Genomic DNA, 105,930 nt, shown 5'->3' with positions numbered 1-105,930 from the left:
GGACTCGAACCAGTGACATACGGATTAACAGTCCGCCGTTCTACCGACTGAACTATGGAGGAAGCGTGTTCTCGTGAGAACGAGGCGAATAATAGCTATCCTCTTTTCCCTTGTAAAGCAAAAAAACAAAAAAAATGTTTGTTTGCTCAAGAGTGCACCGTTTTGTTGTTTTTTTGATAAAAAAGTATAAAAAATAAATAGTTATATATAGATATCGCTGATGAGCATGAAAGGCTAGTAGGGGCTAGTTTATTTAGAAAAGCAAAAAGCCCGCATAAAGCGGGCTCTTCTAAATTTGGCTCCTCCAACTGGACTCGAACCAGTGACATACGGATTAACAGTCCGCCGTTCTACCGACTGAACTATGGAGGAATTGTGTTCTCTTGAGAACGAGGCGCATAATAGCGATGATATATCAGGGTGTCAACGTTAAAAAATAGATTAATTAACTGTTTGATTGGTTTATGGACAATATGGCTAAAAAATGGTTAAGGTTCTCCGTGTTGTGTGCAATAACACGGAGAATTTCTCATAGTATTAGACTTGGGGTGATAATTTTTCTGACGAAATCGGTTTGGTGATGGGATCGAATGCGATTAAATACACGTCATAAAAGTGTATCTCTTGTTTTGTGCGTATAATGTCATTGATGTCTTCTTTTATTTGCGCTGGGATAGCCGGGTGCTGGCGTATCTCATTAATCGCTTCATCAGATAATTTTTCAAAAGTATACCATTCGCCGTTATAGCAAACTCTAAGGTCAAGAACGCCGATATCATCAAACTTATAAATAGGTTTGATATCAAATAGCAGTATTCCTGCCATCACAATAAACATCAAAGTGAAAAGAGTCAGCGAAATGACCCCAAAGTAAGGAGAGTAAATAAGCAAAGCGGCCAGTAATAAATATGACAACACCATACTGACGCAAAGCCAAATATGATTTTTTAAAAATTGGCTATTAAAGTGTGGTTTGCCATCACGCTTTTCTGCGGCATTAATACGTGCTAAATCACGCTCTAAAATGTCTTTTAATACATTCATTGTAAATACCTTAAAAGATGAATGTTGCAAATTTGTTTCTTAAGAATAGATTATCATGGAGACAGGATCAGCAGATAGAACAGTTTTTTTAAATTCGACGCTTAACTGTTATTGTTAGTCTCTTAAGACTATTCCTACTTGCTGTTAATAATTGCTATAAAATATCAAATAAATTTTATACACAGTGACAAAAATAGAGGCGAATTTGTATTTTTTATGTGCAATTTGCATTTTTTTAATCTTTCAATGCATAAAACTATTGCTATTAACCCTGTCTCATGCGTTAATGAGTAAGGCCTAAATACAGACCTGATTTATGATTGACATTCTAAGTTAATGAGTTTTAAACAGCATCGCTTTTTGACCGTTTTCTTCATGTGTGCCCATAAGTTATAGGTAGTTCAGGCCAGTAGATGCCGAGAAGGCAACGTTTTATTGATATATAGGAAAGTCACATGTCTGACAAAATGAAAGGTCAAGTTAAGTGGTTCAACGAGTCTAAAGGCTTTGGTTTTATTACTCCAGCAGACGGAAGCAAAGACGTATTCGTTCACTTTTCTGCCATTCAAGGTAACGGTTTCAAAACTCTGGCTGAAGGTCAGAACGTAGAATTCACAATTGAAAACGGTGCAAAAGGTCCAGCAGCTGCTAACGTAACAGCTCTGTAATAAAAGCCTTTTAAAAATTTTCTTCAAGCCTGTCACCTTCTGGTGGCAGGCTTTTTCTTTATGGGTAAAATAAAAAGAAGATAATGAGAATTTTTATCAGGAGTAAAAATGAACGTTAATGATCATGTTGTAGTAAAAACGGATGGCTGTGAAGATCGTCAAGGAACCATTTTACTGATTGAAGAATTTAATGAAGGCATTATGTACTTGGTTTCACTGCCTGAATATCCGAATGGTATTTGGTTTTTTAATGAAAAAGAAGGTGGTGAAGGCACTTTTGTTCGACCAGTACAACAAAAATGATTGGTTTAGGAAGCGTTCATTTACATTGTGCAATGGCCTATTTATACTACCAGCCAAATTTTGACGAAGAGAAAACAGATGGATACGCAAAGTAGTAAATTAATGCAAAAAATAAATTGGTAAGTCGTTTTCTCCGCTAAAACTGCTTACCTACCGGTGGGCAGTGCACTTCTTGAACCTCGTTTTACATAGAATCGCACTAACCTTGAGATGCTCTTATTACTAAGAGGTGATTTTATGTGCTATGTTTTTTTCTCCTTGTTTCCTCCTCCTAGATTGCTGTAGCCAAAGATCCGTTGTTGTATTACTTCATTAGCCGTATAACGGCGTGTTTTTTTAGCCATTGTTTATGGAGGAAATTAAAATGGCTATGACTCCTTATATCTTAAATTTGGTTGTTGCAATGTGTCTTGGTGCTTTGATTGGTGCCGAAAGACAATGGCGTCAAAGAATGGCAGGACTTCGCACCAATGCTTTAGTGGCGACCGGTGCTGCGGTATTTATCTTAAGCTCCATTGAAACTTCACCCGATAGCCCAGGACGGATTGCTGCACAAGTGGTTTCTGGTATTGGTTTTTTAGGCGCAGGGGTGATTATGCGCGAAGGAATGAATATTCGAGGTCTTAATACTGCGGCGACACTTTGGTGCTCTGCGGGCATTGGTGTGTTATGTGGACTTGGACTCTATCCACTTGCTACCGTGGCGACATTGCTTATTCTTTGTGCCAATATTCTATTACGGGAAGCGGCTCAACGAATAAATGCCCAACCGCAATATCAAGCGACAGACATTGAACAACGCTATTCTATTCGTATTGTTTGTGATACTCACGATGAAGTTTTAGTAAGAACACTTATTTTGCAAGCCATAAACGGTTTACACGTGAGATTGCAATCATTAAGTAGCGCAGATACACCAATGCCTAGTCAATTAGAAGTTTGTGCTGAAGTGTTGGCAACTCCAGCTGAGCAAAAAGAGATAGAAGCCATTGTTTGCAGGATAAGTTTAGAAAAAAGTGTCAGTGCAATTAATTGGAAAATTGCTTCTGAGCATCCCGCCTAATACTTTATGGATATAAAATATAATACTTTGTGAGTATAAATAGAGGTTATCCCCACAGCAATAGAGCTTGTTAATGTGTTTTATAAGAATAGTGGGGATAATATCAACAAAAGTAGAATATAAAACAATAACTGAAAACGAGGGAATTTAGCTTATTTTAAACGCTATTTAATACAGTTTAGCATTATAAATAATAGAAAATTAACTAAGTATTAATACTGGTGGTTAAAGGTAACCTATTTCATATGTGTAATTATTCATTGTGAAACTATGTTTATGGCTGAATAAGATCGATAACATGTATCATCAATCTTTGTTTAGATGAAAGAATAAAGTTATCTATAATAAAAAACCATTTATCAATGGAAACTTATTTTAAATCAAAAAACACATTTTAAAATTATGTTAAGCCGAGTTGGTGGAGTGGCTTTCCTACTAAAAACCTATTTGATGAGTCTATTAATTGTCCTAGCACACAAAATCGTTACTAAAGGGCTTAAGACAAGATGCATTTACTTACATGCCTCTATTGAAAACTTTGGTGTCGTACATATCACTCGATGATATTCTCAAACAATTTCAATATATTCGATGAATTATTTATCATTATTCTTTATTTGACGATCGTTAACCTACTGCTTTTTGAGAAATATTTTTGATAAAAGTGCACTTAAAGCAAGTCAGGGGAGGAGAAAAGTTGTGTAGATGACACCGCAGGGGGCTACAGTAAAGCTGATGAATGGGGGGAAGTGTTGATTGTTGATACATATCATTAGGATATAAATTCTTTTTTGTAAACAAGCTGTAGGGGAAATGCTACCAATAAGTAATCTTATTATACTGGTTGAAAAAACATACTAATCTATTTATTGTATAAAATATCTATTTCAATATTACATTATTTATATCTTTATCAAGAAGATGAGTCTGACTTATAGAAGAAAAAAATCATCGAATAACGAAATAAATGCACCATTGTAATTTCTATTAGAAATAATTAGAGGCTTATTTTTCGTATTATATCATGATACAAAAATGATTAAAAAGATTAAGTAAAAGTACGGGGAAAAGAAAATACTAAAGGTTAGCGAGAATCAAAAAGAACATGGTCGATAAAAGGCTAATCGACTTCTAAACTATTGCTCATGTTATTGGGCGTTGTTACGTAAATAATTATAGTTGATGGTGACAGAAAGATGGCTAACAATATTTTTATCTTATTTGTTACATAAAAATGAGATCGTTGAGTAATGAGTTGCGTAACTGAGGTTATTTGTTTTTATGATAAAAAATAGTGATAAATAACTATTTTGAATAAATTTGTTATATCAATCTACTTATTGTGTGTTGTCTGTCAAAAAGTTATTTCCCACCAATTCTACTCTTTATTTGAGTAATGTTGATGATAATCAATATCACAATAAATAAAAATGATAAAAATAAGTTTGCTTTTTTGTTTAAAAAAGCAGTCTTTTTATCAATACCTTTCTTAGAAGAACCCATCTTCTCTTTTGTTAAGCATTGATATTAGCTGATTAGCGCTAAGAAATGGCTAAGGCTACTCTTCTCAAACCATCGGAAAACATGCTTAAAAAAAAGACAAATAAAAATAAAAAACGTATTATTTTTGGTCGTAAAGTAAGCTATCTTATCTGTCATATATAAAAAAAGTAACATTTGCTATTTTACAGTTTATTAATGATGATGATTGAGTAGGCAATAAGAGGTTATTTTGATCAAAAATAGTTGTTAATATTGACATTGGATAAATGATTTATACAAATGTTAATATTTAGGTGGTGAGCGTTAAAGCAGGATAGGGATTGATCAAATTGCAAATGAGTAAGTTGGAATTTCCATTCTAAATTTTCTATGTCTCAATCATTTTGAAAGAAGAGATCGGTAAAACTTTTTTGCTGAAAATGAAATAGTTATTTCATTTGTAGTCTATTTTTATCAGAATAACGGATAAGAAATAAAAAAATCACACTGATTATTTATAATAAATTAATTATTTATTATTTTAATAAAATCAATCTGTTTTTTTACTTATTGATACTATGTTATTTAAATAATAGCCTGTTTTTTTTTATTTATATGTGTTTTTATTTTTTTATATAAATGTAATGGCTGAAATATAAAAAATAAATTATTTTTGTTTATATTAAGTTTAAGTCAAATATTATATATTTTTTTTATCGAATTTAATTGGGTAAATAAAGTTATTATTGCTACTTTATATTTTTAAATGAGGTTTTTTCTCCTATGGATTTATATTTATTTTTCTAAAAAAAGTTGGTAAGTAATTTGATTGTTACGTAAAAACCATAAATAAATCTTACCTGTATTGTCATGTTTTTTTATATTGATTAATCTTTGTTCGGTAAAACACGCATAAAGAGTTATATAGCTTTATTATTTTGCACTTTTAGTTATTGATTAGTAATTTTTAATTATTTATTAATAAAACTTTTATGTGATAGAAATAAATATTCAATAATTTATAAGGTAAGATGCATAACTAGGAATTTAATTTTGTATAACTTATCCTGCTAATGTAAGAGTGTTATGTTTTATCTTTATGAATTTTAAGTGTAATTTTTTTTATTTAATTAATTTATAAAATTAGATAACTCAAATTAATTATGATTGGTTGTTTTTTATGCCAATTGTAAATAAAAAGTGATCATTTATGGTGTTTTCGGTAAATGACTAAAAAAACTATATCTATAGAAATATTTATTAAACACAAGTGCTTTGTTCAGACAAAGATGAGGAGGAGCTATGGCAATATATGTTACTGTGATCGAAAAAAACTTCAATTTTAGATTTGTCAATTTTTTATGCTGTATTTTTAGGTTTATAAGTTTAATAGATCGTATAAAATAAAAAATTATCATTAATATTTTAATTTGGGTAGATTCGCTTATTAATTCTCAGCAAGTTTTATTACTAATATTACTTGAATAGTTAATGAACTAATTCCATAATAATGATTATCTTTTTGTGATGTAACTCACATAGTATTTAAATTAGACTACTTTATCCGTTGAATAACTTAATCATTAAGGAGTAAAGTTATCTCGTTAGGATTATTCTTAACGTGATATATTGGCGAGCATTTAAAATCCTTTTTAATTTAAATGTTTTTCTCGCTACTTTTTGAAATGATCGTAATCAAGTAATACAAGGTAGTGTTACTACGAGTCATATTCATAAAATGGGGCCTGGAAATTCAATATACATTTATATTAATTTCCTCGGGATCTTACTTTAAACAAGATCCTCTTTGTTCAATATAATCGGACGGGATGTAAAGAGATGAGTACGGTTGAATTGCTTAAGCATATTTATGACATAAATTTATCGTATTTGCTTTTGGCGCAGAGGTTAATTAACCAAGAAAAGGCTTCCGCAATGTTTAGACTGGGTATCAGCGATTCTATGGCTGATGCACTAAAAGAGCTAACATTGCCTCAATTGGTTAAGTTGGCTGAAACAAACCAACTAATCTGTAATTTCCGGTTTGAAGACAGCGAAACAATAGAACAACTCACTAAAGAATCCAGAGTGGATGATTTGCAACAAATTCATACTGGTATCCTTCTTTCTTCTAACTTGTTCCGTCAACTATCGGAACATGATACCTCTGCTACAAAGAAACGGGCATAACAATGAGTGAGAAAAGTATCGTCCGAGAGGCGAAAGATATTCGCCTAGCAATGGAATTAATCACCTTAGGTGCTCGCTTACAAATGCTTGAAAGCGAAACGCAATTAAGTCGAGGGCGTTTAATTAAATTATACAAAGAATTAAGAGGAAGCCCTCCTCCTAAAGGTATGCTACCTTTTTCAACAGATTGGTTTATGACATGGGAACAAAATATCCATTCTTCAATGTTTTATAATGCTTACCGCTTTTTATTAAAAAGCGGGGGGAGTGTAGGTGTTGAAGCTGTTGTAAAAGCCTATCGTTTATATTTAGAACAATGTCCACCCGTTAAAGATCAAGAACCTATTTTAGCACTAACACGAGCATGGACATTAGTTCGTTTTGTTGAAAGTGGTATGTTACAACTTTCTGTATGTACCAAATGTAATGGTTCATTTATTACACACGCACATCAGCCTGCAAGTAATTATGTTTGTAGTCTTTGTCAGCCTCCATCTCGGGCAATAAAAAAACGTAAACTTTCCGCCAATCCTGCCGATATTAACTTACAACTGTTGGATGGTCTTGAACAGTTTGCAATGTGATTCGAGATTGAAAGTTAAATATCAGGTTATAGATTAAAGACTCTATAACCTGAGTTGTTTCCTCTTCCCCTCCTATCTCCTTGCGGTTATGTTCGCCATTCTCTCTATAACGAAATTAGCTAAAGGGATATCGCGTGTTAGTACTCTTAGGATATATCGTGGTGATTTGTGCTGTCCTCGGAGGGTTTACCCTCGTAGGTGGACATCTAGGCGCATTATATCAACCCGCTGAATTTTTAATTATTTTTGGTGCCGGTATCGGTGCTTTTGTTGTAGGTAATAATGGTCGTGCGATCGTATCAACGGTAAAAATCCTACCGAAATTACTTCGTAACACTAACTACAATAAAGCGATGTATATGGATCTAATGGCATTAATGTTTCGTTTGCTGTCTAAAGCGCGCCAAAACGGCATGTTGGCATTAGAGAGAGATATTGAAAATCCACAACAAAGTGACATTTTTTCCCAATATCCTCGCATTATGAAAGACGTTTATATGCTCAGTTTTATTACTGATTATATGCGTTTGATGGTGACGGGGAATATGAATCCTTATGAAATTGAAGCGCTAATGGACGAAGAAATTGCCACTTTTGAAGAAGAAAGTGAAGTACCTGCGGCGGGGCTCTCTACGATGGGCGATTCATTACCCGCATTTGGTATTGTGGCCGCGGTTATGGGGGTGGTTAATGCGCTAGGTGCTGCCGATAGACCTGCTGGGGAAATGGGGGCACTTATTGGTCACGCAATGGTAGGTACTTTCTTAGGCATTTTATTAGCTTATGGCTTTGTTTCACCATTAGCCTCTCGTATCAGACAACGCTCTAGTCAACAAATGAAAATGATGGAGTGCATCAAGACCACCCTGTTATCTAGCATGAATGGATATGCACCACAGATAGCGGTTGAGTTTGGTCGTAAGACCCTCTTTCTGGCAGACAGACCTTCATTTATTGAATTGGAAGAACATGTACGTCAGGTACGGACACCGATGCAGGCAAATCCTGATGCAATGAAAGAAGAGTAATTATGAAAAGTAATTCACAGATAATCAGAGTTAAAAAGCGAGGGAAAAAACAGCACAACGCACAACATGGTGCGTGGAAGATAGCTTACGCTGACTTTATGACTGCCATGATGGCTTTCTTTCTGGTGATGTGGTTACTTTCTATCGCTAGTCCTCAAGAGTTAACTCGTGTTGCTGAATATTTTCGCACACCTCTAAAAGTTGCCATTGAAAAAGGCCGCGTTAGTGGAGACGTGACAAACCCGATACCAGGGGGAGGACGTGATCCTGTGTATAACGAAGGTGATGTACTGCCAAAAGGTGTCGAAGATAAACAGCTCAATGAAAAACAGCAATTCCGTAAACTGAAAGAGAATTTAGAGCAAGTTATTTTACAAGATCCTCGCTTAAAAGATTTAAAACCTCATTTATTAATCGACATGATGGACGAAGGCTTACGTATCCAAATTATAGATAAAGAAAGCCGGCCAATGTTTAAAGTTGGTAGTGCCACTGTTGAACCTTATATGAAAGATATTTTAACTGCGATAGCGCCAATACTAAATGACTCGCCTTATAAAATCAGTTTATCAGGTCATACCGATGATATTCCTTATGCGAGTGGTGCACTCAAATACAGTAACTGGGAGTTATCAACGGATCGAGCCAATGCATCTCGTCGAGAACTTATTGGTGCAGGGCTTGCAGAATGGAAAGTACTACGGGTTGTAGGTATGGCATCAACTGTTCACTTAGTAAAAGAGGATGGTTTTGCTCCGGCGAATAGAAGGATCAGTATATTAGTTTTAACTAAGCAGGAAGAAAAGAAAATTGTACATGAAAATGAGCGGGTTGCACCAGCAATAAAAGAGGCATCAGAAATTAAACCTCTGCTTTCAGGGCAAGAAACCCCACAAGAAAACGGAGAAAATACACAGACGAATTCGTCTGTGTCTTCTTCTACATCTAAGCTTCCCGAATCAAAAAAGGAAAATGTTGAAACAGGAGTTTCTGGGGAAAGTTTGCCATCACAATCGACAAATATTACGACAAAACAGGAAACAACTCCTTAGTTTGTATGTAATCGCGTAAAGGTGAATGAGTAACGATGGATATTACCGAGTTTTATCAAACATTTTTTGATGAAGCAGATGAGTTGTTAGCTGATATGGAACAGCATTTACTGTTACTTGATCCGCAAAATCCAGATCAAGAGCAGTTAAATGCTATTTTTCGTAGTGCGCACTCCATAAAAGGAGGAGCCGCAACATTTGGCTTCGTTAAACTTCAGCAGACCACTCATGTGCTGGAAAACTTGCTCGATAGTGCAAGACGCCATGAAATGGTACTTACCGATGACATTATTAACCTGTTTCTGGAAGCGAAAGATATTATGCAACAGCAATTGGATGCACATAAAAACTCACAAGAGCCAGACGAGGAAACATTTAACTATATTTGTGAGAAGTTGCGTCAGTTAGCTCTAGAAGTCAAAGAGGAACAATCAACTCAATTAGGTGAGGGGAATGACTCAGTATCTTTAGCTGAAAGTAATGCCCCAACGGAGAACATCACTCCTGTTTCTGCAGTACATCATACTGACGATGAGCTTAGTAAAGAAAATCAACCACTAGCAACGGCTAATACACCAAATACTGACGGTCTTTATCAGCATCATATTATTTTATCTGATTTAAAAGAAACCGATATTGATTTAATGCTAGATGAATTAAAGCATCTGGGTGAAGTCAGTCAGGTTGAAAAACAGCACCATGGGTTGGAAGCGGTATTAAAAACCACAGCAACTCAAGAAGATATCAGTGCGGTATTATGTTTTGTGATTGAACCAGAACAGATTTCCTTTGCTAACGTTGCTGCTACTGAGGAAAAGGTAACGTCTACAGATAAAACGCAAGAGCAAGCCGAACACTCACCCTCATCTGTGACAGAAAGTATCCAGCCTGCTGCTCAAACAGAGCAGCCAGCTACGATAGAGAAAAACGTTGCTGAGTTGAATAAAAATAGTCAAGCAGATGAAGTGACTAAAGTTGCTACAACCTTGCCACCAACTGCGACACCAGCCCCTGCGCGAAAACCTGTTGTTGCTCAGGCCAAAACGGAATCAACCAGTATTCGCGTTGCGGTTGAAAAGGTGGACCAACTGATTAACTTGGTCGGGGAATTGGTGATCACTCAGTCTATGTTAGCGCAACATAGTGACACGCTTGAGCCATCTATTCATAGTGATCTACTCAGTTGTATTGCACAGCTACAGCGTAACTCTCGTGATCTGCAAGAGTCAGTGATGTCTATCCGAATGATGCCGATGGAATATGTTTTTAGTCGTTTTCCGCGGGTCGTTCGTGATTTAGCTGGCAAAATGCATAAAAAAGTTGAGTTAAATATGATTGGTAGTTCAACTGAACTTGATAAAAGTTTAATTGAGAAAATCATCGATCCTTTAACTCACTTAGTCCGTAATAGTCTTGATCATGGTATTGAAATGCCTGCCGATCGCATTGCCGCGGGCAAACCAGAGGCGGGTCAATTAACGCTTTCAGCAGAGCATCAAGGTGGCAATATTTGTATTGAAGTGACAGATGATGGTGCTGGATTAAATCGTGAGCGTATTTTGAAAAAGGCGATATCATCGGGCTTAGCTGTTTCTGAAAATATGAGCAATGAAGAAGTTGCGATGTTGATATTTGCGCCAGGTTTCTCTACCGCTGAGGTTGTCACCGATGTTTCTGGACGTGGTGTGGGTATGGATGTTGTAAAACGAAATATCCAAGAAATGGGTGGGCAAATTCAAATTAGTTTTGAAGTTGGAAAAGGCACACGCATTCGCATCTTGCTGCCACTCACATTGGCCATTTTAGATGGCATGTCAGTAAAAGTGAATGATGAAGTATTTATTTTACCATTAGGAACAGTGGTTAGCTCATTACAACCTGAAGAGGAAGATATTTATCCTTTAGCAGGAGATGAAAAATTATTGCAAGTAAGAGGTGAATATTTACCGCTTATTGAATTACACCGTACTTTTAATATTGAAGGTGCGCAAACCGATATTACTCAAGCGATTGCGGTTATCGTACAAAGTGCAGGGCGCCGTTATGCTTTATTGGTCGATAAGTTAGTTGGTCAACATCAAGTGGTTGTTAAAAATATAGAAAGCAATTACCGAAAAGTACCGGGTATTTCTGCTGCCACAATCATGGGCGATGGTAGTGTTGCTTTAATTCTTGATGTTCCAGAATTACAACGTTTAAGTCATTCTCAAATGACAGAAAAGAAAAAGAATACAACTGCGCATACAGTTATTTAATAGTGAGGATAAAATAAGATTATGGCTGCGGAACATTTCGAGAAATTATCCGGTGAAACTGTTGGACAAGGATTTCTAATTTTTACGTTGGGCAACGAAGAATATGGCATTGATATTCTAAAAGTACAAGAAATTCGGGGCTATGACCAAGTCACTCGTATTGCGAATGCACCTAGTTTTATTAAAGGTGTTACTAACTTACGAGGGGTTATTGTACCTATCGTTGATCTACGAATTAAGTTTTCACAAGAAAATGTTACCTATAATGACAACACAGTGGTGATCGTGGTTAATTTACTCAACCGTATTGTCGGCATTGTTGTTGATGGTGTTTCTGATGTATTAACTTTAAAACCTGAACAAATCTGTCCTGCTCCTGAATTTGCGGTAACAATGTCAACAGAATATTTAACAGGATTGGGTACTTTAGATGAAAGAATGTTAATTCTGGTTGATATTGAAAAATTACTCAATAGCGAAGAAATGGAATTAGTTGATAGCGCAACAATTATGGCTAAATAAAGTTTAGCCTATTAATCTTATTCTTTAATACTGTTCCGGCTATCTTGCCGGAATAGTTTTTTCAATTATTTGTTATTTCTTGGGGCTTTAATATTAATTAAGTGAAATTAAATCAGAAAGAGTACTTTTAATTTTAGTTAAGTTATTTTTTTTAAATGTATTAACTAAAAAATGAATGTGCATTATGCCTAGCAGGTTTTTAAAATGAGAATTTAAAATATAACTTATTGATATTTAATTTATTTATTGTAAATAGAAAATAGTATCTATATAGGATAAAACCTATAAAGTTTCTCTTAAGTCTGCCGATAACTTGGTCATACCATCTATTATAAAAAGGGAAACTCATGTTTAGCCGAATGAAAATAGTGACTGGGTTGTTATCCATTCTTCTGTTGTTTGGTGTTTTGCAGTTTATCTCCGGGGGTGTTTTTTACTCAAATCTCAGTGAAACAAGACAAGATCTGGATAAAACTCTCACAATACAAAAACAGCGTGAACGTTTAGATGAAAGCTGGGCAAACTTATTGCAAGCGCGTAACAATATCAATCGTGCAGCTATAAGCTATCTGTTACAGGATAAAGATCTGAATGTTGATAGCTCGTTGTCTGTAGAATATTTAACTGGTCTGGCACGTAAAAATATGTCTCGGGCCGATGATAAATTTAAAGAGTTTGAACAGCATATAAATGCTTATCAAATTCATTCAGAAGAAGAAATACGCAATTTAAAAGGGCGTTTTATTGAGTATTTTTCTGCATTAAATCAGTTAGAAATTTTACTGCAAGATAAAAACTTAAAAGATTTTTTCGAACAACCAACGACTTCTTATCAAGATGGTTTTTATAAAGAGTATCTTGCTTATGTTATGCGTAATGAGAAGTTTAATAATCAATTAAATAGTGCATTAGAAGCTTCTCATCAGCGTTCTATTATCACGATGGTGATATTAGCCATTATTGTTGTTACAGCACTCATCATTTGTTGGTTTGCACTACGCAATGCATTAATTCGACCACTTAATTCATTGTTATTAAATATTAAAGCATTTTCTGAAGGGGATCTACGTCCCGATATCGAGGTGCATGGACGTAATGAAATGAGCTTATTAGCAAGTGGCTTAAAGCACATGCAACAAGAGCTTATACATACTGTTCGTGGAGTTTATCAAAGTACTGAGAATATCTATAACAGCACCAGTGAAATTGCCGCAGGTAATAATGATTTATCCTCACGTACTGAGGAGCAAGTTGCTTCATTAGAAGAGACTGCTGCGAGTATGGAGCAGTTAACGGCGACAGTAAAACAAAATGCTGATAATGCACGTCAAGCAAGTAACCTTGCCAATGATGCCTCAGATATTGCCCGCCAAGGTGGAAAAGTTGTGGCTAATGTGGTGCAAACGATGCACGACATAGCCGGAAGTTCTCAAAAAATCACCGATATTACAGCAGTGATTGATGGTATCGCATTTCAAACCAATATTTTGGCGTTGAATGCGGCTGTTGAAGCTGCGAGAGCCGGTGAGCATGGTCGCGGATTTGCGGTAGTTGCCGGCGAAGTCCGTAATCTTGCACAGAGAAGTGCAGAAGCTGCTAAAGAAATAAAAACGTTGATTGAAGACTCTGTTAGTCGCACTGAAACCGGATCGGTATTAGTTGAAAGTGCAGGGGAAACCATGACTCGTATTGTCGAATCTGTGACACGTGTTACCGATATTATGGGGGAAATTGCCTCGGCATCGGATGAACAAAGTCGAGGAATTTCACAAGTGGGTCTTGCGGTTTCTGAAATGGATCGTGTTACTCAGCAAAACGCCTCTTTAGTAGAACAATCTGCCGCCGCTGCTGCGGGTCTTGAAGATCAAGCAGTTGCATTAACCCGCTTAGTTTCCATCTTCAAATTACCGGGTCAGGAAGAAAAAGCATTAGAGAAAAAGGAATTGGATGCACTCCCTGTAGTACAAGCCGCTGCTCCACTTATAAAACCAGGAACCTCAGAAAAGAAAAAGAGCAGCAGTGTTGAAGATCCCGCTAACTGGGAAACTTTCTAACAACAACAAGTGGCTGACAAGCGGTAGTGATTTGCTACCGCTTATAACGAGGTGAAGGCATGTTTAGGTTTCGTAAATTAAAGATATCCACCAGTCTCTATTTATTACTGATGATGTTTTGTGTGATGCAAGTTATTTCCAGTGGGATCTCACTGGGAATTATTCATTTAAACAACAATCAGATCACTAGAATTGATTTAGATACTGCTAAGCGAGATGAATTAGGATTAAGTTGGGTATCTTTAGTACAAGCACGTAATGCAATAAATCGCGTTGCGATAGGAATGAAAACTGAACAGTCAACAGATTATATCCAATCTATTGAATCAATCGCATTATCACGTTTGGAAACAGCAAATACTCATTTTCAAAATTTCCTTACAGATATTAATCAAGAGGTTATTCCACAAGAAGAAAAAGAGATTTTTAATACCGTAAAAAATGATTATCACGTTCTTTATAGTGCACTAGTTGAATTACATGGCATGTTAAAAAAAGGCGATTTTCAAGGGTTTTTAGATCAACCAACGGAACGCTATCAAACTGCGATGGAAAATTCATTTAATACCTATATGAATTACGTTCAATATGAAGTGGCTGATTCGATTGAGCAAGGACATCATTTTTATACCATCGCTATTTTAATGTTTATTGGCGCAATCACCATGGTAATTGTGGTGTCAATCGCCTCTCATCGCTGGTTAAGTTTTAATATTATTAAACCTTTCGCAAGTTTAAGCCGTTACTTTAATGATGTCGCAACAGGCAAATTAAATCGTGAAATTCTGGTTTTTACTGATGACGAAATAGGTGACATTTTTAGACGGTTACGTGAGATGCGTGGCGAGTTGGTGCGCTCTATTCGTATTGTTCGTGATAACAGTCAGGCGATGTATTCGGGTATTCAAGAAATTTCCAAAGGTAATACCGATTTATCCTCGCGCACAGAACAACAAGCTGCTTCTTTGGAAGAGACGGCTGCGAGTATGGAGCAATTAACGGCGACAGTTAAACAAAATGCGGATAACGCGTTACAAGCGAGTAAGTTGGCGGAATCTGCATCTGAAACTGCACTACGAGGCGGTGAAATTACTCACAGTGTGGTCGAAATGATGGATGCTATTACTCAAAGTTCTCAAAAGATAGGCGCTATTATTAGTGTCATTGATGGTATTGCCTTTCAAACCAATATCTTAGCGCTTAATGCTGCGGTAGAAGCGGCGCGAGCGGGTGAACAAGGACGCGGTTTCTCAGTTGTTGCAGGAGAGGTGCGTAATCTTGCTCAGCGTAGTGCTGAAGCGGCTAAAGAAATTAAAACACTTATTGACGAGTCTGTGTCTCGAGTCTCTCAGGGATCTCGATTAGTAAATGATGCGGGGCAAACGATGGAGGAGCTTGTCACATCTGTAAATAAAGTCACTGAGTTAATGGCCGAAATTGCCTCGGCTTCAGACGAACAAAGTAGAGGTATTCACCAAGTTGCTGATGCTGTTAGTCAGATGGATCAGGTGACACAACAAAACGCTGCTTTGGTGGAGCAATCAGCATCTGCTGCCACAGCATTAGAAGATCAGGCTAACAACCTGGTTAATGCTGTATCGGCATTCGAATTGCCTGACACGGATGAAGACGGATCTTCTCACTCCTTAGAAGGTAATGGGTTGAAGAAAGCAGATAAAAAATCATTTTTTAAAAAGACCCATTAAAAAATAATGAAACGTAATGTTACTGAAGAATTGCCAGATATCGCTGCTCAACCGTTAGATTTTTTTTCTGAACGGTTTATGTTGTCCGATGATCAGTTTCAATCAATCTGCCAATTGATTTATCAAAAAGCAGGTATTGTGCTGACTAACAACAAACGGGAAATGGTTTATAACCGTCTCACGAGGAGGTTACGTGAATTACGGATGAATAACTTTGGTGACTATCTTGCGTTTCTAAAAAGTGATGTATGCAACCCTGAATGGCAAGAGTTTATTAATGCGTTAACCACAAACTTAACTGCATTTTTTAGGGAAGCACATCACTTTCCTATTTTGGCTAAACACGCCAAAAACAGGGCAGGAGGAGTTTACCGAGTATGGTGTGCTGCCGCATCTACTGGAGAAGAGCCTTATTCAATAGCGATGACTTTGCGCGATGTTTTTGGGGATAACCCCTATAAAACAAAAATTATTGCCAGCGATATCGACACTAATGTGTTGGAAAAAGCCCGTAAAGGTGTTTATCGACTGGAAGAGTTAAAAACGTTAAACGAAGAATATTTGAAAAAATATTTTCTCAAAGGTGTTGGTGATTTTGCCGGATACGTGAAAATTAGACCACAAGTAAGTGAAATGGTCACTTTTCAGTATTTGAATTTACTCGACAAGCAGTGGAAATTAGAAGGGCCATTTGATGCGATTTTTTGTCGTAATGTCATGATTTATTTTGATAAAACGACACAGCAAAGCTTACTTCATCGATTTATACCATTGCTTAAACCCGATGGAATGCTGTTTGTAGGGCATTCTGAAAATGTGAGCCAACTAAGCAAGGATTTTTACTTGCAGGGGCATACGGTTTACGGGCTGACACCAGCAAGGAGAGGTTATGAATAAAATAACGGTACTCTGTGTTGATGATTCGGCGTTAATGCGCCAGATCATGCGAGAAATAATTAATAGTCACCATGATATGGAGGTCGTTGATTGTGCGCCAGATCCGATAGTCGCTCGTGACTTAATAAAAAAGTTTAATCCACAGGTATTGACGTTAGATGTTGAAATGCCACGCATGGATGGTATTGATTTTTTGGAAAAATTAATGCGCTTACGCCCTATGCCAGTGGTGATGGTTTCATCACTCACGGCAAAAGGTTCAGAAGTGACATTAAAAGCATTAGAACTGGGGGCGGTTGATTTTGTCACTAAACCTCAGTTAGGTCTACGTGAAGGAATGTTGGCCTACAGTGAACTTATTGCAGAAAAAATCCGAGCAGCGGCTCAGGCAAGAATTAGTCGTCATGAAACGAAAACATTACCGTCTAAGTCGTTATCATTTACTCCCATGATTTCGAGTGAAAAGTTAATCGCTGTTGGTGCTTCAACAGGGGGCACGGAGGCCATTCGTCATTTTTTAGAGCCATTACCTATTACCAGCCCTGCAGTATTAATAACCCAACATATGCCGGCGGGTTTTACCCACTCATTTGCAGAGCGGTTAAACCGTTTATGCCAAATCAGTGTGAAAGAAGCTGAAGATGGAGAACGGGTTTTACCTGGACACGCCTACATCGCACCGGGTGATTATCATATGGAGCTTCGTCGTAATGGTGCTAATTACCAGATCCATATAAATAAAGATCCTGCGGTAAATCGGCATCGACCTTCTGTTGATGTGCTATTTAATTCGGTTGCTAAATATGCGGGACGTAATGCTATTGGTGTCATTTTAACAGGGATGGGCAGTGATGGTGCTACAGGTTTATTAGCAATGCGTCGTGCAGGTAGCTACACATTTGCACAAGATGAAGCAAGTTGCGTCGTCTTTGGGATGCCTCGTTCCGCGGTCGAATTGGGAGCCGTAGATGAGGTAAAAAGTATAAGCTCAATGAGTAAAGCCGTGCTGATGAAAATCAGCACAACACAATCATTGCGTATCTGATTAAGTTCAGTTTAAACAGCAACACAGTAATTTGCCAATATATTTTGAAGGAGTTTTCAATGGCAAGTAAGGATCTGAGATTTTTAGTGGTTGATGATTTTTCAACAATGCGCCGCATCGTTCGTAATTTACTAAAGGAGTTAGGATTTATGAACGTAGAAGAAGCAGAAGATGGTGCTGACGCGTTAGCCAAGTTACAGAGTTCGGCATATGATTTTGTTATCACCGATTGGAATATGCCCAATATGGATGGGTTAGAGTTGCTGAAGAATATTCGTAGTGACGCAGGGCTTGCAACGCTTCCCGTTCTGATGGTGACCGCCGAAGCGAAAAAAGAAAATATTATTGCTGCTGCGCAATCAGGAGCAAGTGGATATGTTGTTAAACCTTTTACTGCAGCCATTCTTGAAGAAAAACTCAATAAAATTTTTGAAAAACTGGGCATCTAAGGAGTCGCAATGAGTGGGGATCCAATTATGCCGAAAGATAATGTCGAAATAACGTCAGATATTATCAGTCGGATCGGACAATTGACGCGTATGTTACGCGACAGTTTGCGAGAATTAGGATTGGATAAAGCAATAGCAGAAGCAGCAGAAGCCATTCCTGATGCAAGGGAAAGATTGGACTATGTTGCTCAAATGACCGCTCAGGCAGCTGAGCGTACATTAAATTGTGTGGAAGCTGCGCAACCAAAACAGGATGAGTTAAGTAGTCATGCAACTAAGTTAACTGAACGCTGGGATCAATGGTTTGAGCATCCAGAAGATCTCAAAGATGTACGCTCTCTTGTAACGGATACCCGCAATTATTTGCGGGATATCCCTGAAAGTGCGGCTTTTACAAATAGCCAATTACTTGAAATTATGATGGCGCAAGATTTCCAAGATTTAACAGGCCAAGTGATTAAACGTATGATGAGTGTGGTTCAAGAAATTGAAAAACAACTTGTTATGGTATTAATGGAAAATCTGCCACCAGAGCAACTTGAAAAATCCAATGCGAAAAAAGAGAGTGATTCATTATTAAATGGCCCACAAGTCAATAAAAACAATGCTGGTGTGATTAAGAATCAAGATCAGGTTGATGATTTACTGGAAAGTTTAGGTTTCTAATCTATTGGTGAGTTTAGGGCGATAAGGACATAACTGGCTTGCAGGAGGCATTCGCTCTATCTCTGCTCTTTGAGGATGTTCTATTTTATGGATAAAAAACAACCAAAAAACAGGTTAATAGCGCAGGCTATTGAAAAAAATGTAAGCCGCTTTATCTAAGCGGCTTTTGTTTGATGGTGAGAAATACACGCTTTTACCTTATATTCACCATAGAATTATTCTTTGACATAATTGATATTGGTTTAAATGAAAACAATAATAGCTTTATGAATACCTATGAAGATAATTTTAGTTTTGTGACTAATATCTCATAAAGTAAAGTAATTTTTAATTCTAATATAATTATTTTTACTATTAGCTGATTAGGTTTTACTATAGCTATTAGTAGTAGCTTTGTATTTATTATTGAATGAAAATGATAGTGTAGTTATACTAAATTAAGTAGGATAATGAAATTATTTATAGTTTTAAATGTTATATAAAGTAGATGGTTGTTTTTTCAATATAAATAGAGTTTTGATAAGAAAAGATAAAGTTTTTTTGTCAATAGAGTTTTTAAATCTTAAATTTATAGAGAGTTAAATAATATGGGATATATATATGATACAACAGTGATTGATTGGGATAAGGAATATAAATATGCTAACTATAGTAGGATTAAAAGTATAATAAATAGTGAAAAGAATGATGATAACGTTGCTGCAATTATTACCATTGAGGAAGCAGAGTATATTTTGAATAATGAGTTTTCTCCTACATCATTTAAGTCACCTAAAGATACGCTCTTTGGTATAACTGATTTTATTTCTAATTTTTCCGGGAATATTTATGAGGCATATCGTGTACAAAGAATAATAAATGAATTCCGTAATGTTAATATCCGAGCAACAGAATATGTTGCTCCAAATGGTAATGTCTATATTAGACTATCTGGTCATGCTGGTGTTAGAGCTTTCTTGAATGGCACTAGATATTTGGCAAACAATCCTCGTATATTGTATATGGGAGTTGGAACTCAAGGTATGAATGATACATCTATCGGTGCTACTCGATTTGCTATTGTTTTTTCTCTTGCTTATCGGGCCGTGGAATTAATATTTAAAGATGAAAATACATTGATTAATTTCTTTGTCAATGTAACAATGGATATTGCTAAATTGGCTATCGCAACTCATATAACTACTATAGCTACAGGATCTATAGTAACGGGATTGCTAGCCGCAGGTGTTAGTGTCATAGCTGTTGCTATAGGAGTCTTTATTATAGGAGCATTAATTTCCTATGCATTATATAAATTAGACGATAAATTCGGTATAAGTGAATCTATTATAAGAGATTTAAAATATCACCGTAGGGCTAAAACTGAAACAAGAAGTCCTCAGATTATATTTAATAATTGGAGAGCCTTCAGTCGTGGTTAAAGTAAACCCAATAAACTTAATAAGTTCATCTATCATATTATTTCTATTGGCTATATATGGTCTATATGTATCAATAGCTAATTATCTAGATTATTTCTTAATGAAAGATAGAATATTTTTCTCATTTTTAACAGGGTTATTTGGTTTTGGAAGTCCTATCATTCTCTATTTTTCATATTTTGGGATTATCTTGGCATATAAGAAAACTCCAACAAAAAAAATAATAAAATCAGCTAATTATTTAGCAGGTATTGCTATCTTTGGTGTTTTTTTTAGTTTGTTTTTTTCTTTTTATATTCAAATGGATTTGGTAGATAAAGGTTATTATTCTTGCGATAAATCATCCATGTTTGCACCAAGTGAATATGTTGTTTCAAAGACGATGTGTAAGTAATATACTTTATTAGTATAATATAGTTGATATCTCATTTGAAATAATATGCGTATATTTTTAGATCTTTCTTCATTAAAGTATATCAGAGGAAAATATGGAATTTAATTTCAGATAAGTTCATTAATAAATAATATGTATCCTTTTCCAAAGAGTAAATTAAAATAGCAAAGATACTTTACTTAAATGAAGAAAAATAAGTATTGTTTAGTCTAAAAACAAACCACCTTTTTACGGGTGGCTTATGATTTTAAATTAAAGTCAGAAATTATACTATTGAACTATTTCACTATTAATACTATAACTTGATGTGTTTGCGATTAAATGGTTTCGTGATATTGACTCATATTTCATTTGTATACGTTGATATGGCATTGATTCATTATCTTTTATTGAATCTGGAAATATGTCTGAGATCTCAATCAGGGATACTCCTGTAAGTTTAATCTCATAATATTTTTCAAACTGCCCGCTTTGACTTGTACGATAAAATGTAAAATAAGCTTCTAAGATCTCATTATTATCTAGAGCAACAGACAAAAGAGGAGATGATTTATCGATAGGTTTTGTAAATACGATAGGTTTATATAATGCGTTCTGTTCTCTAAATGCTCCTCCATGTAACCCAATAACCTGTATTTCGTTTTCATGGCCTATTTGGTAAAGATTACCTATAGAGTCTTGAGTTGAACAACCTGCTGAAATTAACCCTTGATTTTTACCTTTTAATGCTAAATATGTTGGATAAGCCAAAGGAATCTCCTTATAAAAACATATGAACTAAACAAATCCATCAATACTTACTAAAAGCATATCGTAAACCTTTAAAAAATTCTATTTAAATATATCTAGATTGAAGATATAGTCATTTATTCATCCTAAATGACTATTTCTTATCCATAGCCCAAAAAGCCCCGTAAATTTGCGATTGTTCAACCCATCAATTTCTTCTGAATTTGTCATGCTAAGAGACATTTCATTCAGGCTTTAATCTAATTATCTAAATCGGACAGACTGTGGCTGAAGATAGCGATCTCGAAAAGACAGAAGAACCCACACCCCATAAACGGGAAAAAGCGAAAAAGGATGGGCAAATTGTTCGTTCCAAAGAGCTTTCGTCCGTATTAATGATTTTAGGGGGCGTCAGTCTACTGTGGATGAGTGGGCGTTTTATCACTCGTGAGCTCTATGCCATGCTAACGGAAGGTTTTACTTTTAATCACCACATAATCGGCAACGAGAATTTATTGATCCCCCGTTTTGCCAGTTTAATGAAACAGGCTGTATTTGCGTTATCGCCAGTGTTTCTAGGCTTGGTCTTAGTGGCAATTGGTGGTTCAGCCGTATTGGGGGGGATTAATTTTAGTAGCAAATCTATCAAGTTTGATCCGAAAAAATGGAACCCTATTTCTGGCTTAAAACGTATTTTTTCAATGAATGCGTTAGCTGAATTATTTAAAGCGATTTTAAAATCACTCTTTGTCGGCTTAGCCGCAACGGTTTTCTTATGGCACAACTGGAACGATATTCTTCATTTGATCACGCTTCCTCCTTTAAGTGCTTTAGCTAATGCGATGCAACTGCTTATTTTTGCGGTCTATATTGCGGTTTTTATGCTTATCCCGATGGTGGCATTCGATATTATTTTTCAAATTCGTAGTCATTTGAAAAAGTTACGCATGACACGCCAAGAAATCAAAGACGAATTTAAACAACAAGAAGGTGATCCGCAATTAAAGGCGCGTATTCGCCAACAACAACACGAGATGTCGCGTCGACGAATGATGGCAGATGTGCCAAAAGCAGATGTCATTGTCACTAACCCAACGCATTACGCGGTTGCTTTGCAATATAACGACAAAATGGTTGCCCCAAAAGTACTTGCTAAAGGGGCGGGCGCCATTGCCTTAAAAATTAAAGAAATTGGTGCTGAACATCGAATTCCGCTTCTAGAAGCGCCACCGCTTGCTAGGGCGTTATATCGTCACAGTGAGATAGGACAGGCTATTCCTGCAACACTCTATGCCGCTGTTGCAGAAGTTTTAGCTTGGGTCTATCAACTGAGACGATGGAAAACCGAAGGTGGTTTAAAACCTAAACAACCTATGAACTTGCCAGTGCCTCCCGCACTGGACTTTGCTGGAGAAGATAATCGTCATGGCTAATTTGGCCTCATTACTCCGCTTGCCGGGAAATTGGAAAAGTTCTCAGTGGCAGATACTGGCAGGGCCAGTACTTATTTTGCTTATACTGTCAATGATGGTACTGCCATTGCCACCTTTTCTATTGGACTTATTGTTTACCTTTAACATTGCCCTTTCTATCATGGTGCTATTAGTGGCCATGTTTACTAGGCGCACATTGGACTTTGCTGCCTTTCCTACAATACTCCTGTTCACTACATTGTTACGCTTATCGCTTAACGTTGCATCAACACGTATTATCTTGATGGAAGGACATACAGGCTCCGCGGCTGCAGGGCGTGTTGTTGAAGCTTTTGGTCATTTCCTCGTAGGTGGCAATTTTGCTATCGGTATCGTTGTTTTTATCATTCTTATTCTGATTAACTTTATGGTTATCACCAAAGGTGCAGGGCGTATTGCTGAAGTAGGCGCACGCTTTGTATTAGATGGGATGCCGGGTAAGCAGATGGCTATCGATGCTGATTTAAATGCTGGGATCATAAACGAAGAAGAAGCTAAAAAACGTCGTAAAGAAGTCTCGCTTGAGTCTGACTTTTATGGATCTATGGATGGTGCAAGTAAATTCGTCCGAGGGGATGCGATTGCTGGCTTAATGATCTTGGTAATAAACGTCGTTGGTGGTTTAGTGGTCGGTGTTGCACAACATAATATGGCACTTAACGATGCGGCAAGCACTTACACCTTATTAACTATCGGTGATGGGCTGGTGGCTCAAATTCCAGCACTGATTATATCAACAGCGGCGGGTGTTATTGTTACTCGCGTTGCAACCGATGAAGATGTCGGTCAACAAATGGTGACGCAACTCTTTGATAACCCTCGTGTGCTGATGCTAACCGCGGGTGTTTTAGGATTGCTGGGGTTAGTACCAGGTATGCCAAACTTTGTTTTCCTCTTCTTTACGGCAGCATTAGCAGGATTAGGATGGTATATCTTAAAACGTCATAGCAGTCCTCAAGTGCAACAACAAAAAGAGTTGGAACAAGTTGAAAAACAAAATCGGGTTGTTGAAGCCTCTTGGGAAGATGTGCAATTAGAAGATCCGCTGTCAATGGAAGTAGGTTATCGTCTTATTCCCATGGTCGATAATCGCCAAAATGGTGAATTATTAGGTCGAATTAGTGGTATTCGCAAAAAGTTTGCACAAGAAATGGGGTATTTACCTCCTGTTGTACATATTCGCGATAATATGGAAGTGAAACCTTCCTCCTACCGCATTTTAATGAAAGGGGTAGAAATCGGCCATGGCGAAGCTCATCCTGGGCGTTGGTTGGCCATAAACCCCGGTAATGCAGTCGGAACGCTAGAAGGTGATAACACTCAAGAGCCGGCATTTGGTTTACCTGCGGTATGGATTGATGACAGTTTAAGAGAGCAAGCACAAGTACAAGGCTATACGGTTGTGGCGGCAAGTACAGTGATTGCAACACATTTTAATCATGTACTTAACCAATACGCAGCAGAGTTATTTGGTCGCCAAGAAGCGCAAATGCTATTTGATAGGGTAAGCAAAGAACTACCGAAAATGACGGAAAATATGATCCCCGATATGCTGTCATTAACGGTGTTACATAAAGTATTGCAAAACCTGTTGGCAGAGCAAGTGCCTATTCGCGATATGAGAACCATATTAGAAGCACTTGCAGAGCATGCACCTGAGCAAAAAGATCCGGCAGAATTAACGGCGGTAGTTCGTGTTGCATTACGCAGGGCAATAACACAACACTGGTTTGGTGATAAAGAAGAGATACAAGTTATCGGATTAGATGCGGGACTAGAGCGTCTATTATTACAAGCGATGCAAAGTGGGGGGGGATTAGAGCCTGGCCTTGCTGAAAACATTGAACAACAAGCCTTAGATGCGGTACGTCGTCAAGAGATGTCAGGGGGCGTGCCAGTACTCTTGGTTAACCATGCACTACGTTCGCTGTTATCACGCTTTTTACGCCGTAGCTTGCCACAGTTAGCGGTATTATCAAATATGGAAATTAGCGAAGGTCGTCATATTCGTATGACATCAATGATTGGTGGACAAAATCATTAATTATTAATCATTGATAAAAATCTACTAAAACCACTAAATCATCATTTAGTGGTTTTTTTTAGTTTAAACAAGAAGAATATAAGTAATTGTTCTATATATAGAATATGTTTTAAATAAAAGCAATATTAAACATGGATATGGTGAGATTTATTTTGATAAAGAGGCTTATAGAATAACAGAAAGAAAATTAAATATTAATAGCTTGTTTGGTAATAGGGCTGTTTATATATCTTATTATTAATATTTAAAGATATTATTTGTATTTTTTAATATAAATACTTAATCGTTAATATATTATTTATATGTTTTTTAAATGCTTTGTCTATATGTTTTTTATATGGATTTTTTTTTAAATTAATTGTTCCTTGTGCTAATTATGATAATCAGTTTTAAAACCAAAGGAAATGTCCATGAAAAAAAACTCTCTATTTACTGTCTCACTGTTATCTGTATTTATTTCATTATCTTGTTATGCTCATCAAGATGTTATTTTAAACCCTGATTCATTATCAGATGCACAGGTATCTATTGATAGTGACACAGGGAGAACACAAATTGAAGTGATAAATACTAATCAAGATGGTACCGCCCATATCTATTATAATCGTCTTGATGTTGGTGATTTGGGTTTATCATTAAAAAATAATGCTGAAGCAGAATTAATTATTAATGAGGTTGTTTCTAAAGATGTTTCAATTCTAAGAGGTGAGCTTGAGTTACAAGGAAAAAAGGCGACAGTGGTTATAGCTAATCCTAATGGAATTTCTTGTCGTGATTGTTCTTTCTCTGGAATTAATGATATTAAACTAATTGCAGGTAGCAGTACAGGGAAATTTTCTAAGACATTCACTATAGCAGATATAGGTTCTAGTGTTGTTTTTGATATGAGAAATAAATTAGATAAAAATGAATATAGTCATATTCATCGCAATTATAAAGATATTTCATCTGGAATAATAAATATTATCTCTAATAATGTAGACTTGATTCAAGGTGATTTAAATGCTGAATATATTCGTTTTGATATGGGGTTAAGTGAGTTTAATCTTGGAGCTAAAAATGATTATAATAAACAGAGCCATTTTTTGTTAAGGACAGAGGCAGGAATAAATAGTCGATATTTAATAATAAAAACAAAAGAGGGTAACATTTATAATTATGGTAATATAAATACTTTATCACTAAATCATGAGTCTTATGGTTTGATTAATATGGGAAAAGTGTATATAAATCAAGATGATAATTTATATAGAACAGCTTATGATGGGACGAAACAATCAAAAGTAATGGTTTATCAATATTCTGCTGAAATTAATAATTCATCATTTAATGTTAAAAATAGTAATCTATTTATGAAAGCGGATCTAATGTTTTTAGATAGAGCATTTAATATTGATGATAGTTATTTATATGGAATGGCAGGAACCCTAAAAATAGATAATATATCATTGTTGAATAATAGTGTTCTTGATATTGTCGCTGAGGATAGTATATCTCTTGGTGGTAAAATCCAGGGGCATGGTCATGTTATATTACAATTAAATGATGATAAAGTTGATATTGAAGGTAAAAACTTGTTAATAGGAACAGAGGGATTAAGATTAGAGGGGGGAACAAAATATAAATTAGGTAGATCAACTATTATAGATTATACTGAATACAAATAAGGCTATTTTAATTATTACTATCGATTTAAATCCTAACACTAATTCAATATTTATCTGAAGGTTGTTACATATAAATCAATATATTAAATAAAATACTCCCTGTATTATATTGAGATAATACAGGGACTATTCTTTAATTATAAAAGAAAATTATATTTGTATTTTTCGCCCAGCTAATATTGAACGCTGTGCTTGTCCATCTGCACCATAAAGTGTTGGGCTATGATTTTTCTGTAGAAAATGTAGCGTTTCACTATTGCGAGTAATATGTTGCTCTAACAATAAGCCATTGTGTTGATTAAGATGTTTTAACTCTTCCGTTAGATCAACCAGTTGTCCCCATAAATCAGCTAAAAAAGGCTGTCCTTGATAGGGTCTATCAATACCAACTTGTTTACTGAGTATTTGACGTTTTTGATCGGTATGACCTAGAGCTGTTAATACAAAATTCTTCTGTTCAGTTAGTTCATGCAGCTTATTGATATCAATACTTCCTGCACATAATAACTGTTGCTCAGCACGTAAAATACCCGCAATGGTATTGAGCTGTGATAACTGAAGATCTAAGGTCTGGCGGAGTTCTTCCATCATAATCTTTAATATTATTTAGTTATGCTTTCAGCAGCTTCTCGGAAAAGTGCTTCCGCAATTTTGCTGCTGTCCATTGTTAATGTTCCATCGGCAATCGCTGCTTTTAAACGGGCAACTTTCTCGACATTGATGTCTTGATTGCTAGGTTGAACTAATTTTTTCTGTGCTTCACTTAGTTTCACAGAAGTATCACCCGCCATTGCTTTTGTTTGCGTATTACCGGTTTTTCGTGCTTCTTGGGCACCTTCATTAAGGTTACGCTGAGAAATGGCCGTGATTGGGATAAGTGGATTTGTGCGTTCAATACTCATAGGAAAATCCTTTGTTAGGCATCAATTAATCGTCAGATGAAGCCATTGTAAACAACCTATGTGTTTTCGCCTATCATCTTGTAGCTTTATATCGGCAGTGTAGATATAAACTTTAATGTTATCTTACTCGTCATACTTCAAGCTGTAGCGTTGTTGGCGTCACTCATTCGCACTAGTCACATACTTATGTATGCTCCTAGCAACTCATTCGCTTGCCGCCTAGCTACAACTTGAATTATTTAGAGTATTTTCTCGTCATACTTCAAGCTGTAGCGTTGTTGGCATCACTCATTCGCACTAGTCACATACTTATGTATGCTCCTAGCAACTCATTCGCTTGCCGCCTAGTTATAACTTGAATTATTTAGAGTATTTTCTCGTCGTACTTCAAGCTGTAGCGTACTCATTAGCACTAGTCTACAAGCAGCGTTTTTATTCAACTTATAGTGCAAGAGAGTTTACCTTGCCTTGCTATCATTAAAACGGTTAACAAGTCATTTAATATAGGCTTATTCTGCTTATCGTTACCTTTAATTGTTATCTTTAATGTATTACAAGGGGATACGTACAGAGCCATTTTCCAGCGCTTCACCAGTAATAATTTGCCCTGATTTGACCCGTATACGAATACTTTCATTGGCAACGGCATTGTTAATCGCTTTTCCTTCATAACGGATTTGAAAGTGATCACCTTGTGCAAAAACCGTTACAGTCTGCCCCGCTAAAATGGCCCAAGGGCGACGAACCATAGTTGATGTTATTGGTTTTTCGGTCGCAATATGGCGCATAGCAATGGCATTTTTAATAAAAACAGCATCTCTTAACACGTCATAAGGTAGCTTTTCTAAATCTCCTTTTATGATCTTAATCGAAGATTTTGTTATTACATCATCACGATTAATCTCTTTTTTAGCGACTAAATATTGTCCATAAACACTCACATCTACTTGTATAAAACGACGTTGATTATCGCACTGAATGGGGATAGAAAGACGTCCCCAGTTGCGAGAGCCTGCATGCTGTAGGATTTCTTGTTGTTGGCAATGTGGCCATTTATCCTCTGGGGTTAAAACGGTTACGGTGACTTTATCGTCTTTGTGGTGGCGCGTTTGGAAAAATTGCTGTAGCGCTTCGGGTAGGGGATTGGCTATACCGCTATTTACTATAAAGAAAAAAGAAATAACACCGATAAACGTTCTAACAGACATAGTTTGTATCACCTTATAAAGTTTATGCTAATGGTGTGGTTAAACTTATTTAGCCAAAATAGTGTACATCCTCTTCACATACCTTAAACGCATAAATAGCAATTCAATTTACCCCTATTCCTCCAATCATCTTTTTTTTGAGCGTTTATTCTGTTAACTGAAATTGTTTTATCAGCTGAGGTGAGTGGTTTAGCCACCAAGGATAGAAGATGCTCGATAAATTAGAAAATACGTTTCATTTTCAACAAGAAGCGCTTTCACTACGTAATAAACGCCAAGAAATTTTGGCGGCAAATATTGCTAATGCTGATACGCCAGGCTTCCAAGCAAGGGATATTGATTTCGCGGCTGAGTTGAAAAAAACCATGGAAAATGGGCGTACTGGTAGTCATGGATTGCAACTGACAATGACATCAGAACGCCATATTCCTATTAAGCCGGGTTATCGCTTAGAGGCTGATTTGCTTTATCGGGTTCCTCATCAAACATCGATGGATGGTAACACGGTCGATATGGATATGGAACGGAGTAATTTTGCCGATAATAGCGTTAAATATCAGGCAGATGTGACATTTATTAACTCTCAAGTTAAAAGCATGATGGCTGTATTGCAACAAGGATAAAGAGTATGTCTTTATTTAGTATTTTCGATATTTCAGGTTCTGCACTTTCAGCACAATCACAACGTTTAAACGTCAGTGCAAGTAATATGGCCAACGTAGATAGCGTTGTGGGGCCTGATGGTGAACCTTACCGTGCAAAACAAGTGGTTTTCCAAGTGAATGCGCCAGCGGGTCAAGATATTGGTGGTGTTCATGTTACGCAAGTAGTGGATGATCCGACACCCTTTCGTATGGAATACCAGCCAGGAAATCCATTTGCAGATGAAAAAGGCTATGTGCGTAAGCCTAATGTCGATGTAGTCGGTGAAATGATCAACACCATTTCGGCGTCAAGAAGTTATCAGGCTAACGTTGAAGTGATGAATACAGCGAAATCGCTGATGCAAAAAACGTTAATGATAGGTCAATAGGGAGAATAAATTGTGGGTATTTCTGCCTCAATGAATGAACCTACTGATAATACCATTATCGGGGAAGCGCCTTCATCCTACCACACTAAAAAAGGGGGGAGTGATGATATTAAAGGTAATTTCCTGACGTTGCTTATCACGCAGATGCAAAACCAAGATCCCACCAATCCAATGCAGAATAATGAGTTAACGTCACAGTTAGCACAGATTTCTACGGTTGAAGGGATAGAGACGCTAAATAAAACAGTCAATACCATTGTTGGGCAAATTGACCAAAGTCAGGCATTACGTGCGACCTCATTGGTTAATCATATGGTGATGATTGCCGGTAATGAAATCAGCGTTGATAAGATTAATAATGGTGAAAACGCTGGATCTGATACAGATACAGATACAGATACAGATAAAGATACAGATAAAGATACAACACCTGATACTAAATTAGGTAAGTTACGTGCATCTACTGATGCGACAGATAATGAAAATATCTTCTCCAGCGCTTTTGGTTTTGAATCCTTTAGTCCAATAGATACGCTTACAGTCAATATTACTGATAGTAGTGGGGCTAAAGTTCGCACGATCGAAATGAATTCAAAAATTCTGCCGGATGTTTATCACTTCTTTTGGGATTGCACTGATGATGATGGTAATAAAGTTCCTACTGGAAAATATCAATTTACAGTAAATGCCACATTTAATGATGCTCAAGTTCCAGTAAAAACACTTAAAAGTGCGATAGTCAATTCCGTTTCTATGAAAGAGGGAAAACCTCATCTTGATGTTGGCCTCGGTGTCATCGTTTCATTGGACGAAATTCGTAAAGTTTTTTAATCAACATTAATTCAATAATGGAGGGCGCATGTCCTTTTCTCAAGCAGTCAGTGGTTTAAATGCAGCAGCCGCTAATTTAGATACTATTGGTAATAATATCTCAAACTCTGCAACCTACGGTTTTAAGGGGGCAACAGTCTCTTTTGCCGATGTTTTTGCCGGCTCTGGTGCAGGGCTTGGTGTAAAAGTATCAGGCATTAGCCAAAACTTTAAAGATGGTAGTATCACTACTACTAACCGCCCAACCGATGTGGCGATTTCTGGTGGTGGTTTCTTCCGTATTGAAGATAGTAACGGTGGCGTTTTCTATTCACGTAATGGTGAATTTGGCAAAGATAAAAACGGCTATCTCACTAATATGCAAGGCATGCGTATTACAGGTTATCCAGTACAAAACGTAGACGGTAAAAATGTAGTACAAAAAGGGGCAACACCAACGCCTATCATTATTCCTACCGATATGATGAATGCAAGTGCAACCGATAAAATGGATATGACGGTTAACTTGAATTCAGCTGAAGAGGCTATCGATCAAACAACACATAAATTTGATCCCAAAGATAACGATTCTTATAACTTTAGTACTAACGTGACAACCTACGATAGCTTAGGTAATGAACATAACCTGAACTTATTCTTTGTTAAAACCAAAGATAACGAATGGAGTGTTTATGCTCAAGACACCACAACAGGTGAGCCAGCACAAGATCTGGGTAAATTAGTTTATAAGGATAACGGGGTACTAGATGAAACAGCACCTAAGCTGAAAAACTTTACTACCGTTGCTTATAAAGGTTCACAACCCATGGATATGGAAATGAACTTTAGTGGTAGTACGCAGCAAAAAGTCGCTGAATCAAGTGTCTCTAAACTCGCGCAAAATGGTTATCAAGCAGGGGAATTTACCAATTTCCGTATTGAGCCAGATGGTTCCATTATGGCGACCTACTCAAACCAACAAAGCCAAGTGGTTGGTCAAATCGCATTAGCTAACTTTGCCAATCCTGGTGGCTTAAGTTCACAAGGTGACAATATGTGGTCTGAAACCAATGGTTCAGGCTCACCCATTGTTGGTGTGGCAGGCTCTGGCGTATTCGGTAAATTAACCAACAATGCCTTAGAAGCCTCTAACGTAGATATGAGCCAAGAGTTAGTTAACATGATTGTTGCTCAACGTAACTATCAATCTAATGCGCAGACTATCAAAACTCAGGATCAGATCCTGCAAACACTAGTTAGCATGCGCTAATAACGCAGGAAATCATCTGTTATGGATCATGTGATTTATACCGCGATGGGCGGTGCCAGACACTCAATGGAAAACCAAGCTGTCGTGGCGAACAATTTAGCAAATGCATCAACACCAGGGTTTAAAGCGCAACTTAGTGCGATGCGAGCCGTACCTATCAATGGCGAAACCTTACCGACGCGTACACTTACCGTCGCGTCAACGCCCGGTAGTGATCAGCGTCAGGGAACGATGAATTACACCGGCAGACCGATGGACGTTGCTTTAAGTGATAATGGCTATTTGGCTGTTCAACTTGAAGATGGTACGCAAGCGTATACCCGAAACGGCAATATTGAGCGTAACGCTGATGGCATGTTGATGGTACAAGGCCGTCTTTTGATGGGCGATAATGGCGCAATTGAAGTGCCACCACAAGCGGAAATTAGCATTGCTAATAACGGCATTGTCACGGCTCATGTCCCTACCGATCCACCAAAAATGCTAGGGCAAATTGGTCGCCTAAAAATGGTGAAGCCAGAACAAAATGATTTGGTACGAGGCGATGATGGTCTATTTCACCTATCACCTCAAGGTACAGCACGAGTGGGTGAAACGTTACCTGCGGACGATAACGTCAAAGTCCTTGCTGGTGTATTAGAAGGTAGCAACGTCAATCCTGCTGAAGCCATGGTCGATATGATTGCCAATGCCCGCCGTTTCGAAATGCAAATGAAGGTGATCCACAGTGCAGATGATAATGCGCAACGCGCTAACCAATTGCTATCAATGAGTTAAATAGTGTAAGGGGAAAACCATGATCCGTTCTTTATGGATTGCTAAAACAGGGTTGGATGCACAACAAACTAACATGGATGTGATTTCCAACAACCTCGCAAACGTCAGCACAAATGGTTTTAAACGCCAGCGTGCGGTTTTTGAGGATTTACTCTATCAAACTATTCGTCAACCGGGAGCGATGACATCCGAGCAGACGAATGCGCCTTCTGGTTTACAAATTGGTACTGGTGTTCGCCCAGTGGCGACAGAACGTTTACATAGCCAAGGTAATTTAGCCCAAACTAATGGTACGCGTGATGTTGCTATCAAAGGGCAAGGTTTTTTCCATGTTCAATTACCTGATGGTACGGATGCTTATACTCGTGATGGCTCTTTTCAAATGGACCAAAATGGGCAATTAGTGACCTCCAGTGGCTTTCAAATCGTCCCAGCGATTATTTTGCCAGAAACCGCTAAAAAGGTGATGGTAGGTCGTGATGGTATTGTCAGTGTGGAGATTGAAGGATCGCCTGCACCTCAACAAGTAGGACAATTAACCCTCACCACATTTATTAATGATAGCGGGTTAGAAAGTGTTGGGGAAAATCTGTACTTAGAAACAGCCAGCTCCGGAGCACCCACTGAGAATGCGCCGGGTATTAACGGTGCGGGCTTGTTATATCAGGGATATGTTGAAACCTCTAACGTTAATGTCGCGGAAGAATTGGTCAATATGATCCAGACTCAGCGTGCTTATGAAATTAATAGTAAAGCGATTTCAACTTCTGATCAGATGTTACAGAAACTCACGCAACTCTAATTTCGTTGATTCATTAGCCTGACAGAATTTCTGTCAGGCGTATTACTAAAAGAGTATCGAAGATGGATACAAAGGTCATTACTGACAATTCTGGGGCAAGCAAGCTTAGTGTCAGATGGCGTCGTCATCAACGTTTAGGTACCGCCCTGTTGGTACTGACACTAGCAGGGTGCGCTCAGATACCGAAAAAACCATTGGTTGAAGGACACACCACGGCAATACCTACTGCGCCTACCACACCAGCACCTAATGGCTCTATTTTTCAGGCTACTCAGCCGGTTTATTTTGGTTATCAGCCATTATTTGAAGATAGGCGACCGCGAAATATTGGCGATACATTGACTATCACCTTGCAAGAAAATGTCAGTGCCAGTAAAAACTCGTCGGCGAATGCCAGTCGCAATGGTAAAGCCGGTTTCCTTGCTTCTATCACACCAAGGTTCTTAGAAGGATTATTAGGGAATAGCCGTACTGATATGGGCATGGAAGGAAACAGTGAGTTCGGTGGTAAAGGTGGTGCTAATGCAAATAACACCTTTAAAGGCACCATTACGGTAACGGTTGATCAGTTATTGGCAAATGGCAATCTACACGTTGTGGGTGAAAAACAAATTGCGATAAACCAAGGTACTGAATTTATTCGATTTTCAGGCGTTGTGAATCCGCGCACTATCAGTGGCTCAAACACGGTCAATTCAACCCAAGTTGCTGATGCGCGTATTGAATATATCGGAGACGGTTATATTAATGAAGCGCAATCCATGGGATGGCTACAACGTTTCTTCTTAAATGTATCACCTTTTTAACGAGTAGGATCTAGATGAAAAAATTAGCGATTAGCCTTTTCTTTATCGTGATGACATGTGTCGGCTTTTCTGCCCATGCCGAACGGATCAGAGATCTTACTTCGGTTGAAGGGGTAAGAGAAAATGCGCTGATTGGTTATGGTTTGGTTGTCGGCCTCGATGGTACGGGTGACCAAACCATGCAAACACCTTTTACCACGCAAAGTCTAAATAACATGCTCTCACAATTGGGGATCACCGTACCTGCGGGCACCAATATGCAGTTAAAAAACGTCGCGGCAGTGATGGTGACAGCAAAACTACCTCCTTTTGGTCGTACTGGGCAATCTATCGATGTGGTTGTTTCTTCATTAGGTAATGCCAAAAGTTTACGAGGTGGTACGTTACTGATGACCCCACTTAAAGGGGTAGATAGTCAGGTTTATGCGGTAGCCCAAGGGAATATTATTGTCGGTGGCTCTGGTGCTTCTGCGGGGGGCAGCAGCGTAAAAGTCAATCAATTAGCGGGTGGACGTATTAGTAACGGTGCCATTATTGAGCGTGAGTTACCTTCTCAGTTTGGTCAAACGGGATTATTAAACTTACAGCTTAACGAAGAAAACTTCACGCTAGCACAAAGTATTGCTGATGCGATTAATAAACTACGAGGGGTAGGAACGGCGCTTCCTCTTGATGCCCGTACGGTGCAATTACGTGTACCTCTTGGTAAAAGTGAACAAGTTCGTTTCTTAGCAGATGTGCAAAACCTTGAGGTAAAACGAGTTATTGCTGATGCTAAAGTGATTATCAATGCAAGAACAGGTTCCGTTGTAATGAACCGTGATGTGGTATTAGGTAGCTGTGCCATCGCACAAGGCAACTTATCTGTTACGGTAGATAGCCAAGTGAATGTGAGTCAACCGAATACTCCTTTTGCAGGTGGCAGTACGGTTGTGTCACGTAATACGAGTGTTAATGTCAATGAAAAGGGTGGTTCATTACAAAAAGTCAACGCCAGTGCTAGCCTCAATGAAGTGATCCGTTCACTCAATGCGCTAGGTGCGACCCCAACAGATCTCATGTCGATATTACAAGCGATGGAAAGTGCGGGTTGTTTACGGGCGAGATTGGAGATTATCTGATGAAAGAGTTATCTCTGCTTTCTTCAATGCCGAATATTTCAACGCCGGCATATGATAGTAACGCATTGAATAAACTTAAATATCAGGTTGGACAAAATGCCGATCAGCAAGGGCTGCGCCAAGTGGCGCAGCAACTTGAGGGGGTTTTTGTGCAAATGATGTTAAAAAGTATGCGTGAAGCTATTCCACAAGAGAGTATGTTCAATTCAGAAAGCACTAAAATGTACACCTCTCTTTATGATCAGCAAATTGCTCAAGATTTATCCAAAAAAGGCTTGGGGTTTGCTGACATGATTGAAAAACAACTATCAGCTAAAGTAACGATGGAACCGAGCGAACTGGCCGGTAAAACGCCGATGCCATTAGACAGCAGTGATATTTTTCAATCAATGCCAACACAAGCATTAGGCCAGCTCTATCGTGCGATGCAACCGTTACAAAATGCAGTTGAAAGTACGGTAGGCAAGTTAAAAGGACTGTCTGAAAGTAGCGCTTCTTTTGCCGCTAAATTGTTAGGGCCTGCTAAACAAGCGACACAAGGTACAGGTATTCATCATCTTTTAGTTGTAGCACAAGCGGCACTAGAATCTGGCTGGGGTAAACGAGAAATTTTAACGGGTGATGGAAAACCGAGCTACAACCTGTTTGGTATTAAAGCGGGGCGTTATTGGAAAGGGCCTGTCACTAATATTATGACAACGGAAGTGATTGACGGTAAATCGATCAAGATGCGTGATAATTTCCGTGTCTACGGCTCTTATGTGGAGGCTATCCAAGATTATCTAAGATTGCTTACGGAAAGCCCGCGCTATGCCAAAGTACCGCAAGCCAAAACACCAGAACAGGCTGCTTATCATATTCAAGAAGCCGGTTATGCAACCGATCCGGGGTATGCCAAAAAACTTGTTTCTATTATAGGGCAATTAAAGGGACAGGGTGAGCAAGTTGCGAAAACTTATACCCATGATTTAAGTGAACTCTTTTAACTATTCTCCCCTCAAGTTTAGAGGGGAATAACCGATAACAAATAGCAGAGCATCCATATCAATTGCCTAGTTATGCTCCGAACATACAGGAGATGACTAAACGTAAAAGGATAGACAAATGTCCAACAATTTAATTAATACAGCGATGAGCGGGCTTAATGCAGCACAAGCTGCGATGAGCACAATTAGTAATAATATCGCTAACCAAAAAGTAAATTGGTATAACCGTCAAATGACCGTATTTAATGAAAACGGTGGCACGATGACCAGTAATGGTTATATTGGAAATGGTGTTAATGTGAGTCGTATTCATCGCGAATATAATGAGTTCCTAGCGGGGCAAATGAATCGTGCGGTAACAAAACAGAGTGCTTTAAATAGCTATAACAAAAATATCTCGCAAATAAATAATTTATTAGCGGATAAAGGCAATGATGTTTCCAGTGCAATTGATGACTTCTTTACCAGCTTACCTAATGTAACGAACAATGCGGAAGATAACCCAGCTCGTACCACCATACTGGGTAAAGCGGAAGCAATGGTGAATATGTTTAACAAAGCGGATCAATCATTACGCGATCTCGAAAAAGACATTAATAGCCAAGTCACTAATACCACTAAGAATATTAATGAATATTCCAAGCAGATAGCTAAATTAAATCAAGAAATTAGCCGCTCACAAGGTTTTAATGGTGCCGAGCCTAATGATCTGCTCGACCAACGCGACCGCTTAATTCAAGAGCTAAATACGCTAGTTGATGTACAAGTGACCCAACAAGATGGCGGGTTTGTTAATGTCAGCTTTGCCAATGGTCTTCCTCTTGTTGCAGGGACGCGCTCTTATGAAGTCTCTGCTATTCCTTCCAATAAAAACAGTGAACGCCTTGTTGTTGGTTATAGCAACGGTATTGATGAAGTTCGTGAAGTTGATGCTAAACGTATTAATGGCGGTGAATTAGGTGGCGCTTACCGTAGCCGTAATGAAGTATTAGATGCAAGCCGAAATCAATTAAACCAATTAGCTTTAGTGTTGGGCGATCAATTTAATAAACAACATGAGCAAGGTTTTGATTTAAACGGCGATAAAGGTGATAAGTTCTTCAACCTAGGTGGGGCACATACCATGCCTAATGGTAAGAACAAAGGTGATGCGACTTTTGATGTCAAATACACTGACACAAGAGAAGTTAAAGCTGCAGATTATACGGTTAAGTATGAAGGTGGTAAATGGAATGTCACTGTAGAGCCGGGGAATCGTAAATTTACAGCAACACCTAATGCAACAACGGGTGAATTAGAATTCGAAGGAATGAGCATCAAAGTCAATGGAGCTGCACAAGAGGGCGATTCTATCGTTGTTCAATCTGTAGGCAACGTGATTGCAGGAATGAGTGTTGCAATCAGCGATCCAAGCAAAATAGCTGCCGCGGGTACAAAAGACTCTGGACCTAGTGATAATGAGAACATGAAAAAATTGTTCGAATTACCCGATGAAAAACTTATCGATGGTAAAGCAACAATTGCTGGTGGTTATGGCTCACTAATAAGTATGGTGGGTAATAAAGTGAATACTGCGCAAGTTGATTATGATGCGCAAAATGCGATCACCAGCAGTATTTTAACACAGCAACAATCGGTTTCAGGGGTCAACTTGGATGAAGAATACGGCGAAATGTATCGTATCCAAGAGTATTACATGGCAAATGCAAAAGTTATTCAAACTGCAAATACCATGTTTGATGCGATTATGCAGGTCTTATAAACCCTCTTTGATTAAGGAATAAATCGTGCGTTTAAGTTCAAATCAAATTTACACTCAGCGAGTGGATAATATTACTAGCTTGCAAAGTAGATGGATGACAGAAGGGAATAAAATTTCCAGTGGTCGACGTGTTGAAAAACCTTCTGATGATCCGATGGCGGCCTCACAAGCGGTAATGGTTAAGCAATCTGAAGCGCGTAATCAGCAATATGCGACAGCACGTGGATTTGCTAAAAACAGCATGTCATTGCAAATGAGCCTTTCAAGCCAAATGGTCAATATCACCACAAAAATTCAAGAAACATTAGTGGCTGCCGGTAATGATGGCGCATTAAGTGATGAAGATCGTGCCTCTCTTGCGGAACAATTAAGTGGTTTAAAAGATCAGTTAGTGGGGATTGGCAATACGAAAGATGGTGTTGGACGTTATGTTTTTGCTGGTTTCCAAACAGATAAACCACCTTTTGTTGCTGACAAAACGGGTAAAATCACCTACCAAGGTGGAGACAAGCAAATTACTCAAAAAGTTGATAGCAATATTGAAATGGTATCCAACTTTACAGGGATAGAAACGTTACAATCATCAGGAGGAAAAGGCACAGAGCCAGATATTTTTAATGCCTTAGATGAAGCCATCAGTGCACTACGTGAACCTCTAGTTGGAAAACCACAAGCTGATCGTGATGCTGCATTAGATAAGATTAATACGGCTAACCGTGTTAATCGCGCCACATTAAATAATATTTCTAGTGTGGAAGCTAAATTAGGTTTACAGCTTCAAGAACTTGATAATTTAGATGATTTAGGTGCAGATACCTCATTAAGAAATGCTAAACGCTTAAGTGAGTTACGTGACTTAGATTGGACACAAGCAATTTCAGATTATTATCAAGAAGAGTCGGTATTACAGGCATCTTATAAAGTCTTTAATGACATGAAAGATATGTCGATGTTTAAGATGTATCGTTAATTTAGTCACAATAGTAAATAGCATCTTATTCTATAAAATAAGCGATTATCCCCCGATATTTATCAGGGGATTTTTTTATCTGTAACGAATGAAGTCAGTACAAGGTTTATGCATGACTTTAGTCGCAGTAGCAGTAAGTGCCCGTGCTGATCCTTTAGCACGAATATTAAGTTATCTAGCTGACTTTATTCATCACTGGTTTATAGCAAATGATATATTAATTGTGGAATAAACAAAACAAGTGACAAAAAGCAGATTAAATTTAATTAGCCAATGGAAAAATAGATAACACAATCTCAATCATCAGGTTTTTCAAGAAACTAATTGCTGCAATATTAAGGTAATACGATTGAATGTATCGCTAAAGACGCGCTCAGTAAACACAGGTAATGCTGGCATAATCAGTGATAACGCCAACATACCGATCGTGAGGGTAAGAGGGAAACCGACCACAAAAACAGAAAGCTGTGGTGTCATACGGTTTAAAATACCTAATGAAAGGTTGAGTACTAATAGTAGAGTGATTAATGGCATGGCTAACATCATCCCGTTAATAAATATAGTGCCACCACTTTGTACTAAAGTAAGGATACCCAATGAATTAAAGGTCTGATTTCCAATAGGAACAACATAGAAAGTATCTGCTAATACCGATAACAGCCATAAATGCCCATCAAACACCATAAAAAGCAACATGGTTAACATGTTAAAGATACGAGCAAGAATAGGCATATTCGGGCCACCTGAAGGATCGACGAAAGTCGCAAATGACAGCCCCATCTGTAAACCAATCACTTCTCCTGCATGACGTACAGAAGCAAAAGCTAACTGCATAGATAAGCCTAAAATTGTGCCAATTAAAATTTGTTGGATCAGTACCCAAAAAGCCATGATAGAAAAGAGAGGTACTTGACTTTGCGGTAGCCCTGGTGCAATTAACGCCGTGGTTAAAAAGGCGAGTCCAATACGAAATTTTTTAGGTGTCTGTTTTTCACTAAACAAAGGCGCGGTACTAAAGAGTGCCAAAATACGCACAAATGGCCAGAAAAAATCACTGATGTAGCCATTAAGTATTTCACTGGTCAAGGTTATCATTGTTATTAGCCAATCATTCCTGGAATGCCAGTAAATAAGTTATGCATATAGTCTAATAACAAACTGAGCATCCACGGCCCTGCGACTAAAATAGCCGCTAATACAGCAAGGATCTTAGGAATAAACGACAGTGTCATTTCGTTTATTTGTGTTGCTGCTTGCAGCATGCTTATTACTAAACCGGTAACCAGTGCAGACAATAATAGAGGTCCAGCAAGGGATAAGGCAATTTTCATCGCTTCCGTTCCTAATGCTAAAACAGATTCAGGCGTCATAAAGAACCTCTTTGCTAGTTAAAAAAGCTTTGAGCCAATGAGCCAAGTATTAACTGCCAGCCATCGACTAATACAAATAACATGAGTTTAAAAGGCAGTGAAACGGTGGCGGGTGGCACCATCATCATACCGAGTGCCATCAAGACGCTGGCAACCACTAAGTCTATGATGAGAAAAGGGATAAAAATCATAAAACCAATTTGAAAAGCGGTTTTTAGCTCACTGGTAATATAAGCAGGCACTAAAATTCGCATAGGTACGCTATCGCGTGTTTCAAATGCGGGGGCATCAGCAAGACGAGCAAAGAGTGCAAGATCGGTTTCGCGCGTTTGTTGCATCATAAACTGGCGCAGTGGTTGTGAGCCATTATCGAGTGCTTGTTCAAAAGTGATTTTATCTTCACTAAAAGGGAGATAAGCATCTTGATAAATTTTATCAAACACCGGTGCCATAATAAAAAATGTCATAAATAGCGCAAGACCCAGTACCACTTGGTTAGGGGGAGCAGAAGGTGTACCTAACGCATTACGCAATAAACCCAGCACAATGATAATCCGAGTAAAACTCGTCATCATCAGTAATACGGCGGGAATAAAACCTAGGGCTGTGATAAAAATCAGTGTTTGTACTGGCAATGACCAGCTTTGGCCACCTCCCGGTAATGGGTGTGAAATAACACTGGGGAATTGAGCAAACGCATGGCTTGGCAATAGTGACAAAATAAGGACACTAGCGAAGAGAGGCCAGCGCTTTAATGCGTTAAAATAAGAGACACACTGATGCATTATGAGTTGCCTTTATCTCGCTTTAGCGTTTTTTGTAATAATTGAATAAATAACGGTGAAGAAGGTGGTATAGGCGCTTCCTGCGAGGCATGATTAGGAATAGGTAAGGTGTGTAACAGATTAATCTGCGATGCCGTAACCCCTAATACAAGCCATTCCTGCTCGATTTCAACAACGACAACACGCTCTTTGGTACCTAATGAACAGCTCGCTTTAACCGTGAGTTGTGCTTGATTAGCTTTAAATGTACCGCGAGCAAAGCCAAAACGGCGGAAAAGCCACATTGCAACAATAATCAGTACAATAATACCCGCAAGCGCGGTGCTGACTTGCACAAGGCTTTGTCCAACGGGTAAAGGTTGCGCCGGTGTTTGGATAGTTTGCGTTGTGGCGGGTGCGGCAGTATTAACCGCACCTTGGCTGGAAAAGGAAGGGATCTGTTCCATAGATCAACGACTCAGACGGCGCATACGTTCTGAAGGGGTGATGATATCGGTAATGCGAATACCATATTTATCAGAAACGACCACGACTTCTCCTTGGGCGATTAAGTAGCCATTGATAAGAATATCAAGGGGTTCACCCGCAAGCCCATCTAATGACACTACAGAGCCTTGTGATAGGCTTAGGAGTTTTTTAATCGTCATTTTGGTACGCCCTAACTCTACTGTCAATTTGACAGGAATATCCATAATCAAATTGATATCAGATAGATGATTAAGCGTATCATCTTCAGGTAACAGATGTTCGAATACGTCGGAACTATTATCTTGGCTTTTGCCAGTTTGCTGTTCCATTGCATCAGCCCACATATCCTCAGCCGATTGTGAATTATCAGTTGGGCGATTTTCATCACTCATTGGTTTGTTCCTCATCCAGAGCGTTTAAAACAGGGTTAATTAAATGTTCAACACGAAGGGCGTATTGCCCATGGACTGTACCGTATTGACTTGTTAATACCGGCACACCATCAACATGTGCAATCAATCTTTCTGGTTTATCAATAGGGAGCACATCCCCTTTTTTCAGGGTAAGGACTTTTGATAAACGCAGCGGAATGTCAGTAAAGTTAGCAACCAACTCAAGCTCTGAGTGCTTAACTTGGTTTACTAAACTGTCTAACCAAACGCTATCTTCTTGGCGAAGGTTTTCAATTGGTGGATTGATTAGCCGTTCACGTAGCGGTTCAATCATGGCAAAAGGAATACAGATACTAAATTCCCCTACCATAGAGCCAATTTCTACTTGAAAAGGTGTCGTCACCACAATGTCATTTGGTGATGAGGTGATATTGGTAAATTTTACCTGCATCTCAGAACGAACATATTCAACTTGAATTTTGAAGATGGAGTCCCAAGCATCACGATAGGCATCAAGTGCCAGTTTTAACATTTTGTTGATAATACGCTGCTCTGTATTGGTGAACTCGCGTCCTTCAACGGGAATTGGAAAACGCCCATCGCCACCAAACAGGTTATCAACCGCGATATAAACCAGATTCGGCTCAAAGGTAAATAACGCTGTGCCGCGTAACGGTTTTAAATGCACCAAATTTAGATTAGTTGGTACAGGTAGGTTACGGGCAAAGTCATGATAAGGATGAATTTTTATGCCACCAACCGTGATATCAGGGCTTCGGCGAAGCATATTAAACAGCCCCATACGGAATTGACGCGCAAAACGTTCGTTAATAATTTCTAACGACTGTAACCGTTCTCGAACGACACGACGTTGCGTGTTCGGGTCATAAGGCTGAATATCCGGTTCATTCGGATCCTTCGCTATCGCAGGTTCCCTGTTCGCGCTTTTTTGGGCGTCGTCACCTGATGTGTCATCATTCAGCAGAGCATCTATCTCTGCCTGTGAAAGGATATTATCGCTCATAATGATTATCGCAGAATAAACGTGGTAAACAGTACATCGGAGAGGATCTGTTCAGATTCACCCGGTACAAGAGTCGGTCTCAGCGTTTCTTTTATTTCTGTCATGAGTTGTTGTTTCCCCGCATCTGTTGCAATTTTATTAGCGTGTTGACGAGAAAGAAGTAGTAGCAAGCGACTACGAACTTCGGGTAAATAATCATGTAAGCGCTTACGTGTATTCTCATCATGTAAGCGTAACGTGATCCCTATGTAGAGTACGCGATCTAAATGTTCTTCTTCATCAATCAGATTGATGGTAAAAGGCTCTAATGACATAAAAACGGGGGCCGGTATAACTTTTTGCTGACTAGTGCCCGTAGTACCTGATTTAGCATGCTTCAATGCCCACCAACTATATCCACCGAATGCCGCTGCAATAATGGCGATCACCAATAATAGGATGATCAGAATTAAGCTATAGCTTTTACGTTCATTGCTGTAATTAGACATGGACAGTTAAATTCCTGTTTTGTAGTGGATACGTGTTCACTTTTGTGGACTTCCATATCCATCTAAATCAACCTTAATTATCCCGCTATTTCTGTTTTTTAATGGCAGAAACAGATAGGGAAAAAACCATTAACTCTTACGTTTATTGACATAGTGTGTCCTCCCAATACATTTGTATTAGGCAAAAATATCGACACCACCACGAGCAGAGGCTAACTCTTGAGGCGTAAGGGTTATCTTTTGTGCCGTTTCTGAGGCTAATTGCATAGAATTACCCTCGCTTCTTTGATGATTATCGGCACCATTTCCACTAAATTGAGAGGAATCTGACATATTTTGTTGTTGCCAACCGTCATGACTGTCGCTAGACACTTGACTTTGTGTGAGTTGTATCCCATTTTCAGAGAGCGCTTGACGCAAATGATGCAGGGAATTTTCTAACACAGTACGCACTTGTCCATTTTGAGAGGCAAGATGTAATTGAGCCTGTCCATCTTCAATTTTCATGCGAATATGTAATGAACCCAACTCTTCGGGATGTAAACGTAGCTCAGCTTTTTGTAAACCATTACGACTAAACATCACAATTTGCTGATTGAGTTGCTGTTGCCATTCCGGTGTGCCTATTTGTGCATTTAACATCGGGGTAGGCATCGAAGGAAAGTGCATTTGCGCTTGCATCATTGATGACGGTTGCGCATGACTTGCTACTGATGAAGAGGCAAACACCGAAGAGGTCGATAATCTATTGTGTAGATCGCGTTCAGCAATACGGTTATTACCGATTATTTGGTTTGCCAGATTATCGGCTAATTTTGTATTGGCTGATGCTTTGTCATCGGCTAACAATCCATCCGCTTTTTCTGCCACGGAAGATAACAGTGAAGCGTTATCAACTTTCTTTGCTGAATGCCCATTCGTTAAATGGCGAGCTTCATGTGTTGCAAGTTGGGTTAATGACGCTGTTTCAGGGCGTAATTGAGCAAGTAATGATTTGTCATCTGCATTAGCTTGCGTATTGAATTGTTGCCATTTATCGACAAGATCACGTTCAGCACGGGCATTTTCTGCCATAAGGTGAGATAACTCGTTTCCATTCCCAGCATGCTTTAACGAGGTTCCCAATAAATGTGGCTGATGAGCTTGGTTGGCTGAAAGCGATGTAGATTTTAACCCTGCAAGTCCGGCAAGTTGTACTGGAAGCTCTGCCGCTAATTCTTCTGCGGACATTAATGAAGAGGCCGTTTTATTTTCAAGAATTGAGCTAAATTGCTCATTATCAGGTAACGAGAGGGCAAGATGGGTATTTTTCGTTGCTGGCGCCTCTAATGCCGCATATTCAGTGACAATAGTATCAATATCGTCATCATTTTGTTGGTCTTTATTTTTTTCAGTGTGATTGTGCGCCTTATTCTCTTTTGAGGAATGGCCTGAAATAGAGGCGTTTTTTTTATCACTGGGTGTATTCTGAGGTTGAGTACTCAGAAGTTGTGCAAATGTCGACGCATTATCACCGGGTTGACTTGTTGTAGCGGATGTCGTTCCCGGAGAGGTTGCAGTGACATCCATGGTCAGAAGCGTTATCTCCATCAAGTTGTTCTCCGTAAAGTACTACGCTGTGCGTACTCATCCATTTGTTTCTGCTCAATACGATCAAGTTGTCGCTTACGGCTATCTTCAGCGCGTTGCTCCAATGTCTCAAACGCATTGAGTCGTTGCTGTTTTTCTCGCCAATGTTCCGTTGCAAGGTCGAGTTGCGCTTGCCAATGACGAAGTTGCTGTTTATGTTGCTCGATAGTTAATTCAAGTGTTTTGAGAAACTGTTGATAGTTTTGCCATGATGCTGATGACATGCCTCCCACATTTAACGTCTGGTTGAGACGAACACGGTATTCATCCTGATACCCGATCAACATATTGAGTTGCTGTTCCATCTGTTGATGACTCTGGCGGACTTGGGCTAGTTGGACAGCGGCTTGTTCTGCCGCTGTCTGTGCCAGTTCCCTCAGTGTCACTAAAGGTGACTGCTCCCGCATTGGAACCCTCTTTACTTTTTCTGATTATGTTCAGAATGAATCTAGTGTGATCAGTTGATTAAGTTGTTCACAAGCATGTTGATAGCTACATTGCTCTTGAATATCTTGTTGTAAGAATTTTGCTAATGATGGATAAAGGGCAATCGCCTTATCCAGCATAGGATCACTGCCTGCAGCATAAGCCCCTACATTAATTAAGTCGCGATTGCGCTGATAACTGGATAATAGCTGCTTAAATACTTGTACTCGGCGATAATGTGTTTTATCAATCAGTGAGGTCATCGCACGGCTAATGGACGCTTCAATATCAATAGCAGGGTAGTGACCCGATTCCGCCAGTGAACGCGAAAGCACGATATGGCCATCCAAAATAGCACGGGCAGAATCAGCGATTGGATCTTGCTGATCGTCACCTTCTGTTAACACGGTATAGAAAGCAGTAATGGAGCCACCACCATCAACGCCATTACCGGCACGCTCAACAAGTGCGGGTAATTTTGCAAATACAGAAGGGGGATAACCTTTTGTCGCCGGCGGTTCACCAACGGCTAAGGCAATTTCACGCTGCGCCATGCTATAGCGAGTTAACGAATCCATAATTAATAAAACATGTTTACCGCGATCACGAAAATCTTCGGCAATACGGGTTGCATAAGAAGCACCTTGCATTCGCAAGAGTGGCGAAACATCAGCAGGTGCTGCTACTACCACTGAGCGTGCTAATCCTTCTTTACCTAGGATATTCTCTATGAAGTCTTTAACTTCACGACCACGTTCACCAATAAGCCCCACGACAATGACGTCGGCTTGAGTAAAACGCGCCATCATACCTAATAGAACACTTTTCCCGACACCCGAGCCGGCAAAGAGTCCCATACGTTGGCCACGGCCGACCGTAAGTAGTGCATTGATGGCACGTACACCCACATCAAGTACATCTGTAATGGGGGTACGTTGTAATGGGTTGATAGGTGGTGTAATCAGTGGTGCACGATAACTGGTATCTGGCGGCGGTAAACCATCTAGGGGATCACCTGAGCCATCAAGTACGCGGCCTAATAAGGCATCACCAAGGGGTAATTGTCGGCCTTCGCCTTCACGACCGGGGATCGATTGAGCGTAGACTCGAGCACCTGGGGTTAATCCTTCCACTTCTTGTAGTGGCATGAGTAACATTTGGCTACCGTTAAATCCGACGACTTCACTTTCAACTTCTTCAACCGTTTTACCAATGGTACGTTCTATTAAGCAGGTAGAGCCAAGGGGCATAACTAGCCCCTTAGCTTCCATGACTAAGCCTGTAGCACGGGTTAAGCGACCATATTGGCGTATGCGCGGAATTTTATTTAAACGAGATTCTGCATCAGCGAGTTTTTCTAACCAACGCCCCAATCTTGCGGTCATTACAACGCCTCCGGTGCAGCAAGACGACACAATTCATGCCAACGTGTCGCAATTGTGGAATCAAGATCACCATCATTGGTTACAACACGGCATCCCCCTACATGGATACTATTATCAGCCACCACTTTCCAACCGTGGGCGGTAAGGGAATCGCCTAATTCCTTTTCAATCAGAGGGATATGTTTAGGGTTAATCCGTAGCTGTGGATCCCCTGCAAACATCTGCTCTTGTTGCAACATCAGTGTAATTTGAGCAAGTAATGCAGAGCCATCACAGACCGCAGGTTGTCCAAGTACTTCTTTGGCTGCTGTGAGTGCTATCTGCATTAATCGTGAGGCAATAACACTATCTAAACCATTTAATGAATGCCTAAATTCAGCTAATAAGCCTTGCCATTCATTAATAAAAGGTTCTTGTTTAGCAATGCCTTGACGGATACCTTCTTCGATACCCGATTGTAATCCTGCCTGATAGCCTTCCTGATAACCCTGGTTTTTCCCTGCCTCAAAGCCTTCAGCATGGCCCAGTTTTTGGGCCTTTTCTTTCATGTCATCAAGCATATTAATTTGCTCGAGGACTTTCTGTTGCTGAACGACTTCTTTTTCTTGATTTTCGTCTTCCTTCTCGTCTAACCCCGTGTCTTCCTTGACTTTTAATTCCCAGTCAATAAGTTCTTTTGGAACCCAAGGCTTCCAGTTTGTATCAGTATTTTTATCAGACATAGGTATCGTCTCCTCCATGAAGAACAACTTCACCGCTCTCAGCTAAGCGACGTACAATAAGCAGAATTGCTTTTTGCTCAGCTTCCACTTGAGACATGCGAACAGGTCCACGAGACGCCAAGTCATCACGCATAATTTCAGCAGCACGCTGCGACATATTGTTGAGGAAATGATCGCGTAGTTCTTGATCGCAACCTTTTAATGCCACAACCAAGGATTCGGATTCCACTTCCTGTAGAATGCGCTGAATTGAACGGTTGTCGATATCGATAAGGTTTTCGAACAGGAACATTTCGTCGATAATTTTCTGTGCCAATTCGCCGTCGTAGTCGCGTACTGCGGTGATAACATTTTCTTCTTGCTGACTTTTCATCAAGTTGATAATTTCAGCTGCAGTACGAACACCACCCATTTTGCTACGTTTGAGATTTTGACCATCAAGTAAATTGTTCAGTACTTCCGTTAATTCAGCTAAGGCTGATGGCTGAACACCACCAAATGTTGCGATACGTAACATAACGTCATTACGTAATTTTTCATCAAACAGAGCAAGAATATCAGCGGCTTGACCACGTTTTAAGTGAACTAAAATGGTGGCGATAATCTGTGGATGTTCATCACGGATAATATCGGCAGCCATTTGTGGCTCCATAAAGTTAAGTGTCTCAATACCTGTTGTGGTTTCACGGGTTTCTGAGATCTCATCGAGCAGATTATTAGCACGCTCTTCACCTAAGGCTTTAACAAGTACAGAGCGTAAATAATCATTAGCATTCACATTTAATGCTGCATACTGAACAGCATCTTCTTCGAAGCTTGCCATCACATCAATGAGTTGTTGATTGGAGATCTGACGCATAGAAGACATCGCAATACTCAGTTGTTGCACTTCACGTGTCGTTAGATGTTTAAATACTTCTGCTGCGCGATCTTCACCCAATGTCAGTAACATAACGGCGCTTTTTTCGGTTCCAGTTAAGTCATTACTCATTGTTCTTTACTCATCCATTGACGAATTACCATGGCTACAACACGAGGATCTTTTTCTGCCATCTCTCGAATGCGTTGGCTTTGTAATTCGGCACTAACACGTTGACGTGCTTGTTTACGTCTTGATTCTTCATCTAATTCGGCTTCGTTGACATCATCTGTCACTTCAAGCTTGGTTTTCAAAATCGCTTTTTGTGCGGCGACTTCTGCTTCACGGCGTTTTTCAAGTTGAGGTTTCACTAATTTACGCCATAAGATCCACGCGATGATAACAAGCAATAACCAGCGGCCTAAATCTAATGCTTTAGCCAATATTTGTGGATTTTCCCACATAGGGACGCTAATCACTGGCTCTTCGGTATCGTTAAATTGAGAATTAACCACACTTAAAGAGTCACCGCGCTCTTGGGAATAACCCATCGCTTCACGTACTAAACTTTCAATTTGTTGAAGCTGTTCATCGGTTAACGGAACTTGTTTATTTTCGACAATAGGCTCTTCACCTTCTGTTGCTTTTTTCTTGTCTTCTACGGTTTTGTAATTGACGATTACCGCAACAGAAAGGCGCTCAATATTGCCAACAGGTCGTTTAACATGACGAATACGACGATCTACTTCATAGTTGGTTGTTTCATCTAAACGGCTATTGCTGTTTGGATTACGCGTCATTGAACGATTAGCATTGGTAGATGTTGCTTTCTCATCAGCCGCCGTGTCTTTGGCTTTTTCAATCGGCGCTTGCGGTGGTGCAACAGGTTGATTAGATAACGCACCGGGCACACCGCCAGCTAACATGCCTCCATTTTGCTCACTTTGGCTCACTTGTTTTGAGCGTACTGCAGCTTGGTTAGGGGGCTGATTAGGCTTGTACTCTTCAGCGGTTTCTTCTGTATGAGAAAAATCAACTTGAGCGGTGACCTGCGCATGAACATTACCACGCCCAACAATAGGGCCTAATAGTGTTTCAATACGTTGCTGGTAGCGACTTTCCAACTCTTGGACATATTTGAGTTGAATAGAATTAAGATCACGACCTAAAGCATCGGGCTGTGTTAATAACTTACCGCTTTGATCAACAATGGTCACATTACTATCGGGCATACCTGCAACACTACTTGCTACAATATGTACGATGGCATTAATTTGACCTTCGTCCAAGGCTCTACCTTGCAGCAGACCTACTGTTACAGAAGCAGAAGGTGATTTTTGCTCACGAACAAAAAGAGAGGGTTTAGGTAATGCTAAATGAACACGAGCATTTTGCACTGGACCTAAGGTTTCGATGGTACGAGCAAGCTCCCCTTCAAGTGCACGTTGATAGTTAATCTGTTCACTGAACTGGCTGATCCCAAACTTTTCTTTATCAAGTAGTTCAAAACCGGCAGCTCCACCTTTTGGAAGCCCCGCTTGTGCGAGTTTCAGGCGTAATTCATGAACCTGATTGTCAGGTACCATAATCGCAGAACCATTTTGTGATAGGCGATAGGGTACATTCATTTGTGTTAACTGTGTGACAATTTCGCCACCATCTTTATCACTAAGATTACTATAAAGCACTTTATAATCAGGGCTTTGTAGCCATAAAAAAGCAGCAACAAAAATGGCAATCGCCGCCGATCCCGCAATAATAAGCGGAATTTTCGGATCGGCTTTTATCCGGTTAATAATGGCGTTAAAACCTTTTTTCTGGTTCACAACGTCGGTTTTTTCGGCATTCATAGACAATCCTTGCCTTGTAGTTCGGGATGAATACTAAAAGCGTGGCGTAACAAAACAGACTCCCCTTACGCAAATAAATAAACCTACTCTCAGGTGTCTCATTATTGGCCTTTTGCGTTTCATTTAATGGCGTAATTAGCCTTTAACTTTTGCGTTAATTACTCGCTTTGGAATGAAGCCCCTGTGTTAGGGTATTACTCGGTAAGCGTGTTGGTTCACCTACTTACTATGACATTGATTCAAAAATTGAATTAGATGATTAACGCAGAGGTTTATATGTCAATTCCAGCTATTGAAAGTGTTCTGGATAAAATGCAAATTCAAACTTTACAAGCATCCAATATTGCCAAACCCCAGCCAGTACAGGCAGGATTTGCAACTCAGTTGGTTCAAGCAGTAGGTAAAATTAACGAAACTCGTGTTAATGCAACCAACAAAGTACAAGCATTTACGTTAGGTACGCCCGGCGTTGAATTAAATGATGTGATGGTGGATATGCAAAAATCCAGTATTTCATTACAAATGGGCGTACAAGTGCGTAATAAGCTGGTCGCCGCTTATCAAGAGATTATGTCAATGCAGGTGTGATAAAGTTAACTCATTGAGATAAAAGAATATTATCTTTGTTGTGGCTCGATGGGGACATATAGGGGACAGGATCATTCAATGTTTGGCTTAATAGCAATATTGGGTTTTGCTCGTATTTATGCATCTAAGCATCATATTATCCTGTACCATTTTTGCTGATGGGTCCCCCATCTGTTGATGAAGTGATAATATTACCTCTGAATGGGGGACCAATTTACTTATGCTACTACAAGCACAGAAGGTGAAAGAGGAACCCAGACAAAAAGAAGAGGAAGAAAATAAGGGCATCAATAGCGCAGCAGAAATTGATAATTGATTAATTATATAAATTAGGCCTCTTTATTTTTTAACGTAAAAGATAATCACAATATAAAGGTTAATTATAATGTGATTATCAATATGTTAAAATTAGACCCCAAAGTTAAAAGTGAGAACAACCTCTCCGACAAAATCTAATCCATCAGCAATATCTATTCCTTTTTTACTTAGTGCATCTTTGGATAAAATAAAAGTACGACTTGTCTTTCCTTGACTGAAATTCGCTTGGAAAATTTCACCTGAAATGAGAGACAGAGAGTTTTTATTAATATCTGATTGTTGTTCTGAGGTCCAACCATTGGTAGGGCCTTTGTATAGGACGTTATTAAATTTATTCCCCGTAATAGCAACATCATTTGCTCGTGAAATATACGCAGGCTTACCATCGACAGTAATATTTGTCCATATAAAAAAAGCTGCACCAACAGCGGCTTCAGGATTTGCTTTATCAACTAAATGAAATTGTCCTGTCGTATCATTAGCTAATTCCGCACTGTCATAAGTATCAGATGCAACAAAGGTTAAATATGTTTTAGCATCACATTCAACCGTAACGGTATTTTTACCTGTAGCTAAAGGATACTCGTAGTTTTTCGATTGAGGGATAAGTGTTGGGCTTATGACTCCGTAATCAAAAATAACATCACTTTGTGTCGCCCCATGAACAGTACAAGTTGGTGGCTTAATATCACCATTGATTTTTAAGTTAGCAACAGGCGTTTTAGCCAATACCGGCGTTGATATTACACTCAGCATAGCAAGACTGAGTAATACTTTTTTCATATCATTATTCCTTTATTCTTTTTTAGAGGATAAATAACAAAACAATATTATATAATACACCTTTTATTCATTTATTTAATGTTAAATAAATATATTCTTTAATATATCTAATTTAGACTTTCTTAAAGTGAGTTTATTTTACTATCTAATGTTCACTAAAAGAGGTAATTAAAAATAGTGTTTTAATCCTTATAGGTAAATGTGGGTTTTATATTAATTAAACAAGATTTTTAATTAGATACTCTTATTTAGATTGTTTTATATTTTTATATAAATATAATTAAATTAATCAACTTTAAAACACTCATTTTTAATAAAATCCTTTCCGTCATTTTCGTATTCACAAGACAACATTTCCCATGTAAGCTGTACTAACTAACAACGCACTGAGTGACACAAACGATGCGCAGAATGTTGCAGCAAAAAATCATCCAAGTATGTGATACAAAAATAGCGCAAAAGGGAGAAGGGGTAGGCCTCTCTTTTTATGCTTTTTTTGCTAATAAAAATGATGATCCTGAATTATTAATGGAAGCGGCAACTTGGTGGATAATGACGCATAAATTAGATCATTTTGAAAAAGCCATAAAAATTAAGAAAATGATACAAACTGAAATGGACGCTAATCGCTAAATCTGTACGCCGTTATCATTTTTATCAACCTGATACGAAAAAACTGAAAATTATTGATTATTATCACATTAACGTTAGTCATAAACCGTTATGGTAATTTTATGATTAATAACGTAAACGGTGATGATATGGAATATTGGTTTATTGCGTATAAAGTGTGTTCCAGAAATGGTGATACCTACGCCGGGCATAAAATAGTAGAAACTGAAAGTGGGATCACACCCCATATTGCGTTAGAAAAAGCATGTCAGGAAGTTGCACAAGGGGCTCAAGCTGATATTCCTGCGGTGAGAGTTGTGGCATTTAATCGTTTATAAGCGTATCAATTGATAAAAATCTCGTTAAGATCATTAGCGAGATTTTTTTGTTTTTATCTCAACTTCAACGGTAAGAAGAAAAATAAACACTTCGTTAATGATTTATTTTTAACCACTCTCTTCACTATCCCAATTCACTATCACAATAAATCATAAATCTATTAAGATTTAGTCTCTTAACTTCGTGAAATATTCGATATTATTTTTATAATCAAAATAATTTTTTCGCTAAAAAATCAGATAATGAATAGCATTAGTTTAATTAAGATGGCTATACAGCAATTAATATACGACTTAACTTAAATAGTTATTAATTATGTGATCTGAACTGTGATAATGACTTTTTTATATTTGAATAAAAAAAGTGTCGTCGTTAAAGTTTACTTGAGCTAAGGAATAGCTCGATACAAGGAAATAGAGATCATATTTTGATTTTTTAGTAAAACATACAAGGAATTTTTAATTATGACAGTATTAACCGTTTATTTATGTGGTACCGGCGCTTCATCTTTTGATAATAATAATCATAATAATCCTGTTTATTGGCAAGGTGAGCTTGTTTCCACCTTGGCGCATAATAATCTAGATCGCGAATTTGCTCAGTGGTTTATTGTAGATGGCCCAGGTAGCGGTAATTTGCAAGAAGATGATTTATGGGTTGAAAGCCCTAATTATTCAGATTTAAAAGGCTCTTTATTTGGCAGTGGATGGGAAGAAAATGTTGAACATGCACTGTGCTTAATGAAAGGCAACTTTGACTGGCAACGTGAAAAGTTAACAGAACAACAATATAATCAACTGAAAAAAGCGGGCATTCCCATTGAAGATGTTGAAGTGACCGGCTCTTTTTTATGGCGTAAATATAATTATGGTGACCGCTATGTCACTCAACAACAACTTCAGCAACAAATTATTCGTACCTTTCGCAAAGATGGCATCATTCCCACCCAAGTGAATTTAATTGGTTGGAGCCGTGGTGGCATCACCTGCCATATGCTTGCCAATGCCATGTTAAAAGATCCCCTATTAAAAGATATTCCAGTCAATATTTTTGCTATTGACCCAGTTCCAGGGCCACTTAATTTCCAACCAGAAAAGGTGACACTAGGTAGTAATGTTAAGGAATATGTCGGATTTTATGCCATTGATGAACGTTCAAAAGGATTTGCTTGCGTTATTCCAACAGTGACTGCTGAGACGAAAATGCATATTTTCCCGCTTTCTGGACGTCATGCGACCTTAGTAGGCAATGCCGCGATTGATGGTAGTGAAGGTAAAAATGCACTATTTTCACCGGGGTTAATTGTGCGACATTTTGCAGAAAGATGTTTAACACGTTGGGGATGTCAATTAGCGAACAAGCTAGAATTAACTGATAAGGAGATATTTGAGCATCATACTGATATTAAAAATGATGCGGATAAATATATTGCTATGCGCCGTAAAACTTATTCCATATATGAAAGTAGCGGTGATGATGAACGTAAAGTTTCATTAGGTAAAGAGGGTAAAGCATTCTCTGATATATATGGGGCACAATATGAGCCTTCGATGGCATTAACCGCAGATTATTTTGCAGATCCTCAACTCTACGATGTGATCAAATAAATCAATCAATTATTATCTATTTGAAACAGTAAGTTTATCGCCTGCCATGTGTAGGCGATTTTTATTTATCGGTGATGATATCAGTAAATGGAGAACAAATAGATGGGGAAGAGTAGGTGATGATAGCGATAGTCGAATGATATAGTGTAATAAATTGAGTTTTTATTATGTTATTTTTATATCATATCGTTTAATTGTCACAACGTTACCGATAACAAATAATATCGTATAGCAAGAAATAACTCGGTAAATAAAGACGCCATTAGCTAATAAAACCGCTTTTGGCGCAGAGGAAAGTTATTTTAGATTGAGATCAGGATAATAACTATGCTCTGAAAACTGACCATAGCTATTTTGTACCCTCTGCTCTTGTTCAGTCTGTCTTATTAAAACAGCGAGCTTATCTAATCTTGCTCGTAATAAATTTCGCGTCTCATTTTCATTTTCGAGTATTTTCTTTAACATATTGGTGAGCTGCTGTTGTATTATCAGCTCACCCTCAGTGGGTTTTATCATCTTAGTGATAATTTCTACACTTTTTAAATAATCCATTTCCATTTCTATCAGCTGATCCCACTGCTGATTTTTGGCAAGCGTTAACATTTGCTCACTTAATTTCAAAACCTGCTCGTAAGCTGCCATTATATCCATATTTGCTGTCCACGCTTTTTAATAAGAATTAATCTGTGTGCCAATTTGTTGCCAAGCATCAGAAATTTCAGTTAATAACTTGATGACTTCATGAATTTTTTCTGGATTATTTTTTAAATTGGCATCGAGTAGTTGAGTGATCATATAGTCGTAAAGTAATGCTAAATTTTCAGCAAGCTCCTCCCCTTTTTCTTTATCCAGCCCCTGTTTTAAGCCGTTGCCAATAATGTTAATGGCTTTAGAAATATTTTCTCCTTTACCGGCGATATTTCCTTGTTCCATTAATATTAATGCACGGCGAAGGGCGCTTAGCGCCCCATTAAATAGGATTTGGATCAGCTGGTAAGGTGAAGCATTTAAAATCTCACTTTCAACATCAATTTGAGCATACATTTTACTGGCTGATTGTTGATACATAATATCCTAATATCCTACTTAAAAATTAACGTAACAAACGTTCAATTGATGCACTTGAGTTAGTCATGGAGTTGACCATTTTATCTAATAATTGAAACTGTTTTTTATAACGTTCCATCGTCGCTTCAATAGTACGTTTAGTATTTTTAATTTGGTTATCTAACGATTTTTTACGTTTTTTAACACCATCAGTGGCAATATCAAGTGTTCCGTCGTTTGATTGCAGTGTTTTTTTCAGGTAATTATAGGTTTGAGTACCAAAACCTGTTTCTTTACCATCCCCCATAAAAAACTCTTTGACGTTAGCGGGTTTTTCTTTTAATGCTTTATCGAGTTTTTTATCATCAACTTCTAATGTGCCATCAACTTTAAATTTAATGCCCATTTTATTAAGGGTATCAATCTCAGATGAAGATTGAGAACGAGTGATAAAGCTTTTTAGCTCAGACATAATCATCCGGCTAGTGGTATCACCTAATAACACACCATTGTCTTTAGAGGCATCTTCACCTTTTTCAACTTGGGTGTACTTGGTGAAATCTTTATAGGTTTTATTTAATTCATTATAAGCGTCTGTCCAGGCTTTTATGGCCTTTTTCATTGGCTCAATATCACGCGCAACCGTAATAATTTCAGGTTTATCTACGCCATCTTTATTATCATTGGTTTTTTTCTTAAGATTTAACGTGATCCCTTCAGGCGCATCTTTAATTTCATTAGTTTGACGTTCAATTTCAATCCCATTAATCGTTAACTTTGCATTATTTGCTTTAACGATCTCTGTCATTGCGCCACTGGTTTTTTCAGTGGAGTAGCTAATAAAATCGTTAAGCTTACTATCACCTTCAACAGTGATTTCCATCTGAGAATCTGTACCTTCTTTACGAGAAGTCAGAACTAAATGGTTAACGCCATCTTGGGCTTTTACAATAGTGGCAGAAACGTTGCCTTCTTTTTTATTGATAGCATCACGTAATTCAATAATAGAAGTTTGGCTGTCTGTTAACTCTATTTTTAAAGGCTCTTTTTCACCTTTTTGGGTGATCACTAAAGTCCGAGTTTTGCCTTCACCTAATGTTTCACCAATAGGATCTTTGATATCACTGACGGCTTTTGATTTCAGTGTTTGAGCATGGGCAAGCTCCGTTACAGAGACCGTATAATTACCAATGCTTGCTTTACCATCAGTGGTTACTTTAAAGGCATCAAACTCATCATCAACTTTGGTGGCGACGATTTTATCGAATTTTTTTAATTCTTCAGATGCTTTCTGTAATTTATCTAATTGGCTACGAATTTTTCCATATGCAGTAATTTGTGCATCGTAGCTTTTCATCTGTTTGTCTAAAGGTTCAAGGCGCTTATTTTCTGCTGCTTCTAATTGCATTAATGTCTCGCCAAGCGGCAGCTTTGAGCCTATTCCTAGTGCACTAATACCAGCCATACTGGTCTCCTTTCTGTGTTCGTAAAATAATCCCTACACAGCGTTATCGGAAGAATTGGCGAAAAGTTTACGTCTATTTACTATTTTTGATGAGGGAAACAGACCGCCATATAGAAGCCTTTTATTGTCATTGAATACTAAAGTCGAATTTTGCATAAGAAAAAAGGTTTATGACGGGAATTGATAAAAATAATATAAAAAAATAATAAATTAATTTCTTTATATATCATTTAGTTAATGACGATTCTATAAAAAACCACAGAAAAATTTGTTGGAAAAGTTAAAGGTTGTATCTGGGGTGCCGATAAACTTGTTGCCGGTGATTGACACCGTAAATGAATAGGCAAACTTTTATTTTATCGACTTGATTTTAAAGGAATCTAGCTATGGCACAAGTCATTAATACCAACTATCTATCCCTGGTAACTCAAAACAACCTGAACAAATCTCAGGGAACTTTAGGAAGTGCAATCGAGCGTCTGTCTTCTGGTCTACGTATCAACAGTGCAAAAGACGATGCAGCGGGTCAAGCAATTGCTAACCGTTTCACTTCAAACGTAAATGGTTTAACTCAAGCTTCACGTAATGCGAACGATGGTATCTCTATCGCTCAAACAACTGAAGGTGCATTAAACGAAATCAACAATAACTTACAACGTATCCGTGAGTTAACTGTTCAAGCGAAAAACGGTACTAACTCTAATTCAGATATCACTTCTATCCAAAACGAAGTGAAAGAACGTTTAGACGAAATCAACCGTATTTCTGAACAAACTCAGTTTAACGGCGTGAAAGTACTGAGCGGTGAGAAATCAGAAATGGTTATCCAAGTTGGTACTAACGATAATGAAACTATCAAATTTAACTTAGATAAAGTTGATAACGATACATTAGGTGTTGCTAGCGATAAACTGTTTGATACCAAAACAGAGAAAAAAGGTGTTACAGAAGCAGGTGCTGCAATCGATGCGAAAGATATCGGTGTTACTGGTGCTACAAAATATGAGGGTGGTACAGTAAAAGAGTATAAAGTAGATGGTAAGGTTTCTGCTGATAAGGTTATCTTCAATGATGGTACTAAGGATTACCTAGTAAGCAAATCAGACTTTAAATTAAAAGCAGGTACCGCTGATACAGCTGAGTTCACTGGTAGTAAAACAACTGAATTCAAAGCAGATGCAGGTAAAGACGTTAAAACTTTAAACGTTAAAGATGACGCTTTAGCAACTTTAGACAAAGCTATCAATACCATTGATGAAAGCCGTTCTAAATTAGGTGCGATTCAAAACCGTTTTGAATCTACTATCAACAACCTGAACAACACTGTTAACAACTTATCTGCTTCACGTAGCCGTATCTTAGATGCTGACTATGCAACAGAAGTTTCTAACATGAGCCGTGGTCAAATCTTGCAACAAGCGGGTACTTCAGTACTTGCTCAAGCAAACCAAGTACCACAAACTGTTCTGTCTCTGTTACGTTAATTCGTACCCTGACACAAAAGATACCTTTCTATATCAAAGGCCCTCATCTGAGGGTCTTTTTTGTCATTTTATTTTATATTTAAACTCACTCTGTTTTAGTTTATTTTTTTCTCTCCATCTATTTTTGTTTTTTCTGCTAGTCATTATCTCTTATAAATTAATTAATTGGCTTTTTTTACTATTTTCGCGACGCGAAAACACATAAATACCTTCGATTTAATGACGATAGTGTTTAGGCAACGTTATTACAGGAGTGTAATAACAAACCTATTAATTAAAAATTTTCAAATAAAATTGAAGGAATATTGTATGGCACAAGTTATTAATACTAATTATCTGTCTTTAGTCACTCAAAATAATCTAAATCGTTCACAAAGCGCACTTGGTAATGCAATTGAACGTTTATCTTCAGGTATGCGCATTAACAGCGCGAAAGACGATGCGGCAGGTCAAGCTATTGCTAACCGCTTCACTTCAAATATTAACGGTTTAACTCAAGCATCTCGTAATGCGAATGATGGTATTTCAGTGTCTCAAACCACTGAAGGTGCATTGAACGAAATCAACAATAACTTACAACGTATTCGTGAATTAACCGTTCAAGCGAAAAACGGGACTAACTCTAACTCAGATATCACTTCTATCCAAAATGAAGTTAATCAACGTTTAGATGAAATCAATCGTGTTTCAGAACAAACTCAGTTTAACGGTGTGAAAGTACTGAGTGGTGAAAAGTCAAAAATGACCATTCAAGTCGGTACTAATGACAATGAAGTGATTGAATTCAATTTAGATAAAATTGATAACGACACATTAGGTGTTGCTAGTGATAACCTGTTTGATGCTAAAACAGAGAAAAAAGGGGTTAAAGCAGAAGGTGATGCAATCGATGCAAACGCTCTGGGCATTTCGGGCGGTACAAAATACGCGACTGGTATTTCAGTAAAAGAGTATAAAGTAGATGGTAAGGTTTCTGCTAATAAAGTTGTCTTAAAGGATGGTAGCGACGAGTACGTAGTAAGTAAATCAGACTTTCAATTAAAAGCAGGTACTACTGATGAAGTTGAGTTTACTGGTAGTAAAACCACTAAATTTAAGGCAGATGCAGGTAAAGATGTTAAAGTTTTAAATGTTAAGGATGACGCTTTAGCAACTTTAGATAACGCAATTAGTAAGGTTGATGAAAGCCGCTCTAAATTAGGTGCAATTCAAAACCGTTTCCAATCTACTATCAATAACTTAAACAACACTGTTAATAACTTATCTGCTTCACGTAGCCGTATCTTAGATGCTGACTATGCGACAGAAGTGTCCAATATGAGTAAAAATCAAATCTTGCAACAAGCAGGTACTGCTGTACTGGCTCAAGCAAACCAAGTACCACAAACTGTTCTGTCTCTGTTACGTTAATCCTTCATTAAACTCATCTTCAGATCCCACCCACAGCCATTTTTGCTGTGGGTGTTTTTTCATCAAAACAATCGTTTTTTTTATTAATCATGGATAGGTATTCCCATTGATAGGTTGTAGGTAAAAATAGATAAAAGATAAGTAATATGATTTATATGTTATTTTTTTATCAACAAAATACAGATTTGATGAATACATTTCTTTCAATAAGACAAAATATCAATTTATTTAACGGTTTTTCTGCGGATTAGTATGACCCATCTTAAGGTACAGTATGTACTTGTAATGCAATAACAAATTAAATTATCAATGAAAACCCAATTTTCGCTGAAAATTTAGCATAGGTGAAAAAGAGGGGCTTTTGCTTCACTGTTCAGCCGATTGCTAACACTATTTCGTCGGATAATGGTTTCCGGTCTTTTATCCAAAGGTGTCTTTTGTTGTGAGTGATTTGTATACCGCCGAAGGCGTGATGGACAAAAATAGCCTCTGGGAGCGATATGTCCCTTTGGTTCGCCATGAAGCATTACGATTACAGGTCAAGTTACCTGCGAGTGTTGAATTGGATGATCTTTTGCAAGCAGGGGGGATTGGCCTACTGAATGCTGTTGAGCGTTATGACTCAATGCAAGGTGCCGCCTTTACTACTTATGCTGTGCAACGTATTCGAGGCTCTATGTTAGATGAGCTACGAAGTCGTGATTGGGCGCCCCGTAGTGTGCGCCGTAATGCAAGAGAAGTGACACAATCCATTCATCAGTTAGAGCAGGATCTAGGACGACCACCATCAGAACAGGAAGTTGCTGATCATTTGCAGATTGAGTTAGCAGAATACCGGCAGATCCTATTGGATACAAATAACAGCCAGTTGTTCTCTTATGACGAATGGCATGAAATTTACGGTGAAAGCTGTGAACCGTCTCAAGACGAAGATCACGATGACAATCCTTTACAAATGTTATTGGAAAGTGATATTCGCCAAAGAGTCATAGACGCGATAGAATTGCTTCCCGAAAGGGAAAAAATGGTTCTTACCCTGTATTATCAGGAAGAACTTAATTTGAAAGAAATAGGCGCAGTGCTTAATGTCGGGGAATCCCGCGTAAGTCAGCTACACAGCCAAGCAATCAAAAGGCTGCGAGCACGCTTAAACCCAGAGAAATAGAAGTTTTGCTTATTTTTGTTTTTATTTATTAAGACTACAACACAGGGCTTTATCTCTTATGTCTGTTTCAACACAAAAGAAACGGCCGCTAAGCCGTTACATTAAAGACTATAAACACAGCCAAACTCATTGTTTGCATTGCCATAAGGCGCTTGATCGGATTTCTCTCGTATTCAATCGCCAAGTTATCAATAAAGAAGCCATTTCTGAAATGACAGATTTAATTGATGATGAAACATGGGAAACCTTGCAAGGAAAGTTTTCTGCGCTGTGCCGTTTTTGTAGTGAGATTTACTGTAATAGTGAAACTGATTACTTTGACATTATGTCTTTTAAGCAGTATTTGTTCGAACAAACGGAGATGAGCCACAGTACTGTTCGTGAGTATGTGGTTCGTTTACGTCGACTCGATGAATTGCTGACTTCCACTAATTTTCCTCGTCAAGAATTCACGACAGAGAAAATTCAGTCAGACTTGAGTAAAAAGCTCACTCCCTCGGCATTTAGTAACTACAACATTGCCCTACGTAAGTATGAGCAATATCTTGATTGGTGCCAAGCGCCAACCTCGATGAGTAGTGGTCACTAATCGCATTCAAGAGAGACCTAAAAAAAGGGGTAACATTATGTTGCTCCTTTTTATTTTTTATTCCAGAAATAAAAAAACCACCTTTAATAGATAAGTAAGTTAAAGGTGGTCTCAAAAATAAAGTGAGAAAGAGAACGCTGGGTTTAACTGATTGTCATTAAGCTGGCATTGCCTCCGGCAGCGGCGGTATTGACGCTTAATGCTCGTTCATGCAATAAACGCTCTAATAACAATGCTGTCTCACCACGTGAGAAGCCTTGTACTGAAATAATAGCCCCTTTACGTTGTGCAATTTGCTGACAAGTCTCTTTTAACTGATCACTATCACCATGATAAATAACGGCATTAATGCTTAGTGACTCATCTTGCCAGTTGTCCGTGAGAGTGATTGCTTTTCTGATCATATCAGGCAATTCACGATAGGTTTTTTGCGAGAAAACAGCATTATGGACAATAGCATGGCATCCTGATGCAAAGACTCCCGCTAACTGAGTAAATATATCTTGCTCATTATCTGAGAGACAAAGCACCTTGCCACAAGGGACTAATTGATAGGTATTACGCTCGCCAGTAGGCCCCGGCAATACGCGCAATGTTCCGGCTTGTGATGCATTGGCGTATTCTTCTAGCGCCTGATAATGTGCAGGTTCCGTTTTATTTGCTAACCACGTCATATAGTGATGATAGGTTTGTAATAACTTTTGTCGCATAGAGGCATCAAGGGGTAATGTTTCATCTTGACGTGCTAAGGTTTGTGTTATGGCATTTTCAGGACGTTTTGATAATAAACGATACAGATAAGCAGGGCCTCCAGCTTTTGGCCCCGTGCCCGATAAGCCTTCACCACCAAAAGGTTGTACCCCAACAACAGCACCTACCATATTGCGGTTTACATATAAATTTCCTACTTTTGCATGAGTCGCTACATAAGCGATAGTTTCATCAATACGGGTATGAACCCCCATTGTTAATCCATATCCAGTCGCATTAATTTCAGCTAATAAAGCAGGCAGATCTTGGCTTGAGTAACGTACGACGTGCAGTACAGGGCCAAAAATCTCTTTTTTAAGTGAGCTAATTTTATCTAACTCAATTAAGGTAGGAGGAACAAAAGTACTGTTATTTTCAGCCTGTTTAGTAAGTTGATTATAGGTTGCTTGATAAACGTCAAAACCCGCTGTGCGCATAGTCTGAATATGTTTTTCAATACCCGCTTTTGCCTCTTTATCAATTACAGGGCCAATATCTGTTGATAAGAGACTTGGATCACCTATTATCGCTTGAGCCATTGCGCCTTTTAACATTTCAATTGTGCTATCAGCCACCTCTTCTTGAATACAGAGAATACGCAAAGCAGAACAACGTTGACCCGCACTATCATAAGCAGAGGCCATAACGTCAGTGACCACTTGTTCCGTTAAGGCAGAAGAGTCGACAATCATGGCGTTTAAGCCACCTGTTTCAGCAATTAAAGGAACAGGGCGACCTTCGCTATCGAGTCTACCCGCTAAGGTTTTTTGCAGAATGTGGGCAACTTCGGTAGAGCCTGTAAACATCACACCACGCACGCGTTCATCAGCCACTAATTGTGCACCAATGGTCTCCCCTTGGCCCGGTAAGAGTTGTAATGCACTGCGAGGTACTCCTGCTTGATAAAATAGTTCTACGGCTTTAAAAGCAATCAGAGGGGTTTGCTCCGCAGGTTTGGCCAGTACGGTATTACCTGCCGCTAACGCTGCTGCAATTTGTCCACTAAAGATGGCTAATGGGAAGTTCCAAGGACTAATACAGACAACAGGGCCTAAAGGACGATGGGTATTATTATCAAAATCATTTGCCACTTGTGCTGAGTAATAATAAAGAAAATCAATCGCCTCACGCACTTCTGCAATAGCATTACTATAGGTTTTGCCCGCTTCTCTGACTAAGACACCCATTAATGGACCCATTTGCTGTTCCATCAGTTCTGCTGTGCGGACTAAAAACGCCGCTCTTTCCGCAGGTGGGGTTGCAAACCAAATTTCACCATTTTCTTGGGCAATATCTAAAGCAAAATTAGCTTCGGCGGCCGTTGTTTCACGTACTGTACCGACGACATCGGTGTGATTTGCCGGATTGAGTATAGATTGTGGTGCAATCACTTCTTCTGCACTATTACACTCACCACCAATGAGAGGATGGCTGTGAATTTTTTCCATCGCAGAGGTCAGTAATGCACTGGATAATGAGGCTAAACGATGCTCATTAGACATATCAATCCCCGGTGAATTTTTACGCTCATCACCATAAAGCTGCATTGGGAGCGGGATTTTAGGATGTGAAAGTCCGATTTGTCCTTCAGCTTGCGCAATTTTATTGATCTCTTTAACCGGATCGGCAACTAATTCATCTAAGGAGATGGTGGTGTCAGCGATACGATTTACAAACGAGGTATTTGCACCATTTTCTAATAATCGACGCACAAGGTAAGCCAGTAGGGTTTCATGAGTACCTACTGGCGCATAGATACGACAAGGGCGACCAAGTTTACCATCAGCAATTTTACCCACAACTTGTGCATAGAGGGGTTCACCCATACCGTGTAAGCATTGGAATTCATATTGACCAGGATAGTAATTTTGACCTGCTAGATGATAAATGGCTGATAAAGTATGGGCATTATGCGTGGCAAATTGCGGATAAATATAATTCGGTGAAGCGAGCAGTTTTTTCGCACACGCAAGGTAAGAGACATCGGTATACACTTTACGGGTATAAACAGGGTAATCTTCCAGTCCATCCATTTGCGCACGTTTAATCTCACTATCCCAATAAGCCCCTTTTACTAAACGGATCATTAAACGGCGACGACTGCGGCGAGCTAAATCAATAATATAATCAATCACTAAAGGGCAGCGTTTCTGATAGGCTTGAATAACAAATCCTATACCATTCCAACCCGCTAATTCAGGCTCGAAGCAGAGTTTTTCTAATAAATCGAGGGATATTTCCAGTCTATCCGCTTCTTCTGCATCAATATTAATACCAATATCATATTGCTTGGCTTGTAGCGTTAAAGAGAGTAGGCGAGGGTAAAGCTCCGACATCACTCTATCATATTGAGCTCGACTATAACGGGGATGTAATGCTGAAAGTTTAATGGAGATCCCCGGTCCTTCATAAATACCTCGTCCATTAGAGGCTTTACCAATGGCATGGATGGCTTGTTGATAAGAGACTAAATAGTCTTGCGCATCTTTTTCCGTTAAGGCCGCTTCTCCTAGCATATCATAGGAATATCTAAAGCCTTTTTCTTCAAGTTTGCGTGCATTGGCTAACGCTTGGGAGATAGTTTCACCGGTGACAAATTGTTCCCCCATTAAACGCATCGCCATATCAACGCCTTTACGCACTAAAGGTTCACCACTTTTAGTTAAAATGCGATTTAGAGAATTAGATAATTTCTCTTCGTTATGGGTAGAGACGAGTTTGCCTGTAAACAGTAGACCCCAAGTGGCGGCATTGACAAACATAGATTGGCTTTGCCCTAAATGCGAGCGCCAATTGCCATGGCTAATTTTATCTCGGATCAGGGCATCACGGGTTGCTTTATCAGGAATACGCAATAAAGCTTCGGCTAAACACATTAAGGCAACCCCCTCTTGGGAAGAGAGAGAAAACTCTTGCAGTAAGCCTTGTACCAGACCTGAGCGTCCAACACCCTGTTTTTGTTTGCGTAATTTTTCTGCAATGGAGTAAGCCAGTTTATGCGTGGCTTGAGCCTCATGCTCAGGTAGTGTTGCCTGCTGTAGTAGCATAGGCACCGCTTGTGTTTCAGGTATACGATAAGCAGAAGTAATTGCCGAGCGTAACACCGATTGTGGGTGGATCTGCTCTGCAAATTCTAAAAACGGTTGATAATGTGCCGTTAGGGGGGCTGTGCTTTCTTCAATATCTTGCTCAGCCTGTGTGATAGGGGTTAGGGTGAGCTGATCATTTTCAATTTGTTCAAGATAATTGAAGATGGCTTGTTTAATTAGCCAATGAGATGTTCTATCTAATTTTTGTGCAGCATCTTTTAATCTATTACGGGTTTCTTCATCAAGTCTAACACCCATTGTTGTGCTACTCATGCAGTGCTCCTCATATCGTGCATCTTACTTATACGGCACATTGACCAGTTATTTTTCTTAATATCAGCCATGTTGCAACTTTGTGCAACATTGTTAACAATAAATTTATAAATAATGTGAAAGTTGTCAGGTTTTATAAATGGTTAAAAAATATTATCTTAGATGGATAAATAAATAATACTTATAATTCATTGTGTTATATATTTTTACTCAATGAAGAGATAATATTAATCTCTTTCAACCGAAGCAAATAGTGTGAAGTTACATACAAAAATTAAACACCGATACGTTAATTTCTTGTTAAATGCTTATAACCTATTCTAGGATTGATATGAATGTTTTATTTGTTACAGTAAGAAATTATTTTAAATAAAAACTGATAAGGTCATTGGTGTGCAACGAAGTGCAACGTTCCTGCATAAGTTGAAAGCATAGCAATTGATCGTAACAGATATATGGAGAACTGCGATTATGGCTCTAAATTCGCCAATGCTAATTACCTTTACGATCTATATATTGGGGATGCTTTTTATCGGCTATCTAGCGTATCGATCAACAAAAAATTTTGATGATTATATTTTAGGGGGCCGAAGGCTTGGTAGTGTAGTAACGGCACTTTCTGCGGGCGCTTCTGATATGAGTGGCTGGCTATTAATGGGATTACCAGGTGTGGTTTTTTTTGCGGGGATCTCCGAAAGTTGGATAGCCATTGGTTTATGTTTAGGTGCATGGCTTAACTGGCGTTTAGTTGCAGGGCGCTTACGTTTACAAACAGAAAAAAACAATAATGCACTGACTTTACCAGACTATTTAACTTCTCGCTTTGATGACAAAAGCAAAATGCTACGCATTATTTCTGCGTTAGTTATTCTTATTTTCTTCACTATTTATTGTGCATCAGGTGTCGTCGCAGGAGGTATGCTTTTTGAGTCTACCTTTGGCATTCCTTATCATGAAGCGATGATTTATGGTGCACTAGCAACCATTGCATATACTTTCCTAGGTGGTTTTTTGGCGGTAAGTTGGACGGATACGGTACAAGCCACATTAATGATTTTCGCACTTATTCTGACACCAATTATTGTTATTTTCTCAATTGGTGGAATTGACACCTCTATAGAGATCATTAAAGCGAAAGATCCGGCTTATCTTGATATGTTTAAAGGGCTTGATTTTATTGCTATTGTTTCATTATTAGCTTGGGGATTAGGTTATTTTGGACAGCCTCATATTCTCGCGCGTTTTATGGCCGCAGATTCAAATCAAACTATTCGTAAAGCGCGCCGTATTGGTATGACTTGGATGATCCTCTGTTTAGGCGGAACAGTGGCGGTGGGCTTCTTTGGTATTGCTTATTTTGAAGTTAATCCGACCGTTGCAGGTCCGGTTATGGCTAAAAATGAGCGTATCTTTATGGAATTAGCCTCGTTACTTTTCAACCCGTGGGTCGCTGGTATTTTGTTATCTGCGATTTTAGCTGCGGTAATGAGTACATTAAGCTGCCAATTATTAGTCTGCGCCAGTGCATTAACTGAAGATTTATATAAGCCTTTTATTCGTAAAAATGCCAGTCAAAAAGAGCTAGTTTGGGTCGGTCGTGGCATGGTGTTATTAGTTGCGGTTATCGCTATTTATTTAGCCCGTGATCCAGAAAATAAAGTACTTGATTTGGTGAGTAATGCTTGGGCAGGATTTGGTGCTGCATTTGGTCCGGTGATCCTTATCTCTGTCACTTGGAAACGTATGACTCGTAATGGTGCTTTTGCGGGAATGTTAATTGGTGCATTAACGGTACTGGTATGGATGCAATATAAATGGTTCGGCCTTTATGAAATTATTCCGGGCTTTATTTTCGCGTCCATAGCCATTGTTATTGTCAGTTTAATGGGTAAGTCACCAACGGCAGAAAATCAACAACGTTTTGATGAAGCAGAAGCGGAATATCGCAACACTTAATTATTAATAAGCAGTGATATTTTATTTTATGAAATACCATCTATATAAAAATATAGGTGGTATTTTTTTGGCAAAATAACAGTAAATATTAACCATTAAAGGGTTTTGTTTAGCATGATATTAATAGCATTAAGATTGCTTAATCAAAGCGATATTTAACCCATCAAACTTCATTGATGCTGTTATTGGTTAATAATACCAATATTAATATTTTTATTGGTTTAATATTTTGAAAGGTGCTTGTTTTGCAACTACCATTTATAGATTAAATATTAGTCAGCCATATAATACAATTAATGAGCGTGATAATAGCTATATGTTTAGACACTTTTGCGACACTCAGCGATAGAAACAAAAAAGCCACTTATCTCTAAGTGGCCTATCTGCCTGATTACTCAGCGTAAATTTGGTGGGTTGTGGGGGGCTCGAACCCCCGACCAATTGATTAAGAGTCAACTGCTCTACCAACTGAGCTAACAACCCGATGCGCTAATTATTCTCCTCTCTTAAGGGCGGGTCAACCCTTAATTTGAAATTTTTTCCAAATGTATAAAATATCGTCTATTAAAATGAAGGAAGGATATTATTTGGTTATCAAATCGTCACTCATTTTACTAAAAGTGATCTTTTCATTACTTATTCTGAGATTTGTGTCACAATAATTTCGCAAACTTAGCCACTGCGAAAAAATAAAAAAGTGGCGTAACAACATCAAAAATATGAAAACATTTCAGGTATTGTATGGAAGAGCAAACAGAAGTTACTCAGCCCGTTAGAGTGAAAAATGCCACTCTACAACGCGGGCTAACCAATCGTCATATCCAATTAATCGCTATTGGTGGTGCTATCGGTACTGGTTTATTTATGGGGTCTGGGAAAACCATTTCGCTAGCTGGGCCATCGATTATTTTTGTTTACATGATAATCGGCTTTGTCCTGTTCTTTGTTATGCGAGCAATGGGAGAGCTATTATTATCAAATTTAGAATATAAATCATTTAGCGATTTTGCCGGGGATTTATTAGGGCCTTGGGCTGGCTTTTTTGTTGGATGGAGTTATTGGTTTTGCTGGGTTATCACCGGTATCGCTGATATTGTTGCCATTACCTCCTATATTAGTTATTGGGCGCCCAATTTTCCTGAATGGGGAACGTCTTTTATTTGTGTGCTGACACTCCTTATTTTGAATTTAGCCACAGTAAAATTATTTGGGGAAATGGAATTTTGGTTTTCGATGATCAAAATTACCGCTATTGTCTCTTTAATTATTGTTGGTATCGTATTGATTAGCATAAATTTTCAATCTCCAGCCGGCCACACGGCAACTATTGAAAATATCTGGAATGATGGCGGTATGTTCCCTAAAGGGATCAGCGGATTTTTTGCTGGTTTTCAAATTGCTATCTTTGCCTTTGTGGGGATTGAGCTGGTAGGTACAGCAGCGGCTGAAACACGTGATCCTGAGAAATCATTACCTAAGGCGATTAACGCTATTCCTATTCGTATTATTACTTTTTATGTTTTGGCTTTGGCGATTATTATGTCAGTAACGCCGTGGCGTTCGATTTTGGCAGACAAAAGCCCGTTTGTAGAACTCTTTGTCATGATTGGTATTCCAGCCGCAGCCAGTTTAGTTAACTTTGTGGTATTAACGGCAGCCGCCTCTTCAGCAAATAGTGGTATCTTCTCAACCAGTCGTATGCTATTTGGTTTATCGAAAGAGGGGGAGGCACCAAAACAGTTTAGCCAGCTATCAAAACGTTCAGTACCTGCCAATGGTTTACTCTTTACGAGTCTCTGTTTATCTTGCGGTATTGTGCTAATTTATTTTATTCCAGATGTGATGCGGGTATTTACGTTAGTAACAACGGTCTCTGCGTTATTATTTATGTTTATTTGGAGTATGATCTTATGCTGCTATTTAGCATATCGTAAGAAACGTCCTCAATTACATCAACAATCTATTTATAAAATGCCATTAGGGATAGTGATGTCATGGCTATGCTTAGCATTTTTTGTGTTTATGGTCGTGTTATTGGCATTTGAACATGATACCCGTCAAGCACTGATGGTAACGCCCATTTGGTTTATTGCTTTAGGAATAGGGTATCATTTTGTGAAAAAGCGTAAACAAAAAGCACAATTAAAAAATTAATCTTTTTTAGTTGAATTGATGGTCATTGGATAAATATAACTCTATCTTTTTCGATAGGGTTATACTTTAATTTGAGTTAAACCATTAGTCAGAATATTTTGAATATAAATTTGTTATTTTATTTTTTAATTTAAAATTTAAAGTAATGTATTATTTTAAAATAAATTTTATTTTCTCTAAGTATAATTTAATTCAAAAACTTTAAGTGCATGTGAATTATACATATCTATTATTATTAATCTATTTCTTAAATATGTTAACTATATCCGGTATTTTTTTCAAAATAGACTATCCTACAATTAAAAAATAATAGGAGGCGATATGTATAAGACTATTTTGGTTCCCATTGATATCGATGAAGATAACTTACTAAATAAAGCCATTACATTAGTGGAGAACATTGCCAAAAGAGAAGATCCCTATGTCCATTTTTTGTATGTTTTACCAAAGTTGCCACAATCTTCTTATTATCGCTTAGTGATGAATGGCGATCAACTTGACCAAGTATGCTTAAAAAAATCAGCAGAAAAAGAGTTAAAAAAAATTATTGCTCGATTTGATTTACCGGAAGATCGTATTGAAACGCATATCTGTATTGGTAAACCACGGGATGGCATATTGCAGATAGCCGATCAGGTTAATGCTGATTTAATTGTTGTTAGCTCACATAATCCTGAAGCAGACAGCTATCATTTAGGCTCAACAGCGGCAGATATTACCCGTTATGCGAAACGTTCAGTGATGGTAGCAAGATAGCCGACTCTTTATTTTATTAGCAATACCATTAAGCGGTTGATGGCGTCTCATCAACTGCTTTTTTAATTTGGCACTCTAGCTGTTTTTAATTATCATGCATTATCCCCTATAAGATAATAATTAAAAATTATGCTTACTATTACGGCACTACTAGAAAATAAGACAAGCGATCCCGCCCTTAGCCATTATCCAGGCCTTTCACTGCTATTAGAAGACACTGAAAGCGAAAGTAAAATTTTATTTGATACTGGTAAAGATCTCACTTTTATCAATAATGCTAAAAAAATGGCGATTGATTTGACATCATTAACGACAATTGTTATTTCCCATGGGCACTATGATCATTTTGGTGGATTAACTCATTTAAATGAGGATTTCTTTATTACTAAGCCACATATTATTGCCCATCCTGATTTATTTTCAGTACGTTATTCAGCACTTTTTATGGGGCGCCAGTCTATTAAATTTAAGCGCCTTACTCCATTTTTTAACCGACAGCAGCTAGAACAGCAGTTTTCATTTCAGTTAACAGCGACACCTAAAGCTATCGATAAAAGATTTATCTATTCTGGTCAAGTGACAGAGCGTCAAATATATAAACGTTATGGCGTTATTGTCAGTGAAAGTAGCGAAACGGATGATTATGTACTTGATGATAGTTTTCTAATTTGGCAAGGTCAGCAAGGACTGGTGATTATCACGGGATGTAGCCATTCTGGTATTGATGCAATTATTCGCCATGCGAAAAATATAACGGGAAATGACAAGATCCAAGCTATTGTCGGAGGGCTACATCTTCGCTGTGCCTCACTGGCGGCGTTAAAAAGAGCGAAAAAAGCAATAGGTCACCATGTTGAGGTTTATGGTTGCCATTGTACCGGTGCGCTTGGCCGTAGCTATCTTAATGCCAAAGATTTTAATACAGGGCAAAGATTATTTTTTAAATGATACATCAATATGTTAATCAAAAATGGGATGGTTGATTTTTAGTGTGGGATTAAAAAAAGGTTTTTGATTTTAATCCTAGCATTTTTTATTAACAATGTATCGTCAATTATCAACGGATCACTAAAACAGAACAATTGGTGTTGTTAACAATATAATCTGCAGTAGAGCCAAGCAATATATTATGTCTATTACGAGAGCTAGAGCCAATGACAATAGTGTCTACATCCATCTTATTGGCGAGTTCGAGAATATTATAATTTGGTGTCCCTATAAGGGCATGGCATTGGTACTGCTCTTTAGGTAATTGGAATTGTTGTTGAACACAGTGTGCTAGTTTTTCAGTTAACAAAATAACGGCTTGATGTTTTTTCTCTATAACTGAAGGGCTATCACAATCAAGTCCATAAGCTTCAAGAGAGCGTAAATTAGGCATGACTGTGACAAAATGAAAATAGTGATCAGCTTTTCTTGCTAGAAATTGAATATCTTTAACCATACGGTGAATTCTATCATCTTCTAATAAGTCAATTGCTACCAGTATTGTTTTAGCCATAATTTACCTTCTGTAAAAAATTAACCTTTTCACTCGAGTAGTATAGGTAATTTAGTGGCTAAGCTGAAATTTAAAGATGAATATTGCGATTATGGCGCCATTATTTTGGGGTTTTTAGCCCTAAAAGATAAAAAATAGGTGTGGAAAAAAGATTGTTCTATTAAACTTGTGCCAAGTTAACGACAGGTAGTTTACTATCATTATTTGTTATCAATAAATGATAACCTTAGGTTATAAAGCTATGAGAAAATCAAGCGAAGAATTATTAAAATGTATTGCAACAATATTACAATGGGTGCTGAATTGCGGATTACTTATTCTAGCCATCGTATTAGTCAGTTTTTTGATCAAAGAAACTTATGTTATCGCCTCTTTATTATTTAACTTAGCTGCTGAAGAATCTTCTTATCAGTTATTAGAAGGAATTTTGATCTACTTCCTTTATTTTGAGTTTATCGCATTGATTGTAAAATATTTTTTATCCGGTGGTCATTTCCCTTTAAGGTATTTTATTTATATAGGTATTACAGCTATTGTGCGTCTGATTATTGTTGAACATAAAGACTCGGTAGATACTTTGATTCAGTCCGGTGCCATTTTATTGCTCGTTATCGCGTTATTTATTGCAAATACCGAAAAATTAAAACGAAGCTAACCGAATAACAATATGTCAACAATGCATTGAAATGGTCTCTGTGCATTAAGGTTTTCCGCATGATTGGGGGAGATATGTTATTATCTCTCCCAATTTTATTTTGGAATATGTAAAAATATTATGTCTTATCAATGTCCACTTTGCTCCCAGCCACTTGCTCTTAAAGCCCATAGTTGGGTTTGTGACAATCACCATCAATTTGATTGCGCTAAAGAGGGGTATGTTAATTTACTCCCGGTACAATTTAAACGTTCTAAAGAGCCGGGGGATAGTGCAGAGATGATTAGTGCTCGGCGTGATTTTTTAGATGCGGGCTTTTATCAACCAATGCGAGACAAAGTGGCTCAATTAGTGGCTGAACATTTACCGGAAGATAATCCTCAGGTGTTAGATATTGGTTGTGGAGAAGGGTATTATACCTATCAGATATATCAACAACTAAAGTCAAAAAATCCACAAGTTTATGGCTTAGATGTGGCGAAGGTTGCCATTAAATATGCAGCAAAACGCTATGCTCCTATTCAGTTTTGTGTTGCGTCCAGCCAACGTCTGCCTTTTTGTGATGCGTCATTAAATGCAGTGGTACGTATTTATGCCCCTTGCAATGCCAGCGAATTAACACGAGTTATTGCTCAAGATGGATATATTATTACGGTGACACCCGCACCACGTCATCTTTATCAACTCAAAGCGTTGATTTATTCAACAGTGCATCTTCATCCACTAAAAGATGAGATATTTGCTGGGTTCAAGCAAATAGCACAGCATCAAGTTGCTTATAATATGGCGTTAACAGGTAAACAAGCGGTTGATTTATTACAAATGACGCCTTTTGCTTGGCGTGCGAGTGAAGAGGTAAAAGAGACATTAGATAAAACAGAGCAATTTGCTTGTGAAACTGATTTTCTAATTCGTGTTTATCAACGTGTTTAGAATAAAAAAGCTTAGGTTGTGTTCATACCTAAGCTTTTTCATATTATGGCGACTTAATGTGCGTACATAAACAGATCAAGATGTTCAAAAAGAATATTAAAGCCGATAGCAATCAACACCATACCCCCGATAATTTCAGCTTTTTTGCCAAGCACAGGGCCAATATAGCGACCGATCAGCATACCCAGTGTTGCCATAATCATGGTCATCATACCGATGGTCATCGCGGTATGGACAATATCGACTTGTAGAAAGGCTAAGCCGACACCAATTGCCATAGCATCAAGGCTGGTGGCAATACCTGTCGCAATTAAAGAGAGTGAACCGTGACGTTGAGGAGCCTCTTCACAAATGCAATCATCACCACGCTTTAAACTCTGATAAATCATTCGTCCACCTAAGATAACCAATAAACCAAAGGCGACCCAGTGATCCCACTGAATAATATATTGACTGGTATATAAACCTAATGCCCAACCAATAATCGGGGTGCTTGCTTCAATAATACCAAAGATAAAACCGGTGCGGAGGGCTTCACGAAAATGAGGTTTATGTAAGGTGGCGCCTTTACAGACAGCGACGGCAAATGCGTCCATAGAAAGAGCAAGGGCGAGAATAATTGTGGCGTAAAAACTCATAACAATAGCCTCGGTTGGGGTGTTTCCATATACACACAATTGACCCCCAACCAAAGAAGTACAATTATGTGTCTATGGTCTTGCCAACCAAATAATGGCGTCTGTACCACGCTAAATAAAAATAAGCGAGTATGTTGATACAGACTTCTTAAAATAATGAGATTTATTTTAAGACAGGCTACTCCCCAATGACTTGATGCAGAAGATATCATATTATTTATGAAAGGCAACATATTATTTCATATATTTAAAAGATGATATTGATAATAATTATCATTATTGTTTTTTCGTTTGAAAATATATTTTTTATATTATTATCATGTTAAAAAAATGATAAAATTCAATATGATGAAATATTAACCATATAATAAATAATGTATTTATTTATTTTTATCTTATTTTTTAGATAAAATAAAAAATTAATACACACATAAATTATAAGTTATAAAAATGAGAATAAATTAAATGAAAGTTAAATAAACCTATATTTGGTAGGTATATAGTTATTAACTGACATTTTAAAACAGATAAGTAATTTATAGATAAATAATATAGGTGTTATTTATGGGGTTATTATTTTTAATCGGTTTAACTATTATTGAAATAAAAAAGTCCATTTATTATAAATGGACTTTAGAAATAAAATCAGGCTAATTAGTCACATTGAACTTTTATTGCTAATCCACCACGAGAGGTTTCGCGATATTTTGCGTTCATGTCTTTACCTGTTTCGTACATAGTTTCAATCACTTTATCAAGTGAAACTCGTGGTTCACTGGTACGACGTAATGCCATACGAGCAGCATTTACCGCTTTAACAGAGGCAATTGCATTGCGTTCAATACAAGGAACTTGTACTTGTCCTGCAACAGGATCGCAAGTTAAACCTAAGTTATGCTCCATACCGATTTCAGCAGCAACACAGACTTGTTCAGGGCTAGCACCGAGTAATTCAGCAAGTCCTGCGGCAGCCATTGAGCAAGCAACGCCCACTTCGCCTTGGCAACCTACTTCAGCGCCAGAAATAGAAGCATTCATTTTGTAAAGAATACCAATCGCCCCTGAGGCTAAGAAATAACGGGTATAAATTTCAGGCGTGACCTTTTCAATACAGCGATCGTAATAAGCCAATACAGCTGGAACAATACCACATGCGCCATTCGTTGGTGCGGTGACCACTCGTCCACCTGCGGCATTTTCTTCATTCACTGCCAGTGCAAACATATTGATAAGATCAACGACTTTCATCGGATCGTTTGACAGGCTATTACTGGAAGTTAATAAACGATTTAGTGACGCAGCACGACGAGGAACACGAAGTGGTCCCGGTAATACGCCTTCGGTATTTAAACCATGCTCGATACACTCTTGCATGGTTTTATAAACATCAGCAAAATAGGCACTAATTTCGGCTTGAGTATGAAGATCTAGCTCATTTTTCATCATTAAGCTAGAGATTGATAATCCGGTTTCTTTACAATGTTTTAATAACTCTTCAGCGCTTGCATACGGATAAGAAACAGGTTGGCTGTCAAGCACAGATTTGCCGAAGTTTTCTTCATCAACAATAAATCCACCACCAATAGAGTAGTAGGTTTTACGATAAATTTCTTTGTCACCTGCAAAAGCATGAATTGTCATGCCATTTTCATGTAATGAAAGATTATCATTGCTAAAATGCATACTTTCAGCTGGAAAATCGACAACTTTTAATCCATTTGCTAATGGTAAACGGCCAGTTTCTTCAACTTCACGAATAAAACCGGGAATGCTGTCAATATCGACAGTAGCGGGTGCATTACCTGCTAAGCCCATAATAATTGCGATATCAGTGTGGTGACCTTTGCCTGTCAATGACAATGAGCCGTATACATCAACAGCTACGCGAGTGACAGACGCAATCAGATCCTGGCTGACTAAATCATCGACAAATTCTTTCCCCGCTTTCATGGGGCCTACGGTGTGAGAGCTAGATGGCCCAATGCCCACTTTAAACATGTCGAAAACGCTAATCACGTCAGACTCCTTAATAAGAGTGAGGGTTAAAAAAATAATAAAAATATAGTTATTTATAGTAAGGGGAGCGTTTTTACGATTATATCGTCCCGTTAATAGTCTAGTTTACAACATTTTTTTAAAATAGCTAAGTACAGTTGTAGTGGTGACGATAAAAAGATAGCGTAGGGTAATAAAATAATAAATTAAGTAATATGCAACGCGAGGTTATGTAAAATAGCTGCGGTTAGTCCCCACACCAAATGCCCTTCATAAGGGTAAAAATAGATGCGATGCATTTTACCGGCACGACGAAAATCTAACGGTAAATAGCGCTGAGTATTGAGTACATAACTTAATGGCATTTCAAAGACAGAAGCGACTTCTGTGGGATTATGACGTAAAGATAAATTGGGGGGGATCACCCCGACAATGGGGGTCACTAAATAACCTTCTGAACTGCGCAATGGGGCTAATTGGCCGATCACAGAAACCATACTGGGCGGAATATCGACCTCTTCATGGGCTTCACGTAATGCAGTTTCAATAAGGTTTTTATCTTGTGGATCGCGTTTCCCTCCGGGGAGCGCAACTTGTCCGGCATGAGAGCGCAACGTTGATGCGCGCTCTGTTAAGAGGATCGTTGGATTAGGCTTATTGATAATCGGCAGTAAAACCGCTGCCGATTTTTTAGCATCAATAGGCTGATTTACCGGCTCGGGTAAAGTAAGTTGAAAGCGATTGATAAAGGTATCAATAAGTGTCATCGGGAGAAACTTCACTTAAAACAGTTAATATTTGACCAAGTTTATCAAAGGTTTCTTGGTACTCTTGTTCGGCAACGCTATCAGCGACAATTCCACCCCCCGCCCAACAGTAAATTTTATTTTTTTCCGTCAGTAGGGTTCTAATTGAGATATTAGTATCCATCGTACCACAAAAACTAATATAGCCAATGGCACCACAATATCCATGGCGACGATGTGGCTCTAGTTCTTCGATAATCTCCATTGCTCTAATTTTAGGTGCGCCAGTAATTGAACCACCGGGGAAGGCAGCACGTAATAAGTCAGTTGCGTTTAAATTTTCTGGAAGTTCAGCGGTAATAGTGCTGACTAAGTGGTGCACGGCGGGAAAGCGTTCAACAACGAATAATTCAGGTACTTTGACTGATCCTGTTGTGGCAACTTTACCAATATCATTGCGCATTAAATCGACAATCATTAAGTTTTCAGCACGATCTTTACGAGAATTGGCCAACAATTGCGCTTGTTCATCATCTTCATCGGGATGCGCTTTACGGGGAAGGGTACCCTTTATTGGACGTGTTTCAATTTTATGATCACTTAAATGAATAAAACGTTCAGGAGAAATACTCATAACAAAATGATGAGGTAAATGCATAAAAGCAGAAAATGGCGCTTTATTCGCTTGATTTAGTGTTAAAAATGCATTCCATTCATCACCGCTATAATTAGCACAAAAACGTTGCGCTAAATTGACTTGATAGCAATCCCCTGAAAGTAAGTATTGATGAATTTTAGCAATTTTTTCATTGTATTCATCACTACTCATGTTTGATTGCCATGGAGAAGTTAAGACAAAAGGTTCTTTTTTTTCTATTGTGTTATTATCAGCGTGCTTTGCTAGCCATTGGAGACGTGCGTCAATATCTTGGTAGCTTATTAATGTGGCTTTTTTCAGTTGATGGTCAACAATTAGCGCCCAATCATAAATACCGATAGCCATATCAGCGAAATTAAGTTCATTTTTTGCTAATTCTGGTAATATTTCAATGCGACGACCTAAATCGTAACTCCATATACCTAATGCGCCACCTAGAAAAGGAAGCCTTTCATCACTGACTGGATGAAAATTAAAAGCGTCTAATGCTGTTTGGATAAGCGTAAAGGGATCTTTTTTAGAGCGTTTGACTCGACCGGTTTTCTCTTTAATAGTGGTAATTTGTTTGCGTGTTTCTAAGGTAATAGCAGGATCGGATACAACAATATCAAAACGATTATGGTGATGTTCGGCAAAACCTGAATGCAGTAAACTAGACCAAGACAAAGAGGCGATAGGCGCAAATACCCGTAATGCTAAATCAGGGGTATAAGTTAATTCACGTTGCTGTAATTGCATATCCATTTTATGACCATTTAAACAAGTATTCTGTATCATTTACACTATCAATCATTAGTTCAGTGATTGCATTATTGTAAAGACCAACATAGAAATCGATTAAGATAAGAGTAACATTATGTTTCTAGGAATGCCTACATTAACACATGAAGAACAACAAAAAGCAGTAGAAAAAATTCAACATCTGATGTCCGAAGGTATGAGTAGTGGTGAGGCGATCCAATTGGTCGCTCAAGAATTAAGAGAAAAACACACGACTCGTGAATCAGTCTCTATTGTGTTTGACGATGACAATGATTAAAACATTTTTTTAACAAATGTCACAAATACCCTGTTTTGCTTATGCTATGCTTAATAGAAACTCGTCCTGCTTTAAGGGATATTTTCGGGAGGTTATTATGAAATTAAGCAAATTAGTTGGTCAAACAGGGATACTTGGTGCAGGTCTTTTTCTTGCGGTTTCTTTTGGAGCCTCTGCAGAAAGTGTCACCAATGTGAATAATGATAATAATGTTGTGCGCTCAGCCCCTTTTGCTAGTTGTGTTAATCTTGATAAAGAGCAACTTGCCACTAGAGTGAAAAATGATTATTTACTCAATCGATTACCTCGCTGGCAGGATGATAAAAAAGCACTAGGACCAAAACCTGTGGCGAATATTAATGCGAACGATGTTATCAAAAGAGATAATAGCTATCATGTTATCTTGGATGTAAGAGGTGCTCGTACCGATCTACGTTACAATGTTGAAGTTAATTGTGATGAGAATAAAATTACCTATATATCAAGTAAATAGTATCATTTAACTGATAAAAAATAGCGATTTTTCGCCCATTTTTTATATCATTACTTGAAAATAAAAAAGAGATAAACGTAAATGTTTATCTCTTTTTTTAATACTGAGCACGGTATTTATTTCGACTCAAAAGGTAAGCGAGAATAGTGTTGGCTTCGTGCTCGATAAAAGGTCACTCTTTCTTGAAAATAGCTTTGTAAAGCTTGAGGTTGCTCTCTTGCTATCGCATCAGCCACTACTGGCATATTATAACGCTCTTTAAAGGCAACCCCTGAAGCGGCTAGGTTGACATTAATTTTATCTTTTTCTTCTTGTGTAAGTTCAGCAAGGTTATAACCCATGGTACTTTCTCCCTTGTTATATGAGAGTAAAGTAAAAGAGAGCGATGAGTAATGCAAGTAACTAAAAGAAATTATTTTAAAAAATTTTAAAAAAAGAAATAGAAAGCAATTGTATAGATAATGGATAAAAAACTTTATTACTAATAGTTATTAGTAGTAAATAATATTGTCTTTAAATAAATTATTCTACTGGTACATTTTTTGGCTAGCTAAGGTAACATGTTTATTATATTGAATTAATTATATTTAAAATTAGTTTTTTTAATGTTTCCCTGAGTTAGTAACCAATTTTGACGAGTTTTATATTTGATCTAGATCAATTTTATTTATATCAATTATTTTTACATTATAGATAAAGTAATAATTAAATTTTAATAAAATGTTAATATTGTCTATTTTATGTTTTATTTTTTAAGTTAATTTTTATAAAAACGATTGAGTAATCACTAACAGAATGAAAAATAAGGATAAAAAAAAGCCCTGTTGGGGAAACAGGGCAAAAAATAATACAACACCAGGGAAAAATGTATTATAAATAAAATTAACTAAATGGTTAATAAGTAAATTTACGTGAATATTGATTTTTTTATTAATCAAAAAATAATCAACATTAAATTGTTATGGAAACAAAAGGGAAAAGGCGCTAATAAATAAGCAGAAAATGGAAATAAGTAAAATAAAATTTAAGTAAAAATAAAGAAGATAGAGAAGAAAAACGGAGTACTTTAAAACATTTTTTATTAATAGAGTTCGTAATAGTCCTGTCCCTAAAGTAAAGTTATTAATATTTTGTTAAAAAATAATAATTCCGTTCGTTAAAGTTATATTATTTTTTCACTATGCATTTCTTATAATGCGCTTTTCAAATTCTTATTAGCATTACTACTAAGAGAATATTTAATTAATAAATCCACTTATTTGATTTAAATCTCACTTTAAAATGGAAATTGTATATTTGGCAATCAATTCTTATTGGTGTTTTTTTCATCTTTTAGCATGTTGTTAAATAATCAATTAACAATATTTTGTAGATCAGTAAATTTATTTTATTATATAATATAGAATGTTTTAATTATTTATCTAAATGATATTTATAGGTTTTTTATTTTGTTATGCTAAAGTTTCTAGTTAATAAGATAATTAAATAGAATGATTAAATAATAAAAAAATAAACAAAAAATATACATATCGTATAATCTTGTGTTACATTTAAGTCGCTTTTTAGACAATCATTTTTGATATGAGATAAAGACATACATAAGCCATTTATTGGTTCAATTATAGGTGTTTATCTGTTTTTTATTTCAATAGCGATGTAAGGATAGGTTATATACGTTATTACATAAGGGGATTAATTTGACAGGGCTAATTAACTTTGCAAATAACATTTTATGGGGATATGTACTTATTTACTTACTCCTTGGTGTGGGTATTTATTTCACTATTCGAACAGGATTTATTCAAATCCGCCATTTTGGTCATATGTTTTCTATTTTAAAAAATAGTCATAAGTCAGATAAATCAGGTATCTCTTCATTCCAAGCTTTATGTACCAGTTTAGCTGCACGTGTTGGAACGGGTAACTTAACAGGTGTAGCAATTGCGCTGACCGCAGGTGGCCCTGGGGCCATTTTTTGGATGTGGGTAGTTGCAATTATAGGTATGGCGACTTCCTTAATAGAAAGTACATTAGCACAGTTGTATAAAACTAAAGATGATGAAGGTAACTATCGCGGTGGCCCTGCTTATTATATGACAAAAGGCCTCAATATGCGTTGGATGGGCGTATTATTCGCCATTTTCCTCATCATTGCCTTCGGACTTGTTTTTAATGCGGTACAAGCTAACTCAATAGCACAAGCTGCTGCATCAGCATTTAATTTCGATCCATTATATGTTGGTATTGGACTGGTAGTGATGAGCGGCTTTATTATTTTTGGTGGTCTACGTTGGATTGCGCGTGTTGCCGAGCTGGTTGTACCCATTATGGCCATCGCCTATTTATTATTAGCATTTTGGGTTGTTGCAGATCATTTTGAACGTTTACCTGAAGTGTTTATGCTAATTTTTAAAAGCGCATTTGGTTTACAGGAAGCCGCAGCAGGGGCAATTGGCTATGGTATTAGTCAAGCGATGACCCAAGGTATTCAACGCGGCCTATTTTCTAATGAAGCAGGTATGGGATCTGCACCTAATGCCGCCGCTTCTGCAACACCTTACCCACCTCATCCAGCATCGCAAGGCTATATTCAGATGTTAGGGGTATTTATGGATACCTTGGTGATTTGTAGTGCGACTGCAGTGATTATTTTATCTTCAGGTGTGTTAGATAATTATCAAGATGGTATTAATGGTATTCAGTTAACCCAGCTAGCATTATCGTCAACTGTCGGTGGTTGGGGGAGTACTTTTATTGCTGTTGCGATTTTTTTCTTTGCCTTTACATCGATTATTGCAAATTATGCCTATGCTGAAAGTAATATGATTTTTTTAGGCCGCAATCATATGACAGGGCTATTCTTACTCAGATCAGCCGTACTGGCGATGGTGATGTTTGGCGCTTTGGCTGAAATGCCGTTAGTGTGGAAAATGGCTGATCTCTCGATGGGATTGATGGCTGTCACTAACTTAATTGCCATTATTTTACTTTCAGGCGTCGCTTTTAAGTTAATTAAAGATTATAACCAACAGCGACAAGCCGGTGTATTGCCCACTTTCAATATTCGCCAATACCCTGAATTACAAAATGATATAGAGCAAGGTATCTGGGATAAAGAGCCTTTACCGAATGAGCCGTTAGTCCGTTGTGAAAAAGTGAGGCAATAATTGAAAAATTACGGTATTTATTAAAAAATTATAAAAAAAAAGCCAAAATACAAAACCCATATTTTTTAATATGGGTTTTTTGTCTACAATTTAGCCTTAAATTTATAGTCTAATGTATTCAGGATGGATAATGATCTTTAGTCGCTACAGTCTCTTTTTACTTGTTACTTTGGGGTTGCTTTCAGGTTGTGTTCAGCAACCCCAGCTTATTGATAGGGGGGATTATTTTGCACAAGTTGTTCCCAATAACCCTGGGCAAGATAATCGCGTAAAATTTTTAGTTATGCACTACACCGCCGTTGACGATAAAGAATCGTTAAAAACGTTAACTTCGGGAAATGTAAGCAGTCATTATTTAATTCCTACCAAACCAAATTATGTTGATGGTAAGCCGGTTGTGTTTGCTTTAGTGAGTGAAGATAAAAGAGCATGGCATGCAGGGCTAAGTCAGTGGGGAAATAGTGCAGGTTTGAATGATGGTTCAATTGGTATTGAGATAGTGAATTATGGTTATAAAGATCAGGGTACATTAAGAGAGTGGTTACCTTATACCGCAGAACAACTCTCAACCATTACTATGATGATGAAAGATATTATTCAACGCTATGGTATTGAACCTCAAAATGTAGTCGGGCATAGTGATATTGCACCACAACGTAAAGTGGATCCAGGACCACTTTTCCCATGGGCTGAATTAGCGAAACAAGGAATAGGCGCTTGGCCAGATGATGAAACAGTTACTTTCTATTTAGCGGGAAGAGCTGCCTCGGAGCCTGTTGATATTGCTAATTTTCAAACCTTGTTAGCGAAGTATGGTTATCAAACACCAACAACAGGGATATTAGATCCTGAAACGCAAAAAGTGGTTAGCGCATTTCAAATGCATTTTAGACCAAGTGATATTAAAGGTATTCCTGATGCGCAGTCAGAAGCTATTTTAATGGCGTTAATTGATAAATATCGAACTAAGTGGATACAGCCGTCAACTGAGCCAATAAAACATTCAGATAATTGATCGTTATTAAGGATAAAAACTAGCCCCAAAGTGACCATTTACTTTGGGGCTAGTTGCAATAATGGATTTATTTTACTGTATTAGGTGTAGCAATTTCTGTGTCGGTTTCTTTAAAACTGAGACTAATTAGTAATGAAATTGCGAATGCAATAATACCCGGTAATAACCAACCTAGGCCATACTCAGACAGTGGAATGTAACTAAATAGTTGTAATAAATCTCCATTTAGCCATTTTAACTGTTTTAATGTGTCAAGTAGGCTCATTAAAACAATGACACAGATTGTAAAGCGGTAAGTAAAACGCGGTGATTTTAGTTTATGGCGAACAAATTGTAGTAAGACTAGTGTCACCGATGTTGGATAAATCATTAATAATGCAGGAATAGTGACACGTAATAAGGTATCAAGACCAAAAGTAGAGACTAACGTCGTTAACAGTGTAAATACTACAACCCAGAAGCGATAGCCTAAACGATGATGGAATGTCGCAAAGTAGTCTGCCGCAGCACTAGTAACCCCGACTAAGGTTGTCATACTGGCTAATAAAACAATCCCGCCCATCAACCAAGTACCGACAGAGCCAAATAAAGCGTCTACGTAACGTGAGAAGATTTGGCCACCGTTAGTGGCATTTAGTGCTGGATCAGCAAAAACAGATACCGCGTGACTTGTGGCACCTAAATAGAATAAACATAAATAAAGGGCGGCTAAGAGTAAAACCGAAATCATCCCCGCTTTTATGGTGATAAAACCAATTTGTTTAGGATTGGTGATCCCTTTGGTATATAACGCACGAGCGACGATCCCGCCAAAAGCCATAGCAGATAGCACATCCATGGTTTGATAACCGTCAATAATACCGGAGAAGAAGCCATTTACCGCATAAAGGCCGGTAGGCTCTTCAATAGGGGAAAGCGGTTTAGCCACCACAGCAATACCAACGACAACCAGGAGTATTAAGAGCGCTGGGGTCATGAATTTACCGATGGCACTGATCATCGTACCTTGTTTAAGCATAAAGAACATACTTAATAGGTTAAATATTAATGCGAAAGTCAGATGGGTCGTAGTATTTTTTTCAATAAGACCAAGAGGTAAAAATCCCATCTCATAGGCGGTGTTCGTGACCCGAGGCATTGCAAAGGTAGAACCGACAATCAGGTAAAGTGCAATCCAAAATAACACCGCAAACCATGATGGCAAGTCGATAGAAAGGCGTTCACCACGTCCACGAATAGCTACGGTGACTAAGGTTAAAAAAGGGAGTAAGACACCCGTAACCAAAAATCCTAATGACGTACTAAACCATTGGTTTCCAGATTGGAAACCTGCCATTGGAGGGAAAATAATATTACCAGCGCCAAGGAAAAGAGCAAAAACCATCATTCCAAGGACTAGCATGTCTTTTGTTGAAAGCATAACTAATACTACCTGTCTGAGAGAGAATATATTAATAATTTATACTTGTTATTCTATATTTAGCCTAATTACTAGGTAATTATCTTGTAAAAATAGTGTTTGAATAACGAAAAGAGAATTGATAGTAACAAATTCTGACAGAGATGTAAGAAGAAATAGGTGTTTAATCCTGATCCAGCAGGAAAAGAAGCATAATAAATGGCTATAAAGCAGGGGGACAAGCAGTGTGATCCTCTAGCTAGGATCACAATTGCTATATAATTTTGTAGACATTAGTGATAAAACACAAAAAATATCGTGTTTAAATAAATTTATTGATAGCGACAGCAACACCGTGTTCTTTATTAGATAATGTAATAAATTTCGCCACTTTTTTGATCTCTTCAGGGGCGTTTCCCATCGCAACACCCAATCCTGCATACTGTAACATCGCTAAATCATTATCTTGATCGCCAATACACATTATTTTCTCTGGAGTGATTTTTAAATGTTCTGCTATTTTTTGTACCGCGTTTCCTTTATTGACATCGGTATTTAATATCTCAATAAAATAAGGAGCGCTACGTAATATGCTGTATTGTTGATAGATATTAGCAGGTAAATATTGCATCGCGTTATCTAATACCGTAGGTGTACCAACGATCATAAATTTACTAAAGCGCATATCTCTTTGCATTTCGCTTAAGGGGCGATAATAGAGAGGTGTCCACGTTAAGAATGCTTCACGACAAGTAAAATGGCTAATATGGCGATTGGTGGTATAAATTTTATTATCACTTAAAACATGAAAGTGAACACCTATCTCACGGGAGAGATCTTCAAAATAGAGGTAATCTTCAAAATTGAGCAAGTCTTCGGTGATAATTTCACCATTTTCTGCTTGGTGAATTTGGCTACCATTATTGCTAATGCAAAAGTTATCAGATGTATCAAGATTCAGTGCTTTTAAATAGGGAGAGATGCCGTTAAAAGATCGCCCAGATGCAAGAACAATATGCACTCCAGAATTTTTAGCATGTTGGATCGCTTGATGTACTTCAGGTGTGATCTCATGTTGTTCGTTTAGTAACGTTCCATCTAAATCAATAACGATAAGCTTAATACTCATTATCATCCCCATATTAAAGTAAAGCAGTTAATGGTTGGTAAGGGCGAGGCATTATCATCACATAACTGGGGCTTTATTTATGTGACACGAAAGAGAATATCTCTATGCCACATAAAAGTCAGTCTAATCACAACAAAGTGATTGCAAATGTAAGGGCTGTTTTGTCTCTAACTCGATATTTTGATTTTGCCTAAAGTCAAATGGAGTGATGCCATACTCTTTACGAAACATATAAGTAAAGTGTGATTGCGAGCCAAAGCCGAAATCTAATGCAATATCAAATATTGAGCGGTCACTGGTGCGTAAAAGATGGATAGCCCCCGCTAAACGGCGTTGGCGAATATACTTTCCTAAAGAGGTGCCCGTGACTTCTTTAAAAATTTTCTGCATATGCCAAAGGGAATAGCCGGAGTAAGCCGCTAGCTCTTCAAGGTGTATTACGCGACCTAAATGCTCCTCAATCCATTTACTTAGCGCGCAAACTAATGCGAGATGATTATCTTGTGGCATTACAGTTCCATTCTATCGATGAAGTTAAGGTAAAAAACAAAATTAACTCCTTAATATTATACAAAAAGTGGCAAACAGAGAAATCCATATTAGTTGATTGCTGTTTCTATGTGTTGGCAAAATGTGTAATTAAAATAAAAATGCCTATTTTGCGTACAATTAAGAAAAAATAGTGCCAATTATCTGTTTTCTGTCGAGGAAGCATTTAACTTTCTTTATGAAAACTATGCTAAATTTAATCTTAGAGATAACTTATTGCGAATTTTATAACAACAGTGATAGGCGTTGTTATCGTATTAAAGCGAATGCCTATTTTGTAATAAGTACTATAAACAAAATGTATTTAAAGGATTTTAATTTGAACGCAAAGAAAATAATTATTAGCTTAATAATTATATTAGCTATCAGCTTGGGGTTGTACCTTGTGGCGTTAGATAATTTTTGCGATCAAGGCGAAGATTTTCAGCAAGGTATCTGTCGCTTTACCATCTTATTTCCCTCTAAGCAGCCGTAAAAAACCCGCTTTCTATGCTTTTTCCCCTCTATCACAAAATGTATTTGTTATTCAAGTCAGATTAGTGTTTTAATGGTGGCTTGAAATAAACAAAATCGTAAACATTGATTTACACTTTTACCTGATAGATGAAGAAAAGAGGATGTATGGCGAAAGAGTCGCAACAAGCAGAATTAAAGCGCGGTCTTAAAAATCGACATATCCAGCTGATTGCGCTGGGTGGGGCTGTCGGCGCTGGTCTGTTTCTTGGTATCGCGCAAACCATTAATATGACTGGGCCATCAGTTATATTAGGCTATGCGATTGGTGGTTTTATTGCGTTTATGATCATGCGCCAACTTGGTGAAATGGTTGCCGAAGAGCCGGTTGCGGGTTCATTTAGTCACTTTGCCAATAAGTATTGGGGGCCATTTGCTGGCTTTTTATCAGGTTGGAACTACTGGGTTATGTTTATTCTTGTCGGTATGGCTGAATTAACCGCCGCAGGAAAATATATTAATTATTGGTTACCTGATATTCCGGTGTGGGTTTCGGTAGCGGTGTTTTTTGTTGCTATTAATTTAATTAACCTAATTAATGTCAGAATGTATGGTGAAACCGAGTTTTGGTTTGCCATTATAAAAGTTTTGGCGATCGTTGGTATGATTTTATTTGGTAGCTATTTATTGGTCAGTGGTAATGGTGGTCCGCAAGCTTCTGTGAGCAATTTATGGGAGCTAGGTTTCTTCCCTCATGGCTTTACTGGGTTTATGTCTGCATTAGCTATTGTAATGTTCTCATTTGGGGGGCTTGAGCTGGTGGGGATCACCGCCGCAGAAGCAGAAAATCCTAAAGTAAGTATTCCCAAAGCAACTAACCAAGTTGTTTATCGTATTTTGATTTTCTATATTGGTTCATTGATTGTACTGCTTTCTCTTTATCCTTGGACCCAAGTGGTGAAAGGAGAAAGTCCTTTCGTACTTATTTTCCATAATTTAGATAATTTTGTTGTTGCCCATATTTTAAATGCAGTGGTTTTAACCGCGGCATTATCTGTCTATAACAGTGGCGTTTATTCTAATAGCCGGATGCTGTACGGTTTAGCCAAACAAGGCAATGCACCGCATTCATTATCTAAGGTTAATAAACGTGGTGTACCTGTTATTTCTTTGGGGTTATCTGCGATAGCCACATCACTCGGGATTTTGGTTAACTATTTACTCCCTGATCAAGCTTTAGAGCTATTAATGGCATTAGTGGTAACAACATTAGTGCTTAACTGGATCATGATCTGTTTAGCAAACTTAAAATTCCGAGCAGCTAAAATTAAAGAGGGTGTAGAGCCTTCATTTAAAGCACTTTGGTATCCTTATGGTAACTATCTGTGTTTAGCCTTTTTATGTATGATTTTGGTCATTATTCTAATGATGCCAAAAATTAATATTTCCGTTATTTTGATGCCATTTTGGGTAGGCTTGCTCTGGATAGGTTTTAAGATCTCAAGAACTAAAAAATCGCTGACAACCACACAAGCAAGGCAAGATAGTTAAATTATCTTGGCTAAGTTAGCCTAAGCGAAAGATAAGAAAAACGCGATATTAAAAAAGTGACTCTAAAAAGGGTCACTTTATTTTTTTATTAGGGCAATCGATCACTGCCAACGTAACCAAGCAAATAAAACATTACCGTTATTATAGGTTCCTGGTACATAAGTCGCCTGTAATGATAAGTGTCCATAACCGACTGACACTAGCGGTAGAGGTAATGGCATCGGAATATAGTTATACTCATGACGAGCAGTCACACTTAAAGTAAAGCCCGCCCCCATGCGAAAACCCTCTCTATCTCCACCGGGATACCACATTTTTTCAAAACCATAGCCCATAATAGGTTGTACACGATTATTGGAATCCATAAAGGCCATAGCATATAAGCCATGCCAATCACCCTCATTATCATAACGATATTTACCCATACCAAATCCCCAAGGCGTTTCGTTATAACGATTGGTTTTTTCTTTATCGTAAGTAAAACGGTTATGCCAAGTCCATACCGGTAAATAGTAGTTATATTGGTCATTATCCCAAGTTTGGGTAAGATTACGTTTAAATTTTCCCCAATAGCTTTCCTCATTTTTTTCTGAGAAAGTGTTCTCTGCTGGCTGAGGTTTTTTTGTCGTAATAGTCTGAGGTGTGTTTTGCGTATTTTCAGAAGCAAAAGCAGGTGCTGTTAACGTAACTGAAAACAGTGTAGCTGCTAATAGGCTAGAGTGAAAATAGGTAGATGACATATATAACTCCGAATACGGTATTGCGGTGGTTCTGGTAATGTTAAAAAAATTTGTGTCATAGTGTTATTTAATTAGTGAAATATTCAGATAAGAGCTATCCGAAATTGAACTATTTTAATAACATTATATTTAATTTCAAATGGTTACAAAGAGATGCATCTCAGTTGCTCCCATTTAAAAGATAATTATTTATAGTATTAGTTAATATAATTGAGGATTTATTAAGCTTAATAATGATACATAATTTATTAGATTTTAGAATAAAACAAACTAAGCAAGATAATAACGATTAAATATTATCTAAAAAACATTATAACATAATATAACGATTACATATCCATCGGTTTTTTTATCGCATATTGAAATATTAATATAACGTTAATAATGAATAGTGTTTGTTATATGGGCAAAATTGCAAAGGAGCAGGATAATAGAGTAATTAATAATGACAGTTAAATAAAAAAAGCAAAAAACGAAGATGTGTTTATAAAGTGTTTAAGTTTTATGGCTGCTGGATAAAGTGATCACTTCACTATAGCACCCCTAAAGAAGGGGTAAATCTGTGAGTTGTGAGTAACGAGGGGAAAACCCACAGATTTTAAGAAAAAATCGTTTAATTATTGAGATAACGGTTCTTTACTAATAACTAATAGTCGATGAGTATGAATATCGCGATCTTTTTCCCAGCAAAAATCTTCCCATTTTTCATAAAGTTCATCAGTGTTATTTAGTTTAATAAGAGGCCGCTCTTCTTCTGTTCCATCAGAAATATAAATGTATAAATTGGCTTTAAAAGCCCAGTCAATCATTGTCTCCCAGAATCGTTTACCAGCACTCGTTTGTTCTTCATCAGAGACAACGATATTATAATTTTCGAGTAAATAATTAAAAAATGCCCTAGGAATAGCTCGGGTCACAGTACTATGTTCTGCAGCAACCGTGCGCCAAACTTTGACTTGTGTACATATAGTTTTGGTATAAAAATATAAATCATCGAGCCTGCCTCTATTATAGATAAGCTAGATTAATTTATCTTCTAAAATAGAAAAGTTAACTTAAAGCACGTTAAGTGAGCTGATAAAGGTTGTCACTATCAAACTAGCTTCTTTATCTTCTGCATGCGATACTCTTGTGGCTTATATCATATAAGCTTTGGCTCGGGGCGCCTATTGGCTGAGATGAACCCGTATAACCTGATCTGGATAATGCCAGCGTAGGGAAGTCAAGGTCACTGTGCTGATTAACAGAGCCCGACTTTTCTGTAACTGGTAAAGGAGGAGTTAATCAGTGAGATATAACGCATTGTCTATCGCCGGCACCGATCCGAGTGGTGGGGCGGGGATACAGGCTGATCTGAAAACATTTTCCGCACTGGGTGTATATGGCACAACAGTCATGACTGCACTGGTAGCGCAAAATACCTGTGGTGTACACTCTGTCTATGATTTATCCCCTGATTTTGTCGCAGCACAATTAGATGCGGTACTTTCTGATGTCAGAATAGATAGCGCTAAAATTGGTATGCTTTCTAATGCCAGTATTATTGATGTCGTTTGCGATAAACTGCAGCAATATCCCATTCCTTTTATCGTACTTGATACTGTTATGCTTGCCAAAAGCGGCGATCCACTGTTACAACCTAATGCTATCGATAAAATGTTCACTCAGTTATTACCCCGCGTTGATTTGATCACGCCAAATCTGCCTGAGGCGGCAGCACTATTAGGTTGTGATATCGCGACAGATGAAACAACTATGAAACAACAAGGTGAGGCATTACTTTATCAAGGTTGTCAGGCGGTATTGATGAAAGGGGGCCATTTAAGCGAGAAAGAAAGTCCTGATTGGTTATTGACCCAAGATGGGCAATGGCGATTTACTTCACCGCGCATCAATACAAAAAATACTCACGGTACGGGATGCACACTTTCAGCCGCTTTAGCTGCTATTCGTCCTCAAGTTTCTGATTGGCAAAGTTGTGTTGAACAAGCAAAAGCCTATTTACAGCAAGCGTTAGAACAGGCAGACAGTTTAGAGGTGGGACAAGGTTTCGGCCCTGTACATCATTTTCATCGCTGGTGGTGATATCAAAAAGCCCCTATTAAAGGGGCTTCAATGCGTAATTTAATCGTAAAAATTAAGCAATAGTCACAGATTTATCTAAATAGACATCTTGTACGGCATTAATTAGAGCAACACCGTCTTTCATGGATTTCTTAAAGGCTTTACGACCTAAGATAAGCCCCATGCCCCCAGCACGTTTATTAATGACTGCAGTACGTACTGCATCAGCAAGATCATTATTACCCGATGCTCCACCTGAGTTAATTAATCCTGCACGTCCCATATAGCAGTTAGCTAATTGGTAACGCACTAAATCAATGGGGTTTTCGCTCGTCAGTTTAGTGTAAACACGCTCATCAGTATGACCAAAACCAATCGCTTTAAAGCCACCGTTATTTTCAGCCATTTTCTGTTTAACAATATCGGCACCAATGGTTGATGCTAAATGGTTGGCTTGACCTGTTAAATCAGCACTTGCATGGTAATCAACCCCATCTTTCTTAAAGGCTGGATTACGTAAATATGCCCATAATACGGTAACCATGCCTAATTCATGGGCACGTTCAAATGCCATCGAGATCTCTTCGATTTGGCGGCGGCTTTCTGGAGAACCAAAATAGATAGTCGCACCTACAGCAACAGCCCCCATTTCAAAGGCTTGTTCAACACTGGCATACAGCGTTTGGTCGTATTGAGTTGGATAGCTTAATGTTTCGTTATGATTAAGTTTTACCAAAAATGGGATTTTGTGTGCATAACGACGAGAAACAGAAGCCAGAACACCATAGGTGGAAGCAACACAGTTACATCCGGCTTCAATGGCAAGCTCAACAATATTTTTGGGATCAAAATAGAGTGGGTTCGCGGCAAATGAGGCAGCGGCAGAGTGTTCAACACCCTGATCGACAGGTAAAATAGAAAGATAACCCGTTCCTGCTAAACGACCATGGTTAAACAGGGTTTGCATAGAACGCAATACGGTATTAGGGCGATTGTTATCAATCATCACACGATCAACAAAGTCAGAACCTGGCAGGTAGAGATTTTCGCTTGGGATGGTTTGGCAGCGATGTTCCAATAATGAGTTAGCATCAGCACCTAACAAACTTACTATATCAGTCATTACTTACTCCAGTTCACGATGAGATGATAGTGATTGTCATTTATCTACATTAAGATAACAAGTCACATTGGGGCGGTAACCGGCAGTGGATCGCTTCAGGTAGTACAATAAATTCAAATTTATCCCCTAAAAGGGGTTCACCATCTAAATTAAATACCATTTCATGAGCCGCACTAATAGTGACCCAATCACTTTCTCGCTCAATAATTTTGTCATTTTTCTTACGATCGAACAGACTGGTTAATAGAGAAGGAAGCAATTCACGGGCTTCAACAAGGGTAATATTGAGTTTATTGTCATTAATCAGTGCTTCGGGGCAAAGTTGTTGTCCACCTCCCGCTTGGCGTCCATTACCAATACCGATAATTAAAGCTTCACCTTTCCAATGAAAATTTTCAGCTTCAACGGTGCATTGATCCGCTTTTAAGGTATCAATACGCAATAAACCATTAATAAAATAAGCAGCACCACCTAAGGCGGATTTTAGTGCTTCAGGGGTTTCAGTGGTGATCTTGGTGCCAAAGCCACCTGAGGCCATATTGATAAAGTAATGTGTTTTGTTCACATTAATAATATCGACAGGAACGGCGCGACCTTTAATCGCTAAACTGAGCGCTTTGTCCATCTCTAATGGGATTTGTGCACTGGTGGCAAAATCATTTGCAGTCCCTAAAGGGATAATGCCTAACGCGGGGGGCGAAGAGGGGGCTAAACGAACCAGCTCAGAGGCGACATTGTTGATCGTACCATCACCCCCTGCGGCGATAATGGTTTGCGCTTGAATATGTAGTGCTTCTTGCACAAAGCGTTGAATATCACTTGATTCCCATGTCACTCTGACTTGGATATCATTACCTTCCTTGCGTTGTTGATAAACCGCTTGTCGCAGAGCCTCATTGCCTGAGTTTTTTCCATTGATAATCAGCAAACTGATTTGGCCCATCAATATGACTCCTTAATTAATATGACTTATTTAAAGATAATGGATATTAGGCGAATTACCATTTTTTTTACAAAGTATCACCAAAGCCAAAAGCAATTTACGTTACTCAAAAAATAATAATAAAAATAGCGGGGGATAAAAAAAGAAAAGGCAAATCCAAGGGAGATTGGATTTGCCAAGGAGGTGGTTCCTAGTCTTACTGTATTCATTCTAGTTCTTTATTTTTCGAAATAGATAATACGGCAAATGAATAGGTATTGATGTGATCTATCTTTGAAATTGACCACATCAAATCAGATAATGATGATTTACTTCACTTCTACCGCATCAATTTTATGAGGTTGACGGGTTGTCGTTCCTGGCAGATTACGAATAAGCAGTGCAAAGTTTAAATCAACATCGTCAGGAACTGGTAAATAAACCACATGGCCGTTACCCGGAGCAACATCTGTCGGCTGTTGTTTTTTATTAAATAACGCATCTAAAGTGAATTGAATATTTCCTGTTGGTGTCATTAGCTCTAAGCTATCACCTAAGATAAATTTATTTTTAACATCCACTTCAGCTAAACCGTTAACACGTTTACCTGTAAATTCCCCTACAAATTGTTGTGTATCCGATACAGAATAGCCGTATTCATAGGTTTGGTAGGCATCATGGGTATGGCGACGTAAAAAACCTTCGGTATAACCGCGGTGTGCCAAACCTTCTAGCGTTGTCAGCAGTGTTGGATCGAAAGGCTTACCTGCAACAGCATCATCAATAGCACGGCGATACATCTGTGCTGTGCGTGCGCAATAATAGAAAGATTTAGTACGACCTTCAATTTTCAGTGAATGTACACCCATCTTAGTTAACTGCTCAACGTGTTCGATAGCGCGCAGATCTTTTGAGTTCATAATATAAGTACCGTGTTCATCTTCGAACGCCGTCATATATTCACCCGGACGTTTAGCTTCTTCAATTAAGAACACTTTATCAGTGGGGGCACCTACACCTAACGTTGGCTCAACATTTTTTACCGGGATAGGTTGGTACTTCTCGACGATATTCCCCACTTCATCTTCTTTGCCTTCTTCAACTTTGTATTCCCAACGGCAGGCATTTGTGCATGTACCTTGGTTTGGATCACGTTTATTGATATAGCCTGATAATAAGCAACGACCCGAATAAGCCATACACAAGGCCCCGTGAACGAAGACTTCAAGCTCCATATCAGGGACTTGTTTACGAATTTCTGCAATTTCGTCAATAGATAGCTCACGAGAAAGAATAACGCGAGTTAAGCCCATTTGACGCCAGAATTTTACGGTAGCCCAGTTAACGGCGTTAGCTTGTACTGAAAGGTGGATATCCATATCAGGGAAAGCTTCACGCACCATCATGATCAAACCCGGATCAGACATAATCAGCGCATCAGGCCCCATATCAATAACTGGTTTTAAGTCACGGATAAAGGTTTTTAATTTTGCATTATGGGGGGCGATGTTAACCACAACATAGAAGCGTTTACCTAATTCATGCGCTTCTTGTATTCCTTTAGCAAGATTTTCGTGATTAAACTCATTATTACGTACGCGTAAACTATAGCGAGGCTGACCTGCATAGACCGCGTCTGCGCCATAAGCGAATGCATAGCGCATATTTTTTAATGAGCCGGCAGGAGAGAGCAATTCGGGTGTAAACATGATTAATTTCCTGGTTCTGATTTCAAGTCAGTCCCCTACACAAAAGGTAAGGGTATATCATAAAGGGGAGGATTCTAGCGCTTAACTGTAGCGAGGTTCAATGTATTCCTGAAAAAATATCATCGAAAACGATAGGCTGCGGTTTCCCAACGATAGCCTTGTCCATAAATTGAACGAATAAATTCAATTTGATCGTTAAGTTGCTCAAGTTTGCGCCGTAAGTTTTTTATATGGCTATCAATAGTACGGTCGGTTACGATGCGATAATCATCATACAGATGATCCATTAACTGGTCACGGCTTAACACTTTGCCCGGTTGTGTAGCTAATGCTTTAATAAGACGAAATTCAGCGGTAGTTAAATCAAGAATTTTATTATGATATTGAATTTGGTAAGCCTGCTCATCAATAATAACTAAGGCGCTATTTTGCACAATATCCTGTGGCCGATAATAGCGACGCAATAATGTTTTTACACGGGCAACCACTTCCCGAGGGCTATAAGGTTTGCAAATATAGTCATCAGCACCAATTTCCAACCCTAATAGTCGGTCTACTTCTTCTGTTTTTGCGGTGACCATAATAATAGGAATATCGGAGAACTGACGTAACTCTTTGCATAGGGTAATGCCATCTTTACCCGGTAGCATCAGATCAAGCAGGACTAAATCGTAATGAGATTGTTTGATATGTTGTATAACCTCAGTACCATCTGCCAGCCACTGCGTTTGATAATCAGATGCTTGAAGATAATCAATAAGTAATTGTGCCAATTTCGGCTCATCTTCAACGATTAAAATTGAATATGTAGATGTGGTCGTGGTCATTGTCTATATGGCTCAATAGTTATCAATTAGGACAATAATATTCAGTATAATCAATAGAGCAAAATTTAATTATCTTCAGAATAGACAGGTAATACGATAAGTATTTTTACTCCACCGATAGCGGATGGCATAGCCGTGATTTTACCATTATGAGCTTCGACAATATTTTCGCAAATCGCAAGCCCCAAACCAGAGCCGCCGCTGGAACGATTACGAGAGCTTTCGGCCCGATAAAAACGTTGGAATACCGCTTCATATTGTGCTTTATCTAGCCCCGGGGCACTATCTTCCCACACAATCAACACATTATTATGTTCTCTTTTGCTACTAATATGCAATTGACCACCAGAATTGGTATAACGAACACTGTTTTCTAATAGATTATGAAAAAGTTGGATCAACCTATCTGGATCAGCTTGAACAATCAGTTTGACGTTATCATCTAAATCAGTCTGTAAAGCAATCTCTTTGGCTTGATAAATATGCCGATAAGAGGCGACAGCTAACAAAATAATTTCATTAATATCAATAAAATCCTTACGATAGGTCAAAGAGCCTCTATCAGATAATGATAGCTGATGTAGATCGTTTACCAGTTTAGTTAAATTTGTTACTTCAAAGAGTAATGAATTTAAGGTTTCTGCTGTTGGCTTTCTTACACCATCTTGTAACGCTTCAAGCTCTCCTTTTAAGATAGCCAATGGCGTACGTAACTCATGGGAGATATCTGCCATATAATCACGGCGAATTTGCTCATTTTTTTCCAGTGTACTGGCAAGTTGATTAAAATCCGTTGCTAGCTGGCTGATTTCATCTTTATTGGTTGGGGTCACGCGAACAGCAAAATCGCCAGCGGCTAATTTATGGGTTGCCTCCACTAATCGCTTTACTGGGCGGATCATGCTGCGTGACAGTATTAACGTAATTAATAGCGCAAAAAGCACCGTTAAGCCGGCAATGATCCAACTGGTTCGTAACTGTTGCTTATCAAAGCTAATATCTGCTTCGTTGCTGATTTTGTCCGCTGCACTGACAATCACCCAGCCGACAATTTCATCATGATAAGTAATAGGTTTTTTAAAGGTTTCTGCGGGAAATTGATTATCATGGCCAAATAAGCGTTTCATCTGTTTATCGACGATCCAAAACTGAGTACGCCATCCTCGGGGGGCAGGGCCTTCACCACTTTGACTTATTTGGTCAATGGTTCGTAGTATCTGATAAATAGAGCGATCATCTCGATTGAGAAAACGCCAATCTCCGGTTAATTGATATTGATCGCTTAACGCTTCGGCTAACAAGGTTGCCCGCTGTTCACTGTTCTTCTTGATATAGCCAATAAACCCCTGCTGGAAGCTACTACGAATACCGATATGCATAGCAAATACCACTATCATGCAAGTCGCGAAGATCACCAAAAATAGCTTACTTCTTAGTTTCATGCATTTGCCTCTTTTTTGTTATGGCGTCGCTGTTGCCAACGTTGGCGAACACCATCAAAAAACAGATAGATAATCGGAGTGGTATACAGGGTTAATAATTGGCTCATAAGCAAGCCACCCACAATGGTAATGCCTAATGGCTGCCTTAATTCCGCACCATCACCACTACTTAGCATCAGAGGTAAAGCGCCAAAGAGCGCGGCTAAGGTAGTCATAATAATAGGGCGGAAACGCAATAAACTGGCTTGAATAATCGCTTCTTGAGCGGATAGTTTTCCTTCTCGTTGAGCCGTAATCGCAAAATCCACCATAATAATGGCATTTTTCTTCACAATACCAATTAACAACATAATGCCAATAAGAGCAATTAAGCTAAAGGGGGTATCAAACAAGCGCAGTGCTAATAATGCGCCAACACCGGCAGAAGGCAATGTGGATAAAATAGTCAATGGATGAATATAGCTCTCATAAAGCACACCAAGGACAATATAGACGGTGACAATAGCCGCTAAGATCAAGATAAGCTGTGACTTAATGGTTTCTTGAAAAATTTGCGCTGTACCCGCAAAGGTGCCTCGTACCGTGTTAGGTACACCTAACTCTGTCATGGTTCGCTCAATGGCGTTAATGGCATCAGATAAGGTATAGCCCTCTGGCACATTAAAAGCGATGGTAGAGGCGGCAGACAACCCTTGGTGATTAACACTTAAAGGTGCATTAGCGGGATACCAACTGGCAAATGCAGATAATGGAATACGTTCACCTTGTGTATTCATCACATACATTTTATCCAGTGCAGAAACATCTTGCGTATATTGTTCAGACACTTCCATCACGACTTTATACTGATTTAGCGGGGCATAAATGGTAGAGATCTGCCGCTGCCCAAAGGCGTTATTCAATAAATTATTGGCATCACTGACATTAATGCCTAATTGCGACATAGTATCGCGATCATAAGTGAGTGCCATTTCGGCACCTTTATCTTCTTTATCTGAGTTGACATCAACCAGCTCAGGTAATTCGCCTAACGCTTTACGTATTAATGGCTCCCATTTACGTAATTCACTTAAATCATCAGCGAGTAAAGTAAACTGATAACTGGCATTGGCTTGGCGTCCTCCAGCACGTACATCTTGTACAGGCATTAAAAATAGTGTTGCACCGGGTTCATTAGCCAGTTTGATACGAAGGCGATTGATCACTTGATTTGCACTATCTGTGCGCTCTGAGAGCGGATTAAGTGAAATAAACATAAATCCGCTATTAATACGTCCTCCTCCCGTAAATCCCGTGACGCTATCAACATCCTTATCCGCATTAATCTCCTGCATAAAACGGGTCATTTTTTCTTTCATCGATTGGAATGAAATACTTTGGTCTGCACGTACAAACCCCATTAAACGACCGGTATCTTGATCTGGAAAAAAGGTTTTCGGCGCACTGATATATAAATAAGCATTCAGTCCTAAGGTGGTAATAAAAATAGCCATGATCCAGCGTTTATGCCGTAATGCCGCTTGTAGTGTGACACTGTAACCTTGTTGTAAGCGAAAAATTAACTTACCAAATCCGCGTAAATGTGACTGTGCTTTGGGTTTTATGCCTTTTAATAAATGGGCACACATCATTGGGGTTAATGTTAAGGAGACAAATAAAGAGATCCCAATTGCGGTGGTTAAGGTAATGGCAAATTCTTTAAAAAGTCGTCCGACAAGGCCATCCATCAACAAGAGAGGAATAAATACCGCCACCAATGAAATACTCATTGAAAGTACTGTAAAGCCCACTTCGCTAACCCCTTTTAGGGCGGCTTGTTTAGGTTTTAAGCCATTTTCGATATGGCGAGAGATATTTTCGAGTACGACAATCGCATCATCCACGACAAAGCCGGTTGCAACCGTTAATGCCATTAATGATAGATTGTTTAAGCTAAAGCCACATAAATACATGGCTGAAAAAGTACCAATTAATGAAACGGGTACGGCAACAGCGGGGATCAAGGTAGCACGCCCTGAACGTAGAAATAAGAATACCACTAAAATAACCAGTGCCACGGCGATCGCTAATGCGCGTTCAACTTCTGCTAACGAGGCACGAATAGTGGGAGTTCTATCTTGAGCTACCTTTAAATTGACACTGGCAGGGAGTAGCTCACGTAATTCGGGGAGTTCATCACGAATGCGGTTGACAGTTTCGATGATATTGGCGCCTGCTTCACGGCGAATAACCAGTAAAATAGCCGGTTCACCACCACTCATTCCTGCCGCCCGTGCGTTTTGTACAGAGTCTGTCACTTGGGCAACATCACTTAAACGCACGATAGCATCTTGATTATAATGCACAATAATTGGGCGATAATCTTGAGCTTTGCTTAACTCATCGTTAGTTTGTATCTGCCAACGATTTTCATCATTATGAATAAAGCCTTGTGGTCTTCTGACATTGGATTGACTAATGGCTTTGCGTACATCATCAAGACTGACATTTTGATTAAATAGCGCATCAGGATTGAGTGCAACACGCACAGCCGGCAGTGAACCCCCCCCTACGGAAACTTCACTCACTCCTTCAATTTGCGAGATTTTTTGTGCCAAGCGTGTTGATGCGAGATCATAAAGCTCACCAGTATTTTGTGTTTCAGAGGTCAGCGTTAAGATCATAATCGGTGCATCAGAAGGATTTGATTTGTAATAACGTGGGCGACTTGGCATACCTGAAGGTAATAGGCTTTGTGAGGCATTTAACGCAGCCTGTACATCTCTAGCTGCGGTATTAATATCTTTATTTAAGTCAAAAACTAATGTGATACTGGTACTACCTAAAGCACTGCTTGACGTCATCTCATCAATCCCCGCAATACGCCCTAAGGAGCGTTCAAGGGGAGTGGCAACAGAAGAAGCCATCGTTTCAGGTGATGCCCCTGGTAATGAGGCATAAATATTAATGACCGGATAATCAACTTGTGGCAGTGGTGCGACAGGCAACAACATAAAACCTAACGCACCACAAAGAGAAATGGCTAGGCTAAGTAGTGTGGTAGCAACAGGGCGTTGAATAAATAGAGCAAACAGCTTCATGACATCGCTCCATTATCATGTTCAACGCGTTTATGGCGATTAAGGTAAAGTGATAACTTATCAAACAGCAAATAGATAACCGGGGTGGTAAATAAGGTGAGTATTTGACTCATAATTAAGCCTCCCACCATGCATACACCTAATGGTTGGCGTAATTCAGCCCCTACGCCAGTGCTTAGCATTAAAGGCAATGCACCTAATAACGCAGCCATAGTGGTCATTAAAATAGGGCGAAAACGTAGCAGACAAGCTTGATAAATTGCTTCGTAAGGAGATAGTCCTTGTTCTCTTTCAGCGGCCAGTGCGAAATCGATCATCATGATGGCATTTTTCTTAACAATACCAATCAACAAAATGATGCCAATAATCGCAATAATATCTAGCTCATTACCGGCTGCCATCAGTGCCAATAATGCACCGACACCTGCAGTAGGTAGGGTAGATAAAATAGTAATTGGGTGAATAAAACTTTCGTATAACACGCCTAATACAATATACATAGCAACGATGGCCGCAATGATAAGCCACAGCGTGCTGGAAAGGGCGCTTTCAAAAGCTAATGTAGCCCCTTGAAACTGTGTCGTAATATCTTTTGGCATCGCAATTTGCTCTTCTGCTTGCTTAACGGCATTAACAGCGGCTTCAAGAGATGCGTCTTTAGCGACATTAAATGAGAATGTGGTAGCAGGAAATTGCTCTTGGTGATTGATAGATAAAGGCGCGAGACGTTGCTCCACAGAGGCAATAGATAAGAGTGGCACCATAGCACCCTCTTTGCCGGTTAAATGAACTGCAGAAAGTGCCTGTAGTCCTTCACTATTGTGCATATTTTGTTCTAAGACAACACGATACTGATTTGCTTGGGTGTAAATCGTTGAAATAAGTCGCTGTCCAAAGGCATTATACAGCGCATTATCAATGGCACTCATTGAGATCCCTAAGCGACTGGCTGAATCTCTATCTACATTGATATAGGCCATCATCCCATCAGCTTGCCAATCACTGCTGATGTCGGTAAGTTCCGGACTCTCTTGTAGTGCCTGTGATAATTTAGGCACCCAATAGGCAAGCTCATCGAGCGAGGTTGCTTGCAAGGTAAATTGATATTGAGTACGGGAAACTTGTGTATCAATAGTTAAGTCTTGTGTGGGTTGTAAATAGAGTGTAATACCTGCAATAGAGGCGACTCGTGCTTGTAAACGAGGAATAATTTCATCAATGCGTGAATCACGTTGATCGAGGGGTTTTAAGGTAATTTGCAAGCGACCTGTATTGAGGGTGGCATTACTGCCATCGATACCCACAAAACTCGCAATATTCTCAACGGCCGGATCGTCAATCAGTTTCTCAACCACTTGTTGTTGTTTTTCAACCATCGCTTGATAAGAGATGGATTGTGAGGTTTCTATTGTACCTTGTAGTAACCCATTATCTTGTAAAGGGAAAAAGCCTTTAGGGATAAATAGATAGAGCAAAACTGTTAGTGCTAATGTACTGAGGGCAACACCTAATGTTATCCATTGATGATTTAATACACGTTTTAACCAAACCGCATACACGGCGATCATCTTTTCAAAAAAGCGCTCACAAGCCATTTCAAAACGATTGTGCTTAATTTGACTTTCTGGTTTAAGTAAGCGCGCGCACATCATTGGCGTTAAGGTTAAAGAGACTACCGCGGAAATTAAAATCGCCACGGCTAAGGTAATGGCAAACTCTCTAAATAAACGACCAACAATATCTCCCATAAATAACAGAGGGATCAGTACGGCAATTAAAGAAAATGTCAGTGAGATAATAGTAAAGCCGATTTCTCCCGCCCCTTTTAAGGCTGCGGTTAACGGCTTATCTCCTCGCTCTAGATAACGGGAGATATTTTCTATCACCACAATGGCGTCATCAACCACAAAGCCTGTCGCAATGGTAAGTGCCATTAAGGTGAGGTTATTGACAGAAAAACCGCAAAAATACATCACCGCAAAAGTACCCACTAAGGAGAGGGGGACGGCAATGCTAGGAATAAGAGTGGCAACACCATTACGTAAAAATAGATAGATAACCATGACCACAAGTGCAATCGCCAAGCCCAGTTCAAACTGGACATCTTTCACTGATGCCCGAATGGTCGTGGTTCTATCGGTTAAGATCTCAACATTTACCGACTTAGGCAAATTAGACACTAAATCCGGTAATAAATTACGAATATTATCTGTTGTTTCAATAACATTAACACCCGGTTGGCGTTGCACATTGATAATAATGGCTTGTTGATTATTGGCCCAAGCACCAAGCTGGTTATTTTCTGGGGCTTGTTCAATGGTGGCAATATCGGCAAGGCGGATGGGGGCGCCATTTTTATAGCTAACAATCAGTTTGCGATAATCATCTAATGATTTCATTTGATCGTTGGCGGATAACGTTACCGAGCGAGTGGGGCCATCAAGGCTACCTTTGGCAGAGTTAACATTGGCATTATTAATAGCCACGCGGATTGTTTCACTATCTAACCCATAAGAGGCGGCTGCTTGGGCATTCAATTTTACGCGCACAGCAGGGCGTTGTCCGCCGGCTAAAGAGACTAAACCAACGCCGTTAACTTGCGATATTTTCTGCGATATTCGCGTTTCTACCATATCCTGTAGCTGTGTCATCGGCAATACAGAACTGGTGACGGCTAAGGTTAGCACTGGCGGATCAGCCGGATTTACTTTGCTGTAAATGGGCGGATAAGGTAAATCAGTAGGTAATAAGTTAGTTGCTGCATTAATGGCCGCTTGTACTTCTTGCTCTGCGACATCTAACGGTAATGTGAGTTGGAACATCAATGTAATGACTGATGCCCCACCTGAACTTTGTGAGGACATCTGTTTTAAGCCTGACATCTGTCCAAATTGACGCTCTAACGGTGCTGTTACCGCAGAGGTCATCACCTCGGGGTTTGCCCCAGGATAGAGTGTGACGACTTGAATGGTCGGATAATCAACTTCAGGTAATGCAGACACTGGCAGCATACGATAACCGACAATTCCTGCTAATAAAATCGCGACCATAAACAGCGTTGTTGCCACTGGACGTAAAATAAATAAACGAGATGGCCCACCACCTGTAGCGGGGATTTTTTCGCTCATTATGCTTTCTCCGCAACAACGGGATCTGTGGTTTTAGCTTTAGGTGCCAGCGGTGTTACAATCTCGACTTTGGCACCTTGCGTTAATCTATCCACACCATCGGTGACAACACGTTGATTAGCGGATAACCCTGAGGCAATGACAACTTTATCTGCATTTTGTGATGCAACCTCAACAGCGAGTTTGCTGACTTTGTTTTCCTCATCAACAACCCAAACAAAGTGTCCTTCATTTCCCATTTGTAATGCTGCATTGGGGATCACTACCGCTTTTTCTAATGTAGTGACATATAAACGAATATTGACAAATTGATTGGGAAATAGCGTACTTTCTTGTTGAGGAAAACGGGCTTTTAATTTGATAGTCCCTGTAGTGGCATCAATTTGATTATCAACACTAAATAGAGTCCCTTGTGCTAATTCAATTTTATTATTTCTGTCTAATGCAATAACAGGTAATGTAGGGCTATTTTTACGGGCTAAGATAACCTGTGAAAGATCTTGCTCTGGTAATGAAAAGAGTACATCAACAGGATCCATCTGGTTAATAACGACAATTGGCGTAGATGAGCCACCAGAAATATAGTTACCGACATCAACCTGCTTTAATCCCACCCGTCCTGAAATAGGGGCCGTTATTTTGCTATAGGTTAATTGTAATTGTGCATTATTAATTGCTGCTTTATCGATACTAATACTGGCTTCAGACTGTTTGACTAAAGCCGCTTGGTTGTCTAATTCTTGTTGTGAAACCAAATGGGTCTTTGCCAGTTTTTGGTAGCGAGCTAAATCAAGGCGCGCATTTGCCAGTGTGGCCTGATCTTTTGCCAATTGCCCTTTAGCTTGCGCTAATTGCACTTCAAAAGGGCGTGGGTCGATCTCTGCTAACAAATCGCCTTGATTCACTTGTTGGCCTTCGGTGAAATGTAACGCCATTAATTGCCCTTCCACACGGCTTGTCACGGTCACACTATTGACGGCTTTCACTGTGCCTAAAGCGGTTAAAAATTGCGGCACATCTTCTTGTGTAGATGTCGCCACTTGTACAGGTGGCATCGGTGGTCGTCTTGAGCCAGCTGTACTTCTATTTGGTGTATTCGCAGTAGGGGTATCTTTACTCACAGGAGGTGCGCTGTTGTTTGAAGAGTGTTGCCAATAGGCGATAGCGCCAGCGATAACAATAAGCAGGGTGATAATAAGAGAAAATCTTTTTTTGGTCTTTTTGTTGTTATTCATTGCGTTGGTGATCCTACTGACAACTCGCTAATTGAGAAAAAATGAAATGACACAATCAATTATGACATTCTACCTATTTCTTTAGGGGTAAAAATGGAGGAAATATGAAAATTGAGTCAAGGAATGTGTTTATTGATTATATTCTAATCAGTTGTTGTCACTTAGCAATAATATGCTGGAGTTATCTCTTTTTTATAAAGAGAAAAACGATTTCTAGCTAGCTATCTCGGCGCACTTTATTTTTATCCAAAGCACCGTAAAACTCCGTCCTTCAGGTCGGGGATATAAGGCGCGGTTTTTTAACTAACTCGGTGTTTCCTGTTGCTCAATGTACTGGCGGATAATAGATATTGGTGCGCCACCACAACTCCGCGCGAAATAACTCGGCGATCAAAGAACCCCCTTGTAGTAATCACGTTGGGCAATATCAGGACGATCACGTCGAAGTAATCGACTCGATACCCCTTTAAGGCTGTTAACCAGATTAGATATCGCCAGTTTTGGCAGGTAATTAATCAGTAAATGAACGTGACCCCGTTCCCCATCCATTTCAACCAGTTCAACATCAAAATCAGCACAAACACTGGCAAAGTAGCCTCGCAATTTTTCAATTGCATCCTGATCAAATATTTTTCGCCGGTATTTTGTGACAAAGACCAAATGGACGTGCATCAGGAATACACAATGTCTGCCACGGCGAATATTAGTTTTATTTTTCATAGACCAAAGTATAATAGGTAATATGAAACGTCTACAAGCCTTTAAATTCCAGTT

Annotated in this window: 94 protein-coding genes, 2 tRNA genes, 1 pseudogene and 2 riboswitches; of the genes and pseudogenes, 52 read left to right on the top strand and 45 right to left on the bottom strand. The window is 38.4% G+C overall.

Annotated features, from left to right (window positions below; genetic code table 11):
• Positions 1-296: 296 nt before the first annotated feature.
• Together AACQ49_RS01460 and AACQ49_RS01455 are read right to left on the bottom strand one after the other, a co-directional pair.
• Positions 297-372: transfer RNA gene (locus AACQ49_RS01460), tRNA-Asn, on the bottom strand.
• A gap of 165 nt (positions 373-537) precedes the next feature.
• Positions 538-1,044, bottom strand: coding sequence for a YlaC family protein (locus AACQ49_RS01455; protein ID WP_004243574.1), 507 nt, complete (start codon positions 1,042-1,044; stop codon positions 538-540).
• Positions 1,045-1,499: 455 nt separating this feature from the next.
• Here AACQ49_RS01455 and cspE point away from each other — a divergent pair, with 455 nt between their 5' ends.
• The 17 genes from cspE (at position 1,500) to AACQ49_RS01370 (ending at position 20,823) form a co-directional block, all read left to right on the top strand.
• Positions 1,500-1,712, top strand: a complete 213-nt coding sequence (cspE, locus tag AACQ49_RS01450; protein WP_004243573.1) for a transcription antiterminator/RNA stability regulator CspE — start codon at positions 1,500-1,502, stop codon at positions 1,710-1,712.
• 108 nt (positions 1,713-1,820) lie between these two features.
• A complete protein-coding gene (gene dsrB / locus AACQ49_RS01445; RefSeq protein WP_004243572.1) occupies positions 1,821-2,015 on the top strand; it encodes a protein DsrB in 195 nt (64 codons plus the stop codon).
• 364 nt (positions 2,016-2,379) lie between these two features.
• Positions 2,380-3,078, top strand: coding sequence for an MgtC family protein (locus AACQ49_RS01440; RefSeq protein WP_004248352.1), 699 nt, complete (start codon positions 2,380-2,382; stop codon positions 3,076-3,078).
• Between the two features lie 3,321 nt (positions 3,079-6,399).
• A complete protein-coding gene (flhD, locus tag AACQ49_RS01435) occupies positions 6,400-6,750 on the top strand; it encodes a flagellar transcriptional regulator FlhD (RefSeq protein WP_004243568.1) in 351 nt (116 codons plus the stop codon).
• Positions 6,751-6,752: 2 nt separating this feature from the next.
• The gene (flhC, locus tag AACQ49_RS01430) at positions 6,753-7,334 is read left to right on the top strand and encodes a flagellar transcriptional regulator FlhC (protein WP_004243567.1); all 582 of its coding nucleotides are present in this window, start codon (positions 6,753-6,755) and stop codon (positions 7,332-7,334) included.
• A 134-nt stretch (positions 7,335-7,468) separates the two neighbouring features.
• Positions 7,469-8,362, top strand: a complete 894-nt coding sequence (gene motA, locus AACQ49_RS01425) for a flagellar motor stator protein MotA (RefSeq protein WP_004243566.1) — start codon at positions 7,469-7,471, stop codon at positions 8,360-8,362.
• Positions 8,363-8,364: 2 nt separating this feature from the next.
• Positions 8,365-9,414: a flagellar motor protein MotB gene (motB, locus tag AACQ49_RS01420; protein WP_004243565.1), complete on the top strand. Its 1,050-nt coding sequence runs from the start codon at positions 8,365-8,367 to the stop codon at positions 9,412-9,414.
• A 35-nt stretch (positions 9,415-9,449) separates the two neighbouring features.
• Positions 9,450-11,669: a chemotaxis protein CheA gene (cheA, locus tag AACQ49_RS01415; RefSeq protein WP_161778848.1), complete on the top strand. Its 2,220-nt coding sequence runs from the start codon at positions 9,450-9,452 to the stop codon at positions 11,667-11,669.
• A 21-nt stretch (positions 11,670-11,690) separates the two neighbouring features.
• Entirely contained in the window at positions 11,691-12,191 is a 501-nt protein-coding gene (gene cheW, locus AACQ49_RS01410) for a chemotaxis protein CheW (RefSeq protein WP_004243558.1), read from the top strand.
• A 347-nt stretch (positions 12,192-12,538) separates the two neighbouring features.
• Complete coding sequence (locus tag AACQ49_RS01405) at positions 12,539-14,245, top strand: methyl-accepting chemotaxis protein (protein ID WP_004243557.1); 1,707 nt, start codon at positions 12,539-12,541, stop codon at positions 14,243-14,245.
• Positions 14,246-14,304: 59 nt separating this feature from the next.
• On the top strand, positions 14,305-15,951 hold the full coding sequence (locus AACQ49_RS01400) for a methyl-accepting chemotaxis protein (protein ID WP_129623702.1): 1,647 nt from the start codon (positions 14,305-14,307) through the stop codon (positions 15,949-15,951).
• A gap of 6 nt (positions 15,952-15,957) precedes the next feature.
• Complete coding sequence (gene cheR, locus AACQ49_RS01395; protein ID WP_004243555.1) at positions 15,958-16,848, top strand: protein-glutamate O-methyltransferase CheR; 891 nt, start codon at positions 15,958-15,960, stop codon at positions 16,846-16,848.
• On the top strand, positions 16,841-17,893 hold the full coding sequence (locus tag AACQ49_RS01390) for a protein-glutamate methylesterase/protein-glutamine glutaminase (protein WP_004243552.1): 1,053 nt from the start codon (positions 16,841-16,843) through the stop codon (positions 17,891-17,893). The genes cheR and AACQ49_RS01390 overlap by 8 nt, the downstream gene beginning before the upstream one ends.
• Positions 17,894-17,952: 59 nt before the next feature.
• Positions 17,953-18,342 carry a chemotaxis response regulator CheY gene (cheY, locus tag AACQ49_RS01385; RefSeq protein WP_004243551.1) on the top strand — a complete coding sequence of 130 codons (390 nt, stop codon included), beginning with the start codon at positions 17,953-17,955 and terminating at the stop codon, positions 18,340-18,342.
• Positions 18,343-18,351: 9 nt separating this feature from the next.
• Positions 18,352-19,008, top strand: a complete 657-nt coding sequence (cheZ, locus tag AACQ49_RS01380; protein WP_004250768.1) for a protein phosphatase CheZ — start codon at positions 18,352-18,354, stop codon at positions 19,006-19,008.
• A 587-nt stretch (positions 19,009-19,595) separates the two neighbouring features.
• A complete protein-coding gene (locus tag AACQ49_RS01375; RefSeq protein WP_129623775.1) occupies positions 19,596-20,429 on the top strand; it encodes a hypothetical protein in 834 nt (277 codons plus the stop codon).
• Complete coding sequence (locus tag AACQ49_RS01370; RefSeq protein WP_242503531.1) at positions 20,422-20,823, top strand: DUF1240 domain-containing protein; 402 nt, start codon at positions 20,422-20,424, stop codon at positions 20,821-20,823. The genes AACQ49_RS01375 and AACQ49_RS01370 overlap by 8 nt, the downstream gene beginning before the upstream one ends.
• Before the next feature lie 270 nt (positions 20,824-21,093).
• Here the strand turns inward: AACQ49_RS01370 and AACQ49_RS01365 are convergent, their stop codons facing one another.
• A complete protein-coding gene (locus AACQ49_RS01365; protein WP_161683156.1) occupies positions 21,094-21,573 on the bottom strand; it encodes an Hcp family type VI secretion system effector in 480 nt (159 codons plus the stop codon).
• Positions 21,574-21,836: 263 nt separating this feature from the next.
• Here AACQ49_RS01365 and flhB point away from each other — a divergent pair, with 263 nt between their 5' ends.
• From flhB to AACQ49_RS01350, 3 genes are all read left to right on the top strand, one after another.
• Positions 21,837-22,985 (top strand): flagellar biosynthesis protein FlhB, encoded by a 1,149-nt coding sequence (gene flhB, locus AACQ49_RS01360; RefSeq protein ID WP_004243547.1) that lies wholly within the window; start codon positions 21,837-21,839, stop codon positions 22,983-22,985.
• Complete coding sequence (flhA, locus tag AACQ49_RS01355) at positions 22,978-25,068, top strand: flagellar biosynthesis protein FlhA (protein WP_004248346.1); 2,091 nt, start codon at positions 22,978-22,980, stop codon at positions 25,066-25,068. Before flhB ends, flhA begins: the two co-directional genes overlap by 8 nt.
• A gap of 410 nt (positions 25,069-25,478) precedes the next feature.
• Positions 25,479-26,735 (top strand): two-partner secretion domain-containing protein, encoded by a 1,257-nt coding sequence (locus tag AACQ49_RS01350; RefSeq protein WP_161778847.1) that lies wholly within the window; start codon positions 25,479-25,481, stop codon positions 26,733-26,735.
• 150 nt (positions 26,736-26,885) lie between these two features.
• Here the strand turns inward: AACQ49_RS01350 and AACQ49_RS01345 are convergent, their stop codons facing one another.
• From AACQ49_RS01345 to flgA, 3 genes are all read right to left on the bottom strand, one after another.
• Positions 26,886-27,323 carry a flagella synthesis protein FlgN gene (locus AACQ49_RS01345; RefSeq protein WP_223805438.1) on the bottom strand — a complete coding sequence of 146 codons (438 nt, stop codon included), beginning with the start codon at positions 27,321-27,323 and terminating at the stop codon, positions 26,886-26,888.
• 14 nt (positions 27,324-27,337) lie between these two features.
• The gene (gene flgM, locus AACQ49_RS01340) at positions 27,338-27,637 is read right to left on the bottom strand and encodes a flagellar biosynthesis anti-sigma factor FlgM (protein WP_004248342.1); all 300 of its coding nucleotides are present in this window, start codon (positions 27,635-27,637) and stop codon (positions 27,338-27,340) included.
• A gap of 551 nt (positions 27,638-28,188) precedes the next feature.
• Positions 28,189-28,845, bottom strand: a complete 657-nt coding sequence (gene flgA / locus AACQ49_RS01335) for a flagellar basal body P-ring formation chaperone FlgA (RefSeq protein WP_004243539.1) — start codon at positions 28,843-28,845, stop codon at positions 28,189-28,191.
• 209 nt (positions 28,846-29,054) lie between these two features.
• Between flgA and flgB the strand changes: the two genes are divergently transcribed.
• The 11 genes from flgB to flgL all read left to right on the top strand — a co-directional run bounded on the left by flgB (position 29,055) and on the right by flgL (position 39,182).
• Positions 29,055-29,468, top strand: a complete 414-nt coding sequence (gene flgB / locus AACQ49_RS01330; RefSeq protein WP_004243538.1) for a flagellar basal body rod protein FlgB — start codon at positions 29,055-29,057, stop codon at positions 29,466-29,468.
• 5 nt (positions 29,469-29,473) lie between these two features.
• A complete protein-coding gene (gene flgC, locus AACQ49_RS01325) occupies positions 29,474-29,878 on the top strand; it encodes a flagellar basal body rod protein FlgC (protein ID WP_004243537.1) in 405 nt (134 codons plus the stop codon).
• 12 nt (positions 29,879-29,890) lie between these two features.
• Positions 29,891-30,709: a flagellar hook assembly protein FlgD gene (locus AACQ49_RS01320; RefSeq protein WP_049201179.1), complete on the top strand. Its 819-nt coding sequence runs from the start codon at positions 29,891-29,893 to the stop codon at positions 30,707-30,709.
• A 28-nt stretch (positions 30,710-30,737) separates the two neighbouring features.
• Positions 30,738-31,958 (top strand): flagellar hook protein FlgE, encoded by a 1,221-nt coding sequence (gene flgE, locus AACQ49_RS01315; protein WP_004243535.1) that lies wholly within the window; start codon positions 30,738-30,740, stop codon positions 31,956-31,958.
• A gap of 21 nt (positions 31,959-31,979) precedes the next feature.
• The gene (locus AACQ49_RS01310; protein ID WP_004248338.1) at positions 31,980-32,735 is read left to right on the top strand and encodes a flagellar basal body rod protein FlgF; all 756 of its coding nucleotides are present in this window, start codon (positions 31,980-31,982) and stop codon (positions 32,733-32,735) included.
• A gap of 19 nt (positions 32,736-32,754) precedes the next feature.
• Positions 32,755-33,537 (top strand): flagellar basal-body rod protein FlgG, encoded by a 783-nt coding sequence (flgG, locus tag AACQ49_RS01305; protein ID WP_004243533.1) that lies wholly within the window; start codon positions 32,755-32,757, stop codon positions 33,535-33,537.
• Between the two features lie 62 nt (positions 33,538-33,599).
• Positions 33,600-34,343, top strand: a complete 744-nt coding sequence (locus AACQ49_RS01300) for a flagellar basal body L-ring protein FlgH (protein WP_004243532.1) — start codon at positions 33,600-33,602, stop codon at positions 34,341-34,343.
• Between the two features lie 14 nt (positions 34,344-34,357).
• Entirely contained in the window at positions 34,358-35,464 is a 1,107-nt protein-coding gene (locus AACQ49_RS01295; RefSeq protein ID WP_004243531.1) for a flagellar basal body P-ring protein FlgI, read from the top strand.
• Entirely contained in the window at positions 35,464-36,450 is a 987-nt protein-coding gene (gene flgJ, locus AACQ49_RS01290) for a flagellar assembly peptidoglycan hydrolase FlgJ (RefSeq protein WP_004243530.1), read from the top strand. The genes AACQ49_RS01295 and flgJ overlap by 1 nt, the downstream gene beginning before the upstream one ends.
• Before the next feature lie 118 nt (positions 36,451-36,568).
• Positions 36,569-38,212, top strand: coding sequence for a flagellar hook-associated protein FlgK (gene flgK / locus AACQ49_RS01285; protein WP_004243528.1), 1,644 nt, complete (start codon positions 36,569-36,571; stop codon positions 38,210-38,212).
• A gap of 25 nt (positions 38,213-38,237) precedes the next feature.
• Positions 38,238-39,182 carry a flagellar hook-associated protein FlgL gene (flgL, locus tag AACQ49_RS01280; protein WP_161778846.1) on the top strand — a complete coding sequence of 315 codons (945 nt, stop codon included), beginning with the start codon at positions 38,238-38,240 and terminating at the stop codon, positions 39,180-39,182.
• A gap of 312 nt (positions 39,183-39,494) precedes the next feature.
• Here flgL and fliR read toward each other — a convergent pair whose 3' ends face one another.
• The 13 genes from fliR to fliF all read right to left on the bottom strand — a co-directional run bounded on the left by fliR (position 39,495) and on the right by fliF (position 50,580).
• The gene (fliR, locus tag AACQ49_RS01275) at positions 39,495-40,277 is read right to left on the bottom strand and encodes a flagellar biosynthetic protein FliR (RefSeq protein ID WP_004243525.1); all 783 of its coding nucleotides are present in this window, start codon (positions 40,275-40,277) and stop codon (positions 39,495-39,497) included.
• A gap of 5 nt (positions 40,278-40,282) precedes the next feature.
• The gene (fliQ, locus tag AACQ49_RS01270; RefSeq protein ID WP_004243524.1) at positions 40,283-40,552 is read right to left on the bottom strand and encodes a flagellar biosynthesis protein FliQ; all 270 of its coding nucleotides are present in this window, start codon (positions 40,550-40,552) and stop codon (positions 40,283-40,285) included.
• A gap of 14 nt (positions 40,553-40,566) precedes the next feature.
• Positions 40,567-41,337 (bottom strand): flagellar type III secretion system pore protein FliP, encoded by a 771-nt coding sequence (fliP, locus tag AACQ49_RS01265; RefSeq protein ID WP_004248331.1) that lies wholly within the window; start codon positions 41,335-41,337, stop codon positions 40,567-40,569.
• On the bottom strand, positions 41,337-41,783 hold the full coding sequence (fliO, locus tag AACQ49_RS01260; RefSeq protein WP_004243522.1) for a flagellar biosynthetic protein FliO: 447 nt from the start codon (positions 41,781-41,783) through the stop codon (positions 41,337-41,339). The genes fliP and fliO overlap by 1 nt, the downstream gene beginning before the upstream one ends.
• A 3-nt stretch (positions 41,784-41,786) precedes the next feature.
• The gene (gene fliN / locus AACQ49_RS01255) at positions 41,787-42,197 is read right to left on the bottom strand and encodes a flagellar motor switch protein FliN (RefSeq protein ID WP_004243521.1); all 411 of its coding nucleotides are present in this window, start codon (positions 42,195-42,197) and stop codon (positions 41,787-41,789) included.
• Positions 42,190-43,221 (bottom strand): flagellar motor switch protein FliM, encoded by a 1,032-nt coding sequence (gene fliM / locus AACQ49_RS01250; protein ID WP_004243520.1) that lies wholly within the window; start codon positions 43,219-43,221, stop codon positions 42,190-42,192. Before fliM ends, fliN begins: the two co-directional genes overlap by 8 nt.
• Positions 43,222-43,226: 5 nt before the next feature.
• Entirely contained in the window at positions 43,227-43,709 is a 483-nt protein-coding gene (gene fliL, locus AACQ49_RS01245) for a flagellar basal body-associated protein FliL (protein WP_004243519.1), read from the bottom strand.
• A 177-nt stretch (positions 43,710-43,886) separates the two neighbouring features.
• Positions 43,887-45,299: a flagellar hook-length control protein FliK gene (locus AACQ49_RS01240; protein WP_012368056.1), complete on the bottom strand. Its 1,413-nt coding sequence runs from the start codon at positions 45,297-45,299 to the stop codon at positions 43,887-43,889.
• On the bottom strand, positions 45,299-45,745 hold the full coding sequence (gene fliJ, locus AACQ49_RS01235) for a flagellar export protein FliJ (protein ID WP_004243513.1): 447 nt from the start codon (positions 45,743-45,745) through the stop codon (positions 45,299-45,301). Before fliJ ends, AACQ49_RS01240 begins: the two co-directional genes overlap by 1 nt.
• 30 nt (positions 45,746-45,775) lie before the next feature.
• A complete protein-coding gene (fliI, locus tag AACQ49_RS01230; RefSeq protein WP_004243512.1) occupies positions 45,776-47,149 on the bottom strand; it encodes a flagellar protein export ATPase FliI in 1,374 nt (457 codons plus the stop codon).
• Positions 47,149-47,871, bottom strand: a complete 723-nt coding sequence (fliH, locus tag AACQ49_RS01225; protein WP_004243511.1) for a flagellar assembly protein FliH — start codon at positions 47,869-47,871, stop codon at positions 47,149-47,151. The genes fliI and fliH overlap by 1 nt, the downstream gene beginning before the upstream one ends.
• On the bottom strand, positions 47,864-48,862 hold the full coding sequence (gene fliG, locus AACQ49_RS01220) for a flagellar motor switch protein FliG (RefSeq protein WP_004243510.1): 999 nt from the start codon (positions 48,860-48,862) through the stop codon (positions 47,864-47,866). The genes fliH and fliG overlap by 8 nt, the downstream gene beginning before the upstream one ends.
• Positions 48,859-50,580 carry a flagellar basal-body MS-ring/collar protein FliF gene (gene fliF, locus AACQ49_RS01215; protein ID WP_004243509.1) on the bottom strand — a complete coding sequence of 574 codons (1,722 nt, stop codon included), beginning with the start codon at positions 50,578-50,580 and terminating at the stop codon, positions 48,859-48,861. Before fliF ends, fliG begins: the two co-directional genes overlap by 4 nt.
• A gap of 276 nt (positions 50,581-50,856) precedes the next feature.
• Between fliF and fliE the strand changes: the two genes are divergently transcribed.
• Positions 50,857-51,168: a flagellar hook-basal body complex protein FliE gene (fliE, locus tag AACQ49_RS01210; RefSeq protein ID WP_004248328.1), complete on the top strand. Its 312-nt coding sequence runs from the start codon at positions 50,857-50,859 to the stop codon at positions 51,166-51,168.
• 408 nt (positions 51,169-51,576) lie between these two features.
• Here fliE and AACQ49_RS01205 read toward each other — a convergent pair whose 3' ends face one another.
• The gene (locus AACQ49_RS01205) at positions 51,577-52,269 is read right to left on the bottom strand and encodes a fimbrial protein (protein ID WP_004250789.1); all 693 of its coding nucleotides are present in this window, start codon (positions 52,267-52,269) and stop codon (positions 51,577-51,579) included.
• A 402-nt stretch (positions 52,270-52,671) separates the two neighbouring features.
• On the opposite strand from AACQ49_RS01205, the gene AACQ49_RS01200 reads away from it, so the two are divergent.
• From AACQ49_RS01200 to AACQ49_RS01190, 3 genes are all read left to right on the top strand, one after another.
• Complete coding sequence (locus AACQ49_RS01200; protein ID WP_036895222.1) at positions 52,672-52,902, top strand: DUF6500 family protein; 231 nt, start codon at positions 52,672-52,674, stop codon at positions 52,900-52,902.
• Positions 52,903-53,003: 101 nt separating this feature from the next.
• Positions 53,004-53,219 (top strand): hypothetical protein, encoded by a 216-nt coding sequence (locus AACQ49_RS01195; RefSeq protein WP_161778845.1) that lies wholly within the window; start codon positions 53,004-53,006, stop codon positions 53,217-53,219.
• A 465-nt stretch (positions 53,220-53,684) separates the two neighbouring features.
• Entirely contained in the window at positions 53,685-54,827 is a 1,143-nt protein-coding gene (locus AACQ49_RS01190; protein WP_036907843.1) for a hypothetical protein, read from the top strand.
• A 297-nt stretch (positions 54,828-55,124) separates the two neighbouring features.
• Here the strand turns inward: AACQ49_RS01190 and fliT are convergent, their stop codons facing one another.
• From fliT to fliD, 3 genes are read right to left on the bottom strand one after another with little or no spacing between them, the layout of a single operon-like run.
• Positions 55,125-55,478, bottom strand: coding sequence for a flagellar protein FliT (gene fliT, locus AACQ49_RS01185; RefSeq protein WP_004243500.1), 354 nt, complete (start codon positions 55,476-55,478; stop codon positions 55,125-55,127).
• An 18-nt stretch (positions 55,479-55,496) separates the two neighbouring features.
• Positions 55,497-55,895, bottom strand: a complete 399-nt coding sequence (gene fliS, locus AACQ49_RS01180) for a flagellar export chaperone FliS (protein WP_004243499.1) — start codon at positions 55,893-55,895, stop codon at positions 55,497-55,499.
• Between the two features lie 25 nt (positions 55,896-55,920).
• Entirely contained in the window at positions 55,921-57,339 is a 1,419-nt protein-coding gene (gene fliD, locus AACQ49_RS01175) for a flagellar filament capping protein FliD (RefSeq protein ID WP_004248323.1), read from the bottom strand.
• A 386-nt stretch (positions 57,340-57,725) separates the two neighbouring features.
• Between fliD and AACQ49_RS01170 the strand changes: the two genes are divergently transcribed.
• The 4 genes from AACQ49_RS01170 to fliZ all read left to right on the top strand — a co-directional run bounded on the left by AACQ49_RS01170 (position 57,726) and on the right by fliZ (position 61,987).
• Positions 57,726-58,823 (top strand): FliC/FljB family flagellin, encoded by a 1,098-nt coding sequence (locus AACQ49_RS01170; protein ID WP_036895213.1) that lies wholly within the window; start codon positions 57,726-57,728, stop codon positions 58,821-58,823.
• Positions 58,824-59,132: 309 nt separating this feature from the next.
• Entirely contained in the window at positions 59,133-60,233 is a 1,101-nt protein-coding gene (locus tag AACQ49_RS01165; protein ID WP_121910247.1) for a FliC/FljB family flagellin, read from the top strand.
• A gap of 442 nt (positions 60,234-60,675) precedes the next feature.
• Positions 60,676-61,398: an RNA polymerase sigma factor FliA gene (locus AACQ49_RS01160; protein WP_004248319.1), complete on the top strand. Its 723-nt coding sequence runs from the start codon at positions 60,676-60,678 to the stop codon at positions 61,396-61,398.
• A 58-nt stretch (positions 61,399-61,456) separates the two neighbouring features.
• Positions 61,457-61,987: a flagella biosynthesis regulatory protein FliZ gene (fliZ, locus tag AACQ49_RS01155; RefSeq protein WP_004243493.1), complete on the top strand. Its 531-nt coding sequence runs from the start codon at positions 61,457-61,459 to the stop codon at positions 61,985-61,987.
• Between the two features lie 143 nt (positions 61,988-62,130).
• On the opposite strand, the gene putA is transcribed toward fliZ, so the two are convergent.
• Positions 62,131-66,099 carry a trifunctional transcriptional regulator/proline dehydrogenase/L-glutamate gamma-semialdehyde dehydrogenase gene (putA, locus tag AACQ49_RS01150; protein ID WP_049199277.1) on the bottom strand — a complete coding sequence of 1,323 codons (3,969 nt, stop codon included), beginning with the start codon at positions 66,097-66,099 and terminating at the stop codon, positions 62,131-62,133.
• A gap of 471 nt (positions 66,100-66,570) precedes the next feature.
• On the opposite strand from putA, the gene putP reads away from it, so the two are divergent.
• Positions 66,571-68,055: a sodium/proline symporter PutP gene (gene putP / locus AACQ49_RS01145; RefSeq protein WP_094959492.1), complete on the top strand. Its 1,485-nt coding sequence runs from the start codon at positions 66,571-66,573 to the stop codon at positions 68,053-68,055.
• A gap of 407 nt (positions 68,056-68,462) precedes the next feature.
• Here putP and AACQ49_RS01140 read toward each other — a convergent pair.
• A tRNA-Lys gene (locus AACQ49_RS01140) sits at positions 68,463-68,538 on the bottom strand.
• 258 nt (positions 68,539-68,796) lie between these two features.
• Here AACQ49_RS01140 and cycA point away from each other — a divergent pair.
• The 3 genes from cycA (at position 68,797) to AACQ49_RS01125 (ending at position 71,913) form a co-directional block, all read left to right on the top strand.
• A complete protein-coding gene (gene cycA, locus AACQ49_RS01135; RefSeq protein WP_004243480.1) occupies positions 68,797-70,209 on the top strand; it encodes a D-serine/D-alanine/glycine transporter in 1,413 nt (470 codons plus the stop codon).
• 321 nt (positions 70,210-70,530) lie between these two features.
• Entirely contained in the window at positions 70,531-70,965 is a 435-nt protein-coding gene (locus tag AACQ49_RS01130; RefSeq protein WP_004243479.1) for a universal stress protein, read from the top strand.
• A 129-nt stretch (positions 70,966-71,094) separates the two neighbouring features.
• On the top strand, positions 71,095-71,913 hold the full coding sequence (locus AACQ49_RS01125; RefSeq protein ID WP_161778844.1) for an MBL fold metallo-hydrolase: 819 nt from the start codon (positions 71,095-71,097) through the stop codon (positions 71,911-71,913).
• 109 nt (positions 71,914-72,022) lie between these two features.
• On the opposite strand, the gene AACQ49_RS01120 is transcribed toward AACQ49_RS01125, so the two are convergent.
• Positions 72,023-72,466, bottom strand: coding sequence for a universal stress protein (locus tag AACQ49_RS01120; RefSeq protein ID WP_004243477.1), 444 nt, complete (start codon positions 72,464-72,466; stop codon positions 72,023-72,025).
• Positions 72,467-72,707: 241 nt separating this feature from the next.
• Here AACQ49_RS01120 and psiE point away from each other — a divergent pair, with 241 nt between their 5' ends.
• Together psiE and rlmA are read left to right on the top strand one after the other, a co-directional pair.
• Entirely contained in the window at positions 72,708-73,121 is a 414-nt protein-coding gene (gene psiE, locus AACQ49_RS01115) for a phosphate-starvation-inducible protein PsiE (RefSeq protein WP_004248313.1), read from the top strand.
• Positions 73,122-73,241: 120 nt separating this feature from the next.
• A complete protein-coding gene (gene rlmA, locus AACQ49_RS01110) occupies positions 73,242-74,054 on the top strand; it encodes a 23S rRNA (guanine(745)-N(1))-methyltransferase (RefSeq protein ID WP_161778843.1) in 813 nt (270 codons plus the stop codon).
• A gap of 53 nt (positions 74,055-74,107) precedes the next feature.
• On the opposite strand, the gene mntP is transcribed toward rlmA, so the two are convergent.
• The 4 genes from mntP to pabB all read right to left on the bottom strand — a co-directional run bounded on the left by mntP (position 74,108) and on the right by pabB (position 78,868).
• Complete coding sequence (gene mntP / locus AACQ49_RS01105; RefSeq protein ID WP_004248311.1) at positions 74,108-74,692, bottom strand: manganese efflux pump MntP; 585 nt, start codon at positions 74,690-74,692, stop codon at positions 74,108-74,110.
• A gap of 60 nt (positions 74,693-74,752) precedes the next feature.
• A riboswitch (yybP-ykoY riboswitch) is annotated at positions 74,753-74,891 on the bottom strand.
• Between the two features lie 455 nt (positions 74,892-75,346).
• The gene (locus AACQ49_RS01100; RefSeq protein ID WP_004248310.1) at positions 75,347-76,708 is read right to left on the bottom strand and encodes an L-serine ammonia-lyase; all 1,362 of its coding nucleotides are present in this window, start codon (positions 76,706-76,708) and stop codon (positions 75,347-75,349) included.
• A 185-nt stretch (positions 76,709-76,893) separates the two neighbouring features.
• Positions 76,894-77,454, bottom strand: a complete 561-nt coding sequence (locus AACQ49_RS01095) for a CoA pyrophosphatase (protein ID WP_004248308.1) — start codon at positions 77,452-77,454, stop codon at positions 76,894-76,896.
• Entirely contained in the window at positions 77,441-78,868 is a 1,428-nt protein-coding gene (gene pabB / locus AACQ49_RS01090) for an aminodeoxychorismate synthase component 1 (RefSeq protein WP_371319569.1), read from the bottom strand. Before pabB ends, AACQ49_RS01095 begins: the two co-directional genes overlap by 14 nt.
• A 79-nt stretch (positions 78,869-78,947) precedes the next feature.
• On the opposite strand from pabB, the gene AACQ49_RS01085 reads away from it, so the two are divergent.
• Positions 78,948-79,130 carry a YoaH family protein gene (locus tag AACQ49_RS01085; RefSeq protein WP_004243469.1) on the top strand — a complete coding sequence of 61 codons (183 nt, stop codon included), beginning with the start codon at positions 78,948-78,950 and terminating at the stop codon, positions 79,128-79,130.
• 97 nt (positions 79,131-79,227) lie between these two features.
• Positions 79,228-79,623, top strand: coding sequence for a protein YebF (yebF, locus tag AACQ49_RS01080; RefSeq protein ID WP_004248304.1), 396 nt, complete (start codon positions 79,228-79,230; stop codon positions 79,621-79,623).
• A gap of 116 nt (positions 79,624-79,739) precedes the next feature.
• On the opposite strand, the gene AACQ49_RS01075 is transcribed toward yebF, so the two are convergent.
• Positions 79,740-79,964 (bottom strand): DNA polymerase III subunit theta, encoded by a 225-nt coding sequence (locus AACQ49_RS01075; RefSeq protein WP_004243467.1) that lies wholly within the window; start codon positions 79,962-79,964, stop codon positions 79,740-79,742.
• Between the two features lie 1,356 nt (positions 79,965-81,320).
• On the opposite strand from AACQ49_RS01075, the gene AACQ49_RS01070 reads away from it, so the two are divergent.
• Positions 81,321-82,790 (top strand): alanine/glycine:cation symporter family protein, encoded by a 1,470-nt coding sequence (locus AACQ49_RS01070; protein ID WP_161778842.1) that lies wholly within the window; start codon positions 81,321-81,323, stop codon positions 82,788-82,790.
• A gap of 130 nt (positions 82,791-82,920) precedes the next feature.
• Positions 82,921-83,805: a peptidoglycan recognition protein family protein gene (locus AACQ49_RS01065; protein ID WP_017628032.1), complete on the top strand. Its 885-nt coding sequence runs from the start codon at positions 82,921-82,923 to the stop codon at positions 83,803-83,805.
• A gap of 67 nt (positions 83,806-83,872) precedes the next feature.
• On the opposite strand, the gene brnQ is transcribed toward AACQ49_RS01065, so the two are convergent.
• From brnQ to AACQ49_RS01050, 3 genes are all read right to left on the bottom strand, one after another.
• Entirely contained in the window at positions 83,873-85,225 is a 1,353-nt protein-coding gene (brnQ, locus tag AACQ49_RS01060; protein ID WP_004243464.1) for a branched-chain amino acid transport system II carrier protein, read from the bottom strand.
• 301 nt (positions 85,226-85,526) lie between these two features.
• Positions 85,527-86,333, bottom strand: a complete 807-nt coding sequence (gene yidA, locus AACQ49_RS01055; protein ID WP_004248301.1) for a sugar-phosphatase — start codon at positions 86,331-86,333, stop codon at positions 85,527-85,529.
• A gap of 123 nt (positions 86,334-86,456) precedes the next feature.
• On the bottom strand, positions 86,457-86,843 hold the full coding sequence (locus AACQ49_RS01050; protein WP_004243460.1) for a helix-turn-helix domain-containing protein: 387 nt from the start codon (positions 86,841-86,843) through the stop codon (positions 86,457-86,459).
• 217 nt (positions 86,844-87,060) lie between these two features.
• Here AACQ49_RS01050 and mgrB point away from each other — a divergent pair, with 217 nt between their 5' ends.
• Together mgrB and AACQ49_RS01040 are read left to right on the top strand one after the other, a co-directional pair.
• Positions 87,061-87,357, top strand: coding sequence for a PhoP/PhoQ regulator MgrB (gene mgrB / locus AACQ49_RS01045; RefSeq protein ID WP_004243459.1), 297 nt, complete (start codon positions 87,061-87,063; stop codon positions 87,355-87,357).
• A 146-nt stretch (positions 87,358-87,503) separates the two neighbouring features.
• Entirely contained in the window at positions 87,504-88,886 is a 1,383-nt protein-coding gene (locus AACQ49_RS01040; RefSeq protein WP_004248300.1) for an amino acid permease, read from the top strand.
• 101 nt (positions 88,887-88,987) lie between these two features.
• Here AACQ49_RS01040 and pagP read toward each other — a convergent pair whose 3' ends face one another.
• Positions 88,988-89,626: a lipid IV(A) palmitoyltransferase PagP gene (gene pagP / locus AACQ49_RS01035; protein WP_004243456.1), complete on the bottom strand. Its 639-nt coding sequence runs from the start codon at positions 89,624-89,626 to the stop codon at positions 88,988-88,990.
• A gap of 617 nt (positions 89,627-90,243) precedes the next feature.
• Positions 90,244-90,543 (bottom strand): hypothetical protein, encoded by a 300-nt coding sequence (locus tag AACQ49_RS01030; RefSeq protein ID WP_230458748.1) that lies wholly within the window; start codon positions 90,541-90,543, stop codon positions 90,244-90,246.
• A gap of 231 nt (positions 90,544-90,774) precedes the next feature.
• Positions 90,775-90,863, top strand: a riboswitch (TPP riboswitch).
• A 50-nt stretch (positions 90,864-90,913) separates the two neighbouring features.
• Between AACQ49_RS01030 and thiD the strand changes: the two genes are divergently transcribed.
• Positions 90,914-91,711 (top strand): bifunctional hydroxymethylpyrimidine kinase/phosphomethylpyrimidine kinase, encoded by a 798-nt coding sequence (thiD, locus tag AACQ49_RS01025; protein WP_161778841.1) that lies wholly within the window; start codon positions 90,914-90,916, stop codon positions 91,709-91,711.
• Positions 91,712-91,763: 52 nt separating this feature from the next.
• Here thiD and fbaB read toward each other — a convergent pair whose 3' ends face one another.
• The 9 genes and pseudogenes from fbaB to tnpA all read right to left on the bottom strand — a co-directional run bounded on the left by fbaB (position 91,764) and on the right by tnpA (position 105,876).
• On the bottom strand, positions 91,764-92,813 hold the full coding sequence (gene fbaB, locus AACQ49_RS01020) for a class I fructose-bisphosphate aldolase (protein ID WP_004243453.1): 1,050 nt from the start codon (positions 92,811-92,813) through the stop codon (positions 91,764-91,766).
• Positions 92,814-92,862: 49 nt separating this feature from the next.
• Positions 92,863-93,756, bottom strand: a complete 894-nt coding sequence (gene yegS / locus AACQ49_RS01015) for a lipid kinase YegS (RefSeq protein ID WP_004243451.1) — start codon at positions 93,754-93,756, stop codon at positions 92,863-92,865.
• Between the two features lie 308 nt (positions 93,757-94,064).
• Positions 94,065-95,444 carry a prephenate-dependent tRNA uridine(34) hydroxylase TrhP gene (gene trhP, locus AACQ49_RS01010; protein WP_004243450.1) on the bottom strand — a complete coding sequence of 460 codons (1,380 nt, stop codon included), beginning with the start codon at positions 95,442-95,444 and terminating at the stop codon, positions 94,065-94,067.
• 119 nt (positions 95,445-95,563) lie between these two features.
• On the bottom strand, positions 95,564-96,271 hold the full coding sequence (baeR, locus tag AACQ49_RS01005) for a two-component system response regulator BaeR (RefSeq protein ID WP_004243449.1): 708 nt from the start codon (positions 96,269-96,271) through the stop codon (positions 95,564-95,566).
• 65 nt (positions 96,272-96,336) lie between these two features.
• Positions 96,337-97,713 carry a two-component system sensor histidine kinase BaeS gene (gene baeS / locus AACQ49_RS01000; protein ID WP_004243448.1) on the bottom strand — a complete coding sequence of 459 codons (1,377 nt, stop codon included), beginning with the start codon at positions 97,711-97,713 and terminating at the stop codon, positions 96,337-96,339.
• Positions 97,710-100,793, bottom strand: coding sequence for a multidrug efflux RND transporter permease subunit MdtC (mdtC, locus tag AACQ49_RS00995; RefSeq protein WP_004243447.1), 3,084 nt, complete (start codon positions 100,791-100,793; stop codon positions 97,710-97,712). Before mdtC ends, baeS begins: the two co-directional genes overlap by 4 nt.
• A complete protein-coding gene (locus AACQ49_RS00990) occupies positions 100,790-103,921 on the bottom strand; it encodes an MdtB/MuxB family multidrug efflux RND transporter permease subunit (RefSeq protein WP_049236499.1) in 3,132 nt (1,043 codons plus the stop codon). The genes mdtC and AACQ49_RS00990 overlap by 4 nt, the downstream gene beginning before the upstream one ends.
• Positions 103,921-105,156, bottom strand: coding sequence for an MdtA/MuxA family multidrug efflux RND transporter periplasmic adaptor subunit (locus AACQ49_RS00985; RefSeq protein WP_161778840.1), 1,236 nt, complete (start codon positions 105,154-105,156; stop codon positions 103,921-103,923). The genes AACQ49_RS00990 and AACQ49_RS00985 overlap by 1 nt, the downstream gene beginning before the upstream one ends.
• A gap of 303 nt (positions 105,157-105,459) precedes the next feature.
• Positions 105,460-105,876 (bottom strand): annotated as a pseudogene (gene tnpA, locus AACQ49_RS00980) (IS200/IS605 family transposase).
• Positions 105,877-105,930 lie beyond the last annotated feature (54 nt).

The sequence above is a fragment of the Proteus sp. G2675 genome, assembly GCF_963886535.1.
In the GTDB taxonomy this organism is placed as follows: Bacteria; Pseudomonadota; Gammaproteobacteria; order Enterobacterales; family Enterobacteriaceae; genus Proteus; species Proteus mirabilis.
Note: the sequence above shows the minus strand (reverse complement) of the source record. Positions and strands in the feature narration are given on the sequence as shown.

Excerpts from the sequence above, each read along its gene's own strand:
- AACQ49_RS01455 (WP_004243574.1), bottom strand. The coding sequence starts at position 1,044 with ATGAATGTATTAAAAGACATTTTAGAGCGTGATTTAGCACGTATTAAT.
- cspE (WP_004243573.1), top strand. The coding sequence starts at position 1,500 with ATGTCTGACAAAATGAAAGGTCAAGTTAAGTGGTTCAACGAGTCTAAA.
- dsrB (WP_004243572.1), top strand. The coding sequence starts at position 1,821 with ATGAACGTTAATGATCATGTTGTAGTAAAAACGGATGGCTGTGAAGAT.
- AACQ49_RS01440 (WP_004248352.1), top strand. The coding sequence starts at position 2,380 with ATGGCTATGACTCCTTATATCTTAAATTTGGTTGTTGCAATGTGTCTT.
- flhD (WP_004243568.1), top strand. The coding sequence starts at position 6,400 with ATGAGTACGGTTGAATTGCTTAAGCATATTTATGACATAAATTTATCG.
- flhC (WP_004243567.1), top strand. The coding sequence starts at position 6,753 with ATGAGTGAGAAAAGTATCGTCCGAGAGGCGAAAGATATTCGCCTAGCA.
- motB (WP_004243565.1), top strand. The coding sequence starts at position 8,365 with ATGAAAAGTAATTCACAGATAATCAGAGTTAAAAAGCGAGGGAAAAAA.
- cheA (WP_161778848.1), top strand. The coding sequence starts at position 9,450 with ATGGATATTACCGAGTTTTATCAAACATTTTTTGATGAAGCAGATGAG.
- cheW (WP_004243558.1), top strand. The coding sequence starts at position 11,691 with ATGGCTGCGGAACATTTCGAGAAATTATCCGGTGAAACTGTTGGACAA.
- AACQ49_RS01405 (WP_004243557.1), top strand. The coding sequence starts at position 12,539 with ATGTTTAGCCGAATGAAAATAGTGACTGGGTTGTTATCCATTCTTCTG.
- AACQ49_RS01400 (WP_129623702.1), top strand. The coding sequence starts at position 14,305 with ATGTTTAGGTTTCGTAAATTAAAGATATCCACCAGTCTCTATTTATTA.
- cheR (WP_004243555.1), top strand. The coding sequence starts at position 15,958 with ATGAAACGTAATGTTACTGAAGAATTGCCAGATATCGCTGCTCAACCG.
- AACQ49_RS01390 (WP_004243552.1), top strand. The coding sequence starts at position 16,841 with ATGAATAAAATAACGGTACTCTGTGTTGATGATTCGGCGTTAATGCGC.
- cheY (WP_004243551.1), top strand. The coding sequence starts at position 17,953 with ATGGCAAGTAAGGATCTGAGATTTTTAGTGGTTGATGATTTTTCAACA.
- cheZ (WP_004250768.1), top strand. The coding sequence starts at position 18,352 with ATGAGTGGGGATCCAATTATGCCGAAAGATAATGTCGAAATAACGTCA.
- AACQ49_RS01375 (WP_129623775.1), top strand. The coding sequence starts at position 19,596 with ATGGGATATATATATGATACAACAGTGATTGATTGGGATAAGGAATAT.
- flhA (WP_004248346.1), top strand. The coding sequence starts at position 22,978 with ATGGCTAATTTGGCCTCATTACTCCGCTTGCCGGGAAATTGGAAAAGT.
- AACQ49_RS01350 (WP_161778847.1), top strand. The coding sequence starts at position 25,479 with ATGAAAAAAAACTCTCTATTTACTGTCTCACTGTTATCTGTATTTATT.
- AACQ49_RS01345 (WP_223805438.1), bottom strand. The coding sequence starts at position 27,323 with ATGGAAGAACTCCGCCAGACCTTAGATCTTCAGTTATCACAGCTCAAT.
- flgM (WP_004248342.1), bottom strand. The coding sequence starts at position 27,637 with ATGAGTATTGAACGCACAAATCCACTTATCCCAATCACGGCCATTTCT.
- flgA (WP_004243539.1), bottom strand. The coding sequence starts at position 28,845 with ATGTCTGTTAGAACGTTTATCGGTGTTATTTCTTTTTTCTTTATAGTA.
- flgB (WP_004243538.1), top strand. The coding sequence starts at position 29,055 with ATGCTCGATAAATTAGAAAATACGTTTCATTTTCAACAAGAAGCGCTT.
- flgC (WP_004243537.1), top strand. The coding sequence starts at position 29,474 with ATGTCTTTATTTAGTATTTTCGATATTTCAGGTTCTGCACTTTCAGCA.
- flgE (WP_004243535.1), top strand. The coding sequence starts at position 30,738 with ATGTCCTTTTCTCAAGCAGTCAGTGGTTTAAATGCAGCAGCCGCTAAT.
- AACQ49_RS01310 (WP_004248338.1), top strand. The coding sequence starts at position 31,980 with ATGGATCATGTGATTTATACCGCGATGGGCGGTGCCAGACACTCAATG.
- flgG (WP_004243533.1), top strand. The coding sequence starts at position 32,755 with ATGATCCGTTCTTTATGGATTGCTAAAACAGGGTTGGATGCACAACAA.
- AACQ49_RS01300 (WP_004243532.1), top strand. The coding sequence starts at position 33,600 with ATGGATACAAAGGTCATTACTGACAATTCTGGGGCAAGCAAGCTTAGT.
- AACQ49_RS01295 (WP_004243531.1), top strand. The coding sequence starts at position 34,358 with ATGAAAAAATTAGCGATTAGCCTTTTCTTTATCGTGATGACATGTGTC.
- flgJ (WP_004243530.1), top strand. The coding sequence starts at position 35,464 with ATGAAAGAGTTATCTCTGCTTTCTTCAATGCCGAATATTTCAACGCCG.
- flgK (WP_004243528.1), top strand. The coding sequence starts at position 36,569 with ATGTCCAACAATTTAATTAATACAGCGATGAGCGGGCTTAATGCAGCA.
- fliR (WP_004243525.1), bottom strand. The coding sequence starts at position 40,277 with ATGATAACCTTGACCAGTGAAATACTTAATGGCTACATCAGTGATTTT.
- fliQ (WP_004243524.1), bottom strand. The coding sequence starts at position 40,552 with ATGACGCCTGAATCTGTTTTAGCATTAGGAACGGAAGCGATGAAAATT.
- fliP (WP_004248331.1), bottom strand. The coding sequence starts at position 41,337 with ATGCATCAGTGTGTCTCTTATTTTAACGCATTAAAGCGCTGGCCTCTC.
- fliO (WP_004243522.1), bottom strand. The coding sequence starts at position 41,783 with ATGGAACAGATCCCTTCCTTTTCCAGCCAAGGTGCGGTTAATACTGCC.
- fliN (WP_004243521.1), bottom strand. The coding sequence starts at position 42,197 with ATGAGTGATGAAAATCGCCCAACTGATAATTCACAATCGGCTGAGGAT.
- fliM (WP_004243520.1), bottom strand. The coding sequence starts at position 43,221 with ATGAGCGATAATATCCTTTCACAGGCAGAGATAGATGCTCTGCTGAAT.
- fliL (WP_004243519.1), bottom strand. The coding sequence starts at position 43,709 with ATGTCTAATTACAGCAATGAACGTAAAAGCTATAGCTTAATTCTGATC.
- AACQ49_RS01240 (WP_012368056.1), bottom strand. The coding sequence starts at position 45,299 with ATGGAGATAACGCTTCTGACCATGGATGTCACTGCAACCTCTCCGGGA.
- fliJ (WP_004243513.1), bottom strand. The coding sequence starts at position 45,745 with ATGCGGGAGCAGTCACCTTTAGTGACACTGAGGGAACTGGCACAGACA.
- fliI (WP_004243512.1), bottom strand. The coding sequence starts at position 47,149 with ATGACCGCAAGATTGGGGCGTTGGTTAGAAAAACTCGCTGATGCAGAA.
- fliH (WP_004243511.1), bottom strand. The coding sequence starts at position 47,871 with ATGTCTGATAAAAATACTGATACAAACTGGAAGCCTTGGGTTCCAAAA.
- fliG (WP_004243510.1), bottom strand. The coding sequence starts at position 48,862 with ATGAGTAATGACTTAACTGGAACCGAAAAAAGCGCCGTTATGTTACTG.
- fliF (WP_004243509.1), bottom strand. The coding sequence starts at position 50,580 with ATGAATGCCGAAAAAACCGACGTTGTGAACCAGAAAAAAGGTTTTAAC.
- fliE (WP_004248328.1), top strand. The coding sequence starts at position 50,857 with ATGTCAATTCCAGCTATTGAAAGTGTTCTGGATAAAATGCAAATTCAA.
- AACQ49_RS01205 (WP_004250789.1), bottom strand. The coding sequence starts at position 52,269 with ATGAAAAAAGTATTACTCAGTCTTGCTATGCTGAGTGTAATATCAACG.
- AACQ49_RS01200 (WP_036895222.1), top strand. The coding sequence starts at position 52,672 with ATGCGCAGAATGTTGCAGCAAAAAATCATCCAAGTATGTGATACAAAA.
- AACQ49_RS01195 (WP_161778845.1), top strand. The coding sequence starts at position 53,004 with ATGATTAATAACGTAAACGGTGATGATATGGAATATTGGTTTATTGCG.
- AACQ49_RS01190 (WP_036907843.1), top strand. The coding sequence starts at position 53,685 with ATGACAGTATTAACCGTTTATTTATGTGGTACCGGCGCTTCATCTTTT.
- fliT (WP_004243500.1), bottom strand. The coding sequence starts at position 55,478 with ATGGATATAATGGCAGCTTACGAGCAGGTTTTGAAATTAAGTGAGCAA.
- fliS (WP_004243499.1), bottom strand. The coding sequence starts at position 55,895 with ATGTATCAACAATCAGCCAGTAAAATGTATGCTCAAATTGATGTTGAA.
- fliD (WP_004248323.1), bottom strand. The coding sequence starts at position 57,339 with ATGGCTGGTATTAGTGCACTAGGAATAGGCTCAAAGCTGCCGCTTGGC.
- AACQ49_RS01170 (WP_036895213.1), top strand. The coding sequence starts at position 57,726 with ATGGCACAAGTCATTAATACCAACTATCTATCCCTGGTAACTCAAAAC.
- AACQ49_RS01165 (WP_121910247.1), top strand. The coding sequence starts at position 59,133 with ATGGCACAAGTTATTAATACTAATTATCTGTCTTTAGTCACTCAAAAT.
- fliZ (WP_004243493.1), top strand. The coding sequence starts at position 61,457 with ATGTCTGTTTCAACACAAAAGAAACGGCCGCTAAGCCGTTACATTAAA.
- putA (WP_049199277.1), bottom strand. The coding sequence starts at position 66,099 with ATGAGTAGCACAACAATGGGTGTTAGACTTGATGAAGAAACCCGTAAT.
- putP (WP_094959492.1), top strand. The coding sequence starts at position 66,571 with ATGGCTCTAAATTCGCCAATGCTAATTACCTTTACGATCTATATATTG.
- cycA (WP_004243480.1), top strand. The coding sequence starts at position 68,797 with ATGGAAGAGCAAACAGAAGTTACTCAGCCCGTTAGAGTGAAAAATGCC.
- AACQ49_RS01130 (WP_004243479.1), top strand. The coding sequence starts at position 70,531 with ATGTATAAGACTATTTTGGTTCCCATTGATATCGATGAAGATAACTTA.
- AACQ49_RS01125 (WP_161778844.1), top strand. The coding sequence starts at position 71,095 with ATGCTTACTATTACGGCACTACTAGAAAATAAGACAAGCGATCCCGCC.
- AACQ49_RS01120 (WP_004243477.1), bottom strand. The coding sequence starts at position 72,466 with ATGGCTAAAACAATACTGGTAGCAATTGACTTATTAGAAGATGATAGA.
- psiE (WP_004248313.1), top strand. The coding sequence starts at position 72,708 with ATGAGAAAATCAAGCGAAGAATTATTAAAATGTATTGCAACAATATTA.
- rlmA (WP_161778843.1), top strand. The coding sequence starts at position 73,242 with ATGTCTTATCAATGTCCACTTTGCTCCCAGCCACTTGCTCTTAAAGCC.
- mntP (WP_004248311.1), bottom strand. The coding sequence starts at position 74,692 with ATGAGTTTTTACGCCACAATTATTCTCGCCCTTGCTCTTTCTATGGAC.
- AACQ49_RS01095 (WP_004248308.1), bottom strand. The coding sequence starts at position 77,454 with ATGACACTTATTGATACCTTTATCAATCGCTTTCAACTTACTTTACCC.
- pabB (WP_371319569.1), bottom strand. The coding sequence starts at position 78,868 with ATGATACAGAATACTTGTTTAAATGGTCATAAAATGGATATGCAATTA.
- AACQ49_RS01085 (WP_004243469.1), top strand. The coding sequence starts at position 78,948 with ATGTTTCTAGGAATGCCTACATTAACACATGAAGAACAACAAAAAGCA.
- yebF (WP_004248304.1), top strand. The coding sequence starts at position 79,228 with ATGAAATTAAGCAAATTAGTTGGTCAAACAGGGATACTTGGTGCAGGT.
- AACQ49_RS01075 (WP_004243467.1), bottom strand. The coding sequence starts at position 79,964 with ATGGGTTATAACCTTGCTGAACTTACACAAGAAGAAAAAGATAAAATT.
- AACQ49_RS01065 (WP_017628032.1), top strand. The coding sequence starts at position 82,921 with ATGATCTTTAGTCGCTACAGTCTCTTTTTACTTGTTACTTTGGGGTTG.
- brnQ (WP_004243464.1), bottom strand. The coding sequence starts at position 85,225 with ATGCTTTCAACAAAAGACATGCTAGTCCTTGGAATGATGGTTTTTGCT.
- yidA (WP_004248301.1), bottom strand. The coding sequence starts at position 86,333 with ATGAGTATTAAGCTTATCGTTATTGATTTAGATGGAACGTTACTAAAC.
- AACQ49_RS01050 (WP_004243460.1), bottom strand. The coding sequence starts at position 86,843 with ATGCCACAAGATAATCATCTCGCATTAGTTTGCGCGCTAAGTAAATGG.
- mgrB (WP_004243459.1), top strand. The coding sequence starts at position 87,061 with ATGAAAACTATGCTAAATTTAATCTTAGAGATAACTTATTGCGAATTT.
- AACQ49_RS01040 (WP_004248300.1), top strand. The coding sequence starts at position 87,504 with ATGGCGAAAGAGTCGCAACAAGCAGAATTAAAGCGCGGTCTTAAAAAT.
- pagP (WP_004243456.1), bottom strand. The coding sequence starts at position 89,626 with ATGTCATCTACCTATTTTCACTCTAGCCTATTAGCAGCTACACTGTTT.
- fbaB (WP_004243453.1), bottom strand. The coding sequence starts at position 92,813 with ATGACTGATATAGTAAGTTTGTTAGGTGCTGATGCTAACTCATTATTG.
- yegS (WP_004243451.1), bottom strand. The coding sequence starts at position 93,756 with ATGGGCCAAATCAGTTTGCTGATTATCAATGGAAAAAACTCAGGCAAT.
- trhP (WP_004243450.1), bottom strand. The coding sequence starts at position 95,444 with ATGTTTACACCCGAATTGCTCTCTCCTGCCGGCTCATTAAAAAATATG.
- baeR (WP_004243449.1), bottom strand. The coding sequence starts at position 96,271 with ATGACCACGACCACATCTACATATTCAATTTTAATCGTTGAAGATGAG.
- baeS (WP_004243448.1), bottom strand. The coding sequence starts at position 97,713 with ATGAAACTAAGAAGTAAGCTATTTTTGGTGATCTTCGCGACTTGCATG.
- mdtC (WP_004243447.1), bottom strand. The coding sequence starts at position 100,793 with ATGAAGCTGTTTGCTCTATTTATTCAACGCCCTGTTGCTACCACACTA.
- AACQ49_RS00990 (WP_049236499.1), bottom strand. The coding sequence starts at position 103,921 with ATGAGCGAAAAAATCCCCGCTACAGGTGGTGGGCCATCTCGTTTATTT.
- AACQ49_RS00985 (WP_161778840.1), bottom strand. The coding sequence starts at position 105,156 with ATGAATAACAACAAAAAGACCAAAAAAAGATTTTCTCTTATTATCACC.